This window comes from Paenibacillus sp. FSL E2-8871 (genome assembly GCF_038000345.1).
Lineage (GTDB): Bacteria > Bacillota > Bacilli > Paenibacillales > Paenibacillaceae > Paenibacillus_AQ.
This window is the reverse complement of the sequence record NZ_JBBOBV010000001.1, coordinates 3,459,866-3,575,208: the sequence shown is the minus strand read 5'-3', so window position 1 is coordinate 3,575,208 and position 115,343 is coordinate 3,459,866. Positions and strand designations below refer to the sequence as shown.

101 protein-coding genes and 3 riboswitches (2 of these 104 running past the window's edge) are annotated in these 115,343 nt (G+C 45.9%); of the genes, 73 read left to right on the top strand and 28 right to left on the bottom strand.

The genetic code is table 11. The annotated features are described in order from the left end of the window. From NYE25_RS16280 to NYE25_RS16240, 9 genes are all read left to right on the top strand, one after another. Positions 1–9, top strand: partial view of a Cof-type HAD-IIB family hydrolase gene (locus NYE25_RS16280; RefSeq protein ID WP_341146383.1) — the 3' end only. Its footprint begins 747 nt before the window's first position; only the last 9 of its 756 coding nucleotides appear in the window; its start codon lies beyond the left edge, outside the window; its stop codon occupies positions 7–9. Positions 10–45: 36 nt separating this feature from the next. Beyond that, complete coding sequence (locus NYE25_RS16275; RefSeq protein ID WP_076285251.1) at positions 46–531, top strand: DUF456 domain-containing protein; 486 nt, start codon at positions 46–48, stop codon at positions 529–531. Positions 532–558: 27 nt separating this feature from the next. Then, a complete protein-coding gene (locus NYE25_RS16270; protein WP_341051806.1) occupies positions 559–2,187 on the top strand; it encodes a putative polysaccharide biosynthesis protein in 1,629 nt (542 codons plus the stop codon). A 78-nt stretch (positions 2,188–2,265) separates the two neighbouring features. Further along, positions 2,266–2,610, top strand: coding sequence for a thioredoxin family protein (locus NYE25_RS16265; RefSeq protein WP_042194485.1), 345 nt, complete (start codon positions 2,266–2,268; stop codon positions 2,608–2,610). An 89-nt stretch (positions 2,611–2,699) separates the two neighbouring features. Beyond that, positions 2,700–3,677, top strand: a complete 978-nt coding sequence (locus NYE25_RS16260; RefSeq protein ID WP_341146382.1) for a COX15/CtaA family protein — start codon at positions 2,700–2,702, stop codon at positions 3,675–3,677. A 109-nt stretch (positions 3,678–3,786) separates the two neighbouring features. Beyond that, positions 3,787–4,521: a Cthe_2314 family HEPN domain-containing protein gene (locus tag NYE25_RS16255; RefSeq protein WP_042191592.1), complete on the top strand. Its 735-nt coding sequence runs from the start codon at positions 3,787–3,789 to the stop codon at positions 4,519–4,521. A gap of 100 nt (positions 4,522–4,621) precedes the next feature. Beyond that, positions 4,622–4,761: riboswitch (SAM riboswitch) on the top strand. Positions 4,762–4,861: 100 nt separating this feature from the next. Beyond that, complete coding sequence (locus NYE25_RS16250; protein WP_076300346.1) at positions 4,862–5,878, top strand: methionine ABC transporter ATP-binding protein; 1,017 nt, start codon at positions 4,862–4,864, stop codon at positions 5,876–5,878. Next, positions 5,878–6,537, top strand: a complete 660-nt coding sequence (locus tag NYE25_RS16245; protein WP_339243424.1) for a methionine ABC transporter permease — start codon at positions 5,878–5,880, stop codon at positions 6,535–6,537. Before NYE25_RS16250 ends, NYE25_RS16245 begins: the two co-directional genes overlap by 1 nt. A gap of 58 nt (positions 6,538–6,595) precedes the next feature. Beyond that, a complete protein-coding gene (locus NYE25_RS16240; RefSeq protein WP_341051819.1) occupies positions 6,596–7,453 on the top strand; it encodes a MetQ/NlpA family ABC transporter substrate-binding protein in 858 nt (285 codons plus the stop codon). A gap of 155 nt (positions 7,454–7,608) precedes the next feature. Here the strand turns inward: NYE25_RS16240 and NYE25_RS16235 are convergent, their stop codons facing one another. Next, positions 7,609–7,857 (bottom strand): NifU family protein, encoded by a 249-nt coding sequence (locus tag NYE25_RS16235; protein ID WP_042130899.1) that lies wholly within the window; start codon positions 7,855–7,857, stop codon positions 7,609–7,611. Between the two features lie 81 nt (positions 7,858–7,938). Here NYE25_RS16235 and NYE25_RS16230 point away from each other — a divergent pair, with 81 nt between their 5' ends. Beyond that, a complete protein-coding gene (locus NYE25_RS16230; RefSeq protein WP_042191582.1) occupies positions 7,939–8,193 on the top strand; it encodes a YuzB family protein in 255 nt (84 codons plus the stop codon). A 68-nt stretch (positions 8,194–8,261) separates the two neighbouring features. Here NYE25_RS16230 and NYE25_RS16225 read toward each other — a convergent pair whose 3' ends face one another. Both NYE25_RS16225 and mqnE read right to left on the bottom strand, forming a co-directional pair. Further along, positions 8,262–9,323, bottom strand: coding sequence for an NAD(P)/FAD-dependent oxidoreductase (locus NYE25_RS16225; RefSeq protein WP_042191580.1), 1,062 nt, complete (start codon positions 9,321–9,323; stop codon positions 8,262–8,264). 49 nt (positions 9,324–9,372) lie between these two features. Beyond that, entirely contained in the window at positions 9,373–10,479 is a 1,107-nt protein-coding gene (gene mqnE / locus NYE25_RS16220) for an aminofutalosine synthase MqnE (RefSeq protein ID WP_076285245.1), read from the bottom strand. Between the two features lie 371 nt (positions 10,480–10,850). Here mqnE and NYE25_RS16215 point away from each other — a divergent pair, with 371 nt between their 5' ends. Further along, a complete protein-coding gene (locus NYE25_RS16215; protein WP_042191575.1) occupies positions 10,851–11,210 on the top strand; it encodes a HesB/IscA family protein in 360 nt (119 codons plus the stop codon). Between the two features lie 101 nt (positions 11,211–11,311). After that, complete coding sequence (locus NYE25_RS16210) at positions 11,312–11,764, top strand: GNAT family N-acetyltransferase (protein WP_341146381.1); 453 nt, start codon at positions 11,312–11,314, stop codon at positions 11,762–11,764. Positions 11,765–11,831: 67 nt separating this feature from the next. Here NYE25_RS16210 and NYE25_RS16205 read toward each other — a convergent pair whose 3' ends face one another. Continuing rightward, positions 11,832–12,041 carry a hypothetical protein gene (locus NYE25_RS16205; protein ID WP_042191571.1) on the bottom strand — a complete coding sequence of 70 codons (210 nt, stop codon included), beginning with the start codon at positions 12,039–12,041 and terminating at the stop codon, positions 11,832–11,834. A gap of 329 nt (positions 12,042–12,370) precedes the next feature. Here NYE25_RS16205 and NYE25_RS16200 point away from each other — a divergent pair, with 329 nt between their 5' ends. Together NYE25_RS16200 and NYE25_RS16195 are read left to right on the top strand one after the other, a co-directional pair. Continuing rightward, positions 12,371–13,033 (top strand): YheC/YheD family protein, encoded by a 663-nt coding sequence (locus NYE25_RS16200; RefSeq protein ID WP_042191569.1) that lies wholly within the window; start codon positions 12,371–12,373, stop codon positions 13,031–13,033. A gap of 314 nt (positions 13,034–13,347) precedes the next feature. Next, the gene (locus NYE25_RS16195) at positions 13,348–13,491 is read left to right on the top strand and encodes a sporulation histidine kinase inhibitor Sda (RefSeq protein WP_036685584.1); all 144 of its coding nucleotides are present in this window, start codon (positions 13,348–13,350) and stop codon (positions 13,489–13,491) included. 131 nt (positions 13,492–13,622) lie between these two features. Here the strand turns inward: NYE25_RS16195 and NYE25_RS16190 are convergent, their stop codons facing one another. Continuing rightward, complete coding sequence (locus tag NYE25_RS16190) at positions 13,623–14,597, bottom strand: NAD(P)/FAD-dependent oxidoreductase (protein WP_094877850.1); 975 nt, start codon at positions 14,595–14,597, stop codon at positions 13,623–13,625. A 331-nt stretch (positions 14,598–14,928) separates the two neighbouring features. Here NYE25_RS16190 and NYE25_RS16185 point away from each other — a divergent pair, with 331 nt between their 5' ends. Beyond that, positions 14,929–16,122 carry an NAD(P)/FAD-dependent oxidoreductase gene (locus NYE25_RS16185; protein ID WP_042130890.1) on the top strand — a complete coding sequence of 398 codons (1,194 nt, stop codon included), beginning with the start codon at positions 14,929–14,931 and terminating at the stop codon, positions 16,120–16,122. Between the two features lies 1 nt (position 16,123). Further along, positions 16,124–16,402: a hypothetical protein gene (locus tag NYE25_RS16180; RefSeq protein WP_042191567.1), complete on the top strand. Its 279-nt coding sequence runs from the start codon at positions 16,124–16,126 to the stop codon at positions 16,400–16,402. A gap of 58 nt (positions 16,403–16,460) precedes the next feature. Here the strand turns inward: NYE25_RS16180 and hemQ are convergent, their stop codons facing one another. Next, the gene (gene hemQ, locus NYE25_RS16175; RefSeq protein WP_042191564.1) at positions 16,461–17,213 is read right to left on the bottom strand and encodes a hydrogen peroxide-dependent heme synthase; all 753 of its coding nucleotides are present in this window, start codon (positions 17,211–17,213) and stop codon (positions 16,461–16,463) included. Positions 17,214–17,562: 349 nt separating this feature from the next. On the opposite strand from hemQ, the gene NYE25_RS16170 reads away from it, so the two are divergent. From NYE25_RS16170 to dnaI, 3 genes are all read left to right on the top strand, one after another. Further along, positions 17,563–17,859, top strand: a complete 297-nt coding sequence (locus tag NYE25_RS16170) for a YuiB family protein (RefSeq protein WP_042130887.1) — start codon at positions 17,563–17,565, stop codon at positions 17,857–17,859. A 293-nt stretch (positions 17,860–18,152) separates the two neighbouring features. After that, positions 18,153–19,691, top strand: a complete 1,539-nt coding sequence (locus NYE25_RS16165; protein WP_042191562.1) for a DnaD domain protein — start codon at positions 18,153–18,155, stop codon at positions 19,689–19,691. Between the two features lie 18 nt (positions 19,692–19,709). Continuing rightward, on the top strand, positions 19,710–20,666 hold the full coding sequence (gene dnaI, locus NYE25_RS16160) for a primosomal protein DnaI (protein WP_341146380.1): 957 nt from the start codon (positions 19,710–19,712) through the stop codon (positions 20,664–20,666). A 166-nt stretch (positions 20,667–20,832) separates the two neighbouring features. Here the strand turns inward: dnaI and NYE25_RS16155 are convergent, their stop codons facing one another. After that, the gene (locus tag NYE25_RS16155) at positions 20,833–20,988 is read right to left on the bottom strand and encodes a YqzM family protein (protein WP_143759540.1); all 156 of its coding nucleotides are present in this window, start codon (positions 20,986–20,988) and stop codon (positions 20,833–20,835) included. Between the two features lie 358 nt (positions 20,989–21,346). Here NYE25_RS16155 and trxA point away from each other — a divergent pair, with 358 nt between their 5' ends. Both trxA and uvrC read left to right on the top strand, forming a co-directional pair. After that, entirely contained in the window at positions 21,347–21,664 is a 318-nt protein-coding gene (gene trxA, locus NYE25_RS16150; protein WP_042130884.1) for a thioredoxin, read from the top strand. Positions 21,665–21,785: 121 nt separating this feature from the next. Further along, complete coding sequence (gene uvrC / locus NYE25_RS16145; RefSeq protein WP_339267016.1) at positions 21,786–23,738, top strand: excinuclease ABC subunit UvrC; 1,953 nt, start codon at positions 21,786–21,788, stop codon at positions 23,736–23,738. A 106-nt stretch (positions 23,739–23,844) separates the two neighbouring features. On the opposite strand, the gene NYE25_RS16140 is transcribed toward uvrC, so the two are convergent. After that, positions 23,845–25,530 (bottom strand): CPBP family intramembrane glutamic endopeptidase, encoded by a 1,686-nt coding sequence (locus tag NYE25_RS16140; RefSeq protein ID WP_149644995.1) that lies wholly within the window; start codon positions 25,528–25,530, stop codon positions 23,845–23,847. Between the two features lie 315 nt (positions 25,531–25,845). Beyond that, positions 25,846–26,027, top strand: a riboswitch (cyclic di-AMP (ydaO/yuaA leader). Between the two features lie 134 nt (positions 26,028–26,161). Here NYE25_RS16140 and NYE25_RS16135 point away from each other — a divergent pair. Further along, the gene (locus tag NYE25_RS16135; RefSeq protein ID WP_341147736.1) at positions 26,162–27,457 is read left to right on the top strand and encodes a TrkH family potassium uptake protein; all 1,296 of its coding nucleotides are present in this window, start codon (positions 26,162–26,164) and stop codon (positions 27,455–27,457) included. Between the two features lie 13 nt (positions 27,458–27,470). After that, positions 27,471–28,139, top strand: coding sequence for a potassium channel family protein (locus NYE25_RS16130; RefSeq protein ID WP_060625548.1), 669 nt, complete (start codon positions 27,471–27,473; stop codon positions 28,137–28,139). A gap of 72 nt (positions 28,140–28,211) precedes the next feature. On the opposite strand, the gene NYE25_RS16125 is transcribed toward NYE25_RS16130, so the two are convergent. Beyond that, positions 28,212–29,114, bottom strand: coding sequence for a LysR family transcriptional regulator (locus NYE25_RS16125; protein ID WP_042191552.1), 903 nt, complete (start codon positions 29,112–29,114; stop codon positions 28,212–28,214). A 401-nt stretch (positions 29,115–29,515) separates the two neighbouring features. Between NYE25_RS16125 and NYE25_RS16120 the strand changes: the two genes are divergently transcribed. The 7 genes from NYE25_RS16120 (at position 29,516) to NYE25_RS16090 (ending at position 36,270) form a co-directional block, all read left to right on the top strand. Continuing rightward, entirely contained in the window at positions 29,516–30,181 is a 666-nt protein-coding gene (locus NYE25_RS16120) for a succinate dehydrogenase cytochrome b558 subunit (protein WP_042130879.1), read from the top strand. A gap of 68 nt (positions 30,182–30,249) precedes the next feature. Next, positions 30,250–31,992 carry a succinate dehydrogenase flavoprotein subunit gene (sdhA, locus tag NYE25_RS16115; RefSeq protein WP_042191550.1) on the top strand — a complete coding sequence of 581 codons (1,743 nt, stop codon included), beginning with the start codon at positions 30,250–30,252 and terminating at the stop codon, positions 31,990–31,992. Between the two features lie 75 nt (positions 31,993–32,067). Further along, positions 32,068–32,832 carry a succinate dehydrogenase iron-sulfur subunit gene (sdhB, locus tag NYE25_RS16110; protein WP_042130877.1) on the top strand — a complete coding sequence of 255 codons (765 nt, stop codon included), beginning with the start codon at positions 32,068–32,070 and terminating at the stop codon, positions 32,830–32,832. A 188-nt stretch (positions 32,833–33,020) separates the two neighbouring features. Beyond that, entirely contained in the window at positions 33,021–33,812 is a 792-nt protein-coding gene (locus tag NYE25_RS16105) for a DUF3891 family protein (protein ID WP_341146379.1), read from the top strand. Positions 33,813–33,831: 19 nt separating this feature from the next. Further along, a complete protein-coding gene (locus tag NYE25_RS16100; RefSeq protein WP_341146378.1) occupies positions 33,832–34,776 on the top strand; it encodes a metallophosphoesterase in 945 nt (314 codons plus the stop codon). A 34-nt stretch (positions 34,777–34,810) separates the two neighbouring features. Then, positions 34,811–35,353, top strand: coding sequence for a GNAT family N-acetyltransferase (locus NYE25_RS16095; protein WP_341146377.1), 543 nt, complete (start codon positions 34,811–34,813; stop codon positions 35,351–35,353). 176 nt (positions 35,354–35,529) lie between these two features. After that, positions 35,530–36,270 carry an NADPH-dependent oxidoreductase gene (locus tag NYE25_RS16090; protein WP_042191544.1) on the top strand — a complete coding sequence of 247 codons (741 nt, stop codon included), beginning with the start codon at positions 35,530–35,532 and terminating at the stop codon, positions 36,268–36,270. A gap of 99 nt (positions 36,271–36,369) precedes the next feature. Here NYE25_RS16090 and NYE25_RS16085 read toward each other — a convergent pair whose 3' ends face one another. Together NYE25_RS16085 and NYE25_RS16080 are read right to left on the bottom strand one after the other, a co-directional pair. Then, positions 36,370–37,179, bottom strand: coding sequence for a histidinol-phosphatase (locus NYE25_RS16085; protein ID WP_042191541.1), 810 nt, complete (start codon positions 37,177–37,179; stop codon positions 36,370–36,372). 69 nt (positions 37,180–37,248) lie between these two features. Next, positions 37,249–38,151 carry a LysR family transcriptional regulator gene (locus tag NYE25_RS16080; RefSeq protein WP_042191539.1) on the bottom strand — a complete coding sequence of 301 codons (903 nt, stop codon included), beginning with the start codon at positions 38,149–38,151 and terminating at the stop codon, positions 37,249–37,251. A gap of 253 nt (positions 38,152–38,404) precedes the next feature. Between NYE25_RS16080 and NYE25_RS16075 the strand changes: the two genes are divergently transcribed. From NYE25_RS16075 to NYE25_RS16055, 5 genes are all read left to right on the top strand, one after another. Next, entirely contained in the window at positions 38,405–38,860 is a 456-nt protein-coding gene (locus tag NYE25_RS16075; RefSeq protein WP_042130872.1) for a chemotaxis protein CheX, read from the top strand. A gap of 28 nt (positions 38,861–38,888) precedes the next feature. After that, complete coding sequence (locus NYE25_RS16070) at positions 38,889–39,665, top strand: SDR family NAD(P)-dependent oxidoreductase (protein WP_341146376.1); 777 nt, start codon at positions 38,889–38,891, stop codon at positions 39,663–39,665. Positions 39,666–39,762: 97 nt separating this feature from the next. Next, a complete protein-coding gene (locus NYE25_RS16065) occupies positions 39,763–41,265 on the top strand; it encodes a DEAD/DEAH box helicase (RefSeq protein ID WP_341146375.1) in 1,503 nt (500 codons plus the stop codon). After that, positions 41,262–42,008 carry an ABC transporter ATP-binding protein gene (locus NYE25_RS16060; RefSeq protein ID WP_076285232.1) on the top strand — a complete coding sequence of 249 codons (747 nt, stop codon included), beginning with the start codon at positions 41,262–41,264 and terminating at the stop codon, positions 42,006–42,008. Before NYE25_RS16065 ends, NYE25_RS16060 begins: the two co-directional genes overlap by 4 nt. 1 nt (position 42,009) lies before the next feature. Further along, on the top strand, positions 42,010–43,230 hold the full coding sequence (locus tag NYE25_RS16055) for an ABC transporter permease (RefSeq protein WP_341146374.1): 1,221 nt from the start codon (positions 42,010–42,012) through the stop codon (positions 43,228–43,230). Between the two features lie 144 nt (positions 43,231–43,374). Here NYE25_RS16055 and NYE25_RS16050 read toward each other — a convergent pair whose 3' ends face one another. From NYE25_RS16050 to NYE25_RS16040, 3 genes are all read right to left on the bottom strand, one after another. Next, positions 43,375–43,488 carry a YjcZ family sporulation protein gene (locus NYE25_RS16050; protein ID WP_234541014.1) on the bottom strand — a complete coding sequence of 38 codons (114 nt, stop codon included), beginning with the start codon at positions 43,486–43,488 and terminating at the stop codon, positions 43,375–43,377. 148 nt (positions 43,489–43,636) lie between these two features. After that, positions 43,637–44,938: an aminotransferase class I/II-fold pyridoxal phosphate-dependent enzyme gene (locus NYE25_RS16045; RefSeq protein WP_341051852.1), complete on the bottom strand. Its 1,302-nt coding sequence runs from the start codon at positions 44,936–44,938 to the stop codon at positions 43,637–43,639. 179 nt (positions 44,939–45,117) lie between these two features. Next, positions 45,118–45,735: a pyridoxamine 5'-phosphate oxidase family protein gene (locus NYE25_RS16040; RefSeq protein WP_341146373.1), complete on the bottom strand. Its 618-nt coding sequence runs from the start codon at positions 45,733–45,735 to the stop codon at positions 45,118–45,120. A gap of 144 nt (positions 45,736–45,879) precedes the next feature. On the opposite strand from NYE25_RS16040, the gene pdxR reads away from it, so the two are divergent. From pdxR to NYE25_RS16015, 5 genes are all read left to right on the top strand, one after another. Then, positions 45,880–47,385, top strand: coding sequence for a MocR-like pyridoxine biosynthesis transcription factor PdxR (pdxR, locus tag NYE25_RS16035; RefSeq protein ID WP_341146372.1), 1,506 nt, complete (start codon positions 45,880–45,882; stop codon positions 47,383–47,385). Between the two features lie 171 nt (positions 47,386–47,556). Next, a complete protein-coding gene (locus NYE25_RS16030; protein WP_042191520.1) occupies positions 47,557–48,342 on the top strand; it encodes a helix-turn-helix domain-containing protein in 786 nt (261 codons plus the stop codon). Between the two features lie 547 nt (positions 48,343–48,889). After that, on the top strand, positions 48,890–49,633 hold the full coding sequence (gpmA, locus tag NYE25_RS16025; RefSeq protein WP_042191518.1) for a 2,3-diphosphoglycerate-dependent phosphoglycerate mutase: 744 nt from the start codon (positions 48,890–48,892) through the stop codon (positions 49,631–49,633). A gap of 217 nt (positions 49,634–49,850) precedes the next feature. Next, positions 49,851–50,846: an ABC transporter substrate-binding protein gene (locus NYE25_RS16020; RefSeq protein ID WP_076285228.1), complete on the top strand. Its 996-nt coding sequence runs from the start codon at positions 49,851–49,853 to the stop codon at positions 50,844–50,846. Between the two features lie 696 nt (positions 50,847–51,542). Beyond that, positions 51,543–58,379, top strand: a complete 6,837-nt coding sequence (locus tag NYE25_RS16015; protein WP_341146371.1) for a glycoside hydrolase family 3 N-terminal domain-containing protein — start codon at positions 51,543–51,545, stop codon at positions 58,377–58,379. Between the two features lie 73 nt (positions 58,380–58,452). Here NYE25_RS16015 and asd read toward each other — a convergent pair whose 3' ends face one another. Beyond that, complete coding sequence (gene asd / locus NYE25_RS16010; protein WP_042191516.1) at positions 58,453–59,244, bottom strand: archaetidylserine decarboxylase; 792 nt, start codon at positions 59,242–59,244, stop codon at positions 58,453–58,455. Between the two features lie 86 nt (positions 59,245–59,330). After that, positions 59,331–60,425 carry a YheC/YheD family endospore coat-associated protein gene (locus NYE25_RS16005; RefSeq protein WP_341146370.1) on the bottom strand — a complete coding sequence of 365 codons (1,095 nt, stop codon included), beginning with the start codon at positions 60,423–60,425 and terminating at the stop codon, positions 59,331–59,333. Between the two features lie 239 nt (positions 60,426–60,664). Here NYE25_RS16005 and NYE25_RS16000 point away from each other — a divergent pair, with 239 nt between their 5' ends. From NYE25_RS16000 to NYE25_RS15980, 5 genes are all read left to right on the top strand, one after another. Continuing rightward, entirely contained in the window at positions 60,665–66,064 is a 5,400-nt protein-coding gene (locus NYE25_RS16000; protein WP_341146369.1) for a WIAG-tail domain, read from the top strand. A 207-nt stretch (positions 66,065–66,271) separates the two neighbouring features. Beyond that, positions 66,272–67,114 carry a glycosyltransferase family 2 protein gene (locus NYE25_RS15995; RefSeq protein WP_341051868.1) on the top strand — a complete coding sequence of 281 codons (843 nt, stop codon included), beginning with the start codon at positions 66,272–66,274 and terminating at the stop codon, positions 67,112–67,114. Continuing rightward, entirely contained in the window at positions 67,111–68,094 is a 984-nt protein-coding gene (locus tag NYE25_RS15990; protein ID WP_341146368.1) for a glycosyltransferase family 2 protein, read from the top strand. Before NYE25_RS15995 ends, NYE25_RS15990 begins: the two co-directional genes overlap by 4 nt. Then, positions 68,091–68,828 carry a glycosyltransferase family 2 protein gene (locus NYE25_RS15985; RefSeq protein WP_341146367.1) on the top strand — a complete coding sequence of 246 codons (738 nt, stop codon included), beginning with the start codon at positions 68,091–68,093 and terminating at the stop codon, positions 68,826–68,828. Before NYE25_RS15990 ends, NYE25_RS15985 begins: the two co-directional genes overlap by 4 nt. Positions 68,829–68,875: 47 nt before the next feature. After that, positions 68,876–69,607, top strand: coding sequence for a sugar phosphate nucleotidyltransferase (locus tag NYE25_RS15980; RefSeq protein ID WP_042191506.1), 732 nt, complete (start codon positions 68,876–68,878; stop codon positions 69,605–69,607). Positions 69,608–69,785: 178 nt separating this feature from the next. On the opposite strand, the gene NYE25_RS15975 is transcribed toward NYE25_RS15980, so the two are convergent. Continuing rightward, positions 69,786–70,649: an AraC family transcriptional regulator gene (locus NYE25_RS15975; RefSeq protein WP_341146366.1), complete on the bottom strand. Its 864-nt coding sequence runs from the start codon at positions 70,647–70,649 to the stop codon at positions 69,786–69,788. 285 nt (positions 70,650–70,934) lie between these two features. On the opposite strand from NYE25_RS15975, the gene NYE25_RS15970 reads away from it, so the two are divergent. The 6 genes from NYE25_RS15970 to NYE25_RS15945 all read left to right on the top strand — a co-directional run bounded on the left by NYE25_RS15970 (position 70,935) and on the right by NYE25_RS15945 (position 78,405). Continuing rightward, on the top strand, positions 70,935–76,091 hold the full coding sequence (locus NYE25_RS15970) for a glycosyl hydrolase family 8 (RefSeq protein ID WP_341146365.1): 5,157 nt from the start codon (positions 70,935–70,937) through the stop codon (positions 76,089–76,091). 203 nt (positions 76,092–76,294) lie between these two features. Further along, a complete protein-coding gene (locus NYE25_RS15965; RefSeq protein ID WP_042191504.1) occupies positions 76,295–76,582 on the top strand; it encodes a hypothetical protein in 288 nt (95 codons plus the stop codon). A gap of 24 nt (positions 76,583–76,606) precedes the next feature. Then, positions 76,607–76,951: a hypothetical protein gene (locus NYE25_RS15960; RefSeq protein ID WP_042191502.1), complete on the top strand. Its 345-nt coding sequence runs from the start codon at positions 76,607–76,609 to the stop codon at positions 76,949–76,951. Further along, positions 76,948–77,250, top strand: a complete 303-nt coding sequence (locus NYE25_RS15955) for a hypothetical protein (protein ID WP_042130853.1) — start codon at positions 76,948–76,950, stop codon at positions 77,248–77,250. Before NYE25_RS15960 ends, NYE25_RS15955 begins: the two co-directional genes overlap by 4 nt. A 4-nt stretch (positions 77,251–77,254) precedes the next feature. Beyond that, a complete protein-coding gene (locus tag NYE25_RS15950) occupies positions 77,255–77,671 on the top strand; it encodes a hypothetical protein (protein ID WP_076285968.1) in 417 nt (138 codons plus the stop codon). A 206-nt stretch (positions 77,672–77,877) separates the two neighbouring features. After that, positions 77,878–78,405, top strand: a complete 528-nt coding sequence (locus tag NYE25_RS15945) for a GNAT family N-acetyltransferase (protein ID WP_042191497.1) — start codon at positions 77,878–77,880, stop codon at positions 78,403–78,405. Between the two features lie 61 nt (positions 78,406–78,466). Here NYE25_RS15945 and NYE25_RS15940 read toward each other — a convergent pair whose 3' ends face one another. Then, positions 78,467–78,946 (bottom strand): DL-endopeptidase inhibitor IseA family protein, encoded by a 480-nt coding sequence (locus NYE25_RS15940; protein ID WP_341146364.1) that lies wholly within the window; start codon positions 78,944–78,946, stop codon positions 78,467–78,469. A gap of 258 nt (positions 78,947–79,204) precedes the next feature. Further along, a riboswitch (purine riboswitch) is annotated at positions 79,205–79,303 on the top strand. Between the two features lie 67 nt (positions 79,304–79,370). Between NYE25_RS15940 and NYE25_RS15935 the strand changes: the two genes are divergently transcribed. The 3 genes from NYE25_RS15935 to wsfD all read left to right on the top strand — a co-directional run bounded on the left by NYE25_RS15935 (position 79,371) and on the right by wsfD (position 84,223). Continuing rightward, positions 79,371–80,708, top strand: a complete 1,338-nt coding sequence (locus NYE25_RS15935) for a 5'-deoxyadenosine deaminase (RefSeq protein ID WP_341146363.1) — start codon at positions 79,371–79,373, stop codon at positions 80,706–80,708. Positions 80,709–80,906: 198 nt separating this feature from the next. Then, a complete protein-coding gene (locus NYE25_RS15930) occupies positions 80,907–82,799 on the top strand; it encodes an LTA synthase family protein (protein ID WP_341146362.1) in 1,893 nt (630 codons plus the stop codon). Between the two features lie 8 nt (positions 82,800–82,807). Beyond that, the gene (gene wsfD, locus NYE25_RS15925) at positions 82,808–84,223 is read left to right on the top strand and encodes a glycan biosynthesis hexose transferase WsfD (protein WP_341146361.1); all 1,416 of its coding nucleotides are present in this window, start codon (positions 82,808–82,810) and stop codon (positions 84,221–84,223) included. Between the two features lie 147 nt (positions 84,224–84,370). Here the strand turns inward: wsfD and NYE25_RS15920 are convergent, their stop codons facing one another. Then, positions 84,371–85,132, bottom strand: coding sequence for an AAA family ATPase (locus NYE25_RS15920; protein ID WP_149644975.1), 762 nt, complete (start codon positions 85,130–85,132; stop codon positions 84,371–84,373). A 436-nt stretch (positions 85,133–85,568) separates the two neighbouring features. On the opposite strand from NYE25_RS15920, the gene NYE25_RS15915 reads away from it, so the two are divergent. The 11 genes from NYE25_RS15915 (at position 85,569) to NYE25_RS15865 (ending at position 97,134) form a co-directional block, all read left to right on the top strand. After that, positions 85,569–86,663: a CgeB family protein gene (locus tag NYE25_RS15915; protein WP_341129114.1), complete on the top strand. Its 1,095-nt coding sequence runs from the start codon at positions 85,569–85,571 to the stop codon at positions 86,661–86,663. Positions 86,664–86,714: 51 nt separating this feature from the next. Beyond that, entirely contained in the window at positions 86,715–87,830 is a 1,116-nt protein-coding gene (locus NYE25_RS15910; protein WP_042194464.1) for a CgeB family protein, read from the top strand. Between the two features lie 381 nt (positions 87,831–88,211). Beyond that, complete coding sequence (locus tag NYE25_RS15905) at positions 88,212–89,675, top strand: glycosyltransferase family 4 protein (protein ID WP_341146360.1); 1,464 nt, start codon at positions 88,212–88,214, stop codon at positions 89,673–89,675. 485 nt (positions 89,676–90,160) lie between these two features. Then, positions 90,161–91,255: a non-hydrolyzing UDP-N-acetylglucosamine 2-epimerase gene (gene wecB / locus NYE25_RS15900; protein WP_341051890.1), complete on the top strand. Its 1,095-nt coding sequence runs from the start codon at positions 90,161–90,163 to the stop codon at positions 91,253–91,255. Beyond that, positions 91,245–92,231 (top strand): polysaccharide biosynthesis protein, encoded by a 987-nt coding sequence (locus NYE25_RS15895; protein ID WP_076285977.1) that lies wholly within the window; start codon positions 91,245–91,247, stop codon positions 92,229–92,231. Before wecB ends, NYE25_RS15895 begins: the two co-directional genes overlap by 11 nt. Beyond that, a complete protein-coding gene (locus NYE25_RS15890) occupies positions 92,228–93,067 on the top strand; it encodes a dTDP-4-dehydrorhamnose reductase family protein (RefSeq protein ID WP_341146359.1) in 840 nt (279 codons plus the stop codon). Before NYE25_RS15895 ends, NYE25_RS15890 begins: the two co-directional genes overlap by 4 nt. Next, positions 93,064–94,047 carry an NAD-dependent epimerase/dehydratase family protein gene (locus NYE25_RS15885; protein ID WP_341146358.1) on the top strand — a complete coding sequence of 328 codons (984 nt, stop codon included), beginning with the start codon at positions 93,064–93,066 and terminating at the stop codon, positions 94,045–94,047. The genes NYE25_RS15890 and NYE25_RS15885 overlap by 4 nt, the downstream gene beginning before the upstream one ends. Beyond that, the gene (locus tag NYE25_RS15880; RefSeq protein WP_341051894.1) at positions 94,044–94,760 is read left to right on the top strand and encodes a glycosyltransferase; all 717 of its coding nucleotides are present in this window, start codon (positions 94,044–94,046) and stop codon (positions 94,758–94,760) included. Before NYE25_RS15885 ends, NYE25_RS15880 begins: the two co-directional genes overlap by 4 nt. 7 nt (positions 94,761–94,767) lie before the next feature. Beyond that, on the top strand, positions 94,768–95,343 hold the full coding sequence (locus NYE25_RS15875) for a class I SAM-dependent methyltransferase (RefSeq protein WP_341051895.1): 576 nt from the start codon (positions 94,768–94,770) through the stop codon (positions 95,341–95,343). Between the two features lie 31 nt (positions 95,344–95,374). Then, complete coding sequence (locus NYE25_RS15870; protein WP_341146357.1) at positions 95,375–96,097, top strand: glycosyltransferase; 723 nt, start codon at positions 95,375–95,377, stop codon at positions 96,095–96,097. Beyond that, the gene (locus tag NYE25_RS15865; protein ID WP_341146356.1) at positions 96,094–97,134 is read left to right on the top strand and encodes a glycosyltransferase family 4 protein; all 1,041 of its coding nucleotides are present in this window, start codon (positions 96,094–96,096) and stop codon (positions 97,132–97,134) included. The genes NYE25_RS15870 and NYE25_RS15865 overlap by 4 nt, the downstream gene beginning before the upstream one ends. A gap of 67 nt (positions 97,135–97,201) precedes the next feature. Here the strand turns inward: NYE25_RS15865 and NYE25_RS15860 are convergent, their stop codons facing one another. Continuing rightward, the gene (locus NYE25_RS15860; protein ID WP_042191464.1) at positions 97,202–98,272 is read right to left on the bottom strand and encodes a glycosyltransferase family 4 protein; all 1,071 of its coding nucleotides are present in this window, start codon (positions 98,270–98,272) and stop codon (positions 97,202–97,204) included. A 201-nt stretch (positions 98,273–98,473) separates the two neighbouring features. Between NYE25_RS15860 and NYE25_RS15855 the strand changes: the two genes are divergently transcribed. After that, positions 98,474–99,580: a YhcN/YlaJ family sporulation lipoprotein gene (locus NYE25_RS15855; RefSeq protein WP_341146355.1), complete on the top strand. Its 1,107-nt coding sequence runs from the start codon at positions 98,474–98,476 to the stop codon at positions 99,578–99,580. Positions 99,581–99,666: 86 nt separating this feature from the next. On the opposite strand, the gene nagA is transcribed toward NYE25_RS15855, so the two are convergent. The 8 genes from nagA to NYE25_RS15815 all read right to left on the bottom strand — a co-directional run bounded on the left by nagA (position 99,667) and on the right by NYE25_RS15815 (position 108,829). Next, entirely contained in the window at positions 99,667–100,854 is a 1,188-nt protein-coding gene (gene nagA / locus NYE25_RS15850) for an N-acetylglucosamine-6-phosphate deacetylase (protein ID WP_341146354.1), read from the bottom strand. Continuing rightward, positions 100,842–101,570, bottom strand: a complete 729-nt coding sequence (gene nagB, locus NYE25_RS15845; protein ID WP_076119467.1) for a glucosamine-6-phosphate deaminase — start codon at positions 101,568–101,570, stop codon at positions 100,842–100,844. The genes nagA and nagB overlap by 13 nt, the downstream gene beginning before the upstream one ends. Further along, a complete protein-coding gene (locus NYE25_RS15840) occupies positions 101,570–102,448 on the bottom strand; it encodes a MurR/RpiR family transcriptional regulator (RefSeq protein WP_341051903.1) in 879 nt (292 codons plus the stop codon). The genes nagB and NYE25_RS15840 overlap by 1 nt, the downstream gene beginning before the upstream one ends. 236 nt (positions 102,449–102,684) lie before the next feature. Beyond that, positions 102,685–103,662 carry a LacI family DNA-binding transcriptional regulator gene (locus NYE25_RS15835; RefSeq protein WP_341051905.1) on the bottom strand — a complete coding sequence of 326 codons (978 nt, stop codon included), beginning with the start codon at positions 103,660–103,662 and terminating at the stop codon, positions 102,685–102,687. Positions 103,663–103,952: 290 nt separating this feature from the next. Beyond that, on the bottom strand, positions 103,953–105,752 hold the full coding sequence (locus NYE25_RS15830; protein WP_341146353.1) for an FTR1 family iron permease: 1,800 nt from the start codon (positions 105,750–105,752) through the stop codon (positions 103,953–103,955). Positions 105,753–105,810: 58 nt separating this feature from the next. Further along, positions 105,811–107,142, bottom strand: a complete 1,332-nt coding sequence (efeB, locus tag NYE25_RS15825) for an iron uptake transporter deferrochelatase/peroxidase subunit (protein ID WP_341146352.1) — start codon at positions 107,140–107,142, stop codon at positions 105,811–105,813. 5 nt (positions 107,143–107,147) lie between these two features. Beyond that, a complete protein-coding gene (efeO, locus tag NYE25_RS15820) occupies positions 107,148–108,047 on the bottom strand; it encodes an iron uptake system protein EfeO (protein ID WP_094872648.1) in 900 nt (299 codons plus the stop codon). A gap of 614 nt (positions 108,048–108,661) precedes the next feature. Then, positions 108,662–108,829, bottom strand: a complete 168-nt coding sequence (locus tag NYE25_RS15815) for a hypothetical protein (protein ID WP_179085837.1) — start codon at positions 108,827–108,829, stop codon at positions 108,662–108,664. A 246-nt stretch (positions 108,830–109,075) separates the two neighbouring features. On the opposite strand from NYE25_RS15815, the gene NYE25_RS15810 reads away from it, so the two are divergent. From NYE25_RS15810 to NYE25_RS15780, 7 genes are all read left to right on the top strand, one after another. Further along, the gene (locus NYE25_RS15810) at positions 109,076–109,300 is read left to right on the top strand and encodes a helix-turn-helix domain-containing protein (protein ID WP_019908812.1); all 225 of its coding nucleotides are present in this window, start codon (positions 109,076–109,078) and stop codon (positions 109,298–109,300) included. 317 nt (positions 109,301–109,617) lie between these two features. Then, a complete protein-coding gene (locus NYE25_RS15805; RefSeq protein ID WP_042191450.1) occupies positions 109,618–110,607 on the top strand; it encodes a LacI family DNA-binding transcriptional regulator in 990 nt (329 codons plus the stop codon). 21 nt (positions 110,608–110,628) lie between these two features. After that, the gene (locus NYE25_RS15800) at positions 110,629–111,606 is read left to right on the top strand and encodes an N-acetylglucosamine kinase (RefSeq protein ID WP_341146351.1); all 978 of its coding nucleotides are present in this window, start codon (positions 110,629–110,631) and stop codon (positions 111,604–111,606) included. Further along, complete coding sequence (locus NYE25_RS15795) at positions 111,603–112,901, top strand: 6-phospho-beta-glucosidase (protein ID WP_341146350.1); 1,299 nt, start codon at positions 111,603–111,605, stop codon at positions 112,899–112,901. The genes NYE25_RS15800 and NYE25_RS15795 overlap by 4 nt, the downstream gene beginning before the upstream one ends. A gap of 24 nt (positions 112,902–112,925) precedes the next feature. Further along, a complete protein-coding gene (locus tag NYE25_RS15790) occupies positions 112,926–113,852 on the top strand; it encodes an ABC transporter permease (RefSeq protein WP_341146349.1) in 927 nt (308 codons plus the stop codon). Between the two features lie 95 nt (positions 113,853–113,947). Beyond that, on the top strand, positions 113,948–114,838 hold the full coding sequence (locus tag NYE25_RS15785) for a carbohydrate ABC transporter permease (RefSeq protein WP_042191442.1): 891 nt from the start codon (positions 113,948–113,950) through the stop codon (positions 114,836–114,838). Positions 114,839–114,872: 34 nt separating this feature from the next. Continuing rightward, a protein-coding gene (locus tag NYE25_RS15780) for an extracellular solute-binding protein (protein ID WP_341146348.1) crosses the window boundary here: on the top strand, positions 114,873–115,343 show its start. Its footprint extends 1,176 nt past the window's final position; only the first 471 of its 1,647 coding nucleotides appear in the window; its start codon is at positions 114,873–114,875; its stop codon lies off the right edge, out of view.

Here is a 115,343-nt window from a genome sequence, read left to right as displayed (position 1 = left end):
GCGAAGTGAATCCATAGAGCATATTTGCTATTAGGAGGTTAAGTGTTGACGATCCTGGGTTGGATTCTTATTATTGCTTTATTTGCCGTAGGGCTAGCGGGGGCTGTGTACCCTATACTGCCGGGTGCGCTTGCGATTTATCTTGCCTTTTTCGTATATGGCTGGTTCTTTTCTTTCGAGCCTTTTGGTGTCTGGTTCTGGATCATTCAAACGCTGATCGTTGTAGTTTTATTTATTGCTGATTACGTTGTAGGGGCGTGGGGCGTTAAGAAATTTGGCGGCTCACGTTCATCGATTATCGGGAGTACGATTGGGCTAATCATTGGTCCTTTTGTAATCCCAGCCTTTGGACTTATTATTGGTCCGTTTCTGGGTGCCTTTATAGGAGAATTGATCGTAGGTTCTTCACCAGCTAAAGCTGCCAAAGTAAGTGTAGGATCAATACTTGGGTTGTTTAGTAGTACTGTTGTCAAAATTGTGCTACAAATTATTATGGTCGTCCTCTTTTTTATATGGGTCGTCCGGTTTTAATTTTAACAGTGAAGAAGGGGAAATGGTTTGTCCAAGAAAGAGTCTTTCGTAAAAGGCACGCTTATCCTTGCTGCTGCAGCTTTGGTGGCAAGGGTACTCGGGCTTGTCCAGCGGGTGCCGCTGGATCATATTTTTGATGATGTGGGGAGAGCATCATTTGGGGTATCGAACAATATCTATTTAATGCTGCTCACCGTGGCTACAGCAGGTATTCCAAGTACGCTCAGTAAGATGGTCTCCGAGCGGTACGCTCTGAATCGTCCAGAAGAAGCTAGACAAGTGTATCATGCAGCATTGATATTTTCGGTAGCAGCAGGGGTAGTTATGACTGCATTGCTGTATTTCGGCGCTCCGTTCTATGCGACACATATTGCTGACGTACCTGAATCAGCGATGGCAGTTAGGGCTATTGCACCTGCGCTTTTACTTTTTCCGGCGATTGCCATGATGCGCGGTTATTTTCAAGGGCGCAACAATATGATGGCTGGTGGTATTTCACAGATTGTAGAGCAGTTCGCTCGCGTACTAGTCGCTATTTTACTAGCTTATATTCTATTACAGCAGGGGTATAACAATACAACTATAGCTGCGGGAGCCTCCTTCGGTAGCGTAATTGGTAGTATTGCAGCATTTGGTGTCATGATTTATTTTGCAATCAAGCTGCGCCGAGAGGATAAGCAGCAAGGATTAAATTACGATACCACTCAAAAATTGCCGATTTGGGGAATTTATAAGGATATTTTCACACTATCAATTCCGATCGTACTCTCTTCACTTACGATTCCCGTAGTGAATGTGATTGATACTTCTTTGGCTGTTCCACTGCTTATCGATCAGATGGGTAGAGAGAGTGCAACAGCAGCTTTGGGTATACTAACCACGCGTGCTCAAAGTGTGGCTGGAATTCCACCGGTACTAGCCATTGCGCTAGGAACCTCGCTGATTCCGATCATTTCAGCTGCTTATGCCCGTCGTGATGAGGGACACTTGAAGAAGCAAATCACACTTGCTTTGCGGATTTCTATCCTGACAGGGATGCCAATTGTGTTGGCACTTGTGGCAGCAGCCTATTCTGTAAACGGGTTATTGTTCAGCAGCTTGGACGGAAGCGGAATTGTGGCGATGCTTACGATTGGAACGATCTTTCAGATCACCATGATGACAACGAACTCCATCTTGCTCGGTATGGGCAAATCACGCATTTCAATGTATTATGTGCTAGTGGGTATTATTGTTAAATTAGTCGCAAGCTTCTTACTAAGTAAGATATTTGGGATCTACGGCATTATCGGCGCAACAGCACTTTGTTTCGTAGTTATTACTATTCTTAACTTACGGATGCTGAAATCCATTGTACCTTTCGAAATTATGGGTAAACGGTGGGGTGGCTTCGCAATTGCGGTTCTGGTGTCCGGTGGTATTGGTTTTGGACTTAACCAAGCTGGAATTCTGTTAACAGATCTAATGCCTGCACGTCTGGCGTTTCTGATCACTTGTCTTGTTGTAGGGGCCGCAGTTGTTGTTATTTATCTGGTCATGCTAATTGTACTGGGTGTGCTTACTAAACAGGAAATCTCCAGTTATCCGCGTGCATTGCAAAAATTGCTCCATCCGCTGATGAAATTGCAGCCTGCGCGTGTTCGTATGAGAGAATAAGTTTGACTTCTGCATGACATTTTGCTTCACTTAAAGAATAGAAATTTGACAGATATGGAAGAAAGGACTGAACAAGCTATGGACAAAATTAGTTCTCCTGCTGAATTTCAGGTAGCCATTCAATCTCCTCGATTAACTGTAGCCATCTTCAAGGCGGACTGGTGCTCAGATTGTAAATTTATCGATCCTTTTATTCCTGAGGTAGAGCAAGCCTATGCAGATCGTTTAACGCTGGTTGAGGTTGACGTTGATGCTGTGGGTGACGTTAGTCAGGAACAAAATATTATGGGTATTCCAAGCTTTGTCGCGTATTCCGATGGACGTGAACTGGTTAGATTCGTTAATAAATTACGTAAATCCCGCGAGGAAATTGAGAATTTCCTGGATAAAGCGGTTCAAGTGCATCAAAGCCTTCAACAGTAATTCCGGAAAACCACCGCTTTCGCCTGTTCGAGCAAAAGCGGTGGTTTTTTAAGATGCTTCTTCATTACTAAAAACTGCGGGTGATATTTTTGTCGACAAATCAGTTGAAATGGCTTAGTTATCTTACTTGCCTTATCATGTTCCTCGCTGTACTAGGGGGAGCGGTTGTAACGAAGACTGGATCGGGATTGGAATGCGGAAATGAATGGCCGCTCTGTCATGGGAAATTGATTCCGGCCTATACTGTAGGTTCGATGATTGAATACACCCATCGCTTGTTTAGCGGATTGGCAGGGTTATTGTCACTTGCCTCGATGATTGCCTTTTGGCGTTATGCTCGAAATCGGAGGGACTTGTTAGTATATGCATTTATGACGTTGCTGTTTGTAATTGTTCAAGGTGGTATGGGAGCGCTTGCAGTGATTAAATCCCAATCTGCTGCTGTAATGGCACTGCATATGGGCTTTTCCTTGATTGCTTTTTCAAGTTCTCTAATGCTGGCTCTAGGAACTAAAAGGCGACATGAAGCAGGTGAGTACGATCCTAAGATGGAGCTTCAGAAGAAACCCGTCAGTAAGGCTTTCCGCAATTTAACCTGCTTCACGGCCTTATATTCCTATGTTGTTGTTTATATTGGAGCCTTTGTTAGTCATACGGATTCGCGCGGTGGATGTTCTGGCTGGCCGCTCTGTAACGGTGAATGGGTTCCCGAGCTTTCCGGGGGAGTAGGTATTGTTTTTACGCACCGGATTGCGGCTTTGATCTTATTCATTTTTACTGCGGTGCTTGGACATTTAGCTTTTTGGAAACATAAGGATTACCCAGAGCTAAGAGCTCTTGGCGTAGCGGCTGTTCTGCTGTGCTTGATGCAGGTATTTAGTGGAGCTGCTGTTGTTTACACACTAGATAATGAAAAATTGTACATATTTGCCGCTTTGGCTCATATTTTGTTGATCGCTAGTTTGTTTGGTGTCTTATGTTATATGAGTGTAAGAGTCTGGCAGCTGAATCGCGCGAGAAATGTAGTTGTTGAAAAAAATCCAACGAATCCAATGACACCGTTGTAACACCCTTGGTAGAAAGTTCCCACCGTGGATAGAGTCGCTTTACCTGCGGAATAATAAAGTGGAAATCGGTATATCGTGGTGCTGGACAAAACTTTAGGAGGACTGGGATATGCTGCGGGTTATACTTGGAGAGCCGCCTCGAAAGAACAGCGGTGTATTGGCTGACGCGATGGAGAACATGGCCACATTTGCAGCCTTACTGCGCAAGGAAATGAACGCTCATGAGGATAATGACCATGAATACCGCAAGCTGGAGATTTGGACACGTGGACTGATCTCCTCATTGGATGAATTGGAGCAAAGCTGGTTCGCAGCTGCTTTTTACCGGAAATCGGTAATCGCTGGTTATATGGACGATATGTCACCAGTGGAACAAGGCGATTATGCGCGGTATGTTTATTTTTATAAAGATGGATTTATTCGTGTGTTCTCTCTTCTGGACAAGCTTGGAACGGTACTGAATCATTTTTATGACCTCAAAACCTCCAAATTAAAAACGCACTTTTCTTATTTTACAGTGCTGCGTCAACTTCAGTTATTGAATGTGCATCCTGCATTAGCGGATCAACTGGAACAGATCAAGAACTCTTATCGTGATCCACTGGAGAATCTACGCAAGCGCAGAAATGCTGAAATTCATTATATGAATTCCGAAATGCAGGATGATTTATGGCAGCGGCATCAAGGCTTGCATGACAAAATTCAGCTTGAGGATTTAGATAGCCATCTTGAGGATTTAAAGCAGTCCCTTGAAATGAACTGTAAAACATTAATCGCGGCATTCAGCTACAGCAATGAACAGCTGCGTAAGGAAATAAGCAAGGCAAAGCGTGTACAATCCTAAGCGTTCAAGATATTTCCTTTTGACAAAAAACAAGAAACTTACTATACTTATGCTTGCATTAAAGTCTGTACGAATTCAAACATAAAATTTCATACTCTATATCTTATCGAGAGTGGCGGAGGGATAGGCCCGATGAAGCCCGGCAACCGATTTGTATACAGCGCGATTAGCGTTATGTACAAATGTCATGGTGCTAATTCCTACAATGACGCAAGGTTTGTGGTCGTTGGCAGATGAGAAGGCATTGTCTAAATAAACACACAGAGCCTCTTGCGATCTGCATCGATCGTCAGAGGTTTTTTTGTATGGAATAAGTGAATTATAAAGGGGGCGACGAGCGTTGATTAATCTAAAAGGAATAACAAAGGTATATGGAAAAGGCAGCCATGCGGCTACAGCACTTTCCGGATTGAATTTGTCTATCGAGAAAGGTGAAATATTCGGAGTTATTGGCCATTCTGGAGCGGGGAAAAGTACATTGATCCGTTGCATTAATCTGTTGGAGCGTCCGACAGAAGGGGAAGTTTGGGTAGATGGCATTGAACTAACTAAGCTTACTCAAGGTCAGCTGCAGGAACAGCGGCGCAAAATTGGGATGATTTTTCAACATTTCAATCTGCTATCTTCTGCGACGGTGTACGATAACATTGCTTTTCCTCTGCGACTCACAGGCACCTCGAGAGCAGATATTGATACTAAAGTGAAAGATTTGCTTGCCTTAGTGGGGCTTGAAGAACACAGGGATAAATATCCCTCCCAATTATCAGGAGGACAAAAGCAGCGGGTCGGCATCGCACGGGCACTTGCCAGCGACCCTGATGTGCTGCTGTGTGACGAAGCAACCTCTGCGCTTGACCCACAAACGACAGACTCTATTCTTAAGCTATTGCTCGATATTAATAAACGATTCCATCTGACCATTGTGCTGATCACTCACGAAATGCACGTGATTCAGAGCATCTGCGACCGTGTTGCGGTCATTCATGGTGGTGGTATCGTTGAGCAAGGTAAAGTCACGGAGGTATTCCTGAAGCCGCAGCATGAGGTCACTCGCGATTTCATTCGCAGTGAATCACAGAATGAGGGCCCCCTTCGTACGGCGCTTGACGCTGCTGCTGGGGACAACTCTCAGGCCGTCAAAATTACTTTTTTCGGAGAGAAGACCTACGGCTCTGCACTTTCCAATGTAGTACGTGAGACAGGTGTTAGCTTCGCCATTCTGCATGGTACCATCTCAACGATAAAAGACGTACCTTATGGACAAATGATTGTTCGGTTCGAAGGTCCAGCTGAAGCGATCGCTGTGACGATAGCCGAACTAACCGCTCAAGGCCTTGAAGTGGAGGTGATTTCGTAATGAATTTCGCAGACTTAAACTGGCAAGAAATGATGGATGCTACAGTTGCTACCTTGCAAATGTTAATATTCTCTGGATTGTTCACAATTATTCTTGGTTTACCACTCGGAATTCTATTGTATTTATGGGGAAGATCGAATAGTATAGTAATCAGAGTAATTTACTCGGTCTTATCGTTCGTTGTAAACATCCTACGTTCGGTACCGTTTATCATTTTGATGGTAGCATTAATTCCATTTAGCAAAGCCGTTGTTGGAACTTCCATCGGAGTACTCGGTACGATTCCACCGCTCGTGATTGGTGCAGCTCCATTCTTTGCTCGCTTGGTGGAAACGGCATTAAGAGAAGTGGATCGTGGAGTAATCGAAGCGGCGCAAGGGATGGGAGCATCCACGAATCAGATCGTTATGCGTGTTCTTTTGCCAGAGGCTCGTCCAGGTCTGCTCGCTGGGGTTACGATCACACTGGTTACACTGGTCTCCTATACGGCAATGTCCGGGATGGTAGGCGGCGGCGGGCTAGGGGATCTAGCGATTCGTTACGGATATTACCGGTATGAGAAGGAAGTTATGATTATCTCTGTAGTCTTGATGGTCATACTGGTGCAATTGCTACAAATGGCAGGTGATCGACTAGTACGACATTTCACACGGAAATAAGGTACGTCCATATATAGCCTTATTCATACAAATACCAAGGATAAGAGGGGGATTTAAAATGAAAAAATTACTACTTACTTTTTTTAGTCTGACACTGGTTGTGGTGCTGGCTGCTTGCGGCAATAACAATAATGCTTCTAAATCGGCTGCTACTAATGCACCAAAAGATGGTGCTGCAACTGAGTCTTCCGCAGAACCTGTAAAATTGGTGGTTGGTGCTTCACCTGTTCCACACGCTGAGATCCTAAAAGCTATTGCCCCATTGCTTGAAGCGCAAGGAATTACATTAGAAATCAAAGAATTCACTGACTATGTTCAACCAAACGTTCAGCTTTCAGAGAAGAATCTGGATGCTAACTTCTTCCAACATCAACCTTACCTGGATGACCAGAATCAAAAGAACGGTTCGGATCTAGTTTCTGTTACAGCCGTTCACGTTGAACCTTTTGGTGCTTATTCCAAAAAAATCAAATCCATCGACGAGCTGGCTGATGGTGCGAAAGTTGCCATCCCGAATGATGCTACAAACGGTGGTCGTGCACTGATCCTGCTTGCTAAAAATGGACTGATTTCTTTGAAAGATGATACCAACATCACATCTACCCAAGCAGATATCACTGAAAATAAGAAAAACCTTAAAATCATCGAGCTAGATGCAGCAATGTTAGGTCGTCAATTGGATGAGGTAGATCTTGCCTTGATTAACACTAACTATGCTTTGGAAGCTAACCTAGTTCCTACTAAAGATGCTTTGTTCATTGAGGGTACGGATTCCCCTTATGCTAACATCCTTGTAGCTCGTCCTGACAATAAAGAATCTGATGCAATCAAAAAGCTTGCCGCTGCACTGAATTCTCCAGAAGCTAAAGCTTTTATTGAAGAACAGTACAAAGGCTCGATCATTCCAGCATTTTAAGACAGAAAGCTGACTTGATCTCTAATACAGCATAAAACCCGCTGCCTAATGGCATGCGGGTTTTATGCTGTATGTTGTAGGGGAAGTGTAAATCCTCTATAATAAGAAAATCCCGATCTCCTGAAGAGGAGGATCGGGAATGATATTGAATGGGATTAGAATACTTGCATAACTTCTTGTACGCCTTCTACTTCTTCAAGAAGGGCGCGTTCAATCCCGGCTTTCAAGGTGATCGTGGAGCTTGGGCAGCTGCCGCAGGCACCCATAAGTTTCAACTTAACGATGCCGTCTTCTACATCGACCAGTTCAACGTCGCCGCCATCGCGTTGCAGGAACGGACGAAGCTTATCCAGCACTTCCAATACTTCATCATACATTTCGGTGCTTTGTGCATTCTCACTCATTTCTCAATCACTCCTTTCGTAAGTTCATTATAGTACAAAAAGTTAAAAAATAAAATGGTTAGGCGGAATAGGGAGATCATCATGAGACCAATTATTGAATTTTGTGCCAGTAACATGGGTCACGGAACAGACAAGCTAATGCATAAGCTGGAGGAAAATCCAGATTACGATGTGATCGAATACGGATGCCTGAACAATTGTGGGGAATGTTATTTAACCCCGTTTGCCATGGTTGAAGGGGATATCGTTGCAGCAGATACTGTTGACGAGCTAGAAAAGAAAATTGATACTAAAATCAAAGAGCTAGAGGCTTGGTTTAATATGGACCTTGATTAAATGCTTTTTGTGGAAAATAAAGGGCTGCTCTTTTTCGTATTTATAACGGAAAAGAGCAGCCCTTAGGTTTATCCTAAAGTGCGTTTTGACATCCAGAGCACCCCGCTCTTAAGGATACGGGGAACCCGTCCTTTGACGGAGCGTTGGCCCATCAGACCAAATCCAGCTTTCTTGCCTAGTGAGCCTAAGGTACCCTTTAGACGAATAGGATGAAGCTTAGGGGTCTCGCCGCGCCACATGGCTTGAATAACCTGAGCAACCTGCTCACCCTGCGCTCCTGCGGCTTGTGCGCTTGGAGCGAATGGCAGGCTGGCACAGTCGCCAATTACATACACTTCTGGATAATCAGGTACACGATAATATTCATCCAGAATGATTCGTCCTCCGCGATCCTTCGGGACTGTTAATTCCTGAACAACCTTCACCGGTTGGATCCCCGCGGTCCATACCGTAACATCTGAAAGAATTTCCTCTGTACCGTTAAAAAGCGCATCTTTCTCTACATGGGATACGGAGACACGTCCGAGTGTCTGTACTTGATGGTGGTGAAACCATTCCTCCACGTACTGTGACAGCTTCGCAGGGAAGGCAGATAAGACACGTTCACCGCGATCCAGAATAGCAATATTAAGATCTGGTCGGCTCTCCCGAAGCTCTGCCGCCAATTCCACTCCACTTAGTCCTCCGCCTACAATGTTTATTGTTCCATAAGGCTTCACATCGTTTAAACGTTGGTAAGTTTCGCGTGTTCCTGCAAAGGTCTGGATACTGCAAGTATATTGATCAGCTCCAGGGATGTTATGGTAATTGTCGGTACAACCTAGTGCAATAGCAAGTATGTCATAAGACACAGTCTCGTCAGGCTCCATTGTAACGATTCTACTCTCCAAATCAATGGAACTCACCTCACCGTAACGGATTGTGAGACGGGGATGAACCGGAAACTGGATCCGCAAGTGATAGTCAGTTACTGTACCTGCGGCAAGCGCATAATATTCCGTTTTGATTCCTTGATAAGGCATTCGGTCAATTAAGATAATTTCAATATCCTGTGGAAGGTGATTATTGAGCAATTCTTGAATTAGGGCCAAGCCGCCATAGCCGCCGCCCAGAACGAGTAGTGTTCTCATGCTGACCGAACTTCCTTTCCAATATAGGATAACGGATCTAGGTAGTCTTTTATTCGTATACCTTTATCGCATTGTAGAACGTGTCGCGTTCTACTGGAATTCGTCCAGCACCTTTTACTAACCAGATCAATTCATCGCGAGTGAGGCCTTCAGGTGTTAAGGCACCAGCCGCATGGCTAATGCGTTCTTTAAGAATAGTACCATGGACGTCAGAAGCACCGAAGTTCAGTGCAACTTGAGTAAGCTGAGGACCGATATTAATAAAGTACGCTTTGATGTGATCGAAATTATCCAGCATCAATCTGCTGATCGCAATCGTCTTCAGATCCTCATAAGCGGAGTTGCGGCGCATAATCCCTGCATTCTTGTTCTTAGGCTGCATAGATAATGGAATGAATACCATAAAGCCATTGGTTTCATCCTGTAGATCCCGGATCTGCATCATGTGCCGGATACGATCTTCATGAGATTCAATCGAGCCGTAAAGCATAGTTGTATGTGTCTTCATGCCAAGCTGATGTGCTGTTCGGTGAACTTCTAGATATTCTTCGACATTAGCCTTATCTACGCGCATTTTTTTACGGTATTGATCGGATAATATTTCTGCGCCACCACCAGTAAGCGTCTTAAGTCCTGCAGCACGCAGCTGCTCGAGTACCTCACGAATACTCAATCCGCTAATTCGGGTGAAAAAATCGATTTCGGCTGCAGTGTATGCTTTTAAGGTTACCTCAGGGAAACGTTCATTCAAGGCTTTTAAAGAATCCACGTAATACTGGAAAGGAACCTTGTCATTATGACCGCCTACGATATGGAATTCGCGCACACCTGGATGAATATGCTGTTCGACATATTGCACCATTTCCTGACCGGAAAGGGTATAAGCACCCTCTTCTCCATCATCTTTGCGGAAATTGCAGAATGCACAGTGAGATTCGCAAACATTGGTGAAATATAGACTCATGTTTTCGATAAAATATACCCTGTTGTTGTTCTTTGCAAGATTGACTTCATTTGCTAATTGGCCAATCGTAAGTAGGTCGTTACTTTGATATAAATAAACGCCATCTTCTAAATTCAATCTTTCGCCGCCACGAACTTTTTCAATAATGTTCATCATTCGGGCGTCTGTTTGGGGGGTGAAAAGAGTAGACATATAATAAATTCCTCCTGAAAGTTTTACGGGGTCCATTGCCCGCAGATAATTCCCAGACTTACCCAGACGGTAGCTGTTCATTCATGAAAATAAATCGGAGGTTTAGCCTCCGTGACAAATTTCCGAATTTTTACTTATGTTTGCCTTCCTTATTATAAACCTCTCTTATAAGGGGATCAACAGCTGGATATGGATGGTTTATTTTGGTGCGGCAGGTCAGGCATAAGGCAGTTGTGACTTGAGGGTAATGGAATAGTCGGTTATACTGAGTTTATTAAGTATATATTTTTAAGAAAGTAATTTTTGACCGGAAGGTCCCTTAAACATAAGTTTTTCTGTTGAATTAAGTTAATTTATAGGAGGATATGATCATGATTAATATTAGCGAAAAGGCAGCAGAACAATTAAAGGCGATGCTTGCTGAACAAGAAGTGCCGAACATGTTCCTCCGTATTGGAGTAACGCCCGGCGGTTGCAGTGGATTCTCTTACGCTATGGGCTTTGATGATAATGAAACCGATCAGGACGTATATATGGACATCCAAGAAATGAAGGTTGTCGTGGAGAAAGAAAATCTTCGTTACCTTGATGGTCTCGAAATTGATTTTGAAGAATCCGGCATGACAGGTGGCTTCACCATTAATAACCCGAACGCTACTGCAACCTGTGGCTGTGGCTCAAGCTTCCGTACAGCTACGGATGCAGGAAAACCGAACGAAGAGCCTTGCTAATCGCGACGTTACGCCTTCAAGCCCCATGTTGAGTTCTACAACACGGGCTTGGAGGCTTTTTTTATTCTCAATGACAAAAGTCATCACAAGGAGCTCTAAGCATGCTAATTAGGAAATTAAACGCAGAAGAACAACCACCCTTACATTTGTTGTTATTAGCCGATCCTTCCCTAAGTCTTGTTGAAGCGTATTTAAAAAGAGGGCAATGTTTTGTAGCTGAAGTGGAGAATTGCATTGTAGGTGTCTATGTTTTGCTACAAACGAGACCTGAGACAGTGGAGCTAGTAAATATAGCCGTTGATGAGAATCAGCAAAGTAAAGGGATAGGAAAGCAGTTGGTCTATCATGCGATTCAGAATGCGAGATTACTTGGTGCGAAGACGATTGAAGTGGGTACTGGGAATTCTAGTGTAGGACAACTGGCTCTTTATCAGAAATGTGGATTTAGAATTACCGGAATCGATAGAGATTTTTTTATCAGACATTATAGTGAAGAGATTGTTGAAAATGGGATCAAGGTAGTGGATATGATCCGTCTAATGCTAGATATATGAGTGACATAAAAGCAAAAGCCCTCCGATGGAATTCCTCGAGAGGGCTTTTGTTTGTTCCTGCGTACAATTAGGCTGGAATAATAAACTTGTAATTAATCATAAACACGATGAGCCCTGCGGCTCCAAGGGAAAAGGCAATACAGCCAGCACCCAGTGCTCTGCGCCTGTCTTTAATGAATTTAAAGCCAATAGCGCAGATCAGTATAGTCGTTCCAGCCAATACGATGGACATCCCAAGCATGGCCACCCAATATAATACCTCGAAAAACTGAGCCATTCCGAGCCCTCCCCGCGCTGTTTTTAGCGAGCCTCTAATTCATTATTATATAGTAGGAATTGAAAATGTAACCGCTATTAATAATACTACGCTTTTGAAGATTATTCTAGTTATAGTGAACTCATCCATTGCGATTTAGATGTCGAATGTTCAGAAATGAGGTTCTACAAAATCTGCAATCTAACCTGCGAGGTTGAGAATGTTGTCGATACAAGCTCTAAGCCCTTTTTGCTAAGAGCTTCCTCCTACACGGACAATCATACAAGAGGGTGGGGCCTTTTCTGAGTAATGTATAGGGTAGGCTGGAATGTGAAAGGAGGGAAAGGACGATGTCGGGAAGACAATTGGCTAGCAAATGGTTGAAGACAGAGGCATTGCTCAGTGACGCGAGGGTTTCTCATTATATACCAATGACGAGGGTGTATTCGGCTGACTCACTGTTAGCCATGCTCCGGAGATACGGAAATGTTGTTATTAAACCAATAGTTGGCGGTGGAGGCTACGGTGTAATTAAAGTGTTTCGGGATAGTCGAGGTTATGGATTTACTTATATGGACAGAACTCGAATTTACAAGGACTTTAGATCCATGAGACGAGCGCTTCATTTCGTCAAGGTTAGACGTAAATATTTGATTCAACAGGGGATTTCTCTCGCCAGAATTGGTGGGCGTCCTATTGATTATCGGGTCAAAGTAGTGAGAAATGGCGGTGTTTGGGAGTTTCGCTCTATGGTGGGAAGATTGGCCCGGCCTGGCCTGTTCGTAACTAATTTATGTAAAGGAGGCACGATGCTTTCTTGTCGAGAAGGACTTCGCAGATCCTTGCCTCGAATTAAAGCCTCAGCGAAGAAAGCAGAAATGCGCAGGCTAACGCTCGTATGTATCGAACTGATGGAGCGGCATTTCCCTGGAATAGGCGAACTGGGTTTTGATTACGCCGTGGATTATTCAGGTAAAATATGGATTCTGGAGGTTAATACAAGACCTCAGTAAATTAACAAAAATTTTAGAATTGACGATAATAGAGTAGTAAGATAAAATTGCGTTTAGTTGCGTTCTTTTGGGGTAAATTATATTGTGATTTATTTACAATAAAAATATATTTTTAGCTGTATACAAGTGGTTCAGTCCTGTGTATAACTATTATCCCCATATTCCACTGTGCAGTTATCACCTTTGTAACGCTTACGCACATATTATACACAGGATTTCCACATGTACTTGTGGATAACACGAACGCTTGTTCGAAAAATGATAGTTTGATATGATAGATTCAGATCCAAATACAGGAAAGGTAGATGAACGTTATGGTTGAATTGTCCGATGAGATGCTTCTAGACTCTTACCATAGAGCGATAGAACTGCAACTAGAGCATGATTTCATCGCTCTTCTACTCGTTGAGATTCGCAAACGAAACTTACACTCTCCAGTTCATGCGGTTCTTCATTAAAAGAGCGCAAAGTATACCTTTGTAGCTGGCTACATATAAATAAACCGCGAGTCACAAACATAAAAGGGTATCCTGATAGGCTAGTATTGATAGGCCTGTCAGAATACCCTTTTTTATTGTGGTAGATAGAATTAGAGTTTCATATTACTACTGTGTCCTGGTGAAAGCTTGGCTTCCGGATCGATGTAGACTTTTGCATTATTCACAGCCGTTGGGGCTTCGCCGAATCCTACAGCAATTAGCTTCAGCTTACCTGGATATGTGGTGATATCGCCGGCTGCAAAGATTCCCGGAATACTCGTTTCCATACGTGAGTCAACGACAATGGAGTTCCCTTCAATATCGATACCCCACTCTGCAATGGGTCCCAGAGAGGAAACAAATCCGAAATTGACGATTACACTGTCGACTTCGATTTCTTGTGTTTCCTTGGTCTTGATATGAGATAAGGTAACCTTAGTAATAAACTCGTCACCATGCAGTTCTGTAATTTCAGTAGGTGTAATTACGTTAACTTTGGAAGCCATCAGATTCTCTACGCTGTGCTCATGCGCACGGAATTTATCCCGGCGGTGAATCAGGGTTACTTGCTCCGCGATCGGTTCCAGCATTAGTGCCCAGTCTACTGCGGAATCTCCACCACCGCTAATCAGAACTTTTTTATCTTTAAAGGCATTTAAATCATTTACAAAATAATGAAGGTTGGCTTTTTCAAACCGTCCTGCGTCTGGCAGTTCTAAACGACGAGGTTCAAAAGCGCCTACGCCAGCTGTAATGATAATAGCTTTACTGTGATATTCTGCTACATCGGTTGTAACTACAAAATGGCGTTCGTCCCGTTTCTGAACAGAAATTACTTTCTCCTCCAGCCGGATATTCGATTGGAACATATCCATTTGCCGTGTCAGGTTGTCAACCAATTCTTGTGCAGTTACTTTTGGAAAACCTGCTACATCATAAATGTATTTTTCAGGATAAAGTGCAGCAAGTTGTCCTCCCAATTGGGGCATACTTTCAATAAGTGTTACTGATGCCTGACGCATGCCACCGTAAAATGCGGCAAACATGCCAGCTGGACCGCCACCTATGATTAAAAGGTCGCTCATAGGAACGCCGGATTGCTCTTGTGTCACGGGATATTACACCTCCGAGTTGATATATTCATTTTGCCATACTTGTATTCTTTCTTATTATAAACATTGTGACACATACCTGCAAAGAAAGACTTTAGAACACAATAAGAATGTGACGTTTTTTAGTATTTTAATGTTTGATTAATAGTACACTAAGGTTTACAATGGATATGGTCAATTTAGAAATCCTTTAAGTTTGATTGGAATTTCTTCTAAATATAAGTGTATAAATTCACAAAAAGGACCGTACATTGTTTCAATAAAAAATACAAAGACAGATTTACCTCTTGGAAGGAGCCGGAACATGAGTAGTATTCCCAAAATCGTAATCTTAGGCGCGGGCTATGGGGGTATTTTGACCGCACAGCGCTTACAGAAGGCTTTGAACTATAATGAAGCGGATGTCACGCTCGTAAACCGTCACGAGTACCACTATTTTACTACCCATCTACATATGCCTGCCGCGGGTACAGACAGTATTGAACACACTCGGGTGTCTATTTCTAAACTAATCGATGAATTCAAGATCGATCTCGTTAAGTCATCTGTTCAGGAAATTCGTACCCAGCAGAAAAAGATTATTTTGGAGGATGGTACTCTTTCGTATGACTATCTCGTCATTGCTTTGGGCGGAGAGCCTGAAACATTCGGTATTCCAGGACTTGATAAATACGCACTGACGATCCGGAGCATCAACTCCGTTCGTTTGATTCGTGAACATATTGAGTATCAATTTGCCAAATATAAGAACGAGAACAATGCTCAGGAGCATATTAATTTCGTAGTCGGTGGTGCCGGCTTTAGCGGAATTGAATTTGTGGCCGAATTAGCTGACCGCATCCCTGGGTTGTGCAAAGAATTTGACGTTGATCCTAGCATGGTAAATATATATAACATAGAAGCTGCTCCAACAGCTCTGCCTGGATTTGCTCCAGAACTTGTTGAGTATGCGATGAACTTGCTCACTAAGAAAGGTGTTACATTCAAGATGGGCGTTGCGATCAAAGAATGTTTACCAAACGGTGTAATTCTGGCATCAGGCGAAGAGATTAAGGCTTCTACAATTGTCTGGACAGGCGGAATTCGAGGGAATCGTCTGATTGAAGCTGCAGGATTTGAAGCTATGCGTGGACGTGTGAAAGTAGATGAATATTTACGTGCACCAGGCCAAGACAATATCTTCATTATTGGAGACGGCTCCTTGATGATCAACCCAGAAGGACGTCCTTATCCGCCAACGGCACAAATTGCTATGCAACAGGGAGAGTGCTGTGCACATAATTTGGTGGCTGCGATCCGTAATCAACAACCCAAGAAATTCGCATTCAGCAATAAAGGAACAGTAGCTTCTCTAGGTAAAGGTCAAGGGATTGCTGTAGTTGGCAGCAAAACTTACAAGGGCTGGACTGCAGCTCAATTGAAAAAAGTTGTGGATATGCGCTATTTGTTCATTATCGGTGGGATTCCGCTGGTTCTGAAAAAAGGAAGATTCTTATAAGATGCGTCACTGCAGCGTGCAGGTGCGTGGATTGCTGACCCGAGAAGAATTGGACCGATATAACGGACTGATTGAGGTTGGATCTTATCTGGAGGATCAGAATCAGTACGATCTAGCGTATGTTGTTCAAAAGGAAATTGATCTGCTCATTCTCCCTGGCATTGAACGCTTAAAGGAAAAAGGGCGAGCGCGTGACCGGGCTACGGCTGAATATTTGGAAAGTCTGCGTGATGATGAAGATGACAGCGAAGAGGATGAGGAAGCAGGAACTTCGTTATAGCATTTAAAAAGGGTGAGTCTCCATAAAGATCTGGGACTCACCCTTTTTATTATTACAATTACAATTTAAGCATTTCTTCAAAAGAATCCTCAGTCAGCAGGTTGCCGACATAGAAAGGTCCGAATTCGCCGTAGCGAGCACTGACTTCGTCAAAGCGCATTTCGTAAACCAGCTTTTTGAATTGTAGCGGATCTTCAGCGAACAGGGTTACGCCCCATTCCCAATCATCAAAACCTACGGAGCCGGTGATAATTTGTTTCACCTTACCAGCATAACCACGTCCGATTAATCCGTGAGAAGCCATCAGCTCCCGACGTTTATCCATATCAAGCATATACCAGTTATCGGCGAGCTCGCGTTTCTTGTTCATTGGATAGAAGCAAATATGCTTCGCTTGCGGCAAAACAGGTTTTAGACGTGCGATAACATGCGGATTCTGCATAGGATCACTACCATCGCTGCCCCCCGCAAGGTAATTGCTTAATTCAACAATACTTACGTAGGAATAGGCTTTAGTTGTATATTGAGCAAAAGCGATTTTGTTAAAGGCCGTCTCAAGCTGGTTCAAATCTTCCAAGCTTTCGCGCAAGAACATCATTACGAAATCGGCCTTCTGGCCAACGATGGAATATACCGCGGAGCTGCCTTGTTTGGCTTCTTCGACAGGACTCCATTCTTGCATAAAAGCATGTAATTCTTCCAGAGCAACGGCACGTTCTTCATCATCTGCTGCCGTCCATGCGGTCCAGTTCAGTGAGCGGAAGTCATGCAATGCATACCAGCCTTCCAGTGTCATAGCGGCTTCGTTCATGATCTCACTCCTTAAAAGTTTTACGAAGCATAGGCTCCGCTTGAAATAACATCGCGTAAAACTTGCATCGGAAGTATACGCTTTGTTTTACGAAGCATAGGCTCCGCTTGAAATAACGTCGCGTAAAACTAGCTACGAAGCTCCTGCATCATAGACTATGTATGATTTATTAATCTATATGCATTGTATCGCAATCAAGTTGCTTAGAGCAAATGATGACATTCCGTTGTAAGAGTATTAGACCTAATTTTGAATAAAGTTCATTGCTTCGTGACATTTTTTCTAGTAAACTTACTACTAGCTCGTATAAGATGTGCGCTTCTTTATAGAAAGGGGTAGTGACGGTAAGATGGGGTTTATTCCAGTGTTTATCCTAACCGTTTTATTCTTTGTGATGATGTTTGGTATTGGATTTATTCTTAACATGTTAATGAAGACAACCTGGTTTCCCGCTTATCTATTCGTACTTATTATTCTACCCGTCGTAGTCTATTCCATTTGGGATAGAAGCGCGATGTCGCTCTGGGAGCATCTCTCCAGTTTCCACTTTGTTGATTACTTAACTGGTGTCGCTGGTCTTGCAGGTGCTATATTGAGTGGATGGACCATTCAAAAACTGCGCTTTGGCGGTTACAAGATGTTTTAAAGATTTAATCGGAAGACCTGCGGCTCTGATGTGAGAGTCGTTTTTTTTGAACATATAAGCTTTTAGTTCTACGCTAAGAATCAATTTTGAAATTCAGCGAGAAACGGAACCTTCCTCATCCAGAGGACAGTGAAGCCGTTTCTTCTTGTTTAATAGAGGTAGATAATCGTATGAAAAAGCTGATTATATAGCGAAAAGAGTCGGAATTGGTATTTTATTTACATTTCCGGCGACGTTTTTTATGATAGAATAGAATCCTGTATGAATTCGTGAAAACAAGGGGGTATCCGTAGATGCGCATGAGTAACTTACATCATTTCACCGAACATCATCGGTACTGCGTTTCCCGCGAATTTGGTCTTAGTGTTATAGATGGACGTATGCTTAGCTCTGTGTATCAGCCTATGGTAGGAGCTTTTGCAATCAGTTTCTATCGCTTGCTGGTTGAACATGTACCAGCAGATAGCATTGGCTATTCTGGAGTGGAGCAACAGCGCAGATTATTTATGACGCTAGGCGTTGAACCAAATGAGAAAGGCCGCAAATATTTAATAGATCAGGCTTCCCGTTTAGAAGCGGTAGGTCTGCTACAGACCTGTCGAATCTATGTGCCGGAAACCGATGATTACTTATATGAATATGAGCTTATGCCGCCGCTATCGCCAGCTGACTTTTTTGCCACTCAGCATTTGACGTTGCTGTTACGCGATAAAATCGGCAAATTTGCTGTGCTGTCCTTACGGGAACAATTCTGGAATCGAGAGCCAGAAGAATGGAGTCGCAGATCCATAGGCAAAGAGAATATTTCCGTGCCTTTTTATGATATTTTTCAACTTAATACACATGTCATTGATTATGAGCTGGAGCAGGCACTTGCAGAAGTAGCCACTGTGCGTCAGCCTGGTATGCGTGAATCTGGAGAACAAGCGATTGGATATAGTGATATTATTTTGCGTTTTCCAAGGGAATCCGTGAACCGGGCTCATGTAGAAAAACTGCGTTTTGACCATACTCAAATGGGTGTTATTAACTATGTAGCTCATAAGTACGAACTCAGTCCGCAGGATTTATGTCGTCTGCTGGATGAAGATGGCGTGTTCTCACCGGATGGCGAGGTTATTCTGGATGCACTGCAGTATAAAGCGAGCCAGCATTTCAGGCAGGATATGAAACGACAAGAAAAGCGTGAAGTTGCTGCTGCTAAGGTTGTTTCCATCCGTTCCAGTGCCTCTGAAGAGAATGATGATTCTATAGCACCACCGGAGCAATCTGTAGAGATGGAGTATTATGTAGAAGTACCACCACAATTTTTGTCCAAATGTGACATCCACCAATATAATATGATGCTGCGGAACGAACCTTATACGCGGCTGCTTCAAACTTTTTTCCCAGGTGCAGTACCCAGTCATTTGATGGATATGTTCGAGAAAATAGATTTGAACTATAAGCTAAGCGGTGAAGTAATCAATGTACTTATTCATTACTTAATGACTATGGTAGCCTCAGGTGGAGAACAGCGAATGAACCGCAATTTTGTGGAGGCTATCGCTTCCAATATGCTGGTTAAACAGGTGAACACCTACGAAAAGGCTGTAAAATATATCAGGGATCAGTCCAAAGTGAAAGGCAAGGGAGCTACAACTAACACGGCGGCAGGATCTCGATCACGTTCATATGCTAAAAATACAGGTCGATCCGCTAAACCGGAAATTCCGATTGTGCTGGACGATGGAAGTGCCGGAACGGTATCGGAAGAGGAATTCGCGGCGATGATGAAGAAAGCGGCAGAAATTAAAGCCAACAAGAAAAAAGGCGTTTCCCAAGCGCCGTAAAGAAAGAGAGGTGGAACTATGGAGTCTATGGGCGATGTGCTTCGTTCGATCAACAATCCAACTCTACGGCAGCGTCAACGCGATCTTGAACAGGAGTTATTCAATCATCCACTTGTGAAGGCATTACAGTCTGAACATCCTGAGTTAGATGATTCGCGACTGCGGCTTCATATGAGCCGCCTGTATCAATATGTAGAGGAAAGCCGCCACTGTGCGAACTGTCCGGGTCTAGAGAAATGTCCGAATGATTTCCCTGGTCACTTTAGCAAACTTACGGTCGAGAGCGTGAATGGTTCGGCGGACTTATATGAACGCAAGACGGCATGCCGGCTTAAAGTGGCACAGGATAATCAGGATAGCATCCGCAAACGTATCCGTAGCTTTTATGTGGACGAACGTGTGCTCAATGGCGGTTATGATGAAATAGATATTATGGGCAAGGATCCACGCCGGGTCTCTGCTGTTAATAAAATATTTGATTATATCACGAGCGTTAAAGAAGATGGTTTGACCTCGCGCGGGATTTATTTACATGGGACTTTCGGAACAGGTAAAACATTTCTGATGTGTTACTTGCTTCATGAGCTTGCTGTTGCCGGCTATACTGGAGTTATCGTATATATGCCAGATTTTATCGAGGATTTGAAGTCGATCATGATGGACGGCCAGAAGATGAAGGAAACCGTAGATACGTTGAAAAACTGCGATTTACTTATTTTTGATGATATTGGTGCGGAGAACTTGAATCCATGGGCGCGTGATCATGTGCTTGGTGCGATTCTGAATTATCGGATGAACCGTAAGCCAACCTTCTATACCTCAAATTATCCGCTCGATGGTTTGGAGAAACATCTTAGCTTTACGAGCAAGGATGGCGAGGAGATTTATAAAGGTCAACGTTTGATGGATCGTATTGCTCCTTTTGTGGATGTTATTCCACTGCATGGGGAGAATCAACGGGGGACGATTAGATAAACTCGAAATATTCATATCCGTAACATTCAAAAGAGCAGCGATTCTCCTTTTATTGGAGGATCGTTGCTCTCTGTTTTTTCTTATTTACTCTCAAAAAAAAGAAGCCGCCCCCTAAGTAGCATTCACTACTTTTGAGACGGCCTCTGTTTATATTGCGATGATTCCCTTACTCCGAAATGAACTTAATGATAACCATGCCGAAAAAGACAACGGTCATAAATGCAGTCATTCCGAAAAATCCATTCATTAAATCGCCTAGATCATTGCGGGGTTCTTCGTTGATATGTTCTCGTGGGTCCCGTGCTTGCGCGTTGACATCCATAGCTTCTGCCTCCTTACAGGGACAATGCCTGTATTGTTAAGATGCAAATTGAGTTGACCATTATGAAATAAGTCATTGACATTTAATGCGCTTTCTTAGAGTATACCGAAAGGCTGGGGAGATTGTAAAGAAAAGAGTAACGTAAATAAAATTAGTTTGAGAGCAATATAATTGTATGTGATATATAACATATCCCTTAAAGATATGTTATACTGGAATTGTGTCGGTAAGTGGTAATTTGGTTATCATATTACATGAAACAATTTATTAACTTATATTTTCGGAGCAGCTTCCATAAACTAAGCTTTGGTTTAGAGTGGAGTAATGTTTCGTAAAACTTTAGAGGAGGAACAATATCATGGCTATCGTGAACGTGTCTGACCAAACCTTCAGTAACGAAGTGGAAGGTCAAGGTACTGTAGTAGTAGACTTCTGGGCTCCTTGGTGTGGTCCTTGTAAGATGATTGCTCCAATCTTGGACGAATTGTCCGCAGAACTGGGAGACAGCGTGAAGATTGCAAAATTGAATGTGGATGAGAATCCGGAAACGGCTTCCCGTTTTGGCGTGATGAGTATCCCAACCCTGATCTTCTTCAAAGACGGTCAACCGGTAGATAAAGTTGTGGGATTGAACTCCAAAGAATCCCTGAAAAATATCGTAGCTAAACATCAATAATTGTTAAATGCTACTGTTCGGGCCTCGGCCCTGCCGCTCAGCGCCTTCGGTTCATTCCGGAGGCGTTTTGTGTGCTGAATGCCAATTAATTATGGGTCCAATTTAGCTGGAGGGGATCATTTTGGACAATATCCGCAATAAACTGGCTCTATTACCCGACCTGCCCGGGTGCTATCTGATGAAGAATGAAGAAGGCACCATTATTTATGTGGGTAAGGCGAAGGTGCTTAAGAACCGGGTTCGCTCTTATTTTACAGGCAGTCATAATGGTAAAACTCAGCGGCTTGTCGCTAACATTGCTGATTTCGAATATATTGTTACGTCCAGTAACATGGAAGCGCTCATTCTCGAGTGCAATCTGATTAAGAAGCATATGCCGCGTTATAACGTACTTCTGAAGGACGATAAGACATTTCCTTATATCAAAATAACGAATGAAACTCACCCTCGGCTTGAAGTCACACGCCGGGTGATTAAAGATAAAGCAAAATATTTCGGCCCTTATCCTAATGGTTATGCTGCACAGCAAACGAAAAAGCTCCTCGATCGTATGTATCCGCTCCGTAAATGTGGCGTAATGCCAAAGGAAGTCTGTCTTTACTATCACATGGGCCAATGCTTGGCGCCGTGTGAGAAGGAAGTGCAGAAATCCGAGTATGAGCAGATTACGCAAGATATCGCTGCTTTTCTGAGCGGAGGTCATGATGCGGTTAAGAAGGATCTACAGCAGAAGATGCAGGAAGCTGCTGAGGAATTATATTTTGAACGGGCGAAGGAACTGCGGGATCAGATTATCCATATTGATGCATTGATGGAGAAACAAAAGATTAACACCACAGATACTAAGGATCGTGACGTATTTGGTTATGCGGTAGACAAGGGATGGATGTGTGTACAGATTCTGTACATGAGACAAGGGAAGATGATTCAGCGCCACTCCTCTGTCTTTCCGTTCTATGGGGAAGCCTACAGTGACTTTATGTCTTATGTGACGCAGTATTACAGTGATAATCCTGCTCTGCCGCAGGAGATTCTTTTGCCGGATGTGCTTGACGAGGAAGCAGTGGTTGATAAAGAAGCTAAACCGGCGATTGTCATTGCTGCTCCAGCAGAAGAAGATCTACAAAAGGGGGAAGATACCCCCGAATCGCCTGAAGAAGTTGAGGCACGTGAAATGGCCGCTGCGGAAGCATCAGCAGCAGGTGTCGTTGATGCTGCAGGTGGCGCCTCTATTCTACAGGAGTGGCTCGGCACCAAAGTGCTAGTGCCACAGCGTGGCCTCAAGAAGCAGATGGTCGGTATGGCCTGCCAAAATGCTACAGTCGCAATCGATGAGAAGTTCCGGCTTATTGAACGAGATGAAGTACGTACCTCTGGTGCTGCAATGAGCTTAGGCGAGAGCTTGGGGCTCGAACGCTTAAGCCGGATCGAGGCGTTCGATAACTCGAATATTCAAGGGACTAATCCGGTTTCTGCGATGGTTGTCTTCATTGATGGCAAGCCCGCACGAAAAGAGTATCGTAAATATAAGGTTCGTACGGTGGTGGGTGCGGATGATTATGGAACGATGCGCGAGGTCATCCGGCGACGGTATGAACGGGTGCTGAAAGAGAACCTGCCGATACCAGATCTTATCGTAGTCGATGGTGGTAAAGGGCAGATATCCTCAGCTATTGATATTCTGGAGAACGAGCTGGGGTTATTCATTCCGGTCTGTGGTCTCGTTAAGGATGATAAGCATAAGACGGCTCAGCTTTTGGTTGGAGATCCGCCAGAACCTGTCGCTTTGGCTCGGGATAGTCAGGAATTTTATCTGTTGCAACGGATTCAGGATGAGGTGCATAGGTTCGCCATCACCTTCCACCGTGAACAACGTGGGAAGTCCATGGTTACTTCTAAACTGGACTCCATACCAGGTATAGGCGAGAAGCGGCGCAAGGCGCTGCTTAAGCATTTCGGATCACTAAAGAAAATTAAAGAAGCCTCCATAGAGGATTTTAAATCACTTTCTATTGGCGAAAAGCTGGCTAGTCAAATTCTTGAGGCGCTCAAGGATGAAGAGCCAGCGACATAGGCATTCGAAATACTGGAATGATGTATACGTAAATATAAAAAAGGTGTCACAGCAGTTTTCTGCTGTGACACCTTTTTTTATTATAGGTTATCCACCCGTTACTTCTTTAAATTACAGATGTAGGTTCAACCGGCTTAGGTTCTGATTTTTGCGGTGGATTAAACCGATAGACGATGTAGGCGACTATGAACGGCATGATAATCGCGAAGATACCAGCCCCTACATTCACGCTTTCCTTCATAAAGATCAGCGTAGCGCCCATCAGAATACTGTCAAACACGACGTGACTGAACATGACGGCAATAAAGCCGTAACGAAGGAATATATAGCTAAAGAGCAAACCGATCACGGTCAGCTCAATAGGACGGGAACTGATGGGGTAGATCGGATACAGCGTATGGCCAAACGCCCAAACCAGCGTGGTGATCAGGCAAGCAATGAACGTGCTTCGGAATACTTTTTTCAACATAGGAATTCCGAAAAAACGATAAATGGCTTCCTCGGATAAACCAGCGAGCCATGCAACGATGGGCAGCAGCCAAGCATATCTCATATTGTAAGGAGATTGAGTAGCGTCAGTAGTGGACCAGTTCTGCAAGGTAAGTGATAATACGATGAACATAAGGGTCTGCACCCCTAGCAGCACGAATGCCCAGACGTATCCAGCCCGGATACTATCCAGAACATATTTTCCATAGCCAGGCTCTTTAGCACGAGGCCATGGGTTCATCCCCTCTTCTTTTTTCCATAGGCCGTCCCCTCCAACTAAAGAAAAATAGAGCAGGGAGGACATTAGGAGGCTATATAAGGCATAAATGATGAACATTATGACGGAAGTTATCTGAGCCTCGAGTCCTTCGCCTGAGGATTCAGGGAGCATATTATAGGTGCTGATCATCATGATTACAAAATAAGCTGAGCTTAGGAATATTCCACGCTTAAAGGAGGTATGTTCTCTTCTAAGTATGCTGTAGATGAGTGCCAGAATTCCTAAAGCTAAAGTAGGCAAACCGTAGCCGAATAAAGTAAACTTTTCCGCGAGAGAGGTCTGGTCCTTTACATAGGAGGTATGCCAGGCTGGAGCGGTGAATCCTGCTTTAAAGCTGGATACCTGTTCGCCAGTGAAATCGAAATAATAGTGTAGTAAGGATTCGCCGATCTGAACGGAACGATCTGTATACACGAGCCCGTAGTTTCCCGTATTCGATTCAATTTGCAGCTTGGCGGGATTTACATCCCATTCCTGAAGCCAGGGACGGGCAAGACTTTCTTTTTGTGCAAGTGATAAGGTAGTACCCTTGTCCTCTTCTTTTGCACTGGTGGATACATTGTTTGGTAATCCGGTACCTGATCCTTCTGCACCTTGTGTGAAAGCGACAACTGCACCAGTATACATATTGAGGTCAACAGAGATCAGTGGCTCTTGTTCCGCTGAAGGACTAAGTGTTACACGAAAGATGTCAAAAGGATATCGTTGATCCAATTTCTTTTTTGTATAGTCCTCCAAAAGCTTCTCGCGGGACATATAACCATAAAAGGAAGAGTCCGTATCGTACAGTACATTCCACTGATCGGTTGGTGCTTTGGTGTAGTTCAGCTTTTGTTCTGCGAATGATATGGCTTTGTCGCGGGCTTCCGCCTTGCTGATGACAGTAGTATCTTCCCCGGCAGGGCTATTTAGCACCGAGGGAGCAATTTGAAACATAATAAATAGAATAAGACCGATAATGCCCGAGATGATGAGCCTCTTGGAGAGGGCACGTTGCTGTAAGGGCTGGCCAACGGGATTCATGTAACGCCTCCTTGTAAACTGACAATGTTATGTTCCATTATAGTATTAGTGCCATGATAGTTACAAAAATCATCGTATATTCTTTTTATGGGTAATAGAGATATTATAGAATAGGTAGCTGAATATATACCATGAATTTAAGGTGATTATTTCTTCATTTTTCATGAAAATCGATGCAATTGCAGGGAAAACACGGAAAAGTGATGAGAAAAGGCTCTCCTTATGGTACATTCTCTCCAAACCGCATTTTTCATTTGATTCACCATTAATTGTGTCTTTGTGATTTATCGAAATAACATATATAATTTGTATGCAATTGTATAATAGCCGAATTTCAGATGAAAACGGGGGAACCATAAGAAGTAATGAAAAGATGATTATACGCCATAGGCGTTGTCTTTATTCATCAGGGGTGAATTTCGTTCTAGGAACGAATAGGGCAGCCTGCACAGTCCGAATCCGTCAGCTAACCTCGTAGGCTAATTTTCTGCAGGAACCAAGGGTAGCATTGGTTTTCCAGTGCTTTTTTTGTTGGAATTTTTTAAATTAAGATAAGAGGGTGAGCGTAGTGGCTTCACAGTTTCGCAGGGTTTCTGAATCAAAGTTCCTGAAGCTCTCTCCGCCTCAGATTATGGTGCTTGGTTTTGCATCGATCATTCTGATTGGAGCCTTGCTCCTTATGCTTCCCATTTCGAGTACCAACGGGAATGCTGTGAGTTTTATTGATGCGTTGTTTACTGCAACATCGGCAACCTGTGTGACAGGACTTGTGGTGCTAGATACCGGGACGACATTCACAATTTTTGGGAAAACCGTGATTATGATGCTTATCCAGGTCGGCGGCTTAGGGTTTATGACAATGGCCACCTTATTTGCCATGATGATGAAACGCAAAATTTCTTTGCGGGACAGACTGATCCTGCAGGAAGCAATGAACCAAGGCTCAATGGAGGGGATTGTTCGACTGATCCGGAGGGTACTTATTTATTCTTTGGTCATCGAAGGCTGTGCAGCGGTGCTTCTGTCCATACGCTGGGCATTTGATATGCCGCTGGGAAAGGCCATTTATTTTGGAATATTTCATGCGGTGTCCATGTTTAATAATGCTGGATTTGATATTTTCGGGGATTTCCGGAGTTTAACCGATTATGTATATGACCCGCTTGTGAATATCGTGGTGATGTTTCTGATTGTCTCCGGCGGTATTGGTTTTATTGTCATGTCCGATCTGGTGGAGTTTCGTGTCAAACGTAAATTATCTTTGCATAGCAAAGTGGTCCTCTCTACCACTTCAGGGCTTATTCTTATCGGTGCTTTGGTTATTTTTATTTTTGAATTTACGAATCAGCGCACATTGGGTAATCTAAATTTCGGCGGCAAAATATTATCGGCATTCTTTCAGTCCGTATCGCCCCGAACCGCCGGTGCTAACACGGTGGATATTGCCGGACTGCGGCAAGCCTCACAGTTCTTTATGGTTATTCTTATGTTTATTGGTGCATCACCGGGTTCGACGGGTGGCGGGATCAAGACAACAACGTTTACGATTATGATTGGTGCGGTAATAGCTATGCTACGCGGACGTGAAGATGTTGTACTGTTCCGTTATCGATTGGCGCAGGAGCGTATCTATAAGGCGTTGACATTAACTTTACTGGCTTTACTATTGGTCCTCTCTGTGTCGATGTTACTGTCCACAACAGAGGATAGTAATTTCTTAGCGATATTATTTGAGACAACCTCTGCCTTTGCAACGGTAGGACTAAGCATGGGGCTGACACCTGAGCTGTCTATCATCGGCAAGATTCTGATCTGTCTGACCATGTTCGCGGGTCGGCTAGGTCCATTAACATTAGTGTATGCGCTTGGACCAAAACAGGGTAAACCATTGTATAAGCACCCAGAAGGTAAAATAATTATTGGATAGGAGTTAATCCGAGATGAAAGCACAGCAATTTGTAGTAATCGGCTTAGGTCGCTTCGGTTCAAGTCTCGCGCTTGAGCTGATGGAAATGGGCTACGAGGTGCTCGGGATCGATCACCATGAAGAGCGCGTAGAGGAAATGAGTGATCACCTGACGCATGCGGTAGTGGCTGATGCTACAGATGAGGGGATTATGCGTTCGCTTGGTGTACGGAACTTCGATTGTGGGATTATAGCGATCGGCGACAATATGGAACGAAGTATTCTGGCGGCGATTTTGTTAAAAGAGATTGGAGTCAAGCAAGTGGTAGCCAAGGCGATCTCGATCCTTCATGGTCGTGCGTTGTCCAGGCTGGGCGTGGACCGGGTTATTTTTCCGGAGCGGGATATGGGCATTCGTGTAGCACATCAGCTCGTGACACCCAATTTGCTGGATTATATTGAACTGTCCAAGGATTATAAAATTGTCGAGCTAACCGTTCCGTCTTGCATGAACGGGAAAAGCTTGTCAGATTTAAATACAAGAGCGAAATATGGCTGCAGTATTGTTGCCCTGAACCGGGAAAGTGGAATTATAGTGGCTCCAACGGCACATGATCATTTGAGTGAGGGCGACGTTATGGTACTCATTGGTTCTAATGAAAGTATTGATCGATTTGAGGATGAAGTTGTAAACCAAGATTAAATAGATAAGCCCTCCGTCCTTTACATGGGACGGGGGGCTTTTTTTAATTAAGGTTGCACTCAGAGGTATGTACTATTTCTCTCGTTCCGTCAGAAACATCTCTTCTGTGACCTGCACGAGGCTGCGGGCCGCTGTGCTCAGGCTCCCATCGTCACGGTAAATCAGACAGGTAGTTCGCTGAGTCTGCTCCAGCTCTTTAATATGCAGAGAGACCAGCCCACCGCCGTTTAACAGCTGCGGACGCAGATAAGACTTGGGCAGTAACGCTGCCACATTGACTGTCGGCAGCAGCCGCACGATGGCTTCGAAGGAGTCAATCTCCATCCGAACGTCTGGATCAATTCCACAGCGCTGGAACAGATCATCTGTTAGACGTCGGTACCAGGTGCCTTTGGAGAACAGGATCATAGGCAGTCGGGACAGATCATCCATGGTTAGCTTGGTAGATTGATTCAGAGGATGATGCTCAGAAACAACCAGTCGAAGCTGATCCTCAAACAGAGAAATACAGCGCAGTCCAGGTTCTTGAATAGAGGAAGCGATCAGACCTATATCTGACTTTCCTTCACTGACAGAGGAGACAATTTCATGTGTTCGGCCTGTGATTAGCTTCAGCTCCGCAGTTGGGTATTTCTCCATATATGCGTTAACTAGTGGAGGCAGAGTGGTCTGCAGTGAGGTAAGTGACGCCCCTAAGGTGACGAGCTTAGGCTCGCCTTCTTTGTATTTTGACAAAGCCTCCAGAAATTTAGAGCGCTGCTGCCGTTGTTCAAGTGCGTAGGAATAAGTAAGACGCCCAACCTCGGTTAACTCCAGACGCTTGCCATAACGATTAAATAGCGCGACACCCAGCCGTTCTTCCAGCTTGGAGATTTTACGAGATAGGGCAGGTTGGGACAGATTGAGCTGGCGGGAGGCCCGATTCAAGCTGGAGTGCTCCACAACCGCTGCAAAAACATCTAAATCGTCAAACATATTTATGTTCCTCTCGTAGTGCAATCTATAAACAGTAGTGACGAAATTCATAGCCATGAAGACAATACTTCTTGCTCCATAAGGAAATAAAAGATTTGTCGGAAAATGTTGTTTCTCTAAATGAGAATTATTATCATATAAAATCTATTCTTATGCGTTTATTGTATAACGTTTAATAATTAGATTGCAATTCCCTTATAAGGGAAAAAGGAGTAACATGAAAAGTGACACAAGATATTCACATTTTGTGAAAAAGAAAACAAAGTCCGGGAAACCAAGGATAGCGGTAAATATAGACGTTTTGTCATGACATATTCTACGTTATCCTGTGTCAAATGTAGTTCCGGCGGTGAATACACAATAATGAAAACGCTGTTTTAATCGGAAAGGGGTTACTTTGTATGAAAGGATTTTATTCCAGAAAGATTCATTCCTTGCTAGGCGTTATCCCGCTTGGAGCTTTCTTCATTGAGCACATGATGACGAATTTTGCGGCTGTAGAGGGTGGCGCTTCCGGTTTCACTGACAGCGTGATATGGCTGAATAGCCTGCCGCTTGTCTTCTTCCTGGAATTGTTCGGTATATGGCTACCTCTGCTGTACCATGGCGTATATGGACTGTATATTGCCTATCAATCCAAGCCGAACTTGAACCGTTTCAACATTGAAAGAAACTGGCGTTATACGCTGCAACGCATTACAGGAATTATTACCTTTATCTTTATAGTCTGGCATTTGTTCCAAACCCGGGTTCAGGTGGCAGTTGGTAGTGTAGAGCATGAAGAGCTGGGCGGTCTGATGCATGATATCGTGACTCAACCACTGATGTTGACACTGTACATTATCGGTATCGTTGCAGCATGCTTTCACTTCTCAAACGGTCTATGGTCTTTCTTGATCAGCTGGGGAATCACGGTAGGACCTCGTTCACAGCGGGTATCCTCATACCTTTGTCTCGGTATATTTGTTCTTGTAACGTTTATGTTCCTCATTTCGCTAGTCACTTTCCGTGATGCTGAATTTCAAACCGCAGCTTCCATAGCTCAGTCCATAAAGACTTTCATCTAAGTAATTATCCTCTCAGGACTAGATTCCAGAATCCTTTCTGATATTTTCAATAAAGGGAGTGAACTATCATGGCAACAGCAAATATCATTATCGTGGGTGGCGGTCTGGCCGGCCTGATGGCTACCATCAAGGCGGCGGAGTCCGGTGCGCATGTTCAATTATTCTCATTAGTGCCTGTAAAAAGGTCACACTCCGTTTGTGCGCAAGGCGGCATCAACGGCGCGGTAAATACGAAAGGGGAGGGCGACTCCCCTTGGGAGCACTTCGACGATACCGTTTACGGCGGTGACTTCCTGGCGAATCAGCCACCGGTCAAGGCGATGTGTGAAGCAGCACCGGGTATCATCCACCTTATGGACCGGATGGGCGTAATGTTCAACCGCACACCTGAGGGATTACTCGACTTCCGTCGTTTCGGCGGAACGAAGCGTCACCGCACTGCATTTGCTGGCGCAACGACAGGCCAACAGCTTTTGTATGCGCTGGATGAGCAAGTGCGCCGCTGGGAGTCCGAAGGTCTTGTAACGAAACGTGAGAACTGGGAGTTCCTCTCGGCCATCGTCGACGACGAAGGTGTATGCCGCGGCATAAGTGCCCAGAATCTCAAGACGATGGAAATTGAGACTTTTCCTGCAGACGCTGTTATTTTGGCTAGCGGCGGGCCTGGTATTATTTTTGGTAAAACAACGAACTCCGTAATTAATACGGGTACAGCAGCAAGTGCGGTGTACCAACAGGGCGTACATTATGCCAATGGAGAATTTATCCAGATTCACCCAACGGCTATTCCAGGAGATGACAAGCTCCGCTTAATGTCGGAATCAGCACGTGGCGAAGGCGGCCGTATCTGGACTTATAAAGACGGGAAACCGTGGTATTTCCTCGAAGAGAAATATCCAGCCTACGGTAACTTGGTGCCGCGCGATATTGCTACACGTGAAATTTTTAATGTGTGTGTGGATCAAGGGCTGGGCATTAACGGTGAGAATATGGTGTATTTGGACCTCTCTCACAAGGACCCGAAAGAGCTGGACGTGAAGCTTGGCGGGATTATTGAAATTTACGAAAAATTCATGGGGGATGACCCTCGTAAAATACCAATGAAAATCTTCCCGGCTGTGCACTATTCCATGGGCGGTATGTGGGTTGATTACAACCAAATGACAAACATTCCTGGTCTGTTTGCGGCAGGCGAATGTGAATATCAATATCATGGAGCGAATCGTCTAGGCGCTAACTCTCTGGTATCTGCCATTTACGGTGGTATGGTTGCTGGACCAAAGGCTGTTGAATACATTAAAGGTCTGAAGAAATCGTCACAAGATATCTCTTCTTCTGTATATGATAGCTTCCACAAAAAGCAGACGGACAAATATGAGTCTCTGCTAGCGATGTCAGGTACAGAGAATGCTTATGTGATTCACAAGGAACTGGGCGAATGGATGACCGCCAATATGACGGTTGTACGGCATAATCCGAAGCTGGAAGCGACCATTGGCAAAATCAAAGAGCTTAAAGAACGCTATCGCAATATCAATATGAACGATACGTCACGCTGGAATAACCAAGGTGTAGCTTTCACCCGTCAGCTATGGAACATGCTGGAGCTGTCCGAAGCGATGACACTGGGAGCGCTTATGCGCAATGAGAGCCGCGGCGCTCATTACAAACCGGAATTCCCGGATCGTAATGATGAGGAATTCTTGAAGACCACGAAAGCAGCTTGGACTGCAGACGGTCCGCAAATCTCTTACGACGAAGTCGATGTCTCACTGATCCCTCCACGGGTCCGTGATTATTCGAAGGATTAATCTTTCCCAGCAGTGAAACAGCTTGCGAGGCAAGCTTAATGAAATAAAATTAGGCAATTTGAGGAGGGAACCATTATGGCGGAAACTGCTACAGCTCCCAAAAACGTAAAGTTTATCATCACCCGCCAGGACGATCCACAAAGCTCATCTTATGTTGAGGAATTTGAGCTCCCTTATCGTCCGGGTATGAATGTAATCAGTGCTTTGATGGAAATTCAGCGTAACCCTGTGAATGCCAAAGGTGACAGCACCGTTCCGGTATGCTGGGATTCCAACTGTCTAGAAGAAGTATGCGGAGCTTGCTCGATGGTGATCAACGGCAAACCTCGCCAAGCCTGCGCAGCGCTTATAGACAATCTTGAACAACCTGTACGCATTGAGCCAATGAAGACATTTCCGGTGGTGCGTGACTTAGTGATTGACCGTACCCGGATGTTCAACGCACTGAAACGAGTAAAGGCCTGGATTCCAATCGATGGTACGTATGACCTTGGGCCGGGACCACGTATGCCGGAGAAGAAACGGCAGTGGGCTTATGAATTATCTAAGTGTATGACTTGCGGCGTATGCTTGGAAGCTTGTCCGAATGTCAACGAGAAGACGGATTTCATCGGACCCGCAGCCATCTCTCAAGTACGCCTGTTCAATGCTCATCCTACAGGTGAAATGAATGCGGATGAAAGATTGGACGCATTGATGGAAGATGGCGGTATTGACGGTTGTGGTAACTCACAGAACTGTGTGCGCGCTTGTCCAAAAGGTATTCCTCTTACCACCTCCATTGCAGAAATTAATAAGCAGACGACAAAACATATGTTCAAACGCTGGTTAGGTGTGTAATAAGTAGTACCGCCGGATCTTTAATATGGAGCTATCCTCAATGGTGGATTTATATTCGCTGAGGATAGCTTTTTTGTTTATAATTGGTAGGGAATAGGAAATTCGTCTAGCTCAGAAGAATGAATAGCATATGCTATAATATCCATTGTTAACGTACGTTAGGTGTGGAACAACAGGGAGGAATAATCGTGATTTGTCGGGAGCATGATGGAGCAATTGTAATGGTTAAACAGCATGATCACGGGAAGTTAGCTGGAGAGCTTGCCATTTGGTTTAAGGAAGAGCATGTGCCAGAAGAAGGACGCCGGGATGAGGTGCTTTGGGCGGTAGCTGAACATGACCGGGGCTGGATTGATCTGGATGAGACGCCCTTTTGGAACGATGCGGAACACGCGCCTTACAGCTTTATTGATTTTCCTGTAGTGCCGAAGCTGACCTTTTATAAGCGAGGACTTGATGAGATCGAGGCGCGGACACCTTATGGAGCGCTTTTGTGCAGCTTGCATTTTGAACGACTCATTAAGATTTCGGGACTGGATTATCCAGAACTGACTTTATATCAAGAGCATGAAGAGGAACGTAGATCCCGTATTCACCGAGAACTGGAAGTATCTAAACCTATTGGTGAAGATGAGCTGTATTATGATGCCCGTCTTTTGGAATTCTGCGATGACTTATCTCTATATTTGGCTTTAAATGAACCGGGTAGCCCGAAATCTGAGGAGCATCCATGGTGGCGTGAAGGATTCTCTGGCAGTGAAGATTTCAGTTTTACGTCAGGTCGTACGATAACCGTGGAGTGGAAAGATAAGTCAACGTTAGTGCTGGATCCTTTTCCCTTTAAGAAGACGGTGGAAGTAGCCTTTATGCTGAAACGAGTCCAACGATCAGAAATTGCTGATAGAGGCATCGCACCCGCATACCGTGATACGCCAGAGGAAGAATGTAGAATTGTACTGACGGCTCTAAACGAAAGCTGAAGGGAAGGAGAAACTCCGTATGAAGATACAATCGTCTGGGGCTTCTCCCAATAAGAAAAATAATCATTCAGGTAAAGGCACCCACTCTAGTGCCTCTGGACGTCGATCTAAGGGCAAGACAACAATGACCCGACGGCAATTCCTGGTTCGAGGTGCGGCTACTGTAATCGGCGCAGGCTTGCTCACAAGTGGTTACGCTTGGCAAGGGGAGCCCAACTGGATTCAGGTTACTAAGCTGAAGTTGTCCTTCAAAGATATTCCCTCTGCTTTTTCAGGCATGAAGGTTGTCCATTTCAGTGATACTCACCTTGGGTTTAATAAGGATGCCCGTGATCTGGCTCGACTTGCAGAACGTATCGCTAAGGAGGAACCGGATCTTATATGCTTTACAGGTGACATCGTGGACAGCAACCCTGAGGATCTTGTAGATGCCATACCTGTATTGGCAGAGCTGGATGCTCCACTAGGAAAATATGCGGTGCTAGGCAACCATGATTTCAAGAATACGAAGCGGATTATCGAGTTGTTTACATCTGCTGGTTTCCGGGTGCTAAGGAATGAATCTTATCTTCTAAAAAGAGGCGGGGCAGTTATGGCTGTGACCGGACTGGATGATCTGCTGCATGGCGAGCCTGACCCTGTGAAGGCACTCAAGGGTGTACCTGCAGGAATCTTTACCGTTCTGATGATGCATGAACCGGATTATGCTGATATAGCACAGGCTCATTCCTTTCATCTACAGCTATCCGGGCACAGCCATGGAGGACAGATTCGCCTGCCGTTTCTAGGTGCGCCATTCACCCCTTATGGGTCTCAAAAGTACATAAATGGATTGTATTATACAGATACCAAGCGCATGCCAGTGTATGTGAATAGAGGTTTTGGCGAAACAGTCATGCCTTTTCGTTTTCTATGTAGGCCTGAGTTAACGGTGCTGACATTGCGCCATTCATCGGATGAATAGGCTGATATTTTAGCGGCATGGAGGAGGAGAGAGTATGAGCACTTATGAGGCAGTATCGTTCCAGGCGCAACAAGGTGTGGCGGTTGACCTTAGGATGATTCCGCCCGAGGATGCCTGTCATTTGCAGCAACTGCTCTCCCACCCAGAAGTGCAGGCTCATATTCAAATACGCACCGGAGCTGGATCAGACCTTGCTCAGGTGGAGAAGCTGGTGAACCGGATGTTATTCGCATTCGATCCTTGCGCGTTACATGTGGGTATCTATTTAAAGGAGCAGCAGAAGTTGATCGGTATTGTTGCTTTACAGCATTGGAACCGCCGTGAGGGCAAGGCCACGTTAGGATATATGCTAGACCCGGCGTACTGGGGAGGCGGATTGGCGACAGAGGCGGTTGGCTTATTTTTAAATTACAGTGTTCATACGCTTGGGATCACACGGATCGAAGGGCGCTGCCGAGGAGATAATATTAGATCCGAACGTGTAATGCTTAAGAACGGCATGATGCTGGAGCGAGTGATGCCCAGAGTAGGCTCCTTGGACGATGTAATGAAAGTATTCACATTGTTACACAAATGAAATAATGCCGTTATGAAACTCTAACAGTGTCCGGTTAAACTAAGTACATGACCCCCTTTTAAAAATATACTGCTTTGGGACCCGATGATTCGGGTCCATTTTTTTTTTGTCAGGACCTAATCCGATCGTTTATGATTAACAAACAGTCGAATGAATTGAGAAGGAGGCGTAACATTTTGAATGATGTAATACAGACGTTAATGAATCACCGTTCTTTCCGGCAGTATTCTGATCTACAAGTGGAGCCGGATAAGCTAAAGATAATGATCGAATCGGCCCAAGCAGCGCCCTCATGGGTTCATGGACAGCAGGTCTCCATTATAGCTATCAAGGATCCTGCGCGTAAGCAGCAGCTTTCGGTCTTGTGCGGCAATCAGAAGCATGTAGCAGCAGCCCCCGTCTTTCTAGTGTTCTGCATGGACTTCTATAGAGCGAAATTAGCAAGTAAAGTGGAAGGCAAGTCTTTTGAAGCGGTAAAAGATGTAGATGCTCTGCTCGTTGGAGCTACAGATGTTGGTATCTCAGTGGCTAACGCGATTGCAGCGGCAGAATCCATGGGACTCGGGATCATCCCTATTGGGGGTGTCCGGCGCAATACAGCAGGCGTTATTGATCTGTTGAAGCTGCCGGAGTACGTATTCCCTATCGTCGGGCTCTGTGTCGGATATCCAGCCGAAGAGACCGCACAGAAGCCGCGGCTGCCGCTGGAAGCGGTGTTTCATGAGGAACAATACAATCCGGATGTGGAAGGCCTCCTGGAGGCGTATAATCAAACCCACCGTGAATATATGCAGCAGCAGGGATTAACGGAGAGAGATTGGACGAGCACGATTGCTCATTTTTACGATATCAACCCGGAATATGGGGATGCGAAGCGCACACTGAAGCAGCAAGGGTTTACCTGCGACAACCTATAAATAAACGACAATGCACCAAGCGGAGATTGGTTTAACGGAGGGTAACCCCACCCCTAAACCAATAACGCTTGGTGCATTTGTTCGAAATATAAGAAATCTTTACAGTGAAACTTTAATTTTCTCGCGCTGCTTGTAATAAACCCAATGTGTAAAACCTATCGCTTTTAGCTGTGCAGCTACCGCATCTCGGTCTTCTGCGACTCGGGACGGCTTATGCGCATCCGAACCGAAAGTAACCTCAACGCCAAAATGATGTGCACGCTCCAGTATATCTTCTGATGGATACCAACCGCCAACCAGCTTGGTTCCGCCTGAGGTATTAATTTCGATCGCCACGCCACATTCACTAATTACTTGCAGACAGTCATCAATTGGCTTTGGAGCAGGAATTTCTGAAAAAGCAGGATAATTTCCCTTCATCGCATCAATGTGTCCGAGAATTTGAAACATGCCACTGCGGGCGGAATCAGCAATCAATCGATAATAATCAGACTTCACACGAATCTGTTCATTTTTGCTAAGCCCTTTCCAGCGACCCTTGTTAAAGATACTGACGCCACCAACACTATGTACCGATCCAATCACATAATCAAAAGGGTAGGCGGATAATGTTTTGCGGTAAAGCTCGGCATGCTCAGGGAAGTAGTCTGATTCAATACCTAGCAGAACGTCGATTACACCTTCGTATTCTTTTTTGAGGGAGAGGACTTCCTCAACATAGTTTGAGAATTCGGACTTACCCATAGCAATTAGAGGAAAAGCTTGCTCGGAAGGGCTTCCGAAATATGGGGTGTGGTCAGAAATGCCTATTACCCCTAAACCTGCTGAAATTCCGGCTTCGATATAATCTCTAATCGTTCCATCAGCATGGCCACAGCGAAAATGATGTGTATGCAGGTCAAATTTCATCAAGATCAACTCCTTTAAACAAGGTTATGCAATTAGCTCAGAAGTATCGATTCCACTATTGGGTGTTTTTTATTCAGACCCAATAAATTGTGTCTCCGGCATACCTTTGAGATCACTGAGAAACTGTCTCATGGCTGAGTTCACGTATTTTCCAGACTTCGTTATGACGCCAACAGGATGCGTGACTTCCAATTCAATAATAGGCACAATTTTGAGGGAACCGGCTCGCACCTCAGCGGTCACTGACTGCTTGGAAATAATGGCTGCACCTAAATCGAGTTCTACCATCCGTTTCACTTCCTCGCTGCTCGTCAGTTCCATAATTACCTGTGGCTCTATGCCATGCTTGGAGAATACCTCGTCGGCAAATTTACGGCCCACTGTATCTGGTGAGAGCAGAATTAGCGGGGTTTTGTTTAGGGCTTCTATACCTGCAGTCTTAACTTGAGCCAGGGGGTGTCTAGGTGAGACCACCAACTCGAATGTATCATAATAAAGAATGGAAGTAGTCATACTCGGACTACGTCCGATCAAATAGCCAATGCCGACATCGACAATGCCATTCTCGACATGTTGATAAATTTGAGACGAGGACATAGAGGAAATAGATGTTTTGATATGAGGGAACTGGTCTTTAAAATAGGACAAAATACGCGGTAAAATTTGAATGGCGATAGAGGTAGTAGTGCCGAGAATAATATGTCCTTGGGGATTATCTTCAAGGTCCGCAAGTCTCTGTTTAAGCTCCTCGACAATCGTCACAATTTGTTCCGCATGCTCCAGAAATACAGTTCCTCGATCGGTTAACGTAACAGGCTGGTTCCGGTCAACCAGCTGTGTTTTGAACTCTTCTTCAAGGCTCTTGATTTGTGCTGAAACCGCTGGTTGGGTCAAGTTAAGCAGTTCTCCGGCCTTGCGAAAGCTCATCGTTTTGGAGATCGTTATTAGTGTCTCCAGCTGGCTGATGTTCATGGAATACCTCCTTTGGACAAGCAAATATGAAAGTGATGGGGTGAAATATTACGTTCCATGTTGGCATTTGATTTAAATTATAGGAGATAATACCCGACAGAGCAATGTTGCAACATAAACAAACTTGGGTTCGAATTCGACATGTACATTAATTTTTGCTGAATTGTGCCGATATATAAAGTATAATAAATCCATATTACTTGGGACTTTTGGTATATGACTAAAGCACGATAAAGGGGGAGACAGGACTTTCATGAAAGCAGAAGTAATTAATCCGTTTTTAGAATCTGCACGGACAGTTATAGAACAAGTGATTCAGGTCTCGCCTTCCACTGGGAATTTAGGCATCAAAGAAATTGAACTGATCGATAATCATATATGGATTCAAGTGGGAATGACAGGCCAGCTGAGCGGAAATATTATATTTGGTATCGCAGAGCAGGTAGCCTTGCGAATGGTATCGATTATGATGGGCGGTTATGTGATTACGGAGATGGATGAGATGGGTCAGAGTGCAATTTCAGAGCTGGGCAATATGATCAGTGGAAATGCTAGTACGATTCTATATAATCAGGGGGTTTCAGTGGATATAAGTCCTCCCCAAATTATGAAGCTTGAGAGCATGTCCTTTTTGCCTCGCAGAGCACTTAGTATTCCATTGTTGATGGATGGGGTTGGAGAGATGGATATTCAGGTGATGATCTCTTAGGCAAGAGTTAGGAGCTGAAATACTTTTTATGGTACTTAAAGATAAGGTTGTTGTGATTACAGGAGCATCCAGCGGTATTGGTGCATTAACCGCACAAATGCTTAGTAAGCAAGGTGCGATTCCGATCCTTGTGGCACGTTCCGAAGCGAAGTTGAAAGAAACGGCGGCCAGTATTCCGGGCGTTTTTGGACTGTATACATGCGATGTAACAGATGCCGACGGTGTACAAGAGACCTTTGCTCAAATTTTGGCGACTTACGGCAGAATTGATATTTTGCTAAATAATGCTGGGTACGGTAAATTCGCCGCTTTTACAGAGATGGAGCCTCATGAGTTTGATGATATGATGGATGTTAACTATATGGGGATTGTTCGCTGTACGAAGGCTGTTGTTCCACATATGTTAGAGCGGGGAAGTGGCCAGATCGTAAATGTGGCTTCTATGGCAGGGAAGATCGGTACAGCCAAATCGGTAGCCTATACAGCCACCAAGCATGCTGTTGTCGGATTCACGAATGCACTTCGTCAAGAGCTGCGGAAGAGCGGAATCATCGTCTCGGCTGTGAACCCTGGTCCCATTGCCACTGATTTTTTCAAAACGGCTGACCCTTCCGGCAATTATGAAAAGAGCGTAGCTCGGATGATGATGACACCGGAACATGTCTCTTCCAAGATCGTAAAGGTCATGGAAACTGGCAAAGAAGAGATTGATCTTCCGGGTCTGGCAGGGTTTGGTATTCGGCTTTATGGTCTGTTTCCTCGCCTGGCGGACAAGCTTACTTATAATGCGATGAACAGAAAATAGAGCCTGCCGTCAGCATTATTGGCCTTCCATTTGGTGGAGAGGCCTTTTTGGCATATAATGAAGATATTATCTCAAGCGAAAAGGATGAATTACACTTATGAATAAAGCTTCTTTTGCGGCTATCGGCATTCAGGAAGACCTAGTTGCCCGATTGTCGGAATTCGGTATTAACGCTCCATCCCCTGTACAAGAGCAGACGATTCCACTTCTGCTGGAGGGAAGAGATGTTATTGCTGCTTCCCAGACTGGAACGGGTAAGACCTTGGCCTATCTGTTGCCTCTGCTTCAAACGATCAATCCGGAGCAGAAGGTGGTCCAAAAGCTGGTGCTCGCCCCTACACAGGAGCTGGCGATGCAAATCTTACGTGAGGCGGAACGTTATGGCGAACACCGTGGGATTCGAGTAATGGGTCTTATTGGCGGGGCAGCCATCAAACGCCAGATTGACAAACTGCGTGAGCATCCACAGCTTGTTGTGGGAACCCCTGGCCGGATTCGCGAATTGATTGGTCTTCGCAAGTTAAAGATGCATGAAGTCAGCACGATTGTTCTAGATGAAGCGGACCAAATGTTTCAGCTAAGCGGGGCCGGAGAGGTAACGAAAATTGTTAGCAGCGCACTGCGTTCACGCCAGCTCGTTATGCTGTCTGCAACCATTGGTCCGGAGACGAAAGCCTTGGCAAATCGTGAAATGAAGAACCCGGCAGAGGTTGGAATTGCTCCTGGTGTCATGACAGCAGAGAGTTTAGAGCATCATTACGTTGTAACGGAAGAACGCAACAAAATAGACATGCTGCGTCGGGTCATCCGTCATTACAATCCAGATAAGGCGATTGTGTTCGTGAATGCGACTGATGATATTGCAGAGGTAGAGGCTAAGCTAAACCATCTTGGACTGACCGCAGCCGCACTTTACGGTGATGCTGATAAAGTAACGCGCAGTAATGTATTGTCACGTTTCCGCGAAGGGAAATTCCGTGTGCTTGTTGCCAGTGATGTAGCTGCCAGAGGACTGGATATTGAGAATTTGTCACTGGTAGTAAGCTTCGATCCTGCCTTTGATTCCGAGCATTATGTACACCGTGCGGGTCGTACGGGTCGGATGGGAAAACGCGGATTATCCGTAACGATTGTGACAGAGCAGCAGACCTTTATTATGCGTAAATTTGCGCGTGAACTGGATATTGCCCTTGAAGAGCGGGAAATGGTCGGTGGCAAGGTGCTAGCAGCAGATGAAGCGCGCAACGCTTTGAATAGTGGACGGGGACGAAATGAGAGCAACGGACAACGCCGCGATGCTTCTTCTCCGCGCAGCAGTAAGCCACAGGCGCGAACATCTGGGAATGCAGGAACTCAGCCGTCTACAACCAGCACAGAGCAGCAACCTGTTAAAAGACTGGCAACGATCCAGACAAGTGAGGCAAGCGTAGAATCACAGCGCGATTCTCAGCGCAGTGTGAATCCTTCTGCAGGCGCGCGTGGAGGTGCTACTCCTGCTCGAAGCAAACGCAGCAGCAATGCGGAACGTGAGAAGAACCGTAAGAATAAAGGAGCACCAAAGTGGTTGAAAGACAAAACTCCGAGAGGTGACGGTCAATGAATAATTCTCCCGTATTGCAAATTACGGGCCTCAGTGGTGGATACAGCCTGAATAAGCCGGTGCTGCATGATATTGCACTTCAGGTGCAGCCTGGCGAGATGGTTGGTTTAATTGGTTTAAATGGAGCAGGAAAAAGTACGACCATGAAGCATATTCTAGGATTGATGTCGCCCCATAAGGGCGATATCACAGTAAAGGGCAAGACTCGTGCTGAAGATCCCATCGGATATCACAATGCTTTGAGTTTTGTACCTGAATCGCCTCTTCTGTATGATGAAATGACAGTACGTGAGCATGTTGAATTTACAGCAAGAGCGTATGGGGTAGAACAAAGTGACTACGAAACTCGCACCTTACATCTAGCCAAGCTGTTCCATATGGAAGATAAGATGGACACGTTGTCGACTCATCTATCCAAAGGGATGAAGCAGAAGGTCATGATCATGTGCGCTTTCGTGGCACGCCCTGCGTTATATGTGATCGATGAGCCCTTTTTAGGACTGGATCCGCTCGGGATTCGCTCTCTGCTTGATTTCATGATGGATCTGAAAAAATCAGGCTCCTCTATTCTGCTTAGCTCTCATATTCTTTCTACTATTGAGAATTATTGCGACCGCTTTATTGTGCTGCATAGAGGTAAGGTGATTGCTCAGGGAACGCTGGCAGAAATTGCGGCAACCACTGGACTACAGGGGCTGACTTTGGAGCAGCTGTTCTACGAGCTGGTTCAGGGAGGGAAATAATATGGATTTGAAAGAGCTGCGGCGCACGCGGCGAGGTCGATTCATGGGAAGTATGCTTCCTTATGTGGGATATATCATTCAAAGCGGCGTAGCTATGGTCTTCCTCTTTGTGTTGATTGTCTTCTCTGCTTGGTATACATCGTTGTTACAGAATGTGCCTGAAGGCATTCCCATCCGCTGGATTATGCTTGCAATACTGCTGCCTGCAGCAGTAAATAGCAGCTTCCGCACTTATCTGCAGACTCCGGATACGATCTTTCTATTGCCTCAAGGACATCGAATGAAGGAATATTTCGCACCTTCGTGGGTGAGTGGGAACGTATGGAAGATTGTTCGATTGTTATTTGTACTCATTACCCTTTGGCCGTTGTACATACGTACAGATGACTCGCCTAAGCGGCTGTTATTTACAATATTGATTCTGATTGCTGTGAAGCTAATCGCGAGTTACGGCTTATGGAAAGAGATAGCTATGCTGTCGCGTCCGATGGCAGGCATATTCACTTTCTTACGCTGGGCAGTAGGAGGATTAATTATTGCTGCTTGGTTGTGGCAGCCTGCCGGTAGAAGCCTGATATTTATGGCGCTATTAGCAGCAGCCTATCTGGTTGCACTATCCGTACCTGGACGCCACGCCGTCCCTTGGGAAAGACTAATCGCCATGGAAAAAAATCAAGGTGGACGCGCCCTGATGGTTCTGGGCTGGTTCGTGGATGTGCCAGGCCGTGAGCAGCGGGTGTATCCTCGTCGCTATCTTTCCAAATGGGGGGCTCGGCTGCCTTGGCGTAAGGATACGGCTTACCGTTATCTGTTGACCAAAAGCTTCGCCCGGGGAGATATCTTCGGAATCATTATGCGGATTTCGGTGCTGGCCTTGCTGCTGAATTGGTTAAACCGTGAAAGTTATTTTGGCACCGCGATCTATTTGTTCTTCCTATTCATTATTGGCGTACAGTTGTCGGCACTTCGCAAACTGCACAGTGAATCTTTTTGGCTGACAGTGTATCCCTTTCCTGAAGGCAGTAAGGCGGATAACACAACACAATTCGTATTCCGCGCGCACCTGGTAGTGGCAATGATTCTTGGGTTGCCTTTCTTAGCCTCTATTGGTGACAGACTACTGCCAGTGATCGGTACATTCGCAGCAGGTATTCTGGTATCCTTTCTGTTTAAGGCATTCTTGTCCCGTAAAGCGGCACGGATGACTGACGAGGATTTGTAGGAAGTTATTTCAAAATAAAAAAGGCTTTCTCAAAAGTAGAGAATTCTACGGATGAGGGAGCCTTTTTATTTCGTTGGGGAATGAGATGTACTACGTGGAAATAGGAAAGAGCCTAAGGCTCTTTCCCGAGACTGTCATCTCTAGTTAGACAAAGAGTGAACGGCTGATGATAACTAACAGGATAAAGAGAACCAGAATGGCGCCAGTGCTTGTGAATGGGCTGCAGCATCCATGTCCGCCTCTTACTTCTTCGCTCATGTTCATTCCCCTTTCGGTGTGTGTTGTACTTGAGTACATCGTATTGTATGTGCGGAGAGAGAAGCATGTATAGGCCAATGCCGGAGGAGTCCAGAAAAAAATCAGCCCCGCAGAAGCGGAGCTGATTATAGGGAATATGAAAGATTTGTTAAGCTTTTTCCAAATCGCGAACGCCTGCGTATACAAGATCAAATAGATCTTCGAGCTGTTCTTCCTCGATACAAGAGAAAGCAATACGCAGATCTGTTTCACCGAGAGCGATAGTGCCTAGTCCGTAATTATGAATCAGGTGAAGCCGAAGGGCTTCAGCCGAAACGGTGTGAAGCTTCAGACACATAAAGTAGCCGGAGTTAAAAGGATAATACGTCCATACATCATCGCCGTATTTGCCGCTATCGAGCAGCGCTTTTACTTTATTCGCACGGCCCTTCATGATTTGGAACTTCTCTTCCTTCTGTTCTTCGAATTGTGGAGATTTCAGTGCATCTAATACGAAGGTCTGTGATGGGTGTGCACCGCTGGAAATAGTGGCGCGAATGATACCTAATGTTTTTTGCTCCAATGCAGCCAGCAAATCCTTGTCTTCTGAGGCATAAGTGATGAAGCCAACACGGAAGCCCCAGACGAATTCTTCTTTGGTTGCGCCGTCAATTTTGATTGGAAGCACACGTGGGTGCAGATGAGCAAGCTTACCGAATAATGATTCCTTTAGTGAGTCTTCAAAGAACAGTCCGAAGTAGGCATCATCACTTACGACAACCACGTTAATGCCTTCCTCAGCCGCACGAAGGATAGCTGCGACGATTTCATCGCCTTCCTTAATCCCTGGAGTATACCCTGTAGGATTGTTAGGGAAGTTCAGCAGAACGATCGCTTTTCCGCGTTCTTTTTGAGCCAGCAAAGCATCTTCAAGACCCGCACTGTTAAAGGTCATTTCTTCTGTGAAAAGTGGATAATTAACGGTCTCCCCATGACGGCGAATTCCGAAGGTTAGTTCATAGTTTTCCCAGTTCTTATCCGGGTAGATGATAGCGTCACCTGGCTCTGCGAAGAGGTCAGCGACAATGCTAAGCCCATGAGTAAGGGCGTTGGTTACAACAGGATTGCTGATGGTTTTACCTTCTAGCGATGGATTTTCGCGCAGCATCTTTTCACGCCATACAGTACGCAACTCTGGTTTACCTGCTGGAGGAGCGTAACTATACAGATCCTTAGGGCTGTAAGCGGAGAGTTTATCCTGGATGACGCCGAGGTGCATAGGCACGCCACCTTCAGTAGCAATACCGATGGTCGCGTTATATTTCTTGGCGTGAGCTCCTGCTTCAGCGGATTGGCTCAGGATGCCCTCTTTTGGGAAATAAATTTCTTTGCCAAGCGTAGAGAGCATATCATACACATGTTCATTTCCTGCTTTGATACTTTCGTTTAATTGTCCAGCTAGTGGATTCATCAGTTTCATCCTTCCAGGGTTCTTTGGGGATAACATACTGTTAACATTGCCTAACATTATATCACCGCCGCCTGCAACCGTCACTTGGAAAGATACGTTTTTTTAAAATTTAAGGAAGTTTAAGTTTTGCACTATACATAGTGCTTATTTTGTACGAGAAACTGGTTTATCCGTATCTATTATTCGGAGTGGTAAGGGCAGTATTTTTTCATCATTTCAATGGTTTCTTCATCACGTGGATGATTTCTTTCAGATAGTCCGGAAATGACCCCGGAACGTCCTTCTTCTTTCAGATTCTGCCCAAACTTAAACTTCGCAGTGATCTCATCGGGGGTAATGCGTACAACGGCAACTCCCTTTAGACGGGGACGGTATCTAGGGTCCTCTGCATCTATCTGATTATAGCCACCCTCGGGTTGGAGTTTTTTCATAAATAAGGAGAGTATGATGGCTTTTTCGCTAATGTCTTCGACGGGCTCGGCTGTGCCGTAGGCGGTAACACTTTTAAAATACGCGGTTGCTGGGCAGGCCATCTCTGGATCGCTAAAATAAGACGGAATCAGTGCATACTCATCCGCTACTGTAAAGCAGACCTTCTGCTGATTGCGGATCGCCTTCATTTTGCCACCAGCATGACTGCCGTGGAAATAGAAATACCCACCTGTATACACAAAATTCAGCGGTGTCACACGCGGTAGCCCCTGTTCATCGCTTGTCCCGAGAAAACCAAAGCTCATTCCTTCTAGAAAAGAGACCAATTCTTCCTCCTGATCTACTTGAAATTCTTTTCTGCGCATAGGGATCACTTCCTCTTTCTTATTAGTGTAGAGCGTTTGCTCCGATGTAGATGTTCTTTCAAGAATAGTAGAGTAGTTGACAATTAAAAAGGACCAATTAAGATAGTTTTTAATGGACCACTTGCTGGCCAAGGGGGGGGAACAATGAATATCACGCTGGCATTCGATCAATATCTGGCGATACATCGTTACAAATATTTAGCGTTATATCATGCACTTCGCGCTGGAATATTGGAGGGAACTCTCCCGGGTGGCACTCAGCTGCCGTCTACACGAAGACTGGCTACGCAGTATGACTTGTCACGCGGATCGGTCTCGCAGGTGTATGAAATGTTGCTCGCTGATGGTTATGTAAGGACGGTAACTGGACGGGGGACATTCGTATCAGAAGATAGCTTTGTTTCGACCTCTGGAGATAGTAAACGTGAAAATGTGACTTTGGGTGAGGTGGCAGATGCTGCTGGGAGAGGCCCTGCATCTGAGAGAACGATCCCACTTTCAGCATGGGGAGAGCGACTACTCGCGCATCCTACACCCTTGTATGAACAGCGTAGCAAGAATGTTGTGAGCTTCCTTAGCAGCGGTATGCGGATGGAGTATTTTCCTTACCCCGAGTGGCGCAGTGCGCTGTCGTATGCCGGAGGGAAGGAGGGCGGTTTGCTGCAAAGCACTTGTCCCCCCGAAGGAGATGAAGGGCTTCGCAAAGCTATCGCAGCGCATCTGCGGATTACCCGCGGGATTCGTGCGGATGCAGAGCATATCGTATTGTTTAGCGGTTCGATGCAAGGCATCGTTATTTTGACACAGCTGCTGCTGGATACAGCGGGCGAAGCGGTTGTCGAGGACCCAGGTTTTCATGGGATTCGCCGAGCGGTAGAGATCAATGGGGGACGATTGCTGGTAGGAAAGCTGGATGATAGCGGTCTAATTCCGGAGGATTGGGATGCGCGTCTGTTGTTTGTTACACCAAGTCGCCAATTTCCTACAGGTGTGGTGCTGCCTTTGGAACGGAGGCGTATCTTGCTGGAATGGGCGCAGCGACATGAAGCGGTAATCATTGAAGATGATTATGACAGTGAGTTTCGGTGGTCGGGACGTCCAATCGAGCCATTAAAAGCGCTAGATCGCGGAGAACGGGTCGTGTATATTGGCTCCTTCTCAAACACGATGTTCTCTGGTCTTCGGCTGGGCTTTGCAGTGCTTCCACCCTCTCTGGTAAAGCCGACGATCGCCGCTAAGGCGCTATATGAGCCTTTACCAGTCGGACTGCTGGAACAGCGGGCATTGGCACGGTTTATGAATACCGGCGGCTATGGCCGTCATCTGCGTCGGATGACCCGCATTTATGGTGAACGCGGTCGCATCCTTAGGGCGATGCTGTCAGAACAGCTTAATGAGCTGTTTGAGCTGCTGCCTGGCGATGCGGGGCTGCAAGTATATGCGCGGTGGCTACGCAATAGAGAAGAGTTCGTGGCATTCCGGGCGGCAGCGCGCAGGCGCGGCACGGATTTCAGAGATGTGGCGTTATATCAAGTTTCGCCGGGGGAGCCAGCCGCATGTTTTGCTTTTGCCCATCTAAATGCTGTGGAGCTGGAGGAAGGAATAAAGCGCCTGCTTTTGGCGTGGGAAGATGTACAAACTGCAACATGAAAAGGTATGATGGTGGGGATGGGAAGCAAAACGAAGTGAATGCTAACGATGCAAGTTTTGCGGAGTAACTCAAGTAGATTATGCTAACAAAACAATGTGAATGCTTACGAAGTGAGTTTTGCGGAGTAACTCAAGTAGATTATGCTAACAAAACTTTTGGGAGGGAACGTTATGCTGCACGCATCGCCATCCTCTTTTGTTATATTACCTGCCTTGGCGAAGATTGTGTGCGAACCAAGCTGGAAATGGCAAAAAAGAGAGAAGTCGCTGCAAAATTATGATTTATTCTATGTATGGAGCGGGGAAGGGACGGTTATTCGTAACGGGGAACCCTTCCAAGTGGGCAAGGGGAGCTGCTTCTTGTTCCGTCCGGGTGACCATACTAGCGCTACTCATAATCCGCAAAGACCACTTGTCCTTACATATATTCATTTTGATGTCACCGGAGAGGTGACGGATGTTCCGCTGCCCTATCGCGTACTTGCAGAAACCGTTGAATTTGAGCATCTGCTTGCTCGTTACGTCCGGCTGTTCCTAGTGGATACGTACGCGGCTGAGGAAGAAGGGCAGCTTGTTCTAAAGCAACTAATGATTCATCTGCTTAGGGAGGACCGAGTGAAGCCTGTAGAACGTTATGCTAGCAACCATTTAACAGAGATTATTCACGAAATAGCGAATTATGTGAGCCAACATCCCGGGATTTCGCATCGCGTAGAGGATCTTGCTGCACGTGCAGGGCTGTCGCCTCGGTATTTCTCAATTAAGTTTAAGGAGCTTACTGGCTCTTCCGTTCAATCTTATGTCATTCGAGCTCGGATTGAGCGTGCTCAGCATTTGCTGCTCTACGCTGGGATGAATGTTACTGAGGTAGCGGATGCACTTGGATACCGTGACATTTTCTTTTTCAGCCGTCAGTTCAAGCAGTATACCGGAAAAAGTCCATCTGAGATCCGTTGATTCTCATTAGTTGTTTCAGTTATTTCATCCAAGGGTAAATACTTTGCAGTTTAGTTTACAGAGAATTTACATAACTTCTTGGAAGGGGAGACGCATGGGATGATGATCAGACGCCGAATCTGCAACACCGATTGTAAAAGTGGAGGCGCAGGACTTTTTAGAAACCGTTTGAGAAGATTAAAACAATCGAGTGCTTTTGCCATAGATAGCTGGTTCTAAACTGAGCAGGTATACAATCGCTGGATATGACCAAAGACTTTAAATAACCGGGGCCAACAGGCTTCCGGTTTTTTTGAAATATAAGACATAAACGCTTACCGTCCTTATAAGGATGCCGCTAGGCATTTATGCTTGGCAAACTGAAGGATTTATCGTTCCTCTCGTTGTATTTGATACAATAGAATAAATCTCCTGTGAGGGTAATTTTGCATTCTGTTGCATATCTTACATTCAATTGCCCAAAAAACGCCCATACTAGAGATTATCACGGTGATCTATTGCATGATGTAACAGAGTTCCAGAGCATATAGGTGGGAGGAGAGATAAAATGTACGAAATCGTACTGATACGTCATGGTGAAAGCCAGTACAATGTGCAGAATTTGTTTACGGGTTGGAGTGATCCGGATTTAACCGAGAAGGGTATTCAAGAGGCTAAGGCTGCTGGCAAGCTTTTGAAGGATGAAGGGTATACATTTGATCTAGCTTTTGCATCGGTACTCAAACGATCGATCAAAACACTCAACTATGTTCTCGATGAAATGGATCTGCTGTGGATTCCTGTGCAAAAGTCCTGGAAGCTGAATGAACGGCATTATGGTGCACTTCAGGGACTTAGTAAAAGTGAAACGGCGATAAAATACGGTGAAGAACAATTGCATCTCTGGCGACGGAGTTTATCGGTTCGGCCTCCACTGCTTGAGCTTAATGATCCTCGGTATGCCAGAAATGATATTCGTTATAGCAGTATTCGTCCGGAGGATATTCCGCGAGGCGAGAGTCTGGAAGATACTGTTCATCGTGTGGGTGATTTCTGGAGAAACCGCATCGTTCCCCTTGTACGGAAAAAGGAACGGGTGCTCATTTCAGCCCATGGCAATACACTGCGAGCGTTGATCAAATTTATGGAAGATATTGATGAGGCAGCACTGCTGGAGCTCAATATTCCTACAGGAGTACCACTCGTGTACAAACTGGATGAGGACATTAATCCAATCAGCCGCTTTTATTTAGGAGATCCGGAACAGGTTGCGGCCAAGGCGCGTGATGTTGCTAAGCAAGGACATGTGTAATAGGCGTAACAGATGTAAAGAGCATATAATGACTTGAAAAAATAAAGGGACAGCCATGGGGCTGTCCTTTTATTTTTAGTGTGTAGTAGGTGTCCAAAAGGTAAATGCATTAGATGTTAACATATTATCCATTGCCAATGATAGAATAATACTATATAGTTACATTGATAATGATTATCAATATCATCATATAATATGTCGATTGGAGTGAATTATTTTGTTTAAATCTCCAAAAACTTATCTATTGCTTGTGTTTACTTTGGTTATAACGTTACTGCTAGCAGCTTGCGGACAAGCAGTTGAGCATAACAACTCCTCAGTAGATGGGACAGAGAGTGCCGTATCTTCATCAAACACTAATGACTCATCCAGCGAAGTGGACATGGTTACATATCAAGCAAGTAACGGAGATATTCAAGTACCCAGACATCCGAAACGGATTGTCGATTTAACCTCCTTCGACACTGGATACTTCTTGGCGTTAGGTATCAAACCGGTTGGTGTTATGAATGGTGTCTTAAACAGTCCCTACTTTGAAGGAATGCTGGAAGGCGTTCAAGGCCTTGGGGATGAACCATCTCTTGAACACATTTTAGAGCTGAACCCTGATCTTATTGTTGTATTCTCCGGAATGGAAGGACTCGACAAGCTGGCCGAAATAGCGCCAGTAGTAGCCATTCAATACGGTGCAAAAACTATCAGAGATCAAATGCTTGATTTCGGTACATTAACGGGGAAAGAAGCCGAAGCTAAAGCTTGGGTGGAACAATGGAACAAAAAAATCAAAGAATTGAAGCCTAAGGTGTTAGCAGCTGTAGGTGGCAAAACCGTTTCTATCCTAAATCCGTTTTCCGGTGGACTATTCGTATTCGGTCACAGCTACGGGCGCGGTGGAGAAATTATTTATAATGAATTTGGCCTGAAAGCACCTCCTGAAGCGCAGAAAGAAGCTATAGACAGCGGCACTGGTTGGGCAACAATCTCCCTTGAGAAGCTGCCTCAATTTGCTGGAGATATTGTATTCACATGCCCATGGGCTGGCGATACGAGCGATCCGAAAATCGTCTATGACAACCCCTTGTGGAAGCATCTTCCTGCCGTAAAAGCAGGCAACGTATTCCAACTGGACCCAACCGCTGATACATATAGTGATCCCGTTACGCTTGAAGCGCAGTTAAATTACATTACTGAGAGTCTTTTATCTGCAAAATAATTCTACTTCAACGAAAGTCCACGAACTTGCATTTGGTTTTTATAGCAAGGAGAATCGGCATTGAGCGATGCTGATTCTCCCTGCTATTTTTAATGTAACTGTTTTATAATGGGCCCATCTTAACTTCGGTTTATAAGTTTAGCTATCGGCCGAGTGAGTCTTTTTAGTTATTTTGAAAAACTTGAATTCTGTGATACATGAGTATATTCAATAAATCTATGAGGATTTTCTATGTTAGGATGATATTTCTGATGATAGTATTCAATGTAAGTTTAAAAAGTAAAGGAGGAATTAATGAACATTTTCGCACGTTTTAATTTGTAAGTATGAGTTAGGAGAATTATGCAAAAAATCTAAACCGGTTTAGATTTAATTAGTAACACACTTGATACTTGAATAAGCCTTACTCCACAGCGGCTAGCGCTCTTTAGAGAATAACTCCTTCCTGAAAGTAAAATCATCCTATCGGTTTATGAAGCGAACGTTTATGCATTAGAAATTTTTAATTGAAATCTCGCTCTTTACGATGACCCATTATCCTAAGCTGTACCTTAATCGAAAGGAATGGTGATAAGTATGAGGAAAAATTGTAATCGCTTACTTAAAATATTATTCTGCTGCATTCTGATAACCTCAATCATAACGCCTAGTACCAGTTCTCCCGTTTTGGCTAAGGTTCTCCCGGGATTAGCGGATGTGTCCAGAGAAGTGGCCGCTGAAGGTATTGTGTTGCTGCAAAATCCGGAGTATAAACCAGCAGGATCACAAGTAAATGAGAATGAACAAGTGCTCCCTATTAAGATGAGTGAAAATGTATCGGTATTTGGCCGCATACAAGCGCATTATTACAAGTCAGGCACAGGATCTGGCGGTGCGGTAAGAGTAGATTATGTGAATGGGATTCTGGAAGGTCTTCGGAACAATCCCAGTCTCAAGTTAAATGAAGATCTGGCGAAGGTTTATGCCGACTGGATCAAAAAGAATCCTTTCAACAATGGCGGTGGTGGCTGGGCAGCAGAGCCATGGTCACAGGCAGAAATGCCTTTAACCGATGAAATTGTGGATGCAGCAAAAGCAAAAACGGATACAGCTGTGGTCATCATCGGTAGAACAGCCGGTGAAGATAAGGATAATACGGACGTCAAGGGTGCCTATAAGCTGACAGACCTTGAAGTAGACATGCTTAACCGGGTCTATGCCAAATTCGACCGTGTGGCCATCGTATTGAACGTAGCCAACGTTATCGATATGTCATGGGCTAAAAACTATCCCAAAGCTGCTATTTTGTACACATGGCAAGGGGGGATGGAAGGCGGTAGCGCAGTAGCCGACGTACTGACCGGAGATGTTACGCCAAGCGGAAAATTGAGCGATACGATTGCAGCTACACTTGCTGACTATCCTTCTACTGCACATTTTGGCAGCAAAACTGAGAATTCTTATAGTGAGGATATTTATGTAGGCTACCGCTATTTTGAGACCTTTGCTCCGGATAAGGTGCTCTATCCATTTGGGTACGGACTGTCCTATACCAATTTCAAGATCACGACTGATAATGTCAACGCTGGTGAGAATGAGGTTGCAGTGACTGTAACTGTTCAGAATACAGGTAAAGTGGAAGGCAAAGAAGTTGTACAGATTTATTACGGTGCACCACAAGGTAAACTTGGTAAGCCGGCCAAGGAGCTTGCTGCTTTTGCTAAGACCCGGCTGTTACAGCCTGGGGAATCGCAGTCGATCACCATCACGTATGACACCAAAGATATGGCCTCATATGATGATAGTGGAATTACAGGTCATGATTCATCTTATGTTCTAGAAGCTGGTGACTATAATATTTACGTAGGCAACAGTGTAAGTGACAGCGAAAAGCAAGGAGTATACAGCCTTAATGCTTTGAAGGTTGTAGAAACCTTGCAGGAAGCGCTCGCGCCAACTAAGGAATTTGATCGTATCAAACCAGGACAACCGAATGAAAATGGTACTTTTACCACTGTCACTGAAAAGGTACCGACACGGACTACCGACTTGGATGAAAGAATCAAGCAAAATCTTCCTGCGTCCATTCCACAAACTGGGGACAAGGGTTATACCTTATTGGATGTATACAATCAGAAAGTGACTATGGATCAGTTCATTGCACAATTGTCCAACAACGATCTGGGGGCCATTATTTTAGGGGAAGGGATGTCTAGCCCTAAAGTTACTGCCGGAACCGCTGCGGCTTTTGGGGGTGTCACTAAAAATCTGCTGAAATTCGGACTCCCTATCGACAGTGCTGCCGACGGTCCTTCAGGAATCCGGATGGAGACCAATGCAGAGAAGGCAACCAGTATCCCAAACGGGACGATGCTTGCCTGTACGTGGAACACCGAGCTGAATGAAAGATTGTTCGATCTTCTCGGTAAAGAAATGCTGATTAACAATATCGATACGCTGCTTGGACCGGGAATCAATATCCACAGAAGTCCCCTGAACGGAAGAAACTTTGAGTATTTTTCAGAGGATCCGTTACTGACAGGCATCATGGCTGCTGCGCAGACAAGAGGTCTTCAGAAGAACGGTACATCGCCTACTATTAAGCATTTCGCAGCGAACAATCAGGAAACGGATAGACATCTTGTGAATGCACTTGTCTCTGAAAGAGCGCTTCGCGAGATTTATTTGAAAGGTTATGAAATGGCAGTAAAGAGTGGAAAGGCGCGTTCAGTGATGACGTCCTATGGTCCGGTAAACGGAACTTGGGCTTCCAGTAACTATGATCTGAATACGACCATTCTCCGCGGAGAGTGGGGATTTGACGGGATTGTCATGACAGACTGGTGGGCGAAGATGAGTGAGGATCAGGGCTTCTATGCCACTACCAATCGTTATGATGAAACCAACGGCAAAGCCATGGTCCGTGCCCAAAATGACCTTTACATGGTAATTCCGAACGATTATGCAGAAACGCATAAGAATCGGAATAACAGTACCTTTAATACGATGACATCGCTTGCTAACGGCAGTCTGACCCTGGGAGAATTGCAGCGTTCTGCCAAGAATATCACGAGCTTTTTGATGAAATCTCCAGCCTTTGCAAGAACGGCAAAGATTGATTATGTGGTCAATTATACGCCGGGAAGAGATTGGTTCCGGGTGAATACGGACAAATCAGGAGATCCACAGCTCTCTGATATTACGGTTGGCGGAAAAAAGATCAAAATATTTAATCCATTGAAACTCGACTATAAAGCCTTTGGTGAAACGACTGAAACTAGCAGCTATCCTGAAGTCAAAGCTACGGCGATAGCTGGTGTAGACGTAAGTATACGACAAGCCGATAAAGATAGACCGGCTGCTGTAATTTCTGCATCGGCCGGAGGAGAGAAACGGATCTATAAGGTTATTTTCTCTTCGGAGGAAGGCTTGGAACCGATTTTTGAGAATCCGACCTATGCTTATTTAAAGAATATCTCTGTTGATGGTAAGCCGCTTGAGGGGTTTGCACAGACTAGGTTCAGTTATGATGTAGGTCTCAGTAACGGGGCTACTTTACCTGAAGTTACGTTTGAAACGAATGATGGTGTAAAAGCAACGGCCAACGTAGATCTCATCAATAAAAGAGTGACGATCAAATGTATCAGCTCCGATCAGGCGAATTCCTATGTGATACAGTTTGGTACGACACCACAGAGCGATGAGTTCGATAGTACAAATCTAAGCAACTTCTGGACGATTAATAAAGAGACTGCTACCAATACAGAAAACAACAAAAATTGGTCTTTGAGCACTGCTCTCGGCAATTTGAGAATCATCGCTGAAAGAGGCGACTTCTGGAGTGATCATGCAGATTTGAAGAACTATTTCCAGCAGGAGGCCTTCGGCAACTGGGAAGCAACAGTGAAAATTAATATGAGCAAAGCGCCAAATCAAAATTATAACGGCGTCGGCATCACGGCTTCACAGGATAACAATAACTATATCTGGGTGAAGTATGAATACAGTAGCGGCAAGATCATCGGTATGACCAAAGAAACCGGAGGTACGGAGCCTGTTACCATCGGACAACTGTCTGCCAGTCAGCTCACCAGTATTTTTGGAGAAAAGAAAGAGCTGTATTTACGTTTGAAAAAAATAGGCAACAGCTATTCCGGTTATGTCAGCGCTGACGGCAAGGAATATATTTCACTTGGCAGTACAACTGCGAATTATGCCAATCCGAAGTTTGGATTACTTGCATCTAATGGAAGTCAGAATCTTACAGATCCATTTGTTGTTGATTTTGATTATGTCAGAATCAACAGTGATGTAGCTTTGGCAGTAAAGAAGATTGGGAAAAATACTAAATTGAAGGTAGCTGAGACGGAATTTGCCTCCATTACTCCGATAATCACGCCAGTAAGCAGTAATGACGTAGACGGTGGATTATGCTACACCAACACAAGTAAGGGAGAAGCCATCTCCTATAAGGTAAATGTAGAGAAAGAAGGCATGTACAAAGTCACATCACGAATTCGCTCTAGCCAATCGGATGTCGCCCAAATGTCCTTTGGCATCTATGATGGCGATAAGCTACTGGGTACCTTCGACCTCACCACGACTAAAGGGGTATGGAAAACCTTTAGAATTCCTGATATTCAGCTGTCGGCGGGCGAGCATACCCTTAGAATTGTATTTGAGAGTGCTGGTATTGACCTGAACTGGCTAACCTTCCAGCTGAAGCAGGACAATGTAGACACATCGGTGTTAGATGCGGATATCAAGGCTGCTCAAAATATCGATATGAATGCATACACAGCTTACAAAAAGCTCAAATTCAACGCTGTGCTGGATGAGGTTAAGGCTGTTCTTGCTGAGCCGATTAACGACGAGGTTGTTGCAGAAGCCATAGCTTCCTTGAAAGCGGCTATAACAGATTTGAGCATATCGTCTATGCCAATCAATATTGCTCCGAGAGAAACGCTGAAAGTAGAGAACGGTATTAGAATCTATCCTTATAATGCACCATGGATTTATGCAACGAATACCCAGTTCAGATTCGAAAGTGGTACGGACGCCATGAGTTATGTCAATTCTAATGACCTTGTTTATTTCGGTCAGGTTGACTTAACTAATCTTGTGGAAGTAAGAGTGCAGTATGCCCGTGAAGGCGGATCGTCTCCATCTTTTAAATTCTATACAGAGGCTGACAATACGGGTAAACCAGTTAAAAGAGCTACTACACAAGGAAGAGCATACGCTGATGCTTACAGCGGCGGAGGTTCTTTTGAACTTGGTAATGAATTTGCAAGCATTAGTTTTGCTCAGAAAGCAGGCGCTGCTTGGGGGAATTATGGAATGGCAAGCACTAAACAAACGCCTGGAAATTCTTACATTGATCATTATTTGACAGCGGAAACCTTCCTAGACAGAACCAAAGTGACTGGAAAACAAAATGTGTATATGATTTTTAACGGATTAAATGCAAATTTACAATATGTTGAACTCATTTATGCTGATCCGATTGAAGTCACCTTCGATCAGAATTATCTGGACTCACCGGCTCCTACCAAAGTAACCGCATTTAAAGGTGAAGCATTAAGCACCTTACCTCGGGTACCGGAACGTGAAGGCTACATTTTTGCTGGCTGGTTTGATAATAAAGAAGGGACTGGTAATGCATTAACCGTAGAAACGGTAATGAACATAAGCACGGTGTATTATGCCAAATGGACAGAAGATACCCATGCTAAAGAAATTATATCGATTGTTCAGCCGCAACTGCTGAGTGTGCCGTTCGGAACTGCTGCAGGAGAATTGAATTTACCAGCTACAGTGGAAGCTACATTGGGCAACAAAAGGGTAATTCACTTGCCTGTACAATGGGATAGTAAAGATTTCAACGGTGGAAAAGCGGGGAGTTATACGCTGGCAGGTAGCTTTGAGCTTCCTGAGGGGGTATTGAATAGTACCCATCAAACTGTTTCTATTACAGTGGTTGTACTGCCAGAAGGCACTAAACCTATCCAGATTACTAAAGTTGAGAAGCTGGAGGGCAAAAATGTTGAATTTGGCACCGCTTTTGATAAGTTGGAATTGCCGTCTTCAGCTACAGTAACGCTTGATACCTATGAGCAGAAGGAACTTGTTGTTAAATGGAGCCCTGCTGGTTATAACGGCAATGTGGAAGGATCATACGTGCTGAGCGGTACTATGGTATTAGAAGAAGGAATGATCAACCCTAATGATCTGAAAGCTTCCATCACCATTCAGGTAATGCCCGAAGTGATTCGTGTCGCTGAGATTGTCACAGTGCAGGATTTGGAAAGTAAGAGCGTTCCATTCGGCACTCCATTTAATGGATTGAAGCTACCATCATCGGTCATAGCTACTTTGAACAACGGTGAGACAAAGGCGATATCCATCGATTGGAATAGTGAAGGTTACAATAGCGATAAGCAAGGAGCTTATATCCTGAAAGGAGCGCTAGTACCTCTGGAAGGTGTCAGCAATCCCAAAGACCTGAAGGCATCCATTACGATCGAAGTACTACCGGAGGTCATTACGATACCAGAAATCACGGCAGTGCAAGCACTAGCAAGTAAAAGTGTTGCTTATGGTACCAGTTTTGACGCACTGGAGCTACCAGCTTCAGTATCAGTAACCCTGAATACCGGGATGAATAAGGTCGTTTATGTTCAGTGGAACAAGGAAGGCTATAACGGTAATACGGAAGGAACGTACACCATCAAGGGGGATCTTGTCTTCCCTGAGGGTATAGCTAATCCACTTGGCCTGAAGGTACAGATCTCTGTGATCGTTAAACCTTACAGCGGTGGAGCTGGTGGTCAACCAAGTACACCAACACCGACTACCCCAGCGATATCTTCAGTACCATCGATTCCTGGAGAAGTCGTAAAACCTGGAGAACAGCAGCCTCAGTCTCCGATAACAGATGGAAAAACGAAGTCACCGGAGCTAATCAGACAAGAGCTTAAGAATAAGTTTAAAGATGCTACTCTAATTCCTAGCTGGGCAGAATCTGCGATTGCAGCGCTGGTGGAGAGAAATATTATCGGCGGACGCACAGACGGAAGCTTTGATCCAAGTGGGAAGGTAAACCGTGCCGAGTTTGTTGCCATGGTAGTAAAAAGCTTCAACTTCAGCATGGGCGAGAATCAAAAGCAGTTTACTGACGTTCTGAAAGATGCTTGGTATCAAAACTATGTTGAGATTGGGACTTCTAATCAACTGATCAATGGTATCGGTAATGGTATGTTTGCTCCTAATAGCAGCATTAGCCGTCAGGACCTGTGTGTAATTCTATTTAATGCATTGAAGAAACTGAATGTTGAATTGCCGCAAGCGACTAACCATGACTTCCCAGATGATGCTTCTATTGCGGGTTATGCTAAAGAAGCGGTCTATGCCTTCAAAGATCTTGGTATAGTAAATGGAGGCAGCGGTGGAAAAATGGATCCGACAGCTTCGGCCTCAAGAGCTGAAGCAGCTGTGATCATCAACAATGTACTGGATTACTATGCTAGCGTAACAAGCTCTAAAGTGAAATAAACAAAACAAGGGTATCCCGGCGCCGATTTTCAATCGGTTAAGGATACCCTTATTTTGTTATATCGTAGCTTTACTAAAGCGGCCGATGTAGCGTCCCCAGCAATTCCCCCATCTTTACCTTCGTGTTGACCTCAAGCTTGGGTCTCGGGGTAAAAGTACCGCTCTCCATAAGCAGTACTACAGTGGAGCCGAACTCGAAATAGGCTAGATCATCGCCGATTTGCCACTCGGTAGCGTTAGCATCCGTATACCCGATGCTGCTGACGTTCATCGCGCCTACCTTTACTACTGCGGTTTCTCCGTAGTCTCCGGCGATATACGTGATAAGACGTTCATTGCGATTCAGTACGCCCTTCATATGCCGCATGCCGAAATCGTTGACAGGATAGGCTCGTCCACGAATATGATCACTCTCAACCTTATGTCCAGTAAGGGGAGAGTGAATCCGGTGATAATCCGTAGGACTTAGATAAAGGACGAAGAAAAAACCTCTCTTGTATAGCTCCAGATGCGGAGAATGATTTAGTAGATCCTCGATCTTATAATCCTGCCCTTTTACATTCATAATCGTACCAGAGGAAATGTCACCCATAGCAGTAATCATTGCATCTACGGGACTAACTAAAGCGTCAGCATCGGTTGCAATAGGCCGCATGCCAGGCTTCAGCCGGCGGCTGAAAAACTCATTAAGAGTGAGATATTCTCCAGGATTCTTCTCCGCTTGGGCGGAGGGGATTTGATAAGTCTTAATAAATACCGGGATTAGAAAACGGCTGAGTCTACTATGAGAAAAAGACCCCATTAACCGTGAAAGCCATCGGTGCGAGGATAGCTCGGTCATTAGCCGCAGCAATTGTTTTACCATGCCCATCTCCCTTCCATAATACAGCAGTACGGTCGTATGTGGCCGCCTTCTGCTCTGCATTATATTGACATAGAATAGGAGACAAATCAATAACTGTTATATATGAGGCTGTTCTTTTCTAGTAAAAAACGTGCGTATCCCATAGGTCTTCGGTAACTCTCCTTCCAAATCTCCGTAAGGCCGGCTTTGTGAAATCCATAGCGTTGGTCGCGGCCATTGCATTCTATGAAGAAGATGCGACCATCCTTTGTAATGCCTATATCCAGTCCGATATCGGCCAGCCCTGGAAGGTCTTGTTCGAGACAACGAGCTATAACAAGGCTAAGTGTTTCGACAGCCATACGGATATGGGCCGCTATTCCTCTAGAGAAGGCTTTTTCCAGCGCAAAGGAAGAGCTTAACGCTTCTCCTCCACGAGCTATATTAGAGACAAACCCCCCAGGGGGTGCTAGTTTAGCAAAGAGACCGGTAACCTGCCAATCGCCTCCCCAGCCACGTTGAACGGTGACGCGTAAATCAAAGGGACGTCCTCCAATCTCAGCAAGGGGAATACGCTCCTGCACGAGATAAGGGACAGAGGCAAGGCGTACCCGGAGCATTTTTGGCAGCGCCCCCTGATATACAGGAGTGCTTATCCAGCGCCGCATAGAGGGGGAGAGATAATTTAAGCTCCAGCGCTGAGGCCCTTTACGAACCAGTCGCATGACCCCATTCCCAATGCTTCCACGGCAAGGTTTAAGAATAAGATCGGGGTAACGATTCATCATTTGTTTGAGTCCAGATACGCCAGTTGTTGCTGGCAAAACCTCACGCAGCTCTTCATGCTGCTCAAGCAGTTCATGGATCTCATCCTTGCCGTATCGATTGCAAGTATTGTACACCAAAGGATGGTGCCGCAGCAGACGCTGCATTCCTGGGCTATTCTGGCTGTATATGGCCCGGTTATGGATGACAGTTGGCGTAGGAACTACTACGCTTTTATATCCATGAGATCCCTTTATATAGGCGGCACTGAAGCCTGAGTCTGTATCGATGTCCGCGAGCTTCAGAAAGCAGGGGACTAGGCCGTATGCAGCGGCCGCCTCTTCATAATTGGATAGAGACTCCTGTCCTGTTTTTAGCCGGGGAACGCCCCGGTGCATATCGGCATTTAGTAGTATTCCAACGAGCTTATGCCCCATGTTTGTTCCTCCTGTTTCTTCGGTCACGTGATTCCCGTTTTTACTACTCTAGTCATTGTATGTTTGTACCCGCATGTCAGGGTGGACGAATGCGCGGCGGCAGAAGCCTTTTTTTTAATATAAGAAAGTATAAATTTCATCAGAATCTTATAAAGGGCTTATCGCAAAAGGGTGTCATCAGCCCATACCGCTGCATATGATGCCTAGGAGAAACAATAGATGGAAGGAGGAGACTGCTTGTGAGGGGTTCCAAAAAAAAGCAGCCGCGCAGTCCACAAAAACGACTTTATTTTGTAGATAATCCCAATACAGAGGAACTGAGTATGCTGGATACCAAAAGCAGCTCTAAGGATTCAGGGAGTATCAGTGACGGAGTCAGCAATTCAGAGATTGCTGAAGTTCAGGTAAGTGGAGGAGGAGTAGCTGAAGTCGTTCAAGAGGAACTCATTTCTGCTCCAGTCCTGCAGCCGGAGCCTATGGTGGAGGTGCAGCTTCAGAAACAGGTGGATAATCTTTCTGAAACGATATGGTTCGCTCCCGAGAAAGAACGGTTCCAGCCCGTTTATACAGATGATCTATCGGATGCAGCAGTTACAGGAGCTAAAATCGCTCCACGTACCATTGACGGTTCTAAGCTGAAGTTCGGTATTATTGGTACACCATGGTTGCAAGATTACGCTGTACAGAGCATCAATATCGCGGACAAGGCAGTTACTTCTTCGAAAATCGCGCCTGAATCCATTGTGGGTGAACATTTAGCTGAAGGAAGCGTAAGTGGCGGTAAACTGCTGGATCATTCCATCAGTGGAGAGAAGCTGAAGAACGGTAGTATTAGTCCAGAGAAGCTGGCTGATCGGATTATCGGCGGCGGTCAAATTGCGGATAAATCAATTGAGAGCCGTCATTTGAGCGATCTGATTATTACGGCTGATCTACTGGAAGATGGAGCGGTTACTGGTGAGAAAATAGGAAGCAGCAGCATCACAGGCCGCCACATCGCAAACGGGAGTATTGACCGTTCCAAGCTAGCTGATGCAGCGGTATCTGGCGATATAATAGCCGATGGTGAAATCAGCAGCTCCAAACTGGCTGATGCTGTGATTGAGGGTCGCCATCTTAGCGATGCTTTGATAACCGCTAGACATTTGGCTCCGGGAGCGATCGGACCAGGGCAGCTTGCCAGCAAGCTGATCGGCAAGGAGCAGCTCCAGTCGGGTGTAATCGAAGGCGCACATGTAGCGGATGGTGCTATTGGTTCCAAGCAGCTAGGTGCAGAAGTAGTGAGAAGCATCCATCTAAGTGCAGAAAGCGTACACGGTTCCCATATCAGCGACGGGGAAATAACGAGTCGCCATCTAGCTGACCGAAGCATCTCCTTTTTAAAGCTAACAGAGGGTGCGGTAGGTACTGCACAGCTGGTTGAGCAAGCGGTCACCTCATCGAAAATCGCTGATCAAAGCATACTCGCACATAAGCTAGCAGATGAAGCTGTAACCACCAGACATATTGCCAAATCCGCCATACGCGGACCGCAAATTGCTATGCAAGCTGTTTCCTCTAATCATCTGGAACGTGAGGCTGTGAACCACTCCCATTTAGCTTCGGAAGCGGTAGGCTCGGAGCAGCTTATGGATGAAGCTGTTCATACTGAACATCTATCCTCTGGTGCTGTTACTGGAGAAAAGCTGGCTTCAGAGTCTGTGGGTGCGGAGCACCTGCGTCCACAGAGCGTTACTTCCGCCAAGTTAGCGGACGGAGTGGTGAGCTCGGCTAAACTAGCAGCAGGATCGGTGATTGGAAGCACGATTGCTCGTGAAGTGGTAAGTGGCGAGCATATTGCTTTTTGTGCAGTGGAGGAGAAACATCTAGCAGATGCCAGCGTGAGCGGTCGTGCCTTGCAGGATGCTGTAGTGGATAAAGATCATCTTGCCACTGGAGCTGTGGAACGGAGACATCTCGGAGAAAATAGTGTGACTACTGCTGCGATTCAGTCCGGCTCGGTTTCGGGAGATAAGCTGGCTTCTGCTGCGGTGAGAGAGATTCATTTGGCCGCTGGGGCAGTGCAGCCACATCATCTGGCAGATCATGTGGTGACATCGTTAAAGCTGTCCCCGGAAAGTGTATCGACGGATAAGATTAGTGATTTATCGGTCACATCGGCTAAGCTTGCTGATGGAAGTGTGGATTCCAGTAAATTAGCAGTGTCGGCAGTTCAGGCAGAGCATTTATCTGTGAATGCAGTTCATTCAAAATCCATTAGCGATAGTGCGGTTCAGAGCAGACATATGAATCCGGGAAGTATCGGCGGGGCGCATATCCGGCCGTTGTCCATCGGAAATGGTCATATCATTCCTAATTCCATCTCTTCGATTCAAATACAGGAGGGCAGCATTAGCGGGTCTAAGCTGGTCAAAGGGGCTGTGGATTCCCAGCATCTTTCACCGGGCAGTGTAGACGGCAGCCATCTATGTATGGATACGATTGAAGGACGTCATATCGGGCATGGTGAGATCAAGCTGGCTCATCTAGCCGAAGATGCACGTAGTTCCGACTTGCTGCCAGAAGGCAGTGTTACCGGAGAGAAGCTCGCAGAAGAATCCGTAGATTCTATTCATCTAGTACCCGCAAGTGTAGACGGAAGTCATCTGAGGCTGGGTGCAGTAGAAGGTCGTCACATTCAGCATGGTGAAATCACACTGGCTCATTTGGCAGAAGAAACGTTTAGCTCTGAGCTACTGCCTAACGGTAGTATTACCGGCGAGAAGCTCGCTGAGGAATCCGTAGGTTCTATTCATCTCATGGCCGGAAGCGTAGATGGCAGTCATCTGAGCTCGGATACAGTGAAGGGACGTCATATTGGGCACAGTGAAATCACCTTAGCTCATCTAGCCAAAGATGCACGTAGCGCAGACTTGCTCCCAGATGGCAGTATTACCCGAGAAAAGCTGGCGGAAGAATCTGTGAACTCAAATCATCTTATACCTGGAAGTGTGAATGGCAGCCATCTGAGCCCGGATACAGTAGAAGGCCGCCATATCGGGTACGGTGAAATCACCTTAGCTCATCTAGCCAAAGATGCACGTAGCGCAGACTTGCTTCCAGATGGCAGTATTACCAGAGAAAAGCTGGCGAGAGAATCTGTAAATTCAAATCATTTAATACCTGGAAGTGTGGATGGCAGTCATCTGAGTCCGGATGCAGTGGAAGGTCGTCATATCCGAAATGGTGAGATTACGTTAGATCATTTGGCAAAAGAAACGCGCAGCTCTGAATTGTTACCCGACGGTAGTATCACCAGTGAGAAGCTGGCAGTAGAATCCGTAGATTCAAATCATCTAATACCAGGAAGTGTAGATGGCAGTCATTTGAGTTCGGACGCAGTGGAAGGCCGTCATATCCGAAATGGTGAGATTACGTTAGCTCATTTGGCAAAAGAAACACGTAGCTCTGAATTGCTACCGGACGGTAGCATTACCGGTGAGAAGCTGGCAGTAGAATCCGTAGATTCAAATCATCTAGTACCAGGAAGTGTAGATGGCAGTCATTTGAGTCCAGACGCAGTGGAAGGCCGTCATATCCGAAATGGTGAGATTACGTTAGATCATTTGGCAAAAGAAACACGTAGCTCTGAATTGCTGCCGGACGGTAGCATTACCGGTGAGAAGCTGGCAGAAGAATCCGTTAGTTCTATTCATCTTGAACCTCGAAGTGTAGGGAGTAGTCATCTGAGTTCGGGTGCAGTAGAAGGCCATCATATCGGGTATGGTGAGATTACAATGGCTCATCTAGCACCAGAGACACGCAGCTCAGAATTACTGCCGGACGGCAGCATTACCGGTGAGAAGCTGGCAGAAGAATCCGTAGATTCAAACCATCTGGCACCAGGAAGTGTAGATGGCAGTCATTTGAGCTCAGGTGCAGTAGAACGACGTCATATCGGGTACGGTGAGATTACCCTGGCTCATCTAGCACCAGAAACACGCAGCTCCGATTTCCTGCCGGATGGTAGCATTACCGGTGAGAAGCTAGCAGAAGAATCCGTAGATTCAAACCATCTGGCACCAGGAAGTGTAGAGGGCAGTCATTTGAGCTCAGGTGCAGTAGAACGACGTCATATCGGGTACGGTGAGATTACCCTGGCTCATCTAGCACCAGAAACACGCAGCTCCGATTTCCTGCCAGATGGTAGCATTACGGGTGAGAAGCTGGCAGAAGAATCCGTAGATTCAGTTCATCTTGTACCAGAAAGTGTGGATGGTAGTCATCTGAGCCCGGGTACAGTAGAAGGACGTCATATCGCATACGGTGAAATTACCCTAGCTCATCTGTCAGAAGAGGTTCGTAGTTCTGATCTGCTGCCGGACGGCAGCCTTACCGGAGAGAAGTTGGCAAAAGCATCCGTAGATTCAAATCATCTTGTGCCTGGAAGTGTAAATGGAAGTCACCTGAGTCCAAGTACAGTAAAAGGCCGTCATATCCGGCACGGAGAGATTACTCTGGCTCATCTGTCAGAAGAGGTTCGTAGTTCTGATCTGCTGCCAGATGGTAGCATTCCTGGTAAGAAGCTGGAGGGTGGATCCATTCATGCTTTCCATCTGGCCCCAGGCAGCGTGTATGGGGGGCATTTAGCGGGGGATACGATAGATAGCCGTCATCTGCGATCTGGGTGTATCACCTTGAAGCATCTGTCAGAAGAGGTGCACAGCTCCGATCTGTTGCCGGATGGCAGCATAACAGGTGGAAAGATTGAAGGCGGAACTATCCAATCATTCCATTTGGCCCCAGGTAGCGTCTTTGGTGGGCATTTGGTAGAGGAAGCGGTGGATGGTCACCACATTCGATCAGACAGCATCACCTTGAAGCATTTGTCAGAAGAGGTCCGCAGTTCCGATCTATTGCCGCAAGGCAGTATTACTGAAGAAAAGTTAGCCGAAGGCTCAGTGAATGCTTTACATTTGCAGTCGTGGAGTGTGTACGGAGAGCATCTGGCTGACAAAATCGTAGAGGATCGGCACTTGCAGCCTGGTATCATCAAATTGGAGCATCTCGCAGATGAAACTCGCACCTCAGCGCTGCTTCCGGATGCAAGCATCGATGGAGCCAAGCTGAAGGCAGACAGTATTGATTCCGTTCATCTGATTGAGGGTAGTGTAGGCACGAAAGAGCTTCAGGACGAAGCGGTGGTTGCTTCGAAGATCTCTTCATTTTCTATTCAAGCGCGTCATCTAGAGGAAGAGAGCGTTCAAGATTATCATATTGCCCCCGGCGCAGTAAATGGGTTCCATTTGGCACCGAGTTCTGTAAATGCTGAACATCTATCCTTCAGTCCGATTCAGACTGCAGGTAAGCGAGAAGCGCTTCAGCAGTTTGGAATGACAGCATTCATGTTCAATGGGGATGCTGAGAGTGTGGAAGTGACCGTATCGTTCGATGAGAACTTTGGTCATACCGGTTATGTGCTCGTCGCCATGACGAATCAACCTTACTTCTATGCTTCCTTAAAGAGCAGAGCCAATGGAGATGCAGTGATACAAGTGGTGCGCTTGCGCGAAACTCCGCATTTCTATGGGGTCATCTCTTGGATTGCTATCGGCGCTCCATTAGCCAGACCGGCAGTGGATGATCGTGTGTTTGATTAATTCGCAATGATGATGTACAAAATGCTAAGCGCAGCCGATGGCTGCGCTTTTTGTTGTGTTGTCCTCCTAGAAATTAAGAGGGTGAGTACATTTGTCCTGTTTTCCACATGACAGGAGACAAAGGCCGTTACCCTGTTCGGCGTAGTACATAAACTGTGATGTAACCCTCAGCCTGACGAATAGGCTCTGTAAGGAAGGTGGATGAGCATGAAGCCCAAACGTACTTCTGCCCGCCGCACGGGACGGCGGGTCTCTCGGATCAAACGGCGGACTTCACGCCCAGTGCGGCAAGTCGCCGCAATCCCTATCGTTAACCATCCAAATCCCTATGTTTCTGTTATTATTCCTGCCATGAACGAAGCGAAGACCATTGCGGGAGTGATATCCGGAGCTAGAAGGGTCCATCCGCGCTGCGAGGTTATTGTAATCGTCAACGGATCAGCCGATCAAACGGCAGAAATTGCCCTTTCGCTTGGTGCGCATGTTATTTCCTATGAGTTGCCGCTGGGACACGACGCTGGTCGCAGTGTCGGAGCAGAGGTAGCTAAGGGAGAGGTTCTCTTGTTTACCGATGGAGATTTAGTGATTCCTGCCTCGGGGCTACGTCCTTTCGTCACCGCCATTAGTGGTGGCGCAGACATAGCGCTTAATGATTATTCCGGACCGGTAAGGAGACTTTCGCCCCATCCGGTGGTGCTGTCCAAACATGCACTTAATATTTTACTTGGCCGTCCGGATCTAAAAGGATGTTCGATGACGGCGGTTCCGCACGCAATCAGCCGAAGAGCGCTTGAAATCTTAGGGAGTCAATCATTATCTCGTCCCCCTCTGGCACATGCTCAGGCAGTTCTGAGTGGTTTACGTGTGGTAGCTGCTCACAAAGTGCATGTAGGGAAACTGAATGCGGTCAGACGTAAGGAAGATGGCACAGATCCTTTGCAGCAGTTGATTACAGCAGATCATATGGAGGCTGTATCCCTCTTGCTTAAACACCGGGGAAACAGGGCGGGGTTCACCGACGGAACCCGGCGCAGAGAGATGGTGAGATGATGGTTGCTCTGTTACAAGTGTCTGGTAGCTCTGCCGTTCGACGAGGAACAGCAACTCGTACGGTAAAGAAACGTTCAGCATCTAGTCAGGCCAAAACAACACTGGCACCCCGCCAAAGGGTAGCGAATCGTTCGGTAAAAAGAGGCATCCCTACCGCTCGGCCACCGATTCTGTCTCGGCAATCCAAGGTAGGTCGCGAGGTGCTGAATTTACCGAGCTTACGTGGGACCTTGTCAGTTATTATCTCCGCGCGTAACGAGGAGCAGACCTTGGGACGTCTGCTGCAACAGGTATCGCGGCTGGGACCTACTGAAATTATCGTCGTGCTTAACGGTTGCAGCGATAGCAGCTTTCCCATTTCCAGACAACATCGTCAAGCAATAGTTGTGCATTGTCCGGAGTCAGTTGGACATGATGTAGGGCGGGCTATTGGTGCGAAGCTGAGTCGAGGAGATATTCTGCTCTTCCTGGACGGAGATATGGTTATCCCTGCATCTCAGCTCGGATTATTCACAGCTGCTGTAGATGGTGGAATTGACGTGGCTCTTAATGATTTGGATCCACTGATGCCTTCTTTTGGATTATGCGATGATGTTACTCGCAGCAAGCTGTTTCTGAATTATGCTCTTGGACGGTACGATCTCGGAGTTAGCTCTATGACGGCTGTCCCTCACGCGCTTTCCCGGAGAGCACTTGAGACTATAGGCTACCGTGAATTAATAGTTCCTCCTAAAGCCCAAGCTCGTTCTGTATTAAAGAAGCTAAGGGTGGAAAAAGTTGGAACGGTGAATGTGATTAAGCATAATCGGCTGCGTCAAGCGAACATAGGCGCTGGAAATGCTGTGGAGAAACTGATCATAGGGGATCACGCAGAGGCTCTCCTTGAGGTGCTTTCCCGTCGAGATGATGGGGGCCTACTTAATAGCGAAACGCAGCGTGAATACCGCAGACAAGTAGCCGCTTGGAGGAACCGGATATGACGATGACTAGTATTATTATTCCGACCTACAACGCGTTGCCACTGCTGCGGTCCTGTGTGGAATCGATACGTGCTTATACTCCACTGCCTTACGAGATCATCGTTGTAGATAATGCTTCATCAGATGGAACGGATGCCTATTGCCGCGCGAATCGTATAACGTTTATTTCATTGCCTGAGAATCGAGGCTTTCCATCCGCCTGCAATTTGGGTCTACTGCTAGCATCAGGGGATGAATTGTTACTGCTGAATAATGATGTGGTGGTTTCCCATGGATGGTTAACTAATCTGAAGAGATCGCTATATAGTGCTCCTGAAGTTGGTATTGTTGGGCCAGTGACAAACTATGCGAGTGGACGTCAACAGGTGAAGACGGATTATGAAAGTCTGTTAGATTTTCATAAGGCTGCAGAGATAACTAACCGTTCCAATCCTCAAAAATGGTTGGAGACTAAACGTTTGGTAGGATTATGTTTTTTATTCAAAAGAGAGCTACTTACTTCCGTAGGTCTGTTGGATGAGAGTTACTCACCTGGACATTACGAGGATGATGACTATTGTTATCGCGCCAGGCTAAAGGGATATCGATTGCTCATCGCAGGGGATTGCCTTGTACACCATGAAGGAAGTGCGAGCTTCAAGCAGGTATACCACACCGGGCTACAGGAGCTGGTGGAACGAAATCGTAAGCTCTTTATGAACAAATGGAATGTGGATCCAACGAGTTTCATATAAAGTGCAGATCCGAAGGCAAAGGACTTAGATAAAGAGGAGGAAAGTAAGTGAAAGGAGTCATACTGGCGGGCGGAACAGGATCCAGACTTCAACCGCTGACCCGGCTTATGAACAAACATTTGCTTCCGGTCGGCAAATATCCTATGGTCTGTTACGGCATAGATCGGCTTCGCCGGGGAGGAATTACCGACATTCTTCTGGTCATCAGCAAGCAGTCTGCTGGTCTGTATACGGATTTTTTAGGCAGCGGTGCAGCATTTGGTGTATCTCTGACTTATAAGATTCAAGAAGCTGCTGGAGGCATTGCAGAGGCTCTCGATTTAGCAGAAGGATTCATTTTCCCTGGGGAACGGTTTGTCGTATTGCTTGGTGATAATCTGTTTATGGATGATCTGACGCCTTACGTAGAGAGCTATCTCCGGCAGCCTGAAGGTACAGCAAAGGTATTGCTGAAGCCGGTGGACGACGCACGTAGATACGGTGTTCCCGTGTTCGATAGTCAAGATTCTGCATGGATTGCTTATATCGAAGAGAAACCCGAGCATCCCAAGACCAAATTTTGCGTAACAGGTATTTATATGTACGATGAAGCTGTGTTTGACATCATCCGCCAAGTATCCCCTTCCAAGAGGGGGGAGCTGGAGATTACCGATGTAAATAATATATATGCTGCTAACCGCAGGCTCAGCTATGATGTTCTCAAGGATTGGTGGAGCGATGCGGGGACGTTCCAGTCTCTGCGGGAGGCGGGAGAGAAGCTGAAGGATGCACTGCCATAAGTGGCAGCGGTAACGTGGAGTGTCCGGCCTTGGGTCGGGCACTCCTTCTTTATAAACTATAAGAAAGTATATCTTTCACCATACTTTGCTTATATTTCTACGAGAAACGGGGGTCGTCCTTATGGACGGCTCCCGTTTTTTCTTGATTGGCGCAGCAGTCCGGACGAAGGACCTGATCTCAAGCTTGCGTAGAGATATTATCTTCATCAATCCGGTTCTGTTTGCGGTATTTGAGCGGTGAGGTTCCGGTCATGGTTTTAAATACTCTTCCAAAATGGGTCAGGTTACCAAATCCTGCACGCTCAGCGATTTCCGAAACGGTTAATTTGGAGTCCTGCAGCAGGGAGCGGGCTTCTTTCAGGCGGGTGTTATTTACATATTCGCTGAAAGTAAAACCGGTTGTGTCCTTGAACGTTCGGCTTAAATGGGAGGTGCTTATGGAGAACCTGTCCGATATGTATTCCAGAGACAGAGGCTCAGCGAAGTTACCGTTGATGAAATGGATGATTTGGGAAATTTTCTTATGGGTCCGGTTCGTTTCTACAAAATGCTCGTTTTGATCCGGAAGCTTTTTTCGTTGGATGAAGATCAGCAGCTCCATCAACAGGATTTTCCGATAGTAGTCGAAATTTGAAGGTCTCTTGGTGTCTTCATGAATCAATTTGCTAAAAAGATTCTCGACAAAGATCTGGTCGTTGCCGCTTAACTTGATCGCATTTGATCTGGAGTGAAAGCAGGAGAAGAGGTCGCATGGAAGAGGGCTGTCCGCAAAAAAGTCGCGAAGGAACTCCCTTTTAAACAATAAAGTAACTCTTTCGTACATTGTACCGTTTACATTAATCAGTCTGTGCAGGTCATTAGCGTTAATGAACAATAAAACCCCGCTGACGATTTGAAAGGTTCGGTCTTCTATAAAATAGTACAGCTCTCCAGACACTAAGTAGAGAATTTCATAAGCATCGTGATAATGATTTGAAGGCATACTTGATACATTTTTTTTCTCTCGGCTAATGTGAAAGGGATCAGACTTATAGAAGTTCATTTCCAGGGGTGTCATCTCCAATCCGGCGGGAATGATCCTCGCAGAAACATGATTCATACCTGAATCAATCGTATCACGTTCATTGACCTGTTGAACAGGATAGAAATTAAATAGCGGTAAAAGTAGAAAATCATTAACAATAACAAAATATGCAGAGATTGAAAAGAAATGAATGCGCTATATTTACATATAAATCGTATTTAAGGAGGGGAAAAGAAAATCAGGGTCTACTGCAAGTGAAAGTTAAAGCGCTTAAACTATTATCTGCGAAAAGAGGGAACGAGAGTGCAAAAGAAGGGTCATTTGAAAAGAAGGCTGCACCAATCCATTTCTTTGTTGCTCGTGCTTATACTGCTGCCATTCCAGATTGCAAATGCTGCACCTGCACCAGATGCTGTCGGTTCAGATTCAATAACCGGTGTAAAGACGATAGCCGAATGGGTGTTTGATGAGGCCGCTGAAAATGTGGGGGTAATCTCGGCTACATACGGCATCTATGAGACAGCGTCTACTTTTCGCAATGTAGGCGGTGTGTTCGAGGATGTGGATGTAAGCAAGAAAGCGATCAGCTATCAGGGCTGGGACAATGGAAACGGGAAAAAGTATTGGCTTGCTACCGTGTCTACAACCGGGTTTGAGAAGATCACCTTATCCTCTGAGCAAAATTCATCCGGGTCAGGTCCGCGTGATTTTAAAGTGCAGACGAGTGTAGACCGACAAACGTGGGAGGATGTGCCGAATACGAATCTTAAAATGGCCGTCTCCAGTTTTGATTGCCCGGGCGATACCTGCAGATTGGTGAATACTCCCCTTCCGAACAGCAATGATCGGGAAATATTATATATTCGCTGGATCGTCAGCTCCGATAGCAACACCAGGGGGAATGATGAGGGCATAGGGGGTTCAGGTTCCAGTAGAATCCGAAATATCAAGGTGTCCGGCGAGCCAATCCCGGGGAAAGAACCTGTCATTCCTACCGTAGATCTTGTCCAGCAGCCTGCAGACGGTTCTGGAAATGTGTCTCCCGAAGCTCCCGTTGAAATCAAATTCAACAAGGCCATTGCCCTTGATCCGGGTTATCCTGTCCGATTTGCCGATGAGAACGATCAACCGGTTGATGGGGTTACACTTGAAGTCTTAAACAGAAATACTTTGCGGATAAACCATCCTCCGTTGACTTATGGGAAGTCTTACACAGTAACTATACCCAAGGAGCTTATCAAGGGGGCAGATCTTGTGCCGCTGGTTCGGGAAGTTTCCTGGAGTTTTGGCGTTCAGGATTCGCCTCTTGCTCCAAAATCCATCAATATGACGTTTAACGGAGATCCAAAGACGAGCATTGCCTTGGCCTGGTACACGGATGCAATGACGGATAGCGTGGTACAGGTTATAGAAGCCTCAAAGGTTATGGGGAACATTTTCCCGGAGAACGGGGCTTTGACTTATCAGGGAGAGGCCGAAGAAATTGAGACCTTTATGAGTAAAAGCGACAGAAGCACGAACCATAAAACGAAATTTATTAGTCATAAAGTCATTGCAGACCAGCTTCAACCGGGAACAGCTTACAAGTTTCGGGCAGGTAATGGTAAATCAGGTGATTGGAGCTCTATCGGCTCGTTCACTACCGATGCTGCCGGCCACCAGCCTTTCCGTTTTATCGCCGGTTCCGATTCACAGGCTTCCAGCAAGTCTGACTTTGAGCCTTGGGGTGATACCTTCCGGAAAGCAGTTGATTATATAGGCGACCCTAAATTCTTGATCAGCGCCGGAGATCTGGTGGATAACGGTGATTTGGAGGAGCAGTGGCAATGGATGCTCGGAGCAGCCCAGAATCAATTGCTGCAAGTGCCATATGTGCCTGTACTTGGCGGTCATGAGGTCATGGATTATGACGGAGACGAGACGACGCCGAATAACAACTTCTACAACCATTTCAACTTGCCGAAACAGGTTGTTGCGGATACCCATGAAGGCTCTGTGTATTCTTTTGAATACGGTGATGCACTCTATCTTGTCTTCAATTCGCAGTATTCGGGGGCACTTGCAGAGAATGGGAAAGATGTGGAATGGGCGGATGACCAATTCTGGGACCAAGTGGCCTGGATGAAGAGTACGGTCGCCCGCAGCGACAAGAAGTGGAAGTTTGTTACTTTTCACAAAAGCCCCTATGCAGCAGGCGACAATTCTGCACAATGGGAAGACGATCGCGTCCAGTTTTACAAGAAATACCTGATTCCTGCCTTTGACGAGATGGGCATCGATATGGTGTTCGAGGCCCATGATCATATGTATATGAGATCCTTCCAAATGTACAATGATGAAGTTATTCCCAAGGAGAAGCTGACATTTGATGGAGAGGGCAATGCGCTCAACCCCAAAGGCACGGTCTATCTCATGTCTAATGCATTCGGAAATAAATTCTATTATAAGAACAATCAATATGAACTGGATGAGAATGGAGAACCCCGCGAGATTCAGGACGAAAACGGGAATCCGGTTCCTTATGATGATTACTTTGCAGCCATTGACGAACAGCCGGAGAAGAAGATGTTTACGGATGTTTCCATCACAGACCGGGTGCTTTCCTTTACAGCATATACCGCAGCCGTAGCGGATGAGAATCAGCCGGACACCGTTGGCGACGGCCTAAAAGCATATGACAAGTATGGGATCAAGCGAACGGACACCAAGCCGGACCCGGCGGAAGCGGTGAAGGTGAAATTGAACGGCAGCAAGGCGGTTCTGACCTGGAGTGCACCTTCCGCAAGTACAGAACCTGTAAGAGGATTCCGGATTTATGAGAAGAATGACAAGGTGAAGACACACTGGAGTATATATGTGCCAGCAGCGGAAGGTCAAACGGAATACACCTACACGGTAGATGATATCAATCCTGCGAAAAAATATGAATTTATTGTCAAAGCGGTCGGAACAAGAATCAATTCAGATCCGGTCGAAGTCAGTACAATCGAAGGTCCAAGCGAGTCGGAGCCGCCTTCAGCACCTTCAGATTTAAAAGGAACTGCGGTTTCTCCTTACCAAATCAACTTGAAATGGACGGCATCGGCCGGCAATATTCAGGCAGCGGGCTATAACGTATACCGCAACGGCAGCAAGGTCGGCACGACGAAGGAAATATCCTACGGCGATACCGGGTTAACTCCGGATACGGCCTATAGTTATACTGTGAAGGCCTATAATGCAGAAGAGAAGGAATCGCTGGCGAGCAATACCGTTCAAGTAAAGACCAAACCTTCATCCACTGGAGAGGGTGTCCATAAGGCATTTCCGCAGCATACGTCTTATGTGGCCGGCTCTATTAAGCCGAATCACTTGACTCAGGCCCAACTGGACGCTACGGTGGGCAGATTATATAACGAGTGGAAAACAAAATATCTGAAACAAAATCCATATCAGTCAGACCAGTATTACGTGTGGTATAGCGACGGAGATTGGTTTGAGAATAACGAGATTACAGTTTCAGAAGCGCATGGCTACGGAATGCTGATTACCGCTTTGCTCGCGGGTCATGATCCGGAGGCTAAGAAGTATTTTGACGGGATGTATCGTTATTTCAGAGCACATCCAAGTGAAATCAATCCCGATTTAATGGCATGGCAGCAAGCAGATACCGGCACCGAAATTATTGATATCAATGGTGTGGATTCGGCAACCGACGGCGATATGGATATTGCTTACGCTCTTCTGCTTGCCGACAGCCAATGGGGCAGCAGCGGGGAAATTAACTACTTGTCCCAGGCCAAAAAGGTAATCAACGCCATTATGAAAAGCGATGTCAACCATTCCGAGTGGACATTGAAATTGGCGGATTGGGTCAGTGACAATGATTCCATGTTCGGCAATGCTACACGTCCTTCTGATTTTATGCTGCAGCATCTGAAAGATTTTAAAAATGTATCCGGAGACCCCAATTGGGATCGTGTTACCGATAAGACCTACAACATCATTAATAGTCTGTATGAAAATTACAGTCCCAAAGCCGGTTTGTTGCCAGATTTTGTATTCAAGGATGATACGGATGGGCAATACAAACCGGTAAGCCAGAAAATATGGGATACCCCGGATGGATACTTCCTGGAATCGGAGAATGACGGGGATTACAACTACAACTCTTCCCGTATTCCCTGGCGGATCAGTACGGATTATCTCCTGACAGGTGATAACCGGGCTAAAGAGCAGCTCAGCACGCTGAACCGCTGGATTCGGGCCAAGGCGGATAATGATCCGGCCAAGATCCTTGCGGGATATAAGCTGGACGGCACGGAAGCAATCAATGATTATGCAGACACATCCTTCTCCGCACCGATGATGGTCAGCGCCATGATCGATTCATCCAATCAGGAGTGGCTGAATAAATTATGGGATTATAATGCGGCCGTTTCCACTGAAGACGATTTATATTTTGGCAATAATCTGCGTCTGCTCAGCATGATTGTGGCATCCGGCAACTGGTGGACACCAACCATCGTTGATACTGAGGCTCCCATGGAACCAACAATAGAGAGAGCGGAAGCGGTATCCAGCTCTGCCATTGATCTAAAATGGACACCTTCCACGGATAATTTGGGAGTAACGGGATACAGGATTTACCGCAATGACGTTGAAATTAAGACACTGGAGGCAACAGAATACAGAGATAGCGGTTTATCTGCGGATACCCAGTACAAATACTATATTATAGCTGTTGATGCAGCAGGAAATACGTCCAAGATAAGCAATGTGAGAATCGTATCTACATTAAAGGCCAGCGGGGACGGTGGCTCGGGCGGCGGAGGTGGTAACCCGACTCCAACGCCAACGCCGGCAGCTCCGAAGCCAAGTGAAGGTCCGTCGACAACACCGGCACCAACACCGGAACTGCAGCCAAAGAAACCTGTTTTCAGTGATATCGGCAGCCATTTGTGGGCCAAAGAGGCTATTGAAGCTCTGGCGGCTAAAGGAATCGTTCAGGGAACGTCGAGTACTTTCTTTGAACCGGGCGCCAAGATGAAAAGAGCGGACTTTATCTTGCTTCTGGTCAGAGCGTTTAATTTAAAGGCTGGTTTTGAAGTGAGCTTTGCGGATGCCGATCAGGACGCATACTATTATGAAGCGCTGGGAATCGCCAAACAATTGGGCATTGCTAGCGGAGTCGGCGGCAACAGGTTCAATCCGGGAGCAGAGATTTCCCGGGAGGATATGATGGTATTCATCGTAAGAGCATTGCAGAAGTCAGGAAAATTAGCAGAGGCCGGTTCTATCTCCGACCTTGGCAAATTTGCGGATGCCTCCAAAGTGGCTGATTATGCCGTGAAGGCAGCAGCCGTACTGGTCAGGGAGGGCATTGTCCTTGGTGAAGGGAAATTGCTCCATCCAACGGGAGCTGCAACCCGCGCCGAAACGGCGGTTCTCTTTTACAGAATCATCAATAAATATTATTAATCCAAAAGGCCAACAGCCCGTTCCAATGGACCGGGCTGTTGGCCTTTTATTTTCCATTTACACGGCCTGTTGCAATTTTCTAAAGTATCCTGAGTCCGCCAATCCGCTTGTTTAGAGACGTAACTTGCCTTTATATCCTCGGCACCGTCCCGGCTTCTGCCGCATATGCTGTAGCAGGGCGTTTGAGCAAAGGAGACATGAAGGTGCAGAATAAAATAACAAAAGTCCTGCAGCACATGGCCCATACGCACGAACAGATGGCGCGGATACTAGATGCCGAGCGCCACGTGGCTGTCCGTATGTCGCAAATTGTCCACGATCTGCCAGATGCAGATCCCGGTTTTGACGGTATCAGCGGGATGATCGAAAGCTCAACTCAAGTAAACAAGAATATTATTGCTTACTTGAATGCACTTGCAGATCTGGAAGAAGCGATGGCTGAAGGGGTAGGCAGAGTAATTAAGGAATTGAACGGCCAAGAAGAAGAGTAACGCTATAGGAGCAGGAGGCGGATGATGAGCAGAGAAAAGGCTTATCTGCAAATGCTGGAGTCGACCGCCACTATCCAGTGGAACATTGCAATGATTCTGGAAGCTAAGGCGGTTGAAGCTGAAAAGGTAAAACAGTGGGCACAACATCATATCCACGCTAGAGCTTTCGAATCTCATGAAGAGCAGCTGAAGGAATCCCTCTCCATTCACGAAGTTATCGTGGAAATGGTCGAAGGGCTGACTAAACTGGAGAATGGACTCTACAGCAATTTAAAAGCAGTGCTGGGCAGTGGTGAAGATGATGGTGGCGGGGAAGGTTTTGGAGACATGTCAGGTGATGGGTTCAGTTTTGGAGAAGACAGCAAATGAGCGGGGACCGTCTCTCTGAACATGCCGTCAAGCTGGAGATGATCCGCTCCATTTCGCGCAGTCAGGCTGCTTTGGCGGCCATCTTGGAGAGCATCGCCGAATTGACGGGGCAATCTGAGCTGACGGCCCGCAAATTGAGCGACAATATCAGAATCTTAAGTGGGTATCAGAGCGCGATGTGCCGGATGATGTCCGGGATTTCACTACATCAACCGAAACGGGGAATTCCTGCTGCGCCATGGCTGAGCAAGGCATACGCCGTAGGAACCTCCAGAGATCATGGAGCACAGGAGGAATAGAAGCATGAAGAAAAAGAGCCTTAGAACATTACGTTCAGGCAGAACCCGCAGACGCACACTACTGCTCTCGCGGAAAACGAAAGTGCGTAGAGGTCTAGCCCGCAAACCCCGCAGAGGACTTTCTCGGAAAGTCGTTCGTTATGGAAAGACGAAGAAGGGGCTTTTGGTACGAAAGAAAAGAAGACTCCGCCGCAAGCTTGTTCGAAAGGTGAGGGTTATACAAGCACCAGTTCATGTAGTGCCGGTTATCGAGGCTCCACCTGCCCCGCAGGTCATTCCGCTCCCCCCGGACCTTGGCGTTTCGCCGGAAACGCCACCGGCAGACGCCTTTCAGCAGGGGTACACAGAAGCATACAACGTGGGGTTCGACGCCGGTTTCGCCAAGGGCTTCGAGGACGGGCATAAGCTGGAGTTTAATTGAGCAGCGGCAGGTAAGTTAAGAGGAAGGGACCCGGAGATCTAATCTATGACGTGTTATTCTGATCTTTCGTGTCCCTCAGCTTAGAGGGATTGCATCCTCTCTGGAATCATCCTACTATCGGAATTTGTCTCCGAATATGATAGACTTCTAAAACGAGAATCTATTCAGAGGTTTTCAGATGTCGATAAGAAAGAGGGGATAGCAGGATGCAAGTAGGAAATGGGATCAGAAAAGCTAGACAGGATGAGATCGAAGAGATCATGGAATTGATCTCAAAATGTGTACAAGTTATGCAGGCCGCTGGAAGCGACCAGTGGGATGAGAGCTATCCGAATAAAGAGATTATCGAACTGGATATCGCACAGGGTACCTTATATGTATGTGAAGAAGATCAAGCTATCGCGGGTATTCTTGTACTGGATGAGAATGCTTCTGAGGAATATAAGAAGATCGAGTGGAAGCAAAATCAAGGGCCACATCTGATTATGCATCGTTTAGCAGTTCATCCACATATTCAGGGAAAAGGGATTGCGACTAGGCTAATTGCTTTCGCGGAGGATTACGCAGCGCGTAATGGTTACACAAGTATTCGGCTGGATACTTATGCGAAGAATACTAGAGCATTGGAAATCTATCCTCGCCTTGGTTATGACCATAGAGGTGAAGTGGGTTTTCCGAACCGCACGGCGAACTTTCCAGTATTCGAGAAGGTGCTGAAACCGGAACATAGTTAGGAAGCTTTAACATAAAAAAAGGTTCAGAGGGTTAACCTCTGGACCTTTTTTCTTTATTCCCTTAACGGCATGTCTGATATCGAGTATCGGTATTTTTTTGATCCCGGTTAAGGATAAGAAGCCTTCTACCGGATACGCCGATCAGGTAACGAACGTTAACGATATCTTCATCGCTCATATCATCAATGGACAGAACTGCTGTAAGGCGTATTCTTGTTGATGTGCGACCCGTAACGGTGAGTCTTCTTGGGATAAAAGCAATGGTTCCTGTATCTCCCGATATTACATAAAGCCTGTTGTTTCTAGAAACGGTTTTTAAATTACAGAACATGGTGTTGCTCATTGTAATGCCCCAGTACTTTCTAAAATACGAAATGACCTTAGCTCTGGTACTGAATCTAACCGGCAGACGATAATAATCGGCGCCATCAACGCGGATCACTCTACGAGAATCGGCAGAATCGTAGACCTCGAACCATACTTTTTCAGCAGCGGCGATGAATGCTTGCAACTCATTTGGGGTTTGAGTAATTGTTGGCATTTGATCTCCTCCTCGCTATTACTTTATTAAAAGCGAAGCTATCGGTTCGGGTGATAGGACGAGTATAAAAGCGGAACTTAAGAAACATTGATAAATAGCGTGGGAAATCATAATTAAAGTCATGTTTTATTACATGTAAATAGAGATAATCATTATTTTTAATTGTGAACAGATCTAATTAAGAAATTTGTGTTAGTTTAAATAACTTTTGTTGACATTAAACCTGTCTTTGTCTTATGATTGATTTATTCAAATTTGGAATAGAATAGCTTCTCTTTTCGTATATCCTTAATAATTGGTTTAAGGGTCTCTACCGGAAACCGTAAATTTCTGGCTACGAAAATATGCTACGGCATATTTTTGTGGCCTTTTTGTGTTACACCGTGAAACGGCAAACGAATGAACAATGAGGGGGATAAGGACAATGGGGAGCATTCTGATCAAAGATGCTGAGATCATTACAATGAACAAACAGGAGGAAATTATTGTCGGGGATGTTCGAATTAAGGATGATATCATCGTAGAAATCGGCATTGGTCTGATCCCGCAGGGAGACGAAAAGGTCATCGATGCCACGAACCGTACGTTAATTCCCGGTTTTGTTCAGACGCATATTCATTTATGCCAGACGTTATTCCGTGGGAAGGGAGATGATCTGGAGCTTATGGACTGGCTGCGTAAACGGATTTGGCCGTTAGAGGCGGCGCATGATGAGGAATCCCTTTATTATTCGGCGATGCTCGGTATTGGAGAACTGATTTCCAGCGGAACCACTACGATTGTTGATATGGAGACTGTTCACCATACGGACTATGCTTTTCAGGCCATTGCTAAAAGTGGAATACGTGCTTTGTCCGGTAAGGTGATGATGGATCAAAAAGGAGGAGATGTGCCTGAAGCACTGCAGGAGGATACCGCTTCTTCTTTACAGGAAAGTGTGGATTTGCTTGAAAAATGGAATGGCTATGGCAATGGAAGGATTCAATATGCGTTCTCTCCGCGTTTTGTAATATCCTGCACCGAACCCTTGTTAACCGAGGTACGAGATCTCTCCGCAAGGTATGATGTGAAGGTGCACACCCATGCTTCTGAGAATTTAGGGGAGATTGAGATTGTACAGGCGATGACCGGGATGCGTAACATCGTCTATCTGGACCATCTAGGATTAGCTAATGAGCGCTTAATACTGGCGCATTGTGTATGGCTGGATGTTGAGGAGCGGCGCATATTGCGGGATCGTGGAGTTCATGTAAGTCATTGCCCTGGCTCAAATCTGAAACTAGCGTCTGGAATTGCTGATACACCGGGGATGCTCCATGATCATGTGTCACTAAGTCTGGGTGCTGACGGTGCACCGTGCAATAACAATCTGGATATGTTTAATGAAATGCGGCTCGCGGCAATTATTCAGAAGCCTCAACATGGACCTACGACGATGGATGCCCGCAGTGTATTTCGTATGGCAACTATAGGTGGGGCAAAAGCGGTAGGGATGGAAGATAAGATCGGTAGTATCGAGGTGGGTAAAAAAGCAGACCTAGTGCTCCTGAATCTCTTCAATTTCCATACCTTCCCCTCCTATGACGTAGATCCCATCTCTAGAATTGTATATTCAGCTACCCGGGCAGATGTGGAAACTACGATTATCGACGGGGAGATCGTGATGGAAAGAGGTCTGCTGAAGACTGTAGATAAGGAAGTTGTGTTAAATGAAGCGAACCGTTCTATTAAAAGATTGCTTAAGTATACTTCAATCGTCTGAAGATTGATCAACTCATAGTTAACAGGGATGTTCCAATGCCGAAAGAGCAGCGGGGCATCTCTTTTTTTGAGTGGAAGATAATTCTACCATTTTGATAAAAAAAGTAAGTATTGTTATACTAGAACAACCTGATATTTTACAAATTACTAGAATAGATTTGATATTTCGAACAAATGAACATGTAAGAGGGGATTATAAGTGAAAAAGCAAGGGCCGGATCGCGCCCATTTTTTTATCGTTGTTATATTGTTATGGTTAAAGCTGTTGCTTCTGAGAGTGTTGTTCTTTGATAGAATTGCTTGGGAATGGATTGCAGCGGATGTAGCGCCAGTCCTTTTTATTATGGGGATTTTAACGGTGATTACGCCATCTAGGGTGAGAACAACCGTCTATTGGATAATTAACGGCTTTTTATCGCTGTTGCTGTTCGCAGCCGCTGTATATTTTAATCACTTTGGTTCTGTTCCAACCTACCTGGCCTTATCTGAAATCAATCAGGTATTTCAAGTGAAGGCAAGCGTAGAATCTACCATAAAGAGTATTGATTACTTATTCTTCGTGGATTTTGTCATCTTCGCTATCTATGGTTTGATTCGCAGATGGAAACAAGGAAAGACCTACCCGCGTGAGCGCTCTAGTTCCCGGAAGACAGGATTCGTGCATGTGGTGGTGATTCTGGTATCTATTATTGGAGGCTTATCTTTATCGGCATATTCTGTCCACTCTGCACGGGGGATTACAAATGAGCTTGTACAGGCGGAAACTGCCGGATTTCTAAATTATGAAGTCGTTGCGGCGATTAAAATTAATGAAGATAACAATCTCATTGGAACGGGTGATATTAAGGATACGATTGCGAAGGTTGACGCCCTGCAATCTTCCTATCCTTATAGTGACAAGCCAGCGGGTACGACTCCTGATTATTTTGGCTCACAAAAGGGTAAAAATGTAATTGTGCTACAATTAGAAGCTTTTCAGAATTTCCCACTACATCAATCCTTGGATGGTCAAGAATTGACGCCAGTCATGAATAAGTTAGCGGATGAGGGCTTTTATTTTCCTCATGTTTACCAGCAGATTGGTCCAGGGAATACATCTGATGCTGAATTCATGAGCAATACGTCTATTTATCCGATTGGTACTTTGGCCATGTCTACCGGATTCGGGGACAGAGAATTGCCAAGCTTACCACGACTGCTAAGAGATAAAGGGTATGAGGCATACACCTTTCATGTGAATAAAGTAGGGTTTTGGAATCGGAATGAACTATATCCGGCGCTTGGGTTTAACGGTTATTATGACAAAGATTATTTTACGAATGATCATTTTAATGCGTTTGGTGCTTCCGATGAACAACTGTATATTACGGGTGTCGAGAAATTGACAGAGCTGAAGAAGAAGGGAACTCCCTTCTACGCACAGATGGTGACAGCATCCAGTCATCATCCTTTCAAAATCCCAGATTCCTTTAAGAAAATCACTGTGCCTGATAATTTGAAGGATACGATGCTTGGTGATTATTTGACTGCTATAAACTATACTGATTATGCCATAGGTACTTTAATAGAAGGTTTGAAAGAAAATGGATTGTGGGATAACACTGTTCTGGTCATGTATGGCGACCACTTTGGCCTGCAGCCTCAGGACGTTCCGCCAGAGCAAGTGGAAAGTGCACTTGGTGTTCCATATGATTCCCGGATCAGCCGCTTTAATATTCCACTCATTGTGCGTGTGCCGGGAATGGAGCAAGGGAAGGTAGTAGAGCGTACGGGAGGACAACTAGATATCCTTCCTACGATTGCTAATTTAATGGGTGTTTCACTACAACAAGAAGGTTATACAGCCTTTGGTCATGACCTGCTCAACATTGATCGTAATGTGTTAGGGATGAGATATTATTTGCCTTCCGGCTCCTTCTTTAATGATGACATTCTCTATGTCCCTGGAAAAGGATTTGCAGATGGTGAAGCTGTGTCGCTGGATACGCTCAAGCCGGTAACGGACTTCTCGAAATATCAGAGCGATTATGAGTATGTATTGAAGCTAATGAATTTGTCCGACGAATATGTGAAGCTGTTACCACAGAGATAGGGGGAATCATGAAAAAGTTCTGGAAACCGGAGTATCTCGTAAGCCTTGCCGGCTGCGGTCTCATTATTTATCTGCTATTCGTAGGACCTTTTATTGGGGTTGCTGATAATGGAGATTTCCTGCGTATGATGAATACCATCGGTCTGAACTACTATGATATTGCAGCATCGTATACCGACCAGTTTTTTAATTTTAGCCATTCTCGTTTTGCGTATGAGAATTTGTTTAGGGGCTTCTATCCTTCTTCACAGATTTTGATTGTGCTTGTACCGAGGTTGATCGGCGGGCTCATCCATGGCAGCTTTTTTGATGTTAGATTGCTCGGTGCAGTTTACGGTCTTCTTTTACTGGTGGCGACCTTGCTGCTGGTGAAGTACAATGCTCGCGGCTCTTATGTTACGGGGCTGCTGCTAGGTGTAGCTATTTTGTTTGTATTCTATGATATTGGGTATTTGGCATACTTTAACTCCTTGTTTGGAGAACCGGTATCGATGGTGTTTATGCTGTTGACCTTTGCACTGGGGTTAAGACTCACTAGCCAAGAAAAGCCTACGACTAAGGGGTTAACCTTATTTTTTATTGCGATACTGTTTCTGGTCACCTCCAAAATTCAGAATGCGCCGATTGGGATTGCCTTTGCATTGATCTTCCTGCGGTTTATGACGCTTGATGGTGAGCGGAAATGGAGAAAGCTGGCCTTACGCTTTTCGATTGCGATATTTCTGGTATCCATCGTTATGTACGTGACGGCGCCAAAAGAGCTGAAGCATATTAACCTGTATCAGACTGTGTTTTTTGGGATATTAAACGAATCACCAGATGTGAAGGGAGATTTGCAGGATCTCGGATTGCCGGAGCGGTTGGAGGTACTTGCGGGCACGAATTATTTTCAGACCGATACAGTGATCAAACAGGATGATCCTTCGCTGGTACCGGATTTCTACGACCGGGTATCCCATAAGGATGTATTGTTCTTCTACTTAGAACATCCAGGACGGTTAATAGATAATATGGAATATGCTGCTAGTAACAGTATGGCGATTCGTCCTTATTATCTAGGGAACTATGAGAAGAGTGAAAATAAGCCAGCAGGTGCATTATCGTACACTTACAGCGGGTGGAGCGAATTCAAGAACAAGCATATTCCGCATACGCTCGGATTTCTCACTATATTCTATCTGGTGTATTTTGCCGGGGCGGTGTTCCAATATTTCCGTAGTCGGGATGTTCAGGGAAGAGTTGCTGGTGAACTGCTGATGTTATTAGGACTGATAGGGATTTTCTCCTTCCTGGTTCCGATTCTTGGGGACGGAAGGGCTGACATCGGTAAGCATTTATTCTTGTTTAATGTGTGCTTCGATATGATGGTTGTAGTCATGTTCGGATGGGTTGTACACAAGGTAGTGGGAATTGTAAGACGTTAATTTATGGAACAATTCAAACAGCAAGTTTCCGATTATGGAGACTTGCTGTTTTTATTAAAATATAAGAATTTATATGTTCCATGTTGTAAATTATCCTTATATTTCTCGCTTAAACGCTTACCGTCCTTATAGGGACGTCGAAGGTGTTTATGCTTGTTCATCCTCTAATAGCTCACGCAGCATACCCTGGCGGTCATTCATAAATGCTTTGGTCACGGTATAGTGCTCTGTTTCCTCCAAGGCGACAGACCTTATGCCCTCACCTTCTAGAAGAAAAATCTCAGCTCCCGGATAGGACATTAGAATGGGAGAATGGGTCGCGATAATAAACTGTGAATCCTGTTGCACTAGCTCATGCATACGCACCAGCAGAGACATTTGCCGTAGAGGAGATAGAGCCGCTTCAGGTTCATCGAGAATATAAAGACCACGTCCTCCGAAACGATGAACGAACGCTGCGAAAAAAGACTCTCCGTGAGACTGCTCGTGCAGGGACTTGCCTCCATAGGAGTTCTTGATTGGTGGACCAAAACTAGGCTGTTCATCTAATTCATCAATGTAGGAAGCCACATTATAATAGCTCTCCGCGCGTAGAAAAAAGCCGTCCTTCGGACGTCTAACCCCTCTAGCAATTCTGAAATACTCATAGAGACTCGAATGCGAGGAACGAGTGTTAAAAGAGAAGTTAAGTGTTCCACCTTCAGGATTAAAGCCCCACGCAGCAGCAATTCCCTCTAGCAAGGTAGATTTCCCTGTGCCATTCTCCCCGACAAGAAAGGTTACTGGCTTTTGAAAAATAAGCCGATCCAGTGTTCTTACGGCTGGCAGATGAAATGGATAGGTTTGGAATGATGGAACCTGATCACGAAGCAGTTCTGCATGGCGCAAGTACAACGTGGTGTTGTTCATAGTGTCCCCCTTGTGAATGCTATAAATAATCATTTCCGCTCAGATATGAAGAGATGTAAGTCTCAAGCTAGACCTTTATAGTGCGTGTTCTAAAAGTACGGTTTTCAGCACCGAGAAGATTGAAAGAAGGTAGAAACTGAGGAGCGGAGCGTAGTGGAAGCTACGTGAGCACCGGAAGTTTCGCCTGAATTCAATATTCGATGTCGAGTAAGCTTCTTGGGCTACTTCGTGATCAAAAGCGGACTTTTTGAACAGCCTCTTATAGTATACCAGCATCCTGTGAGTGGATGAAATCATCTAAGGTTCGGGCAAGCCGGGCAAAAGACAGGGGACATCTGCCAATTTAGTTCTAGTAAAGACAGATGTCCATGAGGCGAGTGCTGACTCCGCATATAGTTATACTGTCTTGAGAATACGACGGGGCAGGGTGAAGGCCGTGAAAGCGAGAAAGAGAAAAAAACAAAAGCATCCGCGAGAATATCGCGACGGTTATCACGAAGGATATCGTCTTGGCATGTGTGAGGCTGTGCAACGTCTGAATACTCCAGGGGTCGAAGCCAGCCGACCATTTAAGTTAATGTATGTTCCTCAAGGATTTCAGGCGATCGACACTGGCGTAACGGAGGCGCTGCAGCAGCTTGTAAGTGAGCTTGTAATAAGTACTCCTGAAACGATGCTAGAAACCGCGGCACGGGAAATGCCTGGGGCAGTGCTAGTGATGAATGGGCTTCATGTATTCCCGGAAAATCATTTAGAACAGATTTCGGAGATAAGAAAGCTAGGCATCCCAACCGCCATTTGGTTTGTGGATGATCCTTATTTTACAGAGGACACTTCAGTCATTTGCAAGCATTATGATCACGTATTTACACATGAGCTGGGTTGCGTAGAGTTTTATCAATCCCTTGGGGTGTCATCGGTTCATTATTTGCCACTGTGTGTCAATCCAAAGATGTTCTACCCACGGCGTACCGGCCCGCAATATCAGTATGACATTGTATTTATTGGTAATGCATTTCGTAATCGGACAGAGCTGTTCGACGAACTAGCACCTTATCTTAAGGGGAAAAAAGTGCTTATCGCTGGGGGGTTCTGGGAACGCCTCGCAACCTATGATCAACTTACACCTTTTATCAGCAATGGCTTTATCCCGCCTGAGGAGACAGCCAACTACTACAGTGGCGCAAAAATAGTCATTAATATTCACCGCCCGTGGGAAGAGGGTCAGGATAACCGGAATAGCTACCGCCTTCCTTCACGCTCCATTAATCCGCGCACCTATGAGATCAGCGCCTGCGGTACTATGCAGCTTACGGATGTTCGTGAGGATTTGGGCAATTATTATCGGCCTGGTTATGATCTGGATACTTTTGGCTCCGCTAAGGAACTGCAGCAGAAGATTGAGTACTATTTGAAGCATGAAAAAGAGCGGCGAATCTATGCTTTACGGGGATTACGGACTACCATGCGAAACCATACATTCACTGCGCGTTTGCCTCATTTGCTGAATGTAATTGCTTCACGTGTATGAAATCTATAACGGGATAAAGGAGCGAGGATTATGAACAATAATGAATTTATTATGCCTACCCCCCCATTACCTCTTACACCTCCGGAGGAAGAAAAGCTGCGTGGTCGTCTGAGTGGTTTTAAGGGGGGGTATGATGAGGGCTATTTACGGGGGCGCCTTGCGATCCTGAATGGTCGATCTGAAGAAGTATTTCCTGTGCGGAATATTCATGTCATGTATGTCGCTTCTGGCAAAGGCTACCCTTACTCTCCTTTAGATGATGCGGTTCTTTGCGCACTACAAAAATTAACAGCTCAAGTCACAATTACGGATGTGCGTCAAAATCTAGTAGAGCTGGCTGCAGCGCAAAGACCGGATCTGGTATTGGTGCTAGACGGTATGGATTTACCTCTTGAGCAGATCGATGCTCTACGCACTAGTGGCATTCGGACAGCTATCTGGCTTACTGATGATCCTTATTACACTGACTTTACGGTCAAGATTGTGGCTCACTACGATTTTGTATTCACACTTGAACGTAATTGTATTGATTTCTATCGGGGACTTGGTTGCCCTGAGGTCCATTATCTTCCTTTTGCTGCTCACCTGGAGCATTACCGTCCTACTACAACACGTTCGTCAGTCAATCGGGAAGTTAGCTTTATTGGCTCCGCCTATTGGAACCGGGTGAACTTCTTCCGTGAGATTCTTCCTGATTTGATGAACTATAACACGGTGATTAACGGAATCTGGTGGGATCGTCTGCCTGAGGCTCCGCTCTACGGTGACCGTATTGAAATTGGCAAATGGATGTCCCCACAAGAGACGTCAGTAGCTTACAGCGGCTCCAAAATCGTCATTAACCTCCACCGCTCGCACATTGATGAAGTGGTTAATAACAATACGCTTTCGATTCCTGCCGTTTCTCCTAATCCGCGTACCTTTGAAATTGCAGCAACGGGCACGTTGCAATTAGTAGATGCTAGAGATGATATGGGATCTTTCTACAAACCGGATGAAGAAATTGTGACCTTTGCGAGTCCTCAGGAAATGATGGATAAGATCCGTTATTACTTAACCCATGAGGAGGAACGCCGGGCAATCGCGCTGCGTGCTTTTGAACGGACACTCAAGGATCACACTTACGCAAAACGTATTCACCAGATGCTAACAGTAATCTACGGCTAGACTTTGGCCCAAACTGGATATGGAAATGTGCGCTTAGCAGGGGACAGGTGTCGTGCCGGCATCTGTTTTTCCTCGATATACTGTAGAACCGGACCTCAGCGTATGCCTGTAACCTGATGAAAAGAAGCTGATGGAGCGGCTTGGATAGCTGAGCGGAGGCGAAGGTGGGTTATGGGCTGAGAGGGCGAGGCTCAGGCTAAGCAAATGCTTCCGAAGCGAGTTTTACTACGAAGTAAGAAACTTGAGCAACGCTTCGTAAAACTAAGCGAATGCTTCCGAAGCGAGTTTTACTGCGAAGTAAGAAACTTGAGCAACGCTTCGTAAAACTTTTAGGGAGGTGAATGGCTGCTCCAGGCCCTCGTTAGGGAGCGCCGAAACGCCATGGCTGATAAAGCTACAATCGTCCTCTTTTCACATGTATCTAATACACGCAGTATTACCGGAGCGGAGAAGTTGTTGTTGTTTTTCGCTCAGGAACTTTCTCCGTACTTTAATTGTATTCTCGTTGCACCTCAGGACGGCAAGCTGACTGCTCAGGCTCGAAGCTTCGGAATAAGTGTACAACTGCTCTCGATTCCTCTTTTATACGGAATGTATACTCCTTATGCAGGGCTCGAGGCAGATGCTCGTAAATTCCAGGAAGGCAGGGAGTATCACGAATTAACAGACTGGCTAACCTCTCTCCGCCCGGCGTTTATTATTACAAGTACCTGTGTGCATGCTTTGCCAGCAATGGCTGCCAAGTCACTTGGCATTCCGGTGGTATGGAAAATATCAGAGACGATAACAGACAATGAATATACACCCATTAGTGTAGATCTGATTCATCGGAATAGTGATGAGATTCTGGCTATTTCACAGACGGTAACAGCTTGCTTTCCAGAGGAAGTCAGAGCGGAGAAAGTGATCCAGCTTCCGCCTTCTTGGAATGACAAAGAAATGATGATTGAGGCTTGGAGTAAGCTTCGGGGCGAACGACGGCGAGAGCTAAAGATTAAACCGCAGGAGCAGCTGGTCGGTTATATTTCTTCTTTTATTAATAAGGAAAAAGGATTGGAACATTTTGTGAAAATGGCTGTGCTTGTGTACGCAGTCCATCCTAGTGCGAAATTTGTTGTCATAGGTTCAGCTGGTGACAAAAGCTACTATGATCGCTGTGTCCGCAAGGTAAAGCTTGAGGGACTGTATACCCGATTTAAATTTGTTGGTTATGCTGAATGCCTTCCATCTGCTTATTGCGCTATGGATGTGCTGGTTGTTCCTAGTCTGGTCCGCGAAGGCTTCGGAATGACTGCTTTGGAAGGAATGGCTTTTGGAAAACCCGTAGTCGCTTACGACTCCGGGGGCTTGCGGGAAATCCTGCACGCAGCAGGCTGCGGCGAAAATCTCGTGCCCGCGTCGGACATTTCCGCGCTGGCCGAAAGAGTCAACGTCATGCTGGCGCAGCCGGGGCTGGCGATAACCATAGGCGCCCAAGCGCGGGAGCGCGTCGACGCCGTTTATGGTCCGGCGGCTTATAGGAGCCGCCTGCAGGGTCTTGCGGAGATGTGGAGCCTCCGCTATTGCAGCGCAATGCCGGTGCGCGAGGCTGACAGCGTGGTAGAACCACCCGCTGTCCTGCCTGAATTGCCCGCTGCGTCGCCGGCTTTGCCGCGAAGCAAGGGCCTACCGAGCCGCGTCGCCCGCAAGCGACGCGGCAAAGCCCGGGCGCGCCGGCGAAGCGGGCGCCCGTTGGTTTTACGCCGCGCTGCTCGTAAGCGGCGTAAGGGCTCTGCCCGGCGGCGTAGCACCGCCGGGGGCAAGCGCCGCCGAGCCCGCCGGGGTGGGCGGCGGCGCGCTGCGTAAGTGCCTCGCTTGCCGCGAAGGTGGCAAGCTGAGTGAAAAGAAGGGGTATAAATGCCCCAGATTGTCGCGAATTCGGCTAAACGAGCGAAAAGAGGGGTATAAATGCCCCAAATTGTCGCAAATCTGGCTAAATGAGCGAAAAGAGGGGTATAAATGCCCCAGATTGCCGCAAATTCGGCTAAAGGAGCAAAAAGAGGGGTATAAATGCCCCAGATTGTCGCGAATTCGGCTAAACGAGCGAAAAGAGGGGTATAAATGCCCCAGATTGCCGCGATTCCAGCTGAAACCGCCAAATGAGCGGTATAAATCCCGCAGATTGCCGCGATTCCAGCCGGAACCGCTAAATGAGCGGTATAAATCCCGCAGATTGTCTCAATCTACTATTCTACCAATCCTGCTAAAAGCCCAAACTGCGCTTCTAGCAGTCTCAGTCCACCCGACTGAGCCAAGTCAGACCATCATCAAACAGGCAGGGGAGTGAACTCATGAAGATCATGACGATTTTAGGCACGAGGCCTGAAATCATCCGCCTCAGTGTTATCATTCCGCTTCTCGACGAACATGCTGAGCGGCACATTCTGGTGCATACCGGCCAGAACTTCACCGCCAGTCTCAGCGGCATTTTCTTTGCAGAGCTGGGACTGCGGGCGCCGGATTATGTGCTGCAGGATAAGCAAGCAGGACTCGGCGGCCAGCTTGCCGCCATGTTCGGAGGGCTAGAGAGCATTTTACAGAAAGAACAACCAGACCGTGTCTTACTTCTGGGGGATACGAATAGCGCGTTATGCGCGATTTTGGCCGAACGAATGGGTATTCCGGTGGTGCATATGGAGGCAGGCAACCGTTGCTATGACCTAAAAGTGCCCGAAGAGAAAAACCGCCGTGTCATAGATGCCGTTTCGACCATTAATATGCCATATACACAGCAGAGCAAAAGACATCTAATCAGCGAAGGCTTCCCAAGCAGACGTATTGTGTTAACAGGAAATCCGATTCATGAGGTCATGACTCATTTTGAGTCGAAAATCCAGGCTAGCAGTATTCTGGAGCAGCTGAATCTTACCTCAGGGCAGTATTTCCTTGTAACAGCACATCGTGCAGAGAATGTAGATGATCCAGAGTCCCTTGTACAAATTATGTCAGGTCTTAACGCAGTGGCTGAGCATTTTGGAATTCGTTTAATATGCAGCATTCATCCTCGCACTCGCTCCAAACTAACTGAGCAATTTTCTCTTCCAATGAATCCTCTCGTTGAATTTCATGAGCCCTTCGGATTTTTTGATTTTGTTTATTTGGAACAGCACGCCTTGTGTGCCATCACCGACAGTGGGACCGTACAGGAGGAATGCTGCTTGATGAAAGTACCAACCGTTACGATTCGCAGAACAACGGAGCGTCCCGAAACGGTAGATTGCGGAAGTAACGTGGTGTCAGGTGTTGACCAGAAAAGTATTCTACGTAGCGTCAAGCTGATGGCGGCGCTCCGTCGGGATTGGGAGGCTCCGGAAGGTTACTTGACTCCGGATGTTTCGGTAAAGGTAGTTAAATTTTTGCTTGGAGGGAACCTGCATGTTCAATAATAAACGGATTGTGGTCACAGGCGGCACCGGTTCCTGGGGGCATGAGCTGATTAGGCAACTTCTGCCGCAAAATCCTAAGGAAATTATCGTATTCTCCCGCAGTGAGTCCGCTCAGGTGGCGATGAGCCGGGAGTTCGAGGATCAACGACTCAGCTTTATCATTGGCGATATCCGTGACAAGGATGCGCTGGTCGCCGCCTGCCGTGGCGTTGATTATATTTTCCATTTGGCGGCACTCAAACATGTTCCGGTCTGTGAAGATCAGCCCTATGAAGCGCTCAAAACCAATGTTGTAGGCACTCAGAATGTGATCGAAGCAGCTATTGTGAATGGCGTTGAGAAAGCCATTTACATTTCTACGGATAAGGCTGCAAACCCGTCGAACTTCTATGGAATGACCAAAGCGATTGGAGAAAAATTGTTCGTCTATGCCAATCTAATTGGCTCAAACACCCGTTTTGTAACCGTACGTGGAGGTAATGTGCTCGGAACGAACGGCAGCGTAGTACATTTGTTCATGAAGCAGATCAAGGACAAGGGACAGGTACGTATTACCGATATGAAAATGACCCGCTTCTTTTTCACACTACGCGATGCGATTACGTTGTTATTTAAAGCTTCTGAGGTTAGCTTAGGTGGAGAAATCTTTGTCATGACGATGCCTACTTGCCGGATTATCGACCTGGCTGAGGTGTTAATCGAGGCCTCTGGAGAGCCGAATGTAAGTATTATCGAGACCGGAATTCGTCCGGGGGAGAAAATACACGAGATTCTAATGAGCGATTTCGAAAGCTTAACAACCGTTGTCTACGATGAACAGTATCTAGTGATTCTCCCTACGCTGAACATGCCAGAGTTAAAGGCACATTATAGCGCTTATCCTCATGTCTCTTTTAATAGTTTCAGCTCCGAGACGAATCTAATGGATCAGGAAGAGATCAAAAGCATCTTGATTCGAGGAGGTTTCCTGCAATGAAGCTGCTTATCCTTGGTGGAAACGGTATGGCGGGGCATATGCTGGCGGATTATTTCCGCCGCCAGGGCAAGCATCACGTCTTCCATACAACCCGGGATAAGAGCGATCTTGGCGGGCTGTATGTAGATGCGAACGATATAGCCGGAGTAGAGAAGCTGGTCGATATCGTCTCCCCTCATTGCATCATTAATGCGATGGGGGTACTCAATCAATTCGCAGAACGTGACAAAATTGGGGCTTACCACGTGAATGGCTTTCTTCCTCACCACTTGTGGCGGATGGCGGAAGCTGTTCATGCAAGACTTATTCATATCAGTACCGACTGCGTGTTTGAAGGAACACGCGGGGGGTACACAGAAGAGGATGTTCCTGATGGAACCTCTGCCTATGCGATTTCGAAAAGTCTTGGCGAGGTGCGGCAACCTGGACATCTTACGATCCGGACTTCGATTATTGGTCCGGAAATCCGCCAGGACGGCATTGGTTTGATGGATTGGTTTCTGGCACAGCGTGGTCAAGTGTCAGGATACCGCAGGGTGATGTGGAACGGAGTAACTACACTCCAATTAGCTAAGGCAATGGATACGCTGCTGGATTCCACGGTATCGGGGCTGATCCATTTAGCGCATCCGAACCCGGTAAGCAAATATGAGCTGCTTCAGCATATTCAGGCTGCATTTCATAAAGAGGATGTGGAAATCATCCCTGAGGATGAACATGTTCAAGATCGAACATTAGTGAATACAAGAACGGATGTTGATTTGCCGTTGCCTTCGTACCCATTGATGCTGCAAGAACTGGCTGACTGGATGAAACAGTCAGAGATGTCCCCATGAAAGGTCAAAAACTACTGATTACCGGGGCGGCCGGATTCACCGGTCGACATGCCGTTCATTTGTTCTTGGCAGGAGGCGCTGAGGTTACCGCTGTGGTGCGCCCGCCATCCACAGCGGGTGCCCTGTCTTCCGCTTTGTTTCCAGAAGGAGTGAAGGTTTACTACTGTGATTTAAGCAATCGGAAGGCTGTAGCTGAGATGATCAAGGAAACTACACCGGAGGCTGTCCTTCATTTGGCAGGAAACAACTCGGTGCCCGAGTCTTGGCGTAACCCTTTGCTCTTTATGGAGACGAATGTGATGGCTACGTTATATTTGCTAGAAGCCATGCGAAGTCTACCTACCAGTCGAATTCTCGTAGCAGGCTCGCGACTTAAATTCAAACCGGGTGTGGCGGCAGGACCCCCACACCCATATAGCCTCAGCAAAACAATAGAAGAGCTGGTGTCTCTGGCTTGGGGGACGCTGTTTAAACAACCCGTTCTGCTGGCTGAGCCCTGCAACCTAATCGGTCCCGGTCCTTCTACTGGTTTCTGCTCATTATTGGCACAGCATATTGTTCGTAGTGAAGTGTATGCAGACGAAGAAATCCCTCCCTTTAAACTTTCTTCTCGCTATGCATTACGTGATTTTCTGGATGTACGCGATGCTGTAAGAGCTTATGATTTTATATTGCGCGAAGGAACTAATGGAACCATTTATCGAATTGATTCAGGGACACAGCGGCAACTTGGGGATATTGCGGAGCAGCTGATAAGCTGCTCCAGTGCCTCAATTCCGATGGACTGGGGACCAGAACAAGCTGCTCTCTCTATTCCGGTTAACGGAGTGGCGGGGGATAAACTAATAACTTCAGATGCCTCTGCAACACCTGAAGAAAATGTAACTTCATTAGGCTGGAAGCCGGGAATTGAGTTTAGCCAGTCCTTAACAGATATTTTGGACTATTGCCGCGTGAACTGGGAAGGACGGATGTTATGAGACCGAAAGTATCGGTAGTGATTCCTTTTTATAACTGCCCTTATATAGAGCATGCCTTGCAAAGTGTGCTTTCACAGTCTTGGGAACCTTACGAGATCATCGTCGTCGATGACGGCTCGACCGTTCACACAGATCTGATTAGACCGTATTTTCCGCGAATTCATTATTTAGGGAAAAGTAACGGAGGAACCGCCTCTGCACTGAATCACGGCATCTTGCATGCAAGCGGAGACTATGTGGCCTGGCTCAGCTCAGATGACTTATTCTATCGAGACAAAATCAATAATCAGGTGCTGTTCATGGAGCAGAACCATTTGTTGATCTCCTATACCAACTTCAATTTTATTAACGGTCAATCTCAACTTGTTCAGATGAACGCATCGCTATTGTTTCCTAGTCACCTCGATTATTTACGTTGTTTTTTACAGGGGAACCCTATTAATGGCTGCACGGTGATGTTCAAACGAGAGGTATTTGGAGCGATTGGGCTTTTTGATGAATCACTTCCCTATACACATGACTATGATTTATGGTACCGCGCGATTCTGAACGGGTATGCACCTGTGATGCTGAATCAGTCACTCACCGCTTACCGTAATCATGAAGGGATGGGGACGCTTAAATATTACGATGTCATTATGGCAGAGGCAGCTGCAACCAACGCTCGCTACAAGGGTCCGCTCCAACACTTGATCTCTTCGATGGGGGGGTAAGAAGGTTATGTATCGGGAAATTGAAGTGAATGACTTTCTACCAATCTTATTGGAGCAGTTGAAATTCTGTGAAAGTATACTGGATATCGGCAGCGGCACCGGTACCCTGCTTGAACGGTATGAAGCCGCAGTTGTTCTAGGACTAGAAATTCACAGACCTTACCTACTGCATCGTGAATATAAATCACCTCACATTATTCCAGTGCATGGGGATGCTAGTCATATGGATAAATTATTTCTTCCTAAGACGTTCTCGGCAGTCACTTTTATCGATTCCATAGAACACTTTGAAAGGAAAGAAGGACAGAGATTACTCGGGATGGCCGAGAGAATCGCCTATAATCGTGTAGTTGTGTTTACACCTCGGGGTTTTTTTCCGCAGGAGGGAATGGACCATTATCACTTGCAAGGAGAACATTATCAAAAGCATCGGAGCGGATGGGAGCCGGAGGACTTCATGGAGCTGGGGTATGCTGTAACTGTACTTAAAGGCTTTCATCATGCTCAAAACCCATCATTTCGTGAGGCGTATGGTGAAGACCATGCTCCGGTAGATGCCTTATTGGCTTGCAAAACAGTGTAAAGAGCGAGCTTCAGGTGAAGGAGGTGAGCGCATGAGTGAAGAACCTAAAGTGTCAGTGATCATTCCTTTTTATAACTGTCCATATGTGGATCTCGCCATTCAAAGCGTCTTGGAACAAAGTTATTCGAACATAGAGATCATTGTAATCGATGATGGATCTACTCTTTGGATGGAGAAGCTTGAGCCCTTCAAGGATAAGATTATTTATATACGAAAAAGCAATGGAGGAACCGCCTCCGCGCTAAACAGAGGGATAGGAGTGGCTACCGGAACTTATTTTGCCTGGCTAAGTGCTGACGATTTATTTCATCCGAATAAAATCAATCACCAGATGCAAATGCTCAAGGGCACAGATACTTTGTTTAATTATACAGCCTATTATTATGTAAACGAGCAGGGTGAGCGGATTTCAGAGACGATAAGTATGATTTTTGACAGCAGGGCACAGTTTATTGAGACCATGATGTTAGGCTGTCCGGTGAATGGAAGTACGGTTCTTCTCCATATGGATATCTTCCGCACAGTAGGGAAATTTAATGAGAAATTGTTGTATACTCAAGATTATGATCTATGGTTGCGTATTTTGCCGTATTATACATGGTCTTATATAGAGGAACCGCTGCTTGATTACCGAGTTCATAACGAAATGGGCTCAGTGATTCACAAAGAGGAGCAAAAAAAGGAGATTGAGCAGGTACAAGCAAGACATCGCCGGGTTCTATCACGCTTGTTGCAAAAGGAGAGAGGGAAATGAAATTAATATTTCCTGTTCTAACTCTAACTAGGGGCGGGGCGCAGCGTATGCTCACGGAGCTGGCTAATCGTCTGACAGAAATGGGTCATGAAGTGACGATCCTCTTACCCAGTGATGGTGTCGTAGAATACGAGATGAAATGTAAACTGATCTATGCAAAAGAAGGAGAACTGGCAGCAAGCGATTTTCCAGCAGGAGATGTGATTATCTCCAACTTCTATACCACAGTCGAGGTATCACAGAGGGCAAGTGAAGAGGGGAAAGGCATTCATGTTCGATTGGCGCTTTGTTATGAGCCTACCTTTTTACCTGACAATAGCCGTTCTTTTTCATCGTATAATATTGCATCTAACCTACTGGTTCTATCACACTGGCAACAAGGAATTGTCCAGATGAACCATGGGATTAAAGGGAGAATCGTACCGATCGGGGTAGGTCCTGTTTTTAAAAATACGAAAATCCGTGATCGTAATAAAAGGCTGGTAATTTCCGCGATTATGCGCAAACCAGAGGGCGGATTCTCAGCTCACCGTGAGCAGGATTATTTACTTCAGCAATTAAACAAGGTTAAAGCCCACCATCCAGAGGTTGAAATATATTTAATTTCTCCTCCCGAAGAACAAGCGGAGTCTGCAACGCTACAAGCCCTAGTGAACGACGAACGTTACCAAATAAGAACTCCAGCGAATGATACAGAACTCTGTTTCCACTATAGTGAGAGCGACATTTTTGTAAGTTCGAGTACGTTTGATACAGGTTCGTTACCAGGGATCGAGGCTATGCGTTGTGGTGCAGCGCTCGTTACGGTTTACGCCGGTGGGAATAAGGAATATTGTACACATGGTCATAACTGTTTAATGTCCTACCGGTTTCAGAATCGGCTTGCAGATGACATTATAACCTTAATCAGAGATCCGTCTTTACGCCAACGATTGGCTCGTAAGGGTGAAGAGGTTTCACAGGATTTCACTTGGGAAAAAAGTACACAAATATTTCAAAATATGTTATTTGAGATTGTATCAAGGAATCCATCTTAGTATGTCCCAGAATTATAAAAGAACCTTCAAATCCACAAAAAAAAGTGGTTTGAAGGTTCTTTTGCAGTTAGAAGATGGCAAAGGAGTTCATCATTTCACGAAAAGACTGCGCATATTTTTCCGTACCGTAACGTGAAACCATATAATTTCTTCCTTGCTGGCGGAGTGCATTTCGCATTGGCATATTGTTCATTAGCTCTAGCCCTTCATTGACGGCCGTTTGGATGTTGCCAAGAGGATAAAATTTACCTGAAATATTATGCACAATAAAAGATCTAACGCCGTCGGAATCCGTGCTAAGTACGGGACAAGTGCAGCAAATGGCTTCCGCAACGGCATATCCAAATCCCTCTGTAACTGAGGTGGATAACAGAAACCCACCAGAATTGGCTATCGAGGAATAATAAATCGGCATCACATGATTTGGAATATTGGTAAAGGTACTCAGACGGTCATTCAGACCTAAGGTTTGCAATTCTTCTTGGAAGAGCTGCTTTTGATCCTCTGTGGCTAATTCAGGATCATGAAACATCCATAAATGAAGGTTTGGTTTGTGAAGGCGAATTTGATGGGCAATTCTCAAATATTCGCGCCAATTTTTGTTGCTTTCCAGACGCCCGACCCAAGCGATGACCGGATCAGCGGGAGGCTCAGCAGGGATGTGCTGAAAGGACTGAACATCAACAATATTGGGAATGACATACCGATGTAGCCATGGACAGATTTCAATAAACAGCTCCAGTAAATGATCCGTTGGTGGGATTAAGACAGCGTTACAGTAGGAGCGGAAATAAGGAATAGCGTCTTTGATTAGATCTTCCGCATGACTCCGTTTTCCAAGTCCTTGAGATTCGTATATCAAAATACCGCCATAACCGAGCTCACGCAGACGCTTAAGCAATAAATAATCGGATGTAACAATAATGGCATCATAGTTATGTGTCTCAAGTACTTCTTTAATCTCCTCATCTATAGAGGAAATGAAGACCGGAAAGTTAGCCTTATTCTGGCTTCCTGAACCAGGCATCAGATATAAAACATGACATTCGATCCCATTACGCTGGAGACTCTCGCACCGCAGCTTATTTAAAGTCTCCACCCCGCCACTCGGTATATAAAACGTGAATAAAACTTTCATGCACGTGCCTCCTGACTTTTGCGGAGCAATACCGACTCGTTGAAATACGGCTTACTGTTTATAAGATACGCCGATGTGCATTCGCAGGTGACGGTAAACAGACATTGTTCCAAATCCTTTCAGGATAGCTTGTTCTTCGGAAGGTCATGCTAACGACTGTTACGCTGCACACATACAACAATAGAGATGGAGGATGAATACATGATGCGATCCAAGATCAGCATGTCAGTCTCAGCCGCATTACTTCTAGGCTTGGTGAGTATTACAGGGTGTGGGACGAACACGGCAGAAAAGACTAATGTGCAAACTAATAGTGTCCGGGGGGTAAATGACGGACGTATCGGTGTAAACTCCGTACGCGGAGGAACAATGGGTACGCATAATATTACTAAAATGGAGGTCAGTCAGGAGCTTGCTGATCGTATTGCTGCTATGCCTGAAGTTCGCACTGCGAACGTAATGCTTGCAGGTAAAAATGCGTATGTCGCCGTAACGTTACATGATACAACTACTGGTCTTCGGGCCAAAGGTACTACATCTTATCGAGCCAAATCGTCTACAGTTCCTCACAATTATGGACCGACTGGAGTAATGTCGGGTACAGGAAGAGTGAAAATAGGACGCGATGGAATGAATGATACAGGGGCCGTAACGAATGGAACGAACGGAGCTCTGAGAGGCACCGTTAATACAGTCCCTGGTACAACAAGCACTGGACCTGCAACACTTGGCACGGGTACTCACAGAAATGGAACAACCGGAATGGGAAGTCTGGGAACAGGTACAGGAACGACTGGGACAAGAACCCATACTTATAATAATGGACCTCTGCTGAATAGCAACGGTTCGAAACATGATGTCAATATGGGAATGGGTATTGGTAACGGAATGGGCATGGGAACCAGAAAAACAACCGGAACAGGTACAGGAATGACAGATGGTGGTTTGGGGACTGGAATGGGTATTCGCAGTACCACTCCAAACTACACCAATAGTACGCATGGTACGAATTACAGAAGTAATTCCACACACATGAACAGTACTCATTCGACTCACATGAACAATACAAATAACACTATGAATATGAAAGAAACAGATACAGTAACTAAAGAAATTAAAGCGAAAATCGCTGCTGAAGTTAAAAAACATGATGCAACGATTAAGGATGTATATGTATCAGCAAACCCAGACTTTGTAGAGCGCGTTAACGTTTATGCAGAAGAGGCCCGTGCGGGTCATCCAATCAAGGGTTTTGTGGATGAATTCCGAACGATGGTTGAGCGAATTTTCCCGACGCGTAATTATTAATCAATAGTTCGATTTTATAAACAATAAAAAGCAACAGTCCTCACCTTTGTGGCGAGAATTGTTGCTTTTTTATTATATAACCACCTTTAAAGGGTAACTGGGCGACCGCCAATCCATACGCCTCGCAAATTCAATTCAGCGTCAAGACGCAGGATATCACCACGTTTTCCGGCTTCCAAGGTACCGATCGAACGCTCCATTCCAATGGATATCGCCGGAGTAAGGCTTGCAGCACGGGAGGCTTCTTCTAAGCTGAGCCCTACTTCTTGTATGAGATAACGGAAGCCACGAATCATGGTAAGTGTACTACCCGCCAAAGCGGCAGGGTTATCTTTAAGTGTGGCGATGCCATCTTGAACCAGCACAGGTAAATCACCGATTGTATATTCACCATCACTAAGACCAGTTGCAGACATGGCATCTGTAATTAATAACAAATTGTTATCTTTTTTTAGATTAGCCACTAGAGAAATCGCTGCAGGATGAACATGTATGCCATCGGCGATGATCTCCGCACGTATGCGTTTATCGAATAGTACAGCACCAGCAGTTCCAGGCTTGCGGTGATGTAGCGGTGTCATTGCATTAAACATATGCACGGCTTGATTTAACCCGGCATCTGCCGCGGCAATAACCTCTTCAAAGGAAGCATCGGTGTGACCGAGAGCGGCGGTAATACCGTGCTTACGGAGCCAGAGGATAGCTTCTAGTGCACCTTCGCGTTCCGGAGCCAAGGTGACTTGCCGGATCATGCCCGGATAATCATTCTCCCATTGTTCCAGCCACTCAATATTGGCAAGAACAATATGCTCAGGGTTTTGTGCACCGGACCATTTTGGGCTGATGAACGGTCCTTCCAAATGCATGCCCGCGATTTGTGTGTATGGCATCTCAGTGGCGCGATATGCGTTTATTTCGGCAAATACTTGGTCAATGGCTGGCTTAGAGGCAGTCATAGTCGTAGCCAGCATGGTAGTTGTGCCTTGGGAGCTGTGAAATTTAGTGATGGTATTTAAAGATTCAGCATCACTATACATAAAGTCGTGGCCAGCTCCACCATGTACATGCACATCTACAAATCCAGGGATGAGCAGGTCTTCCGAAGCTTGACCATCAGCTGGCCAGTGCGCGTAAGCCTCTGGAAGCCATGCTGCCTCGCCGGCATAATGAATTTGCTCACCCGATACGGCAATCACGCCATGCTCAATTAATCCTTGGGGAGTCAGCACTTTACCAAACAGTAATTTTCCTGCTTCTCTCTTTATTTCAGCCATTTTCCTGCTCCTTCATCTACAAGGACGATTACATTCGGATGGCTCTGCAGTAAAGATGCAGGGCACTGGGTAGTAATCGGACCTTCAACGGCATTCCGGATGGCTTCAGCTTTGCCGGCACCGCGTACTAACAATAGAATCTGGCGAGCTTTCAGAATGCCGCCGATGCCCATGGTTATTGCTTGCCGCGGTACATCGTCCAAAGAGTCGAAGAATCTGGCATTTGCTTCCCGGGTGTCTTCAAGCAAATCAACGACATGGGTTTTGCTGCTCAGATTGGCATCTGGTTCATTGAACCCGATATGGCCGTTGCTTCCAATCCCGAGGATCTGCAAGTCAACCGGTCCGTTCTCTTCCAGCATTTTGTCGTATGCGAGGCACTCCGCTTCCATATCTGCTGCATTGCCGTTAGGGATATGTGTCTGTCCTGGGTCAATATCAATATGATTGAATAATTGCTCGTTCATGAAACTGCGATAGCTCTGCGGGTGATCAACAGGCAATCCGATATACTCATCAAGATTGAAGGAAGTGGCTTTCGAGAAGCTTACAAGTCCTTTTTGGTGCATTTCAACCAATTTGGCATAAACACCAACTGGGGAACTTCCGGTCGCTAGACCGAGCACCGCTTTTGGATTGCTTTGAAGCAGGCTGGCGATAAGATTCGCACCCGTTTGTACAAAATCTTCATCACTATTGAACTTAAGAATATTCATTAAGATTGACCTCCTCGTTTGTTTCGATAATGTTGGACATTCAAATAAGATTGCTCCAGTCTAGGAATAAAATCCCCAAAACGGGTGCTGACCATTCCAGTAAACAAAATATCAATGATGTGTAGCTGGGCAATACGTGAAGCCATATCTCCTCGGCGCATTCCTTTTTCCAGAGAAGAGGAGAAGAGTGGAATATCAGCCAGAGTTGCCAAGGTGCTGCTGCCGTAAGAGGTTAGAGCGATGGTGCTTGCTCCGCTGGCTTTGGCACAAGTTAAAGCGTCAATGGTCTCTGGGGTTTCTCCGGAATACGATACTGCGAATACGACATCGCCTTCAGATAGCGAAGAGGCAGATGTAATCTGCATATGGGAATCAGCGAAAGCGGTGCAATTCACGCCAATGCGGATCAGCTTCTGATAGAAATCTTGTGCGACAATGGAGGAAGTCGCCATCCCGTAAAGATCCACTCGCCGTGCTTGGCACAATAAATTAACGGCTGCTTGTAATCGTTCCAGATCTAGGAGTGAAGTAGTATCCCGAATGGATGTCAGGTGGTTCGTTTGCATCGCTTCCACAATTACGGAAAGCGGGTTACCTGCAACGATATCCTGATAAGAAGAACTGCCATCCTGAGGCGCTGCATCGCTATGAGCAATTTCAGCCGCCAGCTTTACTTTGAAATCTGGGAAGCCTTTAAAATGTAGAACCTTACAAAAACGTGTGATAGTAGCAGGACTAATACCGCATTGCTCCGCGAGTTCTGTGATGCCCATATGAACGATTTCACCTGGTGATGACAGGATCCGTTCCGCCAGCTTGCGCTCCATTTGAGACAGCTTGGACTTTTCATGCTCAAGTGCATATAAAATTGGGGACATCAATCCACCTCGACTTCTAATGTAGCTTTTTAAAATTATTTTTAAAATTACTTCTTCAAATAAGAAAATTATTTTCATACTCAGAATAAAACAAAATCTATCCGGATGCAAGGGGTAAAAATGAATACAATAAGGATAATATGCGAGAATTATTAGTCTCTCTTCTATTTAAATAAAAACGGCCCACTCACAGAAGACTGCGAGGTGGACCGTTTTTGAACAATACTTGAAACGTGCTATACCGTAGAACGTTCAATAATGCGATACTCAAGCTTACGGTGTACAGGATGACTGTCATTATTTTGGATCTGATCATAGATGATCCGAAAAGCTGTAACGCCCATTTCGGGTAACTGGTTATCTATGGTGGTTAGACCTAAAAGACGTCCGATCGGCTGGTCGTCAAATCCGATGACGGCCAGATCCTCAGGAATACGGATACCGTTCTTCCACGCTTCGATGATTAGACCGGCTGCCACATGATCGCCTGAAATAATTAGGGCATTAGGACGGTTCTTCATTTTCAGCAGTTGGTGCAGTACACGTCCACCGTCCTCTTCATTCATACAGTTATACATCATCCAATCTTCCTGAAAAGGCTGGCCTGTAGCGGCTAGAAAGTCACTAAAGGCAATTTGCCGGATAGAACTACTGCTGCCATGTTGTCTGCCTTCACAGTAACCTATCTGTTCATACCCCTTATCATGCAAGTACTGCAGGCCGGAGCGAAAAGCGGAATAATGTTCGATATACACAGAAGAGAAGCGGCGTTCACCTCTATCTTGGCAGATGACTATCGGGCCATATGCTGTATATTCATCAATGACTTCTGAGCTCATTCTCGTAGATACAATTACCACGCCGTCAATTTCTTTGTTGCGCAGCATCTCCAGTACCTTGAGTTCTTCTTCATGACGATAATCGGTCTGGCACAGAATTAAACGGTATTGCGCTAGCAACGCTTCTTGGGCTAAGCCTTCAATAATTACAGAGAAATAAAAAAGGTTGATATTAGGGATAATAACGGCAATGGCGTGGGTACGGCCGGTAATTAGATGCACGGCATTCATATTACGCGTGTAGTTTAACTTTTCAATCGTATTTAAAACAGCGGTTCGTTTGGTTTCACTTACATAAGGATGATTATTGAGTACTCGCGAGACCGTTGTCACGGAAACACCAGCCATACGGGCGATTTCTTTTATATTAGCCATTCGAGAACAACAGCCTCCCTTTGGTGCTTGTGTGTAGTTTCTAGTCTTTTTATTCTATCATATCGTCCGTAAATTACTTTGCAAATAAAAAGCTTGCTATGGAATCCATTTCATAAATTAGACTGTAGTTGCAAGGGATTACCGGACTAAACCGGCGTAACCTAACGGGCGTGACGGACCGGTACATCTAGTTTCATTTCTAATGTAAAGGTCCGAGGATCGGCTTCATTTAAAATCTACAAAAAACGGTTGTCATCGTTAAAAGATGACAACCGTTTTTTTCTTTGTAGTTATACAGTTTGTGACGCTTTTGGTGCTCTATTGCGCAGCATCTCCCACACAATAAACGCAAGGACAAGCAGCTGAGGCACTAAAGTTTCCCAAGTTGGATACATCCCGAGCCAGCTAATAGAAGGTAACCCATCCTGTACATGTGCGGGTAGTTTCCCTGCGACTTGAAGGGAGTGAATGCTCTCTCCGAGAAAGCGGAATACTAAATAGTAAATAAGAAGTGTAGCTGTACGGAAGAAGGCGGCAATCGGCAATTTCGCACTTAAGGCAATAATTGCGTAACCTACAATTGCTAGAATGACTAGAGCACTACCGATCCCTAGCAGCAATTGAGACACTTTAATGGAAGGGGCCATCCCTACATAAAAAATGGTGGTTTCTGCTCCTTCACGTAAAATCGCAAGCGCTGCTACGGAGGACAAAGACCAGAGATTGCCCTTGGCTAATGCTCCATCCACTTGCCGTCCAACATAGTTGTTCCAATTTGCGGTATTTGATTTACTATGCAGCCAGCGTCCAATGGTAAGCATCATAATGACGGCTACAAGACCTGTGATGCCTTCAATCATCTCGCGTGCTCCACCAGATGCGGCGCGGGAAATGGTATAGGTGAGTAGAACGGCTAATCCGATACTCGCTACAAGTCCTACAGCTGCGCCAGACCAAATCCACTTCTGTGCTTTTGTGTTGCCATCACGTTTAAGGTAGGCAAGAAGGGCAGACAATACGAGGATCGCCTCCAGTCCTTCACGCAGAAGAATTAGCGCAGCATCCCAAGCATTATAGGTTGTCTCACCAGCCAAAGGAGTCAGCTCAGTGACCATATTATCCATGATCTTTAAGGCTTGATCTAGCTTAGGTGGATTAGAGAGCAGATAGCCAGTGACTGCTGCACTTTCGTTCTCAATATTGGTATAGACCGCTGGAGATGCGATCTGTACTTGTCCTTCAGCAGAGGGCCAATCTACGATGAATTGCTCCATGATATTAGCTGCTTCTGCGCTGTTGCCTGCTTTGGCGGTGGAAGAAGCTTTGCTCAGATGGCTGATCAGTCCTTCAATAGATGCTGGTTTACCGGAAGTATCCCCAGCATCTATTGCTTTGCCTTCACTGTAATCAGCAAGCAGCTGATATAAGGCTTCTGCTTCTGATTTCGCCGACTCCTCGCGGAGCGGTTCTGCCTGCAGCGCAATGCGCAGCAGGCTGATCTTCGTCTCCAGCAAGCTGTAGACGGCGGAATTGTCGGCCCGGATGTTGCGCTCTGCCGGCTTCCATCCGCTGACGATGTCGCGGTAAGCTGCCGCTGCCGCGCTCCAGTCGGCGCTGCGCACCGCATCCCGCGTGCGCTCCGCCGCGGGCAACAGCTTCGCCGCCGTCTCCTGGCCGGCGGCTCCAGTGTCACCGCCGTCCGTGCCGGAGGCGGCGGTGACATACGCGTCCACGCTTCTTGCGAGCGTGGACAGTGCCGTTTTGGCGGGCGCACCATCGCCCGCCGCAAGGGCCGCCGCCGCGTCTGCAAGCGCGGCGTCAACGGCGGCAGCCGGACCGGCAAGTGCCGGGTCCGGCGTGTTCGCGTTCGCGGTGCGCCACAGCGCAGCGAACGCTTCTACATCGGCGGCGGCCGCGTCCCAGCGGCTCTGGCCGGCTTCGACGAGTGCGCTGCCGACTGGCGGCAGCAGCTCGTCGACCGAGCCATCACCCTTCGCCCCCGCCGGGATAGATAGCATCAGTATACATATGATGCTAAACAGAATCAGTACGGCTGCCTTCGATAGCAGCCGTTTATTAAGAGAGTACATCGGGATAATCCCCTTTCAATAATGGACAGGAACATTCGATTGGAAAATTAGGGCTGGCTTAGCCTAAAAGTGCTTCCCCGATGTAGCCGCCTTTGCGAATACCTGGGAAACAGGCAAATACCGCACTGCCTGTATGCGTCATATATTCGTTTAGCCGATCACTTTTCGAGAGGCGCTGCTGGATCGCAACAAATTGCTTCATTAAATCCCGTTGAAAGCTGATGAATAATAATCCTGCATCGAGTTGACCTGTTGCGATATCTAATCCGCTGGAAATGGAGTAGGAGCGGCGCAGCATTTTGACGGTGCCGTCACCATGCGCTAAGGCTGAATGTGAATTCGGCGGAATGACGGGCTTCCCGGAAGCATCAGCCGCTTTCAGATTCAGATCATCGAATTCATCCTTTGCACCGATAGGTGCTCCGTTATGACGATAACGGCCGAAGGTGGCTTCTTGATCGCTCAGAGAAGAACGGTCCCAGACCTCAATTCGGAAACGTACACGGCGAACTGCCATATAAGTGCCGCCGCTCATCCATGAAGGACCGTCACTGCTGCTGTTCCAGACCACTTCGTTCATTTCTGCTTCGTTCGTAGTATCTGGATTTCCTGTGCCGTCTTTAAAACCTAGAAGATTACGCGGCGTCGCTCCCTTAGGATCTGCTGTTCCTGTGCGCTGGAAGCCTTCCTGTGTCCAGCGGAGTACGGCTGTGCCACGGGCGATACGTGCCAGATTTCGGATGGCATGGAAGGCCACCTGCAGATCATCAGCACATGCTTGGACACAAATATCTCCACCACACCACTTAGGATCCAGGTTGTCTCCCGTAAATGCTGGAAGGTCGGCTAATAGGGTTGGACGCTTGGAAGATAAACCGAATCTGTTGTCAAAAAAAGAAGGGCCGACACCAAAGGTAAGCGTACAGCGTGAAGGGTTTAAACCATCCACTTCACCTGTATCGGAGGGTGGGAGATTAGGGTTGTCATTGACGTCGCCAATGAGGCTGCCAGTAGTAAGAGAAGCTGCGGCAGTTGTCCATGCTTGCATTAGCTTTTTTACATCGGATAGCTTCGTTGTGGTCAGATCAAAGGCTGCGAAGTAAATAAAATTTTGCGCAGGGGTTAGAATGCCGGCCTGATGACTCCCGTAAAAAGGAATGGAATCAGCATCGGAGGTTACTGTTGGCTCAGCTACGGCATTGCGCGCAGCCATAATTCCACCAACACCTCCACCACCTAATAATAGACCAAGGCTAGTGGCGCCAGTAAGCCGCAGCATATCGCGGCGGCTTAGTTTTTTATCTAATATAAGACTGCTCTTGGTTTCTTCATTGAGAGGGGCACCCTCTGCATTCGCTGGTAAACCGGTAGATCTATTTTGCTTATTCATGATGATCACACTCCTAGAATAGTTCCCATGTTGGACAATGGCTCAGCCAAGGCATCCAAATTCTGACTCAACTTACGCACATCTTCTTCCTTCAGCTCTTCATAGGAAACATATCCATCTCCAGATTTGAAAGGAGCAAGCTCAGCTTGTAAGGCTGCAAACCGTTCACCAATCGTTTTTTCCAGCTCAGCATCTTTTTTCGCCAGTTCTGGCTTTAACAGCTCGTATATCTTTTGGGCGCCTTCCACATTAGCGACGAAATCGTACAGATCTGTGTGGGAGTAACGTTCTTCCTCACCTGTTACTTTAGATGAAGAAACCTCATTAAGCAGTTCTACAGCACCAGTAACGAGCAGATTGGCATCGATCTCTACGGTCTCTACTTTTGCACGCAGAAGCTGGGCATCTTTCAATAATTGATCTGCAACTTCGGTCATATCTTTGGTTGTATTGTCCTGCCACAGCGCCTTCTCAAGCTTGTGGAAGCCACGCCATTCAGCAGCATCTACGTCATTCTCACGGGCATCAATATTCGGATCCAAATCACCAAGTGCTTCTGCAATCGGCTCAATTCGCTCGTAATACATGCGGGCTGGCGCATAAAGTGCCTTTGCATCCTCAATCTTTGCTTCTTTAACTGCGTTCGTGAAATTTTCTGTTTGCTTTACAAATTCATCACATTGCTCGATGACATATGTACGATATTGTTCAACCGCTGATGTAAAGTCGGCAGTAGTTGCTGTAGTAGTATCAGATGTATTTGTTGCCTTGGTACTGTTAGCAGCAGCATTTGCAGAGTTATTATTGCTAGTGTTGCTATTACTGTTATTGTTGTTACTGGCACACCCGGTAAATAGTATGGAGGCTGCAAGTAGACCTGCAGGCACGGCATATGTGAATTTCATTGAATGAAGCACCCCTTTTTTTATATGTGAATGATAATCGTTATCATTTATGCTGGACTTATCATAAGTCCGTATACATTTACTGTCAATATAAAATTGTGATGTATTTCATAGTTATATTTTGCAAGATAAAAAAACTCTCGGGACTGGAAGTTGAGTTTGTAGAAATATATCTAATAACATCCGGGAATTAGTAAGTTAACACTTCGTTTGATTTGATCATTTATTTGCGCGAACGCAGCAGCTATCGGACACAGCTACCCTTAAACGCAGCTTTTTTCGAGATTTGGATCGCTATCGCACCTCATAGTCGCTATTGGCCTAAAAAACACCAAAGATTGCTCTCTTCCTTATAATTAGTGGCACTGGTGTCCGAAGCTCTGCTTAAGGTGATAAATATACTAATAACGCCATCTGGGTCCGTAACCCTCAGAAGGAGATGATGAATACACTGTTGAAGCGGGCAGTCAACGACCAACAACACAAAACAGCGATTCTCCAATAATGGCTGAATCGCTGCTATGTGTTGCTTACAATTTTTATAATTAACCGGGCCGTCTCATTTATAGGAAAAAACTACTTATTCGAGATCCCCATTCTGTGTCGTCTTTATTTTATTGTTCATTATGGGATTCATGTTCCGTAGTGGGATGATTTTTGAATACTTCTGCGGCTTCCTCAGCAGAAAATTCCGGTTCGAATTTACCGACTAGTGGCAATTTGTTTAATTTTGTAGTTTGTACCTCTGCCTTAGTAGGTTGATTATTTTTCGAGTTGCTCATACTTACACCTCCTTTTAATAAGAAACAACAAGTTGTAGTTTGCCCTGTAAGGAGATGATTCTATCCAAGAGATTTCAAGTTTTGCGGATGAATGTCCTCACTAAAGCGGTGTAATAAGCTTCGGATGGTTAAGCCCATTTTGTAGTTATGACAGCACCATTAACTTCATCAATACATAATATGTTTTGACTGTATCCCTTTACCTTGTTATACCAAACAAACCCAGGGCAAGGAGGGGTGACACCATTGAAGGGGAACGAACACCACAGCAAATTTCTGTTGACTCATCGTGAGCGCGAAGTTTTCGAGCTTCTCGTGCAGGACAAAACGACTCGTGATATCGCTGGTTTATTATTTATCAGCGAAAAAACAGTTCGGAACCACATCTCCAATGTAATGCAAAAATTAAACGTTAAAGGCCGTTCACAAGCGGTTGTCGAGCTGATCAAGCTTGGGGAGCTGAAAATATAGCTGGCCATGTCTTCGGAAGTGACGCGTTTAAGCCTTCTCCACCTCTAGGGGTGAGGGAAGGTTTTTTGTAGTGTCCGGAATATTAAATTTGACTACATTTTATGGATTGACGGATATTGGGAATGGTTGTAAAATCATCATAAAGTTAAAACCTTTAAACTTTTGAAATTATTTTGATACTTTCGATAAAGATGAAACTGACATTCAATGTTCGATTCTCAGTCAGGACGTAGTTGTGGCGAGAAGAGTTAGTCCTTTTTTATTTCCCTGAAAGTTATAACGTTTAAACTATTGAACTTGGAGGCATAGAAGCTTAGATGAACATTCATGATGTAGCCAAAAAGTCGGGGCTCTCTGTAGTGACCGTATCCAGAGTTATTAACAATTCACCTTCTGTACGTGAAGGCAATAGGCGGAAAGTGCTGAGTGCTATGGAGGAATTAAATTATCAGCCCAATTCAGCGGCGCGGAGTCTCGTGCGTGGCAAGACGGGAGTCATCGGTATGTCGATTACTAACTTTAACGACTCCTTCTATGACCGCGTGATTCGCGTGGTGAACCGGAAGCTAGCAGAACAAGGTTACTTCTTGGCCCTGTCGATAGCCGAGAATGAGGATGAAGGCGTTAACTTCCTGTTTCAGAAGGACCGCGTTGACGGGATTATCCTGTTATCTCCGCTTGAGGAAAAAGAATATGTGGAGGAGCTGAAAAGAAAAAATATTCCGTTTGTCTTGCTGGATAATCAGCTCCAGCATGAGGATGTTCCCAGTGTCGTCGTCGATAACTATCAAGGGGGGTATGAAGCTACCAAGCACTTGATTGGTCTTGGACACACCCAGATCGCCTATATCGGTGGCCCTTCGGTGTTCCTGAGTGTAGCAGAGCGCAAGCGGGGTTATGTACAGGCGCTGGATGAAGCGGGACTATCGCCTTTCGGCACGGAATATTGCGGATTTACGGTAAGTAGCGGTTATGAGGTGGCCAAGAGATGGATCCGTGAAGATAAGCTGCCGACAGCCATTTTTTCAGGAGACGATTTTATTGCTTTAGGTGTTGTTCAAGCCCTGCGTGAGGAGGGGATTCTGGTACCTCAGGATATCTCAGTGGTTGGCTTTGATGATCAGCAGTTCGTAGGTGAATTTTATCCCCGATTGACGACAGTCAGACAGCCTGAGGCGCAAATGGGCAGCATTGGTGTTGATTTGCTGATGAAATTAATCAATGGGGAGGTGATGCCAGCTGTTGTAACGAAGCTCGCTCCTCAGCTTCTCGTGCGTGAATCCACCGCATCTGTAAGGTTAACCTAAATATTAGGAGTGAAACGAACTGTGAAGTACTTTTTGGGAGTCGATGCAGGGGGCAGCAAAACTTATGCAATGATTGCAAATGAACAGGGAACGGTCATTGGTGTAGGCAAGGGAGGGAACGGGAATCATCAAAACAATCGTGAGCAGGCGGAGAACAGTTTGCAACAGGCTGTATCGGGAGCGATTATAGCGTCGGGGCTGACAAAGGATCAGATGGAGTATTCCTGGTTCGGTCTGGCTGGAGCGGACAGAGAATCCGATTTTCGAATTTTACGACCAATCATCAGCAGACTTGGCCTTCCACGAACTGAGATTTCCTGCGATACCTGGATTGCCTTGCGATCAGGTACAGAGAGTAATTATGGGATCGTGCTGATCTGCGGCTCGGGAGTGAACAGCGCCGGTAAAAATCCGCGAGGCGTTACATACCAATGTGGCGGATTTGGCTATCGGTTCGGTGATTACGGCGGCGGCTATGATCTAAGCATTGAGGTATTCCGCAGCGTTCTTCGGGCGGATGAAGGAAGAGAGCAAGAGACTGTCTTAAGCGAACGCTTAATTCATTTGCTGGGCTATTCCAGTGTTTCGGAGTTAAGGGAGGATTACCTGGATCATTCCAGAGACTTGCCTCCCCAGATTACTGAGCTGCTGTTTCAAGCGGCAGATGAAGGAGACCAGGTTGCCACCCTACTGCTAACCAAGCAAGGGGATGAGCTCGGTTTGGCAGCGGTATCGACAATCCGCCATTTGGCTATGGAGGAGGATTCCTTTGACATCGTACTTGCAGGCAGCCTATTGACCAAAGGGGATCGCTCAGGCATCATCCGGCGGGCCATTGAACATAGAGTGAAGTATTCGGCTCCAAATGGCACTTTAAGGATTCTAACCCGGGAACCGGTTGTAGGCGCGGTCATTTTGGCAATGGAAAGTAGCGGTGTGCGTGTGAATCAGGAGGTTCTTGATCGTCTATCACTGGGTAAGGAGGGGCTATTATTATGAAGGAGACTTTGAAGCTCGTTGTCATCGGAGCGGGTTCATCGTATACGCCTGAGCTTATTGAAGGCATCATCATGCATCATAAAGAGCTTCCCGTCCGCGAAGTATGGCTGGTGGATATTGAGGCGGGAAGGGAGAAGCTGCATACGATTGCGGAATTAAGCAAGCGTATGATTGCTGAGTCCGGACTGCCAATTACCGTGACCCAGACGCTTGAGCGCAGGGAGGCCATCGCCGGAGCAGACTTTATCTGCACTCAAATCCGGGTAGGTATGCTGGAAGCGCGAAAATGGGACGAATTAATTCCGCTTCAATACGATGTCATCGGTCAGGAGACGACGGGTCCCGGAGGGATGATGAAAGGCCTGCGGACCATTCCGGTTATTCTGGATATTTGCAAGGACATCGAGGAGTTAGCTCCGGATGCCTGGTTGCTGAATTTTACGAATCCGGCCGGTATGGTAACTGAATCTGTTCACAAATATTCATCGGTAAAAAGCGTAGGCCTGTGCAACTCGCCGATCGGTTTTCAAAAGTGGCTCTCTGAGTTCTTCGGACTTCCTATAGAGAAGATCTATGCGGAGTTTGTCGGCATCAACCACCTGCACTGGGTATCCGATATCGTAATTGACGGTAAAAGCAAGCTACAGGAGCTCATTGATTACCCCCAGAACTACAAGGCGAGTAATGTGCCGTTTGATTCCTGGGACCACCGGTTTCTGAATACTTTGAAAGCCATCCCTTCTTATTACCTGAGCTATTACTACATGACGGACGCGATGCTTGCGGAACAGAAGGAAGCAGCAGCAACGATCGGATCGCGCGCTGAGGTAGTGAAGAAGGTGGAGGAAGAGCTGTTTGAGCTGTACCGGAACGTAGAGCTAAAGGAGAAGCCAAAGCAGCTGGAGCAGCGTGGTGGAGCCTATTACTCGGAGGCGGCAGTGCTGCTGATGCGCTCCATTTATAATGATTCCCGTGATATCCAGACGTTGAATGTAAGGAATAACGGAATGATTGACTTTTTGCCGGACGATGCCTCCATTGAGGTGAACTGTTTGGTAACCAAACAAGGTCCGCTGCCGATTCCGCTGCGCAAAATTCCGCAGCCCGTCAAAGGCCTGCTGGCCGCGGTCAAGCAATACGAGAGCCTCACCATCGAGGCGGCTGTGCATGGAGACCGGGATATGGCCCTGCAGGCTATGGTTCATCATCCGCTCGTGCGTTCGGTCACCGTAGCTGAACAGCTGCTGGATGAAATGCTGGAGAAGAACAAAGCGTTTTTGCCGTTGTTTCACTAGAATCGTCCAGAGGAGGAAAAACGGATGAACACGGCCGAGAAACCAAGTAGATGGAAGAAATTCACCAGTCAATTGGATTTACAGTCCATGGTTTGGCCGGGAATTATCTTTGTATTCATTTTTAGCTACATTCCGATGTATGGCGTGGTTATGGCGTTCCAGCAATACGATATTTTTGGCGGCATTATGAAGAGCCCCTGGGTTGGATTTATGCATTTCAGAATGTTCTTCGAGGCACCGGAGTTCTGGAATGTGATGCGAAATACCATTGTGATTAGCTTGCTTAAATTGATTATCTCTTTTCCAGCACCGATTCTTCTTGCACTGATGCTGAATGAGATCGGTAATATGGGCTTTAAACGCGTTATCCAGACCGTCAGCTATTTACCGTATTTCCTGTCCTGGGTTATTGTATCCGGTTTTGTATTTTCGCTGTTATCTGTTGACAACGGAACGGTAAACTATGTACTGGAGCGATTCAATCTGGTAGGGGAGCCAGTTAACTTCCTGGCATTACCCAAATACTTCTGGTCTATTCTAGTAAGTGTAAATGTGTGGAAGGAGGTCGGATTTGGGAGCATTGTCTATCTGGCCGCGATTGCAGGCATTGATCTGACTTTATATGAAGCCGCTTCCATAGACGGAGCAAGCCGATTTAAGCAAATTCACTTGATTACACTCCCCAGCATTACCCCCATTATCATCATCTTTATGATTCTTGCCATCGGCAGTCTGCTTAGTGCGGGCTTCGAGGACATTTTGCTGCTGGCAACCAATCCAATCCTGCGACCCTACTCCGATGTTATCGACACCTATGTGTACCGTGTGGGGATATTAAATGCCAGATTCTCTTATGCGACAGCGGTAGGGCTTTTCAAAGCGGTGATCAGTGTCATTCTGCTGGTGATGGCCAACAAAATCGCGCGCCGGGCAGATGTTAGTCTCTGGTAGGTACTACTACTCATAGCGAATGCTTCCGATGCAAGTTTTATTGGGATGTATCGACTGTAAGTAATGCTCCATAAACCTTTTAGGAGAGGTGAACAATGAGACTAAGCCTGGGCGACAAAATCATGCAGCGGACTATTTATATCCTTTTGACGCTGCTGGCGCTACTTATGCTGTACCCATTTTGGAACGCGCTGGTCATTTCCTTTAATCTAGGGAGCGATACGGCGCTCGGCGGTGTAACCTTGTTACCGAGAGCATTTACCCTGGAAAATTATTATATTGTGTTTCAGGATCATCGCCTGCTGAATTCTTTTCTGATCACCATTCTTAGAACGCTCGGCGGCACGGCATTGTCCGTCTTCTTCACGGCCCTGTTAGCTTACGGAATGTCCAAGAAAACATTGCTTTTTCGAAAACAATATATGGTGTTCTTCATGATTACGATGTTCTTCAGTGGAGGGCTCATCCCTAGTTATTTACTAGTTCGCTCTTTGGGTATGCTGGACACCTTTTGGGTTCTGATTATCCCCGGCATCATCAGCGTCTGGAATATGATTGTCATCCGCACCTTCTTCAACGCTTTGCCGGAGGGGTTGGAGGAATCGGCCAAAATCGACGGTTGCAGTAACTACGGCATTTTCTTCCGAATCGTTATTCCCGTCTCCGGCCCGGTGCTGGCCACGATTGCTTTATTTACTGCGGTCGGTTACTGGAACGACTGGTTTACGGGAGCGATCTATATTACGAAGGACGAACTGCTTCCTATACAGACCCTGCTGCGGCAGGTTATGAACTCCAACATTATGACCCAAATTGGTTCATCGAATGCCATCGCGCTGGATCATATGAACCGAAATCGGACGATTACTACGAAGTCACTGACCATGGCTACGATGATGATCGCTACTATTCCGATTATCCTGACGTACCCTTTTCTCCAAAAGTACTTTGTTAAGGGCGTAATGATCGGTTCATTGAAAGAATAGCAGTCTCCATATTATGTAGAAAGAAGGGAAAAGAATGGGCAATCGTATGAAATGGGTATCGCTTCTGCTGACTTCGCTGGTGCTTCTTCTCGCTGCCTGTAGCGGAGGGGGGAATTCTAACACTTCACCAAACACAAGCGAGAAAAATCTGAATACTGAGGTCACCACTGATGACGGCAGCGGGATTAAGCCCGTCACCTTCAGCTTCTATGGAAATTACGACTGGCTTACTACATCACCATGGGGGGATAATGAGGCGACAAAATGGATTCAAGAGAACCGTAAGGTTACTGTTGAACCGATTCAATCGGGAGGTGCGGCCGGAGAAAAACTCAACACGATGATCGTCGGTGGTGATTTACCGGATGTCATTTTTACTGACCGGGGATCCTCAGTGGAACGGCTGGTGCAGGCAGGGCAACTTGTTGCGCTGGATGATTACTATGACAAGTATCCGCACTTCAAGAAATATGTGAAGGAATCCACCCTGAATTTGCTCCGTTCA

Excerpts from the sequence above, each read along its gene's own strand:
- NYE25_RS16045 (WP_341051852.1), bottom strand. The coding sequence starts at position 44,938 with ATGAATCCACTAGCTGGACAATTAAACGAAAGTATCAAAGCAGGAAAT.
- trxA (WP_042130884.1), top strand. The coding sequence starts at position 21,347 with ATGGCTATCGTGAACGTGTCTGACCAAACCTTCAGTAACGAAGTGGAA.
- NYE25_RS16040 (WP_341146373.1), bottom strand. The coding sequence starts at position 45,735 with ATGCGCAGAAAAGAATTTCAAGTAGATCAGGAGGAAGAATTGGTCTCT.
- NYE25_RS16210 (WP_341146381.1), top strand. The coding sequence starts at position 11,312 with ATGCTAATTAGGAAATTAAACGCAGAAGAACAACCACCCTTACATTTG.
- NYE25_RS16050 (WP_234541014.1), bottom strand. The coding sequence starts at position 43,488 with ATGAGCGAAGAAGTAAGAGGCGGACATGGATGCTGCAGCCCATTCACA.
- NYE25_RS15830 (WP_341146353.1), bottom strand. The coding sequence starts at position 105,752 with ATGTACTCTCTTAATAAACGGCTGCTATCGAAGGCAGCCGTACTGATT.
- sdhA (WP_042191550.1), top strand. The coding sequence starts at position 30,250 with ATGGCAACAGCAAATATCATTATCGTGGGTGGCGGTCTGGCCGGCCTG.
- nagA (WP_341146354.1), bottom strand. The coding sequence starts at position 100,854 with ATGGCTGAAATAAAGAGAGAAGCAGGAAAATTACTGTTTGGTAAAGTG.
- wecB (WP_341051890.1), top strand. The coding sequence starts at position 90,161 with ATGAAGATCATGACGATTTTAGGCACGAGGCCTGAAATCATCCGCCTC.
- NYE25_RS15885 (WP_341146358.1), top strand. The coding sequence starts at position 93,064 with ATGAAAGGTCAAAAACTACTGATTACCGGGGCGGCCGGATTCACCGGT.
- hemQ (WP_042191564.1), bottom strand. The coding sequence starts at position 17,213 with ATGAACGAAGCCGCTATGACACTGGAAGGCTGGTATGCATTGCATGAC.
- NYE25_RS16065 (WP_341146375.1), top strand. The coding sequence starts at position 39,763 with ATGAATAAAGCTTCTTTTGCGGCTATCGGCATTCAGGAAGACCTAGTT.
- NYE25_RS15855 (WP_341146355.1), top strand. The coding sequence starts at position 98,474 with ATGATGCGATCCAAGATCAGCATGTCAGTCTCAGCCGCATTACTTCTA.
- NYE25_RS16120 (WP_042130879.1), top strand. The coding sequence starts at position 29,516 with ATGAAAGGATTTTATTCCAGAAAGATTCATTCCTTGCTAGGCGTTATC.
- NYE25_RS15790 (WP_341146349.1), top strand. The coding sequence starts at position 112,926 with ATGAACACGGCCGAGAAACCAAGTAGATGGAAGAAATTCACCAGTCAA.
- NYE25_RS15865 (WP_341146356.1), top strand. The coding sequence starts at position 96,094 with ATGAAATTAATATTTCCTGTTCTAACTCTAACTAGGGGCGGGGCGCAG.
- NYE25_RS16215 (WP_042191575.1), top strand. The coding sequence starts at position 10,851 with ATGATTAATATTAGCGAAAAGGCAGCAGAACAATTAAAGGCGATGCTT.
- nagB (WP_076119467.1), bottom strand. The coding sequence starts at position 101,570 with ATGAATATTCTTAAGTTCAATAGTGATGAAGATTTTGTACAAACGGGT.
- NYE25_RS15890 (WP_341146359.1), top strand. The coding sequence starts at position 92,228 with ATGAAGCTGCTTATCCTTGGTGGAAACGGTATGGCGGGGCATATGCTG.
- NYE25_RS15960 (WP_042191502.1), top strand. The coding sequence starts at position 76,607 with ATGAGCAGAGAAAAGGCTTATCTGCAAATGCTGGAGTCGACCGCCACT.
- NYE25_RS16080 (WP_042191539.1), bottom strand. The coding sequence starts at position 38,151 with ATGAACATCAGCCAGCTGGAGACACTAATAACGATCTCCAAAACGATG.
- NYE25_RS16190 (WP_094877850.1), bottom strand. The coding sequence starts at position 14,597 with ATGAGCGACCTTTTAATCATAGGTGGCGGTCCAGCTGGCATGTTTGCC.
- NYE25_RS16095 (WP_341146377.1), top strand. The coding sequence starts at position 34,811 with ATGAGCACTTATGAGGCAGTATCGTTCCAGGCGCAACAAGGTGTGGCG.
- pdxR (WP_341146372.1), top strand. The coding sequence starts at position 45,880 with ATGAATATCACGCTGGCATTCGATCAATATCTGGCGATACATCGTTAC.
- NYE25_RS16180 (WP_042191567.1), top strand. The coding sequence starts at position 16,124 with ATGCGTCACTGCAGCGTGCAGGTGCGTGGATTGCTGACCCGAGAAGAA.
- NYE25_RS16060 (WP_076285232.1), top strand. The coding sequence starts at position 41,262 with ATGAATAATTCTCCCGTATTGCAAATTACGGGCCTCAGTGGTGGATAC.
- NYE25_RS16070 (WP_341146376.1), top strand. The coding sequence starts at position 38,889 with ATGGTACTTAAAGATAAGGTTGTTGTGATTACAGGAGCATCCAGCGGT.
- gpmA (WP_042191518.1), top strand. The coding sequence starts at position 48,890 with ATGTACGAAATCGTACTGATACGTCATGGTGAAAGCCAGTACAATGTG.
- NYE25_RS16255 (WP_042191592.1), top strand. The coding sequence starts at position 3,787 with ATGCTGCGGGTTATACTTGGAGAGCCGCCTCGAAAGAACAGCGGTGTA.
- NYE25_RS16265 (WP_042194485.1), top strand. The coding sequence starts at position 2,266 with ATGGACAAAATTAGTTCTCCTGCTGAATTTCAGGTAGCCATTCAATCT.
- NYE25_RS16185 (WP_042130890.1), top strand. The coding sequence starts at position 14,929 with ATGAGTAGTATTCCCAAAATCGTAATCTTAGGCGCGGGCTATGGGGGT.
- NYE25_RS15860 (WP_042191464.1), bottom strand. The coding sequence starts at position 98,272 with ATGAAAGTTTTATTCACGTTTTATATACCGAGTGGCGGGGTGGAGACT.
- NYE25_RS16030 (WP_042191520.1), top strand. The coding sequence starts at position 47,557 with ATGCTGCACGCATCGCCATCCTCTTTTGTTATATTACCTGCCTTGGCG.
- NYE25_RS15815 (WP_179085837.1), bottom strand. The coding sequence starts at position 108,829 with ATGAGCAACTCGAAAAATAATCAACCTACTAAGGCAGAGGTACAAACT.
- NYE25_RS16135 (WP_341147736.1), top strand. The coding sequence starts at position 26,162 with ATGGTGCTTGGTTTTGCATCGATCATTCTGATTGGAGCCTTGCTCCTT.
- NYE25_RS16200 (WP_042191569.1), top strand. The coding sequence starts at position 12,371 with ATGTCGGGAAGACAATTGGCTAGCAAATGGTTGAAGACAGAGGCATTG.
- NYE25_RS16240 (WP_341051819.1), top strand. The coding sequence starts at position 6,596 with ATGAAAAAATTACTACTTACTTTTTTTAGTCTGACACTGGTTGTGGTG.
- NYE25_RS15955 (WP_042130853.1), top strand. The coding sequence starts at position 76,948 with ATGAGCGGGGACCGTCTCTCTGAACATGCCGTCAAGCTGGAGATGATC.
- NYE25_RS15945 (WP_042191497.1), top strand. The coding sequence starts at position 77,878 with ATGCAAGTAGGAAATGGGATCAGAAAAGCTAGACAGGATGAGATCGAA.
- NYE25_RS15805 (WP_042191450.1), top strand. The coding sequence starts at position 109,618 with ATGAACATTCATGATGTAGCCAAAAAGTCGGGGCTCTCTGTAGTGACC.
- NYE25_RS15835 (WP_341051905.1), bottom strand. The coding sequence starts at position 103,662 with ATGGCTAATATAAAAGAAATCGCCCGTATGGCTGGTGTTTCCGTGACA.
- NYE25_RS16125 (WP_042191552.1), bottom strand. The coding sequence starts at position 29,114 with ATGTTTGACGATTTAGATGTTTTTGCAGCGGTTGTGGAGCACTCCAGC.
- NYE25_RS15940 (WP_341146364.1), bottom strand. The coding sequence starts at position 78,946 with ATGCCAACAATTACTCAAACCCCAAATGAGTTGCAAGCATTCATCGCC.
- NYE25_RS15905 (WP_341146360.1), top strand. The coding sequence starts at position 88,212 with ATGGCTGATAAAGCTACAATCGTCCTCTTTTCACATGTATCTAATACA.
- NYE25_RS16195 (WP_036685584.1), top strand. The coding sequence starts at position 13,348 with ATGGTTGAATTGTCCGATGAGATGCTTCTAGACTCTTACCATAGAGCG.
- NYE25_RS15990 (WP_341146368.1), top strand. The coding sequence starts at position 67,111 with ATGATGGTTGCTCTGTTACAAGTGTCTGGTAGCTCTGCCGTTCGACGA.
- NYE25_RS16155 (WP_143759540.1), bottom strand. The coding sequence starts at position 20,988 with ATGGATGTCAACGCGCAAGCACGGGACCCACGAGAACATATCAACGAA.
- efeB (WP_341146352.1), bottom strand. The coding sequence starts at position 107,142 with ATGAATAAGCAAAATAGATCTACCGGTTTACCAGCGAATGCAGAGGGT.
- NYE25_RS15870 (WP_341146357.1), top strand. The coding sequence starts at position 95,375 with ATGAGTGAAGAACCTAAAGTGTCAGTGATCATTCCTTTTTATAACTGT.
- NYE25_RS15950 (WP_076285968.1), top strand. The coding sequence starts at position 77,255 with ATGAAGAAAAAGAGCCTTAGAACATTACGTTCAGGCAGAACCCGCAGA.
- NYE25_RS15840 (WP_341051903.1), bottom strand. The coding sequence starts at position 102,448 with ATGTCCCCAATTTTATATGCACTTGAGCATGAAAAGTCCAAGCTGTCT.
- NYE25_RS15875 (WP_341051895.1), top strand. The coding sequence starts at position 94,768 with ATGTATCGGGAAATTGAAGTGAATGACTTTCTACCAATCTTATTGGAG.
- NYE25_RS16235 (WP_042130899.1), bottom strand. The coding sequence starts at position 7,857 with ATGAGTGAGAATGCACAAAGCACCGAAATGTATGATGAAGTATTGGAA.
- wsfD (WP_341146361.1), top strand. The coding sequence starts at position 82,808 with ATGAAAAAGTTCTGGAAACCGGAGTATCTCGTAAGCCTTGCCGGCTGC.
- NYE25_RS16100 (WP_341146378.1), top strand. The coding sequence starts at position 33,832 with ATGAAGATACAATCGTCTGGGGCTTCTCCCAATAAGAAAAATAATCAT.
- NYE25_RS16225 (WP_042191580.1), bottom strand. The coding sequence starts at position 9,323 with ATGAGAACACTACTCGTTCTGGGCGGCGGCTATGGCGGCTTGGCCCTA.
- NYE25_RS15895 (WP_076285977.1), top strand. The coding sequence starts at position 91,245 with ATGTTCAATAATAAACGGATTGTGGTCACAGGCGGCACCGGTTCCTGG.
- NYE25_RS16075 (WP_042130872.1), top strand. The coding sequence starts at position 38,405 with ATGAAAGCAGAAGTAATTAATCCGTTTTTAGAATCTGCACGGACAGTT.
- NYE25_RS16140 (WP_149644995.1), bottom strand. The coding sequence starts at position 25,530 with ATGAATCCCGTTGGCCAGCCCTTACAGCAACGTGCCCTCTCCAAGAGG.
- NYE25_RS15795 (WP_341146350.1), top strand. The coding sequence starts at position 111,603 with ATGAAGGAGACTTTGAAGCTCGTTGTCATCGGAGCGGGTTCATCGTAT.
- NYE25_RS16130 (WP_060625548.1), top strand. The coding sequence starts at position 27,471 with ATGAAAGCACAGCAATTTGTAGTAATCGGCTTAGGTCGCTTCGGTTCA.
- mqnE (WP_076285245.1), bottom strand. The coding sequence starts at position 10,479 with ATGTCTACTCTTTTCACCCCCCAAACAGACGCCCGAATGATGAACATT.
- NYE25_RS15785 (WP_042191442.1), top strand. The coding sequence starts at position 113,948 with ATGAGACTAAGCCTGGGCGACAAAATCATGCAGCGGACTATTTATATC.
- NYE25_RS15880 (WP_341051894.1), top strand. The coding sequence starts at position 94,044 with ATGAGACCGAAAGTATCGGTAGTGATTCCTTTTTATAACTGCCCTTAT.
- sdhB (WP_042130877.1), top strand. The coding sequence starts at position 32,068 with ATGGCGGAAACTGCTACAGCTCCCAAAAACGTAAAGTTTATCATCACC.
- NYE25_RS16205 (WP_042191571.1), bottom strand. The coding sequence starts at position 12,041 with ATGGCTCAGTTTTTCGAGGTATTATATTGGGTGGCCATGCTTGGGATG.
- NYE25_RS15920 (WP_149644975.1), bottom strand. The coding sequence starts at position 85,132 with ATGAACAACACCACGTTGTACTTGCGCCATGCAGAACTGCTTCGTGAT.
- NYE25_RS16085 (WP_042191541.1), bottom strand. The coding sequence starts at position 37,179 with ATGAAATTTGACCTGCATACACATCATTTTCGCTGTGGCCATGCTGAT.
- asd (WP_042191516.1), bottom strand. The coding sequence starts at position 59,244 with ATGGTAAAACAATTGCTGCGGCTAATGACCGAGCTATCCTCGCACCGA.
- efeO (WP_094872648.1), bottom strand. The coding sequence starts at position 108,047 with ATGAAATTCACATATGCCGTGCCTGCAGGTCTACTTGCAGCCTCCATA.
- NYE25_RS16005 (WP_341146370.1), bottom strand. The coding sequence starts at position 60,425 with ATGGGGCATAAGCTCGTTGGAATACTACTAAATGCCGATATGCACCGG.
- NYE25_RS16165 (WP_042191562.1), top strand. The coding sequence starts at position 18,153 with ATGCGCATGAGTAACTTACATCATTTCACCGAACATCATCGGTACTGC.
- NYE25_RS16245 (WP_339243424.1), top strand. The coding sequence starts at position 5,878 with ATGAATTTCGCAGACTTAAACTGGCAAGAAATGATGGATGCTACAGTT.
- NYE25_RS16170 (WP_042130887.1), top strand. The coding sequence starts at position 17,563 with ATGGGGTTTATTCCAGTGTTTATCCTAACCGTTTTATTCTTTGTGATG.
- NYE25_RS15995 (WP_341051868.1), top strand. The coding sequence starts at position 66,272 with ATGAAGCCCAAACGTACTTCTGCCCGCCGCACGGGACGGCGGGTCTCT.
- NYE25_RS15935 (WP_341146363.1), top strand. The coding sequence starts at position 79,371 with ATGGGGAGCATTCTGATCAAAGATGCTGAGATCATTACAATGAACAAA.
- NYE25_RS15910 (WP_042194464.1), top strand. The coding sequence starts at position 86,715 with ATGCCTACCCCCCCATTACCTCTTACACCTCCGGAGGAAGAAAAGCTG.
- NYE25_RS15975 (WP_341146366.1), bottom strand. The coding sequence starts at position 70,649 with ATGAACTTCTATAAGTCTGATCCCTTTCACATTAGCCGAGAGAAAAAA.
- NYE25_RS15985 (WP_341146367.1), top strand. The coding sequence starts at position 68,091 with ATGACGATGACTAGTATTATTATTCCGACCTACAACGCGTTGCCACTG.
- dnaI (WP_341146380.1), top strand. The coding sequence starts at position 19,710 with ATGGAGTCTATGGGCGATGTGCTTCGTTCGATCAACAATCCAACTCTA.
- NYE25_RS16055 (WP_341146374.1), top strand. The coding sequence starts at position 42,010 with ATGGATTTGAAAGAGCTGCGGCGCACGCGGCGAGGTCGATTCATGGGA.
- NYE25_RS16230 (WP_042191582.1), top strand. The coding sequence starts at position 7,939 with ATGAGACCAATTATTGAATTTTGTGCCAGTAACATGGGTCACGGAACA.